Source organism: Lentzea alba (genome assembly GCF_047445655.1).
In the GTDB taxonomy this organism is placed as follows: Bacteria; Actinomycetota; Actinomycetes; order Mycobacteriales; family Pseudonocardiaceae; genus Lentzea; species Lentzea alba_A.
The window spans coordinates 1-112,624 of sequence record NZ_JAJAEG010000023.1 but is presented as its reverse complement, the minus strand read 5'-3'; the positions used below and the strand labels follow the sequence as shown (position 1 = coordinate 112,624).

The following is a 112,624-nucleotide window of genomic DNA, read 5'->3' as shown; positions in this document are numbered from 1 at the left end:
ACGGCCACGTCGTGCTCGCCATCAACACGCTGCCGTCGCCGCTGAAGCCGGACCGGGAGACCGCGTGGGGTGAGGTGGCCGCCGAGCTGATCGCCGCGGAGCACCGGCTGCGGCTCAAGCGGATGGCCCGGCACGGGGTGGTGGTGACGACCGAATGCTGATGCGACTGGCGATCGTCCTCGTCGCGCTGCCCGTGGCGTTGATCCTCCACCTGCAGGCGGAGTCGGCCGCGCCGCTGGCGATCGTGACGGGCCTGACGGCGATCACGGTGCTGATGCCGGCGAGCGCGGCGCCGGCGTTGCTGATCGGGTACGCGGCGCTCGCGATGGCGTTCGCGGAGGGGCACCCGCTGCGGCTCGGCGTGCTGCTGATGATCCCGCTGCTGCACCTGATTCACATCACGTCCGCACTCGCGGCGGTCGTTCCGGTGAAAACGAAAATCGAACCGGCTGCGTTGAAAGCGCCGGCGAGACGGTTCGCCATTGTCCAGGCGATCTCATTCGTTGTCGCGGCGTTCGCGTCAGTCATCCCGTCGGGGCCCAACATCGGACTCGTCGAGCTGCTCGGACTGGGCTCCCTGACGGTCGTCATCGCGGTCGTGGCGCTGAGGATCTGAATCGCTCCTCTCAGCGAGAATCGCTCAAATCCGGCTCAAGGCGCAGGTCAGCCGCGATCGTGTTCGGCATCACCCGGCGACGGTAGTCACAACGGCCCCTTCGGACGCGCGAAAAAGGGGGTGCTGGTGCGACCATATGTGTATGGCTGCTGTGAAGTCGCAACCCACGCGAATCGTCATTGTCGGCGGTGGGTACGTCGGGATGTACACGGCTCTCGGACTGCAGAAGAAGCTGCGATCCGGTGAGGCGTCGGTCACCGTCATCGACCCGCAGCCGCACATGACCTACCAGCCCTTCCTGCCCGAGGCGGCGGCCGGCTCCATCGAGCCGCGCCACGTCGTCGCCCCCCTGCGCAAGGTGCTCAAGCGCTGCCACGTCGTCACGGGCCGCGTCACCAAGATCGAGCACGCGCGCAAGATCGTGACCGCCGAGCTGTCCGACGGCCACGTCGAGGAGATCGAGTACGACGTGCTCGTCTCCGCGCTGGGTGCGATCTCCCGCACGCTCCCGATCCCCGGCCTGGCCGAGGTCGGCATCGGCATGAAGACGATCGGCGAGGCGATCTACGTCCGCAACCACGTGCTGTCACGCCTGGACCAGGCCGCGAGCACGAACAACGCGGACCTGCGCAAGAAGCTGCTCAGCTTCGTCGTGATCGGTGGCGGCTTCGCGGGCATCGAGACGCTCGCCGAGCTCGAGGACATGACGCGGTATGCGCTTCGGTACTACGAGGGTGTCAAGCCGGAAGAGATGAACTGGGTCCTGGTCGAGGCCGCCGGCCGGATCATGCCCGAGGTGTCCGCGAAGCTCGGCGCGTGGACCGTCGAGGCGCTGGAGAAGCGCGGCATCAAGATCTACCTCGACACCCGCGTGAAGTCCCTCGAGGGCGGCCACGTCGTTCTCGACGACGGCACGGAGTTCGACTCCGACACCATCATCTGGACCGCCGGCATGAAGGCGAACCCGGTGCTGCGCAACACCGACCTGCCGCTCGACGAGCGCGGCCGCGTCCGTTGCACCGCCTCCATGCAGGTCCAGGGCCTCGAAGGCGTGTGGGCCGCCGGCGACTGCTCCGCGGTGCCGGACCTCTCGCGCATCGAGGAGGACCCGACGGCGACGTGCGTGCCGAACGCGCAGCACGCCATCCGTCAGTCGAAGCTGCTGGCGAAGAACATCGTGGCGCAGATGCGCGGCCAGAAGCCGAAGGACTACTTCCACAAGTACCTCGGCTCGGTCGCGGGCCTCGGCCTCTACAAGGGCGTCGCGGACGTGTTCGGCCTGCGCTTCAAGGGCCTGCCCGCGTGGTTCATGCACCGCAGCTACCACGTGATGTTCATGCCGACCGTCAACCGCAAGCTCCGCGTGCTGATGGACTGGACGCAGGCGTTGTTCTACGGTCGCGAGATCGTGGCGCTCGGTCAGATCAACGACCCGAAGTCGGACTTCGACCGCGCCGTGCAGAGCTGAACGAGTTCGTCCTTACTCTCCGTGAGTGGTGAGATGCCCCGAACGTTATCTCGTTCGGGGCATCTCGCTGGTCCAGAGGCGGAACTTGAGCGCCCAATCGGAGTAAAGCTCTCTGGGCTGCCTTGACATTGCGTTACGTGAACCAGAGACTACGGCTGGTGCATCACCTGAATGCGTGATTCGCCTGTGTGGGGAGAGAGGTGATCCCGATGTCTCTCGAGGAGCTGGCCGCACAGCTTCGTCGTGGCGAGATCGAGGACCCCGCGTTGGCGCAGTACGCCGCAGAGTACGCGCAGGCGGGGAAGAGTTTCCGCAGCAAGAAGGACGATTGAGCAGGTCAGCTGACGGGCGGGTGCCGGGTGCCCCGTCCGACGCTGCCAGACCGCTGCTGCTGCAGGGGCAGGACTACCTCTTCCGCTCACCGCCCAAATGCCTGGACTTCCAGGAACAGGTGCACCGCCTCGGCATGGTCGACGAGGGCGACGGCAACCCCCAACCCTGTGTGCTCGTACTGGCGCGCGCCGCCGACATGGAGATGAACGAACTCTCCATCGCCCTGGCCGAACGCGGCATCCGAATGGCCCGCATCGACGCCGACCGCTGTGTCGATCTCCCTCTCTCGGTCTACACCGACCAGCCCCTGATCGAGCTCGACCGCTGGCTGCTCCGCCCGCTGCTGGTGTGGCGGCGTCACTTCGAACTCTCAGCCGTGCCCGTCGAACCCGGAACCCTCGCCGGCGCCTACGCGGTCGACCAGTGGGCCTCAGTGGCCAACTGGCTGTCCTCACGCTCCGACTGGGCTCACGTGAACCCTTCGCGCTTCTCGACGCACCTGGACCGTCTGACGCAGCTTTCCGACGCCTCTGCTTTTGGGTTGCGTGTGCCCCGCACGGCCGTGACGACTCGTCCTGGCCGTACACGCCCTGGCGGCGGCCGCTGCATCGTCAAAACAGCGGGCCGCCATCTGCTGGAGCCACGCCCCGGCGTGCAACACGGCCTGTTCCCACGCCCTCTCGAAACCTCACGTGCTTCGGACGCGCCCGAACCCGCTCCCGTGATCGTGCAGGAGTACGTGCCGTCGGACACGGAGCTGCGCGTGTTCGTGGTGGGCGAGCGCTGCATCGCGTTCCAGGTCGACAAGCTCGATCCCGCCCAGCTGTGGGTCGATCCCGACGCAGTGCGCGTCACGCCTACTTCCGTGCCCTCCTCTCTGTCCGACCGTCTGCTGGCGCTCGCCCGGCACTGGCGCGTCCAGGTGGCGGCTTTCGATCTTCTGGTGACCGGCCGCGACCACGTGTTCCTGGAGGTCAACGTCAACTGCGACTGGCGCTGGTTCGAGCACCGCGCGGGCGACAACTCGGTCTCCGCAGCCGTGCACGACTGGGTGGCGCTGCGCTTCAAGGAGCTGCTCGGAGCAGGGAGGTCCCGCTGATGTTCGGGGCCGTTCGACGCTTACGCGGATGCTCGCTCTAGTCCAATTCGCTGGGCCGTGCGGGCGAGAAAGCCCCATCCGCTCACACAGGCCGACGATCAAGGCTTAGGCTCCCCGTCGCCCCCGTAGCCCAATCGGTAGAGGCAGGTCCCTTAAAAGGATCACAGTACGGGTTCGAATCCCGTCGGGGGCACCATCTGCAACAGCACTAGCACGTGGTGCCTGAACAGGCATTTTGCTCTTCGCAGGCATGGCTTCGACGGCCTTTCCGGCGGTGTTCGCCACCACCGAAGGGTGCTCGACGGGGAGCCGGAGAGTAACCAGAAGTTGATCATGATCATCGTTCAGGTGGACGCTGAGCTGAGTGATCTTGAACGAGTGTCGTAGCGGCAGGTCAGGGCACTCGCTGAGGTTCATGACGAGGCGTGGGAGCGCATCCAGCAGTGCTGCGTCGCCGACGGCGGGTTTGTTTGGCTCCGGCGTGTCGCGCGGTGTGGCCTTCGTCACGAGCGCCGTGCGGTCAGGACACCTCGATGAAGGCGTCGTTGTCGACGTAGTGCGCGATCGCGCGGATCATCAGGGCGAGGCCCGGGTCGTCCACCTGATCGCACAGGTTCTCGATGATCTGGAGGACTTCGTCCTCGATGAGGGTCGTGGTCCAGTCTCGGAAAGCGGCCTCGACCGGGACGTCCTCGTCGGGGTCGAGTGACCGGGAGTCGACGATCAGGCACGGGTCGTCCGGGGAGGCGGGGCCGCCGCCGAAGCAGATCAGGTCGTGGTCATCGAGCTCTCGAATCGACTCGATGACGTTGCCCCACGTGGTCGGCCACGGGCGTTCGCGGGCGATCATCAGTGGCCTCCAGCTCCCGGTTTCCCCTCTGTGGCTGCCATGGTCGTGGCATTCGGCTGTGCTCGCACGCACACCCGACACAGGCGCGCTCACCCTGACGGGTAACGCCCAGACGGGCTATACGCGATCTTGTTGTTACTGATCGTGTGAACGATCGGCCTCAAAGCCGTCGTGAGGGTGGTGGCCCGTTCCCCATGCGTGAGCTCCTGCATGACGTCCTGTTGCTGCAGCTCGAGTACAGCCCGCAGAACACTCCTGCGATGCAGAAGCGGGGGCGTCTCGTTCGCGACGAGGTAGCGGCCTGGGTGCGTGCGCAGCTGCCGGCGATCGAGCGGGAAGCGCCGGGAGAGATCGCCGACTGGAAGGTGCAGGCGAAGGACGCCACCGGGAACAAGAGCGTGATTCCGTGGGTCCGGGTGTACTCGGCCGCTCGCTCGCCTCGGCCGACCGAGGGGTGGTACGTCGTCTACCTGTTCGGGGCTCAGGGCGATCGGGTCTACCTCTCGTTGATGCAGGGCACCAGTCGTTGGGTCAACGGCGAGTTCAAGGCTCGGCCTCAGGCGGAGCTTCGGGTGCGCGCGCAGCGGGCGCGGGACGTGCTGTCGGCGCATCTGCGGCTGCGGCCCGATCTGGTCGAGGAGATCGCTCTCAAGGCCTCTCGAACGACGCTCGGGCCGGCGTACGAGGCCGGCACGGTTGCCGCGTTCGAGTACTCGTTGGACGCGCTGCCGTCGGACGGGGTGCTCGGCGCCGACCTGATCTTTCTCGCTTCCGTGCTCAGCCGCCTGTACGAGATCGCACCGGTTGCGCTCGACGAGCCCGACGAGATCGCGGATGCGTTGATCGCGGTCGAGAAGTCGGCGGGAAAGGCTCGGCGGGGACAGGGATTCAGTCTCACCGCGGAGCAGCGCACCGCCGTCGAACGTCGGGCTGTCGCGGTGGCGACGCAGCACCTCGTCGAGCAGGGGTACGCGGTCACCGACGTCGGAGCCACCCAGTCCTACGACCTCGACGCGCGACGGGGCGAGGAGCACCTCTACGTCGAGGTCAAGGGCACCACCGGACCTTGGACGAGCGATTCCGAGATCATCGTGACGAAGAACGAGGTCGATCTTCACCTGCGTGAGTACCCGAACACCATGCTGTTGATCGTCAGCAGCATCGAGCTCGATCGCGCCGCAACGCCGCCGTCGGCAGCAAAAGGTGAGCTGAAGGTCGTTCATCCGTGGCGGATCGTGCCGCCCAACCTGACGCCACTGGCTTACCGGTACCTCGTGGGTGAATGAAGCTAGGTTGAGGATCATGAGCCTCTCCGGCAAGACCTGTGTCGTCACGGGCGCGGCCAGCGGCATCGGCCGGGCCACCGCCGAACTCTTCGTGGAACTGGGCGCCACAGTCGTGGCCACCGACATCGACGCGGACGGCCTGGCAACGCTCGACAACGTCACGCGAGTCGTAGGCGACGTCGCCGAGGACGAGGACGCGAAGGCCATGATCCAGGCCGCAATCAACCTGTCCGGACGCATCGACGTGCTGGTGGCCAACGCGGGCGTCATCCCGTTGATGACCATCACCGAGGCCACCGGAGAAGACTGGGACCACGTGATGAACGTGGACGGCAAGGGCATGTTCCTCACCTGCAAGTACGCCATCGAAGCCATGCAGCACACCGGCGGCGCGATCGTCACCCTGTCGTCGATCTCCGGGGTCGCGGGGCAGCCGAAGCAGGCGATCTACGGACCGGCCAAGTTCGTGGCGTCGGGCCTCGCCAAGCACCTTGCCGTCGAGTGGGCGCACGCGAACATCCGGGTCAACGCGGTGGCACCCGGCACGATTCGCACGGCTGTCGTGAAGAAGCTCGAAGAGGACGCGGAAGGCAAGCGGTACGTCGACGGCATGGCGGCCATGCACCCGATGCGACGGCTCGGGGAGCCGGTCGAGGTGGCACGGGCCATCGCGTTCCTGGCGTCGGATCAGGCCTCGTTCATCACCGGCGCGGTCTTGCCGGTGGATGGTGGTTACCTGGCGCAGTAGGCCTCTTCGACGCACGCGATGAGTGCGCCGGACAGTGCGCCTCCGCCGGTCACCGTGCCGGTCAGCAGGTAGGTGTCGGGGGAGTGCCCCACAGATGGTGGTGCCAGGGTCAGGGTCATCAGGGTGGCGTCGGCGTCGCACAGGTACAGGCCTCTGCCCAGGCGGGTGGTTTTGCAGCCGAGGCCGCGAAGCCGGTGGAGGACGGCGCACAGCACGGCGTGGGCCTCTTCCGGGCCTGCCTGGAACGTCCTCACCGAGGTGCCTGTGCCGCCAACGAACATGACTCGAATGCTGAGGCAGTCAACGACTTTCCGCGTGTCGGGTCAGTCGTTCGAGCTACCAGGTCGGGCGGGCGGTGACGCCGCCGTCGACCACGAGGTCGTGGCCGGTGATCCACGTCGCCAGATCGGAGGCCAGGAACACGCACGCGTTGCCGATGTCCGCGGGCGTGCCGAGGCGGGACAACGGGGCCGCGGCCTGCCAGCGCGCCACGCCTGAGGGCCACTCGTTCTCGATGCCGGGCCTGGCAACGAGGCCGGGAGACACGGTGTTGACCCGCACACGAGGGCCGTACTCCAACGCGGCTGCGCGGGCGTGCATGATCAGCGCGGCCTTCGAGGCGCTGTAGTGGGCGTGGCCGGGAGCGGGGTGACTGCCCTCGATCGACGCGACGTGCGTGATCGAGCCGCCGTCCTCCAGGTGTTCGACGGCGGCCTGGGTCACCGCGAACGCTGTCGTCAGGTTGCTGTCCACAACGGACTGCCACTGCGCGGTTGTCATGCCCGGCAACGGTTCGACGGGCTGTACGCCCGCGCTGTTCACCACGGCGTGCAACCGGCCCGCTCGCGAGACCACCCGTGCCGCGTCGACGCGCAGGTCGCCGTCCTCAAGACCGAGATGGCGGACGACAGTGGCGCCCGCCGCCTCGAAGCGGAGTGCGATGCCCGCGCCGATGTTGCCGTCGGCTCCGGTGACCAGCACGACCTTGCCGCTGAGATCGATCACGAGACGATGCCCTCCAGTCGTGACAGAAGCCAGGAGACGATCTCACCTCGGCCGGCCACGAAACCGTCGCGGCCGACTGAACAAAACCTCCCGCCGGCCTCGCGGACCAGCACGGCGCCCGCTGCCACGTCCCACGGGTGGATGCCGAGGTTCGCCGCCGCGTCGGCACGACCTGCGGCGACCCAGGCCAAAGACAAAGCCGTCGAGTACACCCGTCGCACGTCCGCCACCTCCATCAACGAGCCCAGCAGCTCCATCTCGCCGCGGTACGGGCTGCCGGGCAACGGGATGTCGGTCAGCACTAGCGGTCGCGGACTGACACCCGGAGGAATCACCAAGCCCGTTGAGCGAACGGCGAACGGCACGCCGACCGCGGCCGTGAACAGCTCGTCGCGGAACGGGTCCAGCACGCAGCCGGCGACCAGGTCACCGTCCACCGCCGCGGCCACCGAGATGCACGACAGCGGGAGGCCGCGCACGAAGTTGCGGGTGCCGTCGATCGGGTCGACGTACCAGGTGATCGGAGCCGACGAACTCCCCAGTTCCTCACCGACGACGGCCGAACCGGGCGCGCCGGAGACCAAGACCTGCCGCAGGAACGCCTCGACCTCCAGATCGGCCGAGCTGACCTGGTCGAACGTGCCCTTCACCGAGACCTCGATCGAACCCTCGTGCAGCAGCTTGGCCGCGTCCACGCACGCCGAAGCGGCCAGCGCCAGAAGATCCCCAGGAGTCACCGCTTCATTGTGATCGGTCACAAACACGACCGGATGACTCTGGGCAACGTCCTACCCGTGCCAGTGACGCGAACCACCACGATGAGCTGACCTGACGATGATGTTGGAGGTTCGGGATGCGAATCGTGGCCGGCTTGGCGTTCGTGGCGGCATTGGTCGCCGGAACAACCACCGCACACGCGGACACCCTCGAGTACGTGGCTCTCGGCGACTCGGCGGCGGCGGGCCCGCTGATCCCGAACCAGGATCCGGCGCTGTGGTGTCTGCGCAGCGACCGCAACTACCCGCAGGTCGCCGCGGCCGAGCTCGGCGCGAAGCTCACGGACGTCACCTGTTCCGGGGCGACGACCGACCACTTCGCCGGCCGCCAGTTCGGTTTCGTCGCGCCGCAGTACAACGCGCTCAAGTCGACGACCGACCTCGTGACGATCACCATCGGCGGCAACGACGTCGGGCTCGTGCAGACCGCGCTGAGCTGCATCAACCTGTTCCCGGAGCCCGTGGGTCTCTCGTGCAAGGACCGGCTCACGGCCGGTGGCAACGACCAGGTCACCGCGGCCATCGCGCAGTGGGCGCCGGAGTTCGGTGCCGCCCTCGACGAGGTCAAGCGCCGCGCACCGCACGCGAAGATCGTGGTCACCGGCTACGGCACCTACATCCGGCCCGGCGGGTGTCACCCGATCCAGCCGATCTGGGCCCGCGACGGCGACTACCTGCAGGCCAAGGTGGACCAGCTCAGCGCCACGGCGAAGGCGGAGGCGGTCAAGCGCGGCGCGACCTTCGTGGACCTGGCGGCGGTCAGCGTCGGCCACGACACCTGCGCTGCACCGGCCAACCGTTACCTGGAGGGCCTGATCCCGACCACGATCGTGGCCCCGTTGCACCCCAACGCACAAGGCATGGCCGCCTTCGGAGCTACGGTCGCGCGCGCCGTGCAGCAAGGGCAGCGGTCAGCAGCGTGACGTGCTCGATGCGGGTCGGGTCCAGCCGCGTCAGTTCGGCCACCCGCCGCAGCCGGTAGTCGACGGTGTTCGGGTGCACGTGCAGCTCGGTCGCGGCCGGACGGCGTGACCCGCGCCGGAGGTAGACCTCCAGCGTCTGCACCAGTTCGTCGGACAGCGGCGCCACAACCGCGGCGAGTGGCTCCAGAGCCGCGCTGGGCCTGGACAACTGGTACTCCAGCAGCACATCGGTCAGCCGGTACAGGCCGGGACCTGACCGCAGCGCGACGGCGAGCACCTCGCGCGCGAGCTCGGCGGCGGCCGCGACCCCGGAGGGTCGGGCCGCGACCGCCGCCACCGTCAGCTCCACCCCCGCCGCACGGGTCACCTCCGCCACGATCCGGTCCAGCCGCTCGTCCTCGCCGGGCAGCAACGCGATCCCGCCGTCCACCCCGAGTGACGACAGCACCGGCTCACGGCTGTGGCGGTCCAGCTCCGTCCGCAACCTGCGCAGCTTCCGCCGGGCCGCCACCGCTGCGTCCACGCCCTCCAGCAGCTCGTCGGGATGCGGCGGCACGTGCAGCGCGAGCACGACATAAGGCCCTGCGGTGACAGACCCGTCGAGCAACCCGGCCAGCAACGCCTGCCGCTCGGACCGCTCGTCGTCGAACATCGTCTGCCGCTCGTCGAGGTAGCCGGCGCTCACCACCGGCGTCACGAGCTGGAGGTACCGCAACGCCAACGCGTTCAGCGCCAACACGTCCGCGACCTCCTCCGGCCGCGCCTCCGGCACCAACGACTCCCACACGACCTGGATGCCCACGTGGTACGCGGTGAGCACCACGTCGACCGGCACACCCTCCTCGGCCCGCCGCGCCGCCGACTCGCGCAGGAACCGCAGCTCGTCCGCGGACGGCAGCTGCCCGGAACCCAGCACGGCCACGAAGGCCCGCAAAGCGTGGTCGGTGACACGGGTGATGTCGCCGGACAGCTCCTCCGCCGGCAGCTGCTGGTACGCGGGCACGCGCTCGACGATCTCCGCGAGCACTCGCCGCACCAACGAGGGCATCTCCGCGGCGAGCCGGTCGGCCACCGGACGCCCGCCGATCACGTAGGACATCAACTGATTCTGACGGCAGAGGTGCCGATCCCGCTCGGGCCGAAGGAACGGGGCCACTTCCGACAACGCGCGGTCCCCGCGTGCCAGCGGAAGGCGCCCGCACACGGCAGATGGTGAGCGCCTTCGCGGCAGACCCGCAAAGGCGCTCACCCGAACGTCCTAAGAGGTCAGTTCCACGGCTCGTTCGCGCACCGGATCTTGCCGGGACAACCGCGCAGGAGCTTCACGACCGGTGGTTTGTTGATCCGGGCCGGTGCCTGGGAGGCGCCGTCGGGCCACTGGATCGAGATGGCCATGGAGGCCGCGTTGTTGTCGTAGTTCTTCTCGCGCAGGGCGCGGTCCGGGTTCGCGACCGTGACGACGTCGTAGGTCCCGGAGGCGACCTGGGTGATGTCGAGCCACTGGAACTCGACGCGGTACTTGTAGTCGTCGCCCATGCCGACCGAGATGCCGAAGAACGTGTCCAGCGCGTCGGGGTTGTGGTGACCGCACTTGTGGCCGTCGAGCTGCTCGGCGAGCAGGCCGGTGTGGGTCGAGCGGTCGCCGGGCCGGTGGGCCAGTGCTCCGGCGTCGACGTTGGTGTAGCGGTCGCCGAGGCAGAAACCGTTCTTGCGGTCGGTCACGACGGTCCGGCCCGACGGTGTGCGCAGCTGGAAGTACTCGAAGCCCATCAGGTGCCAGTGCTGGTGGGCGGCGGCCGGCTCGTAGTACGACCAGGCCGGTGTGCGGTGCTGCGCCGCGTCGAACGTCATCGGGATCGGTCCGTCCACATCGGACTGGATCGCCTGGCGGACGGCCATCCGCGGCTGGGAGGTGCTGTCGCGGTGGGCGTGGACGAGGAACGGTCCGTCGCCGATGTTGTCCACCGAAGTGGTGAACCTGAGGCGTACGGCCTTGAGGTCTCCTTCGAGCAGGCAGGGGCCACCCGGCGAGGACGGGTCGGTCACCATGCAGACGTCCCAGGCCTCGCATTTGCTCGCGTCGCCGTCATATCCGCCAGGACAGCCGACGGGAGCCTGTCTCAGGTCAGGCAACATCGGCGTGGCGGCGTGCGAGGACGCGGTGAGTGCGGCAGCGGTGATCGCAGCGACGATCACCGCGACGGGTCTCTTGAACACCGGCACACATTAGTTTCGTTGCAACACTTTCTGCTGCAACCGTCACTCGATCGACTGACGGAGCCCCGAAGAATCGAGGTGCGAGAACTACTGTGCGGCCGGTGAGAAGAGGCGCCATCACCATGGTGTGCGGCACGCGGCCGGAACTGATCAAGCTAGCCCCGCTGATCCGCCGGTTCGGCGAAGACGCCGCCGTTGTCTACACAGGACAGCACTACGACCGGTCGATGTACTCGCGCATCCGCCAGGACATCGCGGAGCCGGGCAGCTTCGTCGAGCTGGGACTCGGCGGCGGACGCCGGGGAGGTCAGCTGGGCAACGCCGTCGCGGCACTGGACGCGCACTTCGCCGAAGAACCACCCGATGTGGTGATCGTGCAGGGCGACACGACCTCCGCGCTCGCGGGTGCGTTGGCCGCCAACGCGAACGACGTGCCGCTGGTGCACGTCGAGGCCGGCCTGCGCAGCTACGACCGCGCGATGCCGGAGGAGCACAACCGGGTCGCCATCGACCACCTCGCCGACCTCTGCTGCGCCCCGACCCAGGTCAACTTCACGAACCTGATCGCGGAAGGCGTTGCGGCCGACCGCATCCAGGTCACCGGCAACACCGTCGTGGAGGCGCTGGAGGAAGCGCTGCCCGGCCTGGACGACTCGCTGAGGTTGATCACCGGGCTCGGGCTCGCCGCCGACACCTACGTGCTCGCGACCGTGCACCGGCCGGAGAACGTGGACTGCCGGGAGAACCTGGAGACGATCCTCACCGAGCTCGCCCGGCTGCCACTTCCCGTCGTGCTGCCCCTGCACCCGCGCACCGCGAAGCAGGTCGCCGCGTTCGGGCTCGACCGGCTGCTGACCCGGTTGCGGGTGATCGAACCCCAGTCCTACAAGGACTTCCTCTCGCTGGCCCGGTGGGCCGCCGTGCTCGTGTCCGACTCCGGCGGCGTGCAGGAGGAGGTCAGCGTGCTCAAACGGCCGGTCGTCGTGGTCCGCCGCAGCACCGAACGGCCCGAGATCGAGGGCACGTTCGGCACCCTCGTCCCGCCGGGCCCCCGAGTGCGGGCCGAGGTGCTCAAGTGGCTCGACGACGTGAGCGGGCACCGCACCCGGCTGGCCGGCATTCCCTCGCCCTACGGCACCGGCTCGCCGTCCGGGCTCATCGAGGCCGCGGTGCGCACGATGATCTCCGACACCCGGTTCGCCAGTCCCACGCTGGAGTTCCAGCTCGTCACCGAGGGGTAGACGTGGGCGGTGGTGGCGAGCAGCAGCGGCGTGCCCGCCACCTCCACCTCCGGCTGCTGGGCGAGATAACCGACCGGGTACACCGGTTCCACGAACGGAGCGCGGAAGACGTGCACCTCCTCGACGTCCGCGCCGGGGTGCAGTGACCGCAGCTGCTCGGTCCACCTCGCCGCGATCACGCTCTCGTCCTCGGCGAACAGCGGGGACTCGCGGTCGGTGTAGCGCATGACGTACGCGAGGTGGCGCCCGTCGACCGGCCCGGTCAGCGGCGTCATCTCGACGACCCCGTCGAACTCCGTGCCCGACCGCAGCACCGGCGTCCAGTAGTGGCCGGACAACGGTTGCCGCAGCACGAAGAGCGCGTTCACGACGCCCTGGTACCGCAGGTTCACCTGAGGCAGCAGCGGAGTCATCTCGGCGTCCGCCGCCTGCCGCAACGCCGGCAGCGGCAGCGTGGAGACGATCCGGTCGGCAACGATCGTCTCGCCGCCGGCGAGCTCGACGTGATTCCGTCCCAGCACACGGACCGGTGCCGATGTCCGCACCACCCCGCCGTGCGACTCGATCGAGGCCCTCAGCGCGTCGATGATCGTCTTGTAGCCACCGCGCGGGTAGCCGCGCACCGCGACGTTCCGTTCGCGCCCCAGCCGCTGCCACAGGTACAGCGCGGGCACGTCGCCGAACGCCGCACCGAACTTCGAGCCGAACAACGGGGCGAAGAGGTTCTGCCACACCCGGTCGCCGTACAGGCCGCGCAACCAGTCCTCGGTGCGCAGGTTGTCGAGGTCCTTGCCCTTGCCCAACCGGCGCAGCAGCACCGACACCGCGCCGAACCGCACCCGGTCGACAACACCCAATGCGGTGAACCGCAACAGGTCCAGCGCCGAGTTGAACGGGTAGTGCCGGCCGTCGACGATCATGCCCATGCTGGTGCGCTCCCAGCGGACGTCGTCGCGCAGCCCGAGCTCGTCCAGCAGCGGCAACAGGTTCTCGTCGGTCGGCATGACGCAGTGGTAGAAGCGTTCGATCCACCGGTCGCGCCACGGGAAGAACGTGCCGAGCCCGCCGAGCTGGCCGGAGGCCTCCAGCAGGGTGACCTCGGTGCCGGCGCGAGCGAGCCGGTGGGCGACGGCGAGACCGCAGATGCCGCCGCCGATGACAACAGTCCGCATCACAGTTCCCGGTACGGGGCCGGAGTGAGCCGGTCGCGCACGAGCAGCCGCAGGTACTGCACGATCGTGCGGCGCAGCTTGAGCTTGCTCGGGCCCTGCTTGCGGTCGTACTGCAGCTCCAGCGGCACCTCGGTGATCACCGGGTGGCAGTGCCGGAGCTTGAGCAGCAGCTCGACCATGCAGGCGAACCCGCGCTCCTCGACGAGTCGCTCGCCCCAGTGCGTGCTGGCGCGGGTGAGCAGGCTGACCCGGTACGCGCGGAAGCCGCTGGTGAAGTCGTGCACGTCGACCAGTCCGAGCACGCGGCGGAACAGCACGGCCGCGCCGCGCGACAGCATCCGGCGGAACAGCGGGGCGGTCTTGTCGTCGCCGCCGTCCACGAACCGGGAGCAGATCACGACGTCGGCCCCGGCGAGGATCTCGTTGCCCAGCCTGGTGACGAGCGCGGGGTCGTGCGTGTCGTCAGCGTCCATCACGACGATGAAGTCGTCCTCGCCGGCGTCGCTCAGCGCGGCTCGCAGTCCTGTTTGGACTGCCTGGCCCAGGCCGAGGTTGACCGGGTGGCGGACCAGCCGGACGTCGAGGTCCGCGACGCCGGTCACCACGTCGGCGGTGCCGTCCGACGACCCGTCGTCAACGACCCACGCGGTCACCTGCTCGGTGCGGGCGACGTCGGCGATCCGGCGCAGCAACGACGGCAGCGACGCCGCCTCGTTGTAGGCGGGCAGCACGACGTGGGCGCGGCCGCGGACCGGCGTCGCGAGCGCGGTCGCGGGTCTCGGAGCGGCCGTCCGCGAGGTGCGGACCTCGCGTTCGTCGACTGTCATCGAACCCCCATTTCATCGGGTCTCAGAGCGGCGGCGAGAATTATTCGCACGCCCGGCAGTAAATTTCGGGCCACCCCGGCTGACTTTTGCTCAGCGGCGGGGAGCGGAAGGCCTGAGTTGATTCCCGATGTAATTCGAAAGGGGTGCTGGTGTTCCACGAACGGGTGACGACGGGACGCGCTGCCGTCATTCTCGGAACATTTTCCTGCCAGATGATCTCGATCGGGTGATCTCGAATGAGACAAAGCGCTGAGGCGGAGTCGAGCGTGGGTCTTCCCCTGGAAGAGTGGTTCGCCGGAGAGTTGACCGCGCCGCTGGAGCCCGTGCGTGCCGAGGCCCGGCCGCGCGGTCTCCTCGGCCGGGTCAACGGGGTGGCGGTGCTGCTCGTCGGAGTGGACGCGGCCGCACTGCTCGCGATGGCGTCCGCCGCCGGGCAGGCTGCGGAGTGGGCGTTCGTGCTCGCGTGCGTGTTGCTGGGTGTCCGGGCGTCGGGGCGGATCTACCGCCGGCGCCTGATGTTGTCGTGGCTGCAGGACCTGCCGCGGTCGCTCGCGACGACGGCGATCGCGTTCGCCGCGGTGAGCGTCGCGGTGCTGGCCGGCGGTTGGTCGCCGGAAATGTTGCTGCAGCTCAACGAGGGTGTCTTCGCCTTCGTGGTGGTGGGTGAACCGGCCAGACTGGCGGTGTTCGCGTTCGGCAGGTGGTGCCGGCGCCGGTTCGACCGCTGTGACAGAACGATCGTGATCGGGGCTGGTCAGGTCGGTGCGGACCTCGCCGAGGTCATGCTGCGCCACCCCGAGTACGGCCTGCGCCCGGTCGGGTTCATCGACTCGGAGCCACCCGGCGACCGGAAGCTGCCGGCCGACCTGCTGCACGAGGACCTGGCGACGGCGATCAAGCGGCTCGGCGTCGGCACCGTGGTCATCGCGTTCTCGCACGCCGTCGACTCGCCGCTGGTCGACGCGGCCGTCACCGCGCACCGGCTCGGGTGCTCGACGCTGGTGGTGCCGAGGATGTTCGAGCTGCACCAGGACGGCCCGGACGTCGAACGGCTGCGCAGCTACCCGTTGCTGCGCCTGAGCACGGCGCCGACCAACCGGCCCACCTGGTGGATCAAGCGCCTGGTGGAGCGGTCGCTCGCGCTGCTCGCGCTCGTCGTGCTGTCGCCGGTCATCGTGGCGTGCGCGCTGGCTGTGCTGCTGGAGAGCGGCAGGCCGATCATCTTCCGGCAGGTGCGCGTCGGGATGGACGACAGCCAGTTCGTGATCTTCAAGCTGCGCAGCGTCCGGCAGACCGGCGTGGACGACTCGGACGTGCGGTGGTCCGTGGAGGGTGATTCGCGCGTCGGCCCCGTCGGCCGGTTCCTGCGCCGGACCTCGCTCGACGAACTGCCGCAGTTGTGGAACGTGCTGCGCGGCGACATGTGCGTTGTCGGACCGAGGCCGGAAAGGCCGGGTTTCGTTCGCCAGTTCTCCGCGATCCACGAACTATACTGGGCGCGTCATCGGGTCCCCACCGGATTGACCGGGCTCGCCCAGGTCCACGGATTGCGAGGTGACACCTCGATCGTGGACAGATCTCGGTACGACAACTACTACATCGCAAATTGGTCGCTGTGGCTGGACGTCAAAATCGTGCTGTTGACGGTGGGTGAGCTGTGTTGCCGAAGGAATCGCTGACGGGCCGTCTTCTGGTCGCGCTGCTGGTGTTCACCACGACCGCGTGCACGTACCTGCCGGCGGCGGAGAAGGCTGCGCAGCAGAGCCTCGCCCCGCCGGACCCGTCGGTCATCGGCGCTCCGCCGCCGAAGCCGCTCTCGCCGTGCGCGTGGTGGTACGGCATCGGCGCGCGTCCGACGTCGCTGCAGCTGAAGTTCGCCGCGGAGCACTACAGCCTCGTGGTGCTCAACGCGTGGGAGACGGTGGCACTGCGCCGGCTGCGTCAGCTGAACCCCAAGGTGAAAGTGCTGGTGTACAAGGACTTCTCCAGCACCCGGAACTACCCGGGGACCGTCGACAACGGCCTCGACGCGAAGTACCTGCCGACCGGGCTCGGGTACGTCGCCACGGAGAAGGCTCACCCGGAGTGGTTCGCGCTCGACACCGCGGACAAGCGGATCGAGTGGAAGGGCTACGAGAAGCATTGGCAGATGGCCGTGTGGACCGAGGCCTACCAACGCGCGTGGACGACCGCGGTCGTCGAGGAGGTCGTCCGCGAGGGCTGGGACGGAGTGCTGGCGGACAACGACTTCAGCTCACTGAGGTTCTACTCGTCCGCCGTGCTCAAGGGCACCGCGGACGCCGAGGCCACCGACCGCCTGCTGCGCGACGGCTACGACTCGTTCCTCGGCATCGCGGGCGACGAGCTGCAGAAGGTCGGGAAGGTGTTGATCCCCAACGTGTCCGAGTCGCACCTGCGGCCCGGCAGGTGGACCGCGCACTCGCGTTACGACGGGGCGATGGAGGAGAACTTCGGGCTGCGCGACGACGGCGGCAACGGCGAGCTGCTCACGTTCCGCGGCAACGAGTGGAAAGAACTGCGCGCCCAGGCCGCGCTCGGCGAGTCGTGGCTCCTGCTGGTCACGCACACGTCCAGCCCGCGCGAGGAACGCGTCGGCTACGCCACGGCTGCACTGCTCGCCGGCCCGTTCACCTGCTGGAACGGCGCGTCGCCCGACTACAAGAACCCCGCGTGGTCGCAGTACCAGGAGGCGGGGCTCGGTGAGGCCGTGGAGACGGCGAACCGGCTGCCTTCCGGGCTGTGGACCCGAGGGTTCAGCAACGGCTGGGTGGTGGTGAACCCGACCAGCAAGCCGGTCCTGGTGACGCCGCCGGCCGGGATGGTCGACATCAACGGGGTGGCGGTGTCGGCGCCGTTCGAGCTGCCGGGTGCGGACGCCAAGGTGCTGATCAAGCCGAAGGCACCCGGTGTCACGACGACTCCGCCGGTGAAGCCGCCGACGGTGCCCCCGACCCCGACCACGCCGCCGATCAAGCCGCCGACGGTGCCGACGACCACGACCACCACGCCGCCGGTGCCGACGAAACCGGTCGGCTGAGTCAGCCCAGGCCGCGGTACAGCTCCAGGTGCCGCTGAGCGCACACCTCGGGGCTGAAGCGTTCCCGTGCCTGTGCGGCCAGCAACCGGCCCGTCCGAGCGGGATCCTGATCGGCGAACAGCCCCCGCAGCTGCTTGGTCAGCGAGGCCGCGTCGCCGGGTGCCGCGAGCCGGAGCGCGGCACCCGGCACGTCGAGCATGTTCGCCACGCCGCCGGTGTCCGTTGCGACCACGGGTTTCCCTGCGGCCATGGCCTCGGCGACAACGAGCGGCTGCTGTTCCATGGTGGACGGAAGCACCAGCGCGTCGTGCTTGCGCAGCAACTCGGGCACGTCGGCGCGGAAGCCCAGGAACTCGACGGGCAGGCCTTCCGCGAGGTGTTCGCAGGCTTCGCGGAGCGGGCCGTCGCCCACGACCGTGAGCGTCACGTCCGGGAGCAAAGCGCCGCGCAGTGCTTCGAGCAGCGTCGGCAAGCCCTTGCGTTCCACCAGAAGGCCGACGAACAGCAGCCGCCGGACCGGGGTCGCGGGCGGCTCGGCTGAGCCGATCGTGACGCAGTTGTCGATGTGCACCAACCGACCTGCGGGCACGCGCAGCCGTTCGCGGAGGAACCGGCCCATCGCGGGTGCCGGCACCACCGTGCGGTCGACTCGGCGGGCGACCAGGGCGTCCGCGGCCAGCACGGTCATCGTGTACGTCGACGGCCTCGGTGCTCGGGCGGCCCCGCGGAACCACGGCTCGCCCACGTCGTCCGGCACGCCGTGGTAGGTGTGCACGACCCGGATGTCACCGAGGCCGGCGCTCACCAGGCCGCTGCGGCGGTCCTGGGCGTGCACGACGTCCGGCCGCCACGCCCGCAGTGCCGCGCGGGCCTGTCGGCTCGCGCGAAGATCTCCCTTGCGCGGCACCGAGATCTCCTCGTGCTCGACCAGGTGCGCGTCTCGTGCGGGCACCGGGCCGAACACCTTGACCTCGGCCTCGCCGGAGTCCTGCAGAGCGGCGGCGAGCCGGACGGTGACGTCCACCGGGCCACCTTTGTCCTGCGTCAACAGGTACGCGACCCTCATCGGGCGTCTCCTTCGAGCTTCTCCACGAGCGTGATGATCTGGTCGGTCATGCGCGCGCGGTCGAACAACGTCTCAGCGCGCCGTCGTCCGGTGCGACCTTCGCCGTCGGCGAGCGACGGATACGCGAGTCGTGCCGCGAGTGCCTGTCCGAGCGCGGCGACGTCTTCCTTCGCCACCAGGGCTCCCGCAGGCCCGATGCTCTGCCGCACACCGTCCACGTCGAACGCCACGACTGAGCGCCCGCAGGCCATGGCCTCCAGCGGTACCAGGGCCATGCCCTCGGCACGTGACGGCAGCACGACGACATCCGCCGCGCCGTAGAAGGACTCGACGTCGTCGCTTTGACCCCACCAGAGCACCGACTCCTGATCCTGCTGCCAGACCGCCCTCATCGGACCGTCGCCGACCAGCACCAGTTGTGCGTCAGGCACATCGGCCAGCACCGCAGGCCACGCGGCGAGCAGGAGGTCCTGGCCCTTCTGCGCAGCGAGCCTGCCCACGCACACCGCGGTGGGCCGCTCGGGGAGGTTCAGCCGGCGCCGTGCGGTGGTGCGGTCGGACGGACGGAGCAGGGTGGTGTCGACGCCGTTGCACACGACTTCGGCCGGTGCGGTCACCCCTGCTTCGCGTCCGGACGCGAGCTCGTCGTCGCTCACGCACACGAGCTGGTGCGTCCACCTGGAGGCGAAGGCTTCCCAGCGCGTGCACGCCCGGCGCAGCAGGCCGTTCGAGAGCCGGAACGACCACAGGTGCGGCTGGAAGATCGTCGGCGTCCGGCCGCGGACCGCGAGCCTGCCGGTCAGCCCGGCCTTAGAGCTGTGCAGGTGGATCACGTCGGGGCGCAGCTTGCGAAGGATCTTGTGGAGCCGCAGGGTTTCACCCAGCACCGACAGTCCAGGGGAGCGGGTCGCGGGCCACGGGATCGTGCTCAGCTGGTCGGGGAGCCAGCCGTGCGGCGGGCACACCACGTGCACCTCCCAACCGGCGGCGCGCTGTGCCCGTGCGAGATCCAGCACGACCTTGGCGACGCCCGCCTCCACCGGCTGCGTCACGTGCACGATCTTCACAGGCTTCCTCGCAGTTCACGTACGGCTTCGCGGTTGAGCGGCAACGCCACGGCCGCGTACACGCCGAGCAGCGCCAGGCCGGAGAGCAGGGCGCCGGCGATTCCGTTGGTGTCAGGCAAAAGGCGCGCCACGAGCACGCAGCTCAGACCGGCCGCGAGCAGCCCTGCTGTCGTGCGGGCGAGTTCCTTCAGCGGGAAGGCAAGCCCGTGCCGCACCAGCACACACCAGGCGAACGGGACGAGCAGCCAGACGATGACGGCTTGAGCGACCGCCACGGCCACCACCCCGTGCCTCGTGGTCGTCGCCAGCGCGGAGGCCAGCATGGCCAGGTGGGTCACTTCGAGCGCGAGGTACCACCGCGCGTGCCCGGCGGCCCGGATGACCTGGTACCAGGTGTGCAGCAGCCCGAGTCCGAGTCCGTACGCGCACAACGCGACCAGCACGGGCGCGGCGGGCGCCCAGCGGTCGCCGAACAGCACGACGTGGTCGGCGAGCAGCGCGATCACCGCGAAGAGCCCGCCGGTGATCACCAACGCGGCCTTGGTGAACCTCAGCAGGGCACCGGACACCGTCTGTCCACTTCGGACCAGCTCCGTGCACACCGGGAACAGCACGCCGCCCAGCACGACGGCCACGAGGATGTACGGCATCCAGGCGATCCGGAAGGCGAGCGAGTACACACCGACGGCCGACGGGCCCAGCACGTGCCCGATCGTCAGGTAGTCGACGTTGATCAGCAGCGTGGCGACGACGGCACCGGGCCCCACGACAGCCGTCCACCGCAGGGCTTCCCCTGCGGAATCGCGATCCCAACGCGGGCGGATGCGCGCCCCCGCGACCACTGCGAGCACGGGTTGGGAGATGGCCGTGCACAGCAATCCGACGGCCATCGCGAGCGGCCCGTGGCCGAGCGCCGCCAGCACGATCGTCACCGCCGCACCGAGCACCATGCCGCCCGCGTCGGGCAGCATCCGGCGCCGGAAGTCCAGATCGCGGTGCATCACCGCCATCTGCACGCCACCGATCGCGGTGAACGGCAGGCTGAGCGCGGCGATCCTGATGAGCGCGGCCGGCGCCCCGAGCGCGGCCGCGAGGGGTTCCGCGGCGAGCAACAGCACCACGGTCAACGCGAGACCGCCACCCGCGCTCAACGTCAGCACCGTGCCCGCGAGCTCACGCGGGTCCCGTTCGGTCCGGCTGATCACGTCGTAGACGCCCGCGGACTGCACGACCTGACCGATGTTGACCAGCGCCACCACGAGTGACACCGCGCCGAGGCCGTCCTCGGTGAGCAGTGCCGCGAGCACCAGCGTGACCGCGACCTGGCAGCCCTTGCTGACCAGGTTGACCGCGAAGAGCCACAACGATCCCCGGACCGCCCGCGCACCGACCTGGTTCGTCACGCGCGTTTCCTGGCCGCGACGACCACCAGCAGCACCCAGGCCACGACTATCGCCACACCGTCCACCGTCACGTCCACCCGGTGCCCGAACGTTCCGACGATCGCGCTGTTCACGAAGTACAGATGCGCGAACGGAACCGCGAGCGCGAGCACCGCGACCCCGGCGAGCCGCCAGTCCCGTTCCTTCCGGCGCCGCCAGCACACCACCGCCACCGCCACCATCGCGGGCACCGCGATCAACACGTCACCGGGCTGGTGAACCAGCGCCACAACAGCACCGATCGCCGTGAGCAGGTCCGCGACCGACCGGCTGTCCTCGTCACCGCGGTCGAGCTTCCTGGCGAGCACCGCCGTAGCCGCCAGCACCCCGACCAGCGCCACGAGCTCGGCCGCCGGCGGCAGCCAGTCCGTCACCCGGAAGAACACCGCCGGAAGATCCACCCGTTGCGCCGTCACGGAATCCACCGCGCCGTAGCTGGTACCACTGGCGTGCGCGAGGTTCGCCGAGATCACGTCGAGGAACGCCCCGACACCCCCACCCCGGTACACCAGCAACGCCACCACAGGCAGACTCGCGAGCGCCGCGATGGCCGTGCCACCGAGCGCAACCCTGCGCGACCCGCGTGCGAACAGCAGAACCGCCAACGGCAACCCGAACTGCGGCTTCAACCACGCCACCGCCAGCCCGAGCGCAGCGACCCGCGGATGACTGGACCGCGCCATCAACGCCGCCGCCGCACCCACCGCGATCAACGGGTTGACCTGCCCCACGTACAGCTGCGCCTTGCCCACCTGACTCGTCACCAGCAACGCCGCGATCACCACGGTGCCGAGCACGAGCGGCAGCTTCGCCCGCCGAGCCGCCAGCAACCCGAGAACTCCCAGGAGGACGAGCGAGGCGAGGGTGAACGCGATCGCGCCGATCCGGTACTCGGGCAACGCGAACGGCATGTGCAGCACGAGGTGGTACGGCTGGTAGAGGTTGAAGTTCTGCCGCACCGGCCAGTGCGCGAACATCGCCGCCGGGTCGTACGGGTTGCCGCCCGCCAGGAACTCGCGGATCGGGAAGTACACCGCGTCCCGGAAGTCCTGCAGCCGCTCCTCGGCCAGGTTGTCCTCGGTGGGGGTGGGAACTTCCCACGACGGGCGCAGCGCCCGCGCGGCGCTGAGCGCGCCGACGATCGCCACCGCGACCGTGATGAGGGTGCGGGTGTTCGGCCGGGTCGTGGTGATCATGTCAGCACCACCGCGACCAACACGGCCGATGCCGGCAGCACTGCGAGCGCCGCCGTCAGATCACCAGGCTCGTTCCCGCCATCGGCCACTGCGATCACCGCCGTGCCCTCACCGGGCTCGCCAGCCTTGTCCGGCAACGAAGCCGCCAACGCCTCGGCCTGCGCGGTCAGCCCGAAATCCGCGGGAACCACCCGCACCGGCCGAGCCGCCGCCACGCACAGGGCGGTCAACCGGTCGAGCATCCCGGGGTCGTCCTCACGCACCAACGCCACCGGGTGCCGCACGCCGGCCGCCACGACCGCGGCTCGCACGGCGGCCTCGCCCGTGCGAGGCCGACGCAAGGCGCGCAACGCGAAAACAGCGATCCCCGCTGCCAGCGCGGCGGCCAGGGCCAGGCCGGCCGCCAGCTTCCAGTCCGGTGCCACCCGCGTGGTGTCCGGGCGCTCGTCGAGCACCCGCAGCCGACCGGCCGGGGCGAGCAGGTTCGCGTCCGCCACGGCCTTGGCCAGAGCGGTCACCGCGGCGGAAGCCTGATCTGCCGAGCCCGCCCGCACGGACAGCCGCGCCAGACCGGAAGCCGGCACCAGTTCGACGGCCGCGGTGAGCGAGCGCGGGGTGGTGGAAGCGGCGTGCGCGGCGGCTTCCAGCACGGTGGGGCTGTGCACCAGCTGGACGATCGCCGGCATCGAGAGAGAGGCGACCTCGCCGTACTGAGCGGAGGTCTCGGTCGCGGGCGTGGCGAGCAGGGCGACACGGCTCTCGTACTGCTCGCCGCGCAGTGACGTCACCGCCAGCACGAGCACCACGACGACGAGCGCCACCGCCGTCGCCTCCAGCAGCGTGCGCTTGTTCACCGGTGTTCTCCTGCAAGGGTTCGGAGGAGTTCGTCGTAGGACTTCATGAACGTGTGGGGGTCGTGTGAACGTTCGACCGACGCACGGCCCGCGGCGCCGGCGGAAGCACACGCCCGCGCGTTGAACAGGAACGAGGCCAGCGCGGCCGCCGTGGCCGAGGGTGAGCGGCGCGGCACGAGCACACCACCGCCACCCGCCAGCGCCTCGCGCACACCGTCCACATCGGACGCAACGACCGGGCGGCCGGCGGCCAGCGACTCCAGGATCGCGATCGGCATGCCCTCCCAGTCACTGGTGAGCACCACGACGTCCGCGGCGTCCAGCAGGTCAGGCACGTCGCAGCGGGTGCCGAGGAAACGCACGCGGTCCGCCACGCCGAGTTCTTCGGCCCGGTGTTCCAGGTCGGCGCGGAGGCTTCCGTCGCCGGCCAGCAGCAGGATCGCGCCCGCGACCAGAGCCCACGCCTCCAGCAGCACGTCGTGGCGCTTTTGCGGTTCGAGGCGGGCCGGGCACAACGCCACCGGCACGTCGGCACCGATGCCGAGCACCCCGCGGATCGCCGCCCGGTCGACTCGCGGCGGTTCGACGAACACCGCGTTCGGGATCACCTCGACCACGAGGCCGGCCGCGCGCAACCGTGCAGCGCTGGCCTCGGACACCGCCGTCACCGCATGCGAGGTGCGCCGCAGAACCCGCGCGGCACCACCGAGATCAGTCTCGGCGACTCCGTGGAACACGGTCGCGACGGGCGTCCCACGCGCGCCGAGCCGGGCCACGAGGCTCGCGGACACGTTGTGCGCCAGCACGACATCCGGTGAAAAAGCACGGACAGCCGAGCGCACGGCGGAAACAGCGCGCAGCACGCCGCTGACCCTGCGCCGCGCCACCGGCACGTCGAACGTGCGGAAACCCTGCGCCCGCAAGGCCTCGGCGCGATGCCCGCCGCCGCTCGCGACACCGGACTCCCAGCCGAACTCGCCGCCGGCCCGCACCATGCCCGCGACGACGGCCTCGGCTCCTCCGGCGCCCATCTCACTGATGACGTGCAAGACACGCATCGCGCTCACTCTCCTCAAGGCGCAGGCCGGCCGCGATCGCCACCGCGACCAGCGACCAGATCGGCAGGTAGTACTGCTCTGACAGGAAGGTCGACGCGACCAGCGCGGCGATCAGCGACGCCTGGACTGCGAGCATCGACCGGTCACCGGCGCGCAGCGCGCGTTCAGTGGCCACGAACGCCATCGCGACCGCGCCGAGGAAGCAGGCGAGACCGGGCAGGCCGAGCTCCGCGCCGATCTCCAGGTAGATGTTGTGCGCCACCGGCGACTGCTCGTCGACCTCCGCGTTGCGCGAAGCCGCCACGTACGAGCTGCGGAACCCACCGGGCCCGACCCCGAGCACCGGGTTGTCGGCCATCATGCGGGCGGCCGCCTGCCAGCGCAGCTCACGAGTGTCCACATTGGTCGCGGCGATGTGCGTCTTCTCCGCGAGCGCCCGGTCCAGCACCGGTCCCGCGAACACCACGGCACCGAGCCCGATCACCGCGAGCCCGCCGACCATCGCCGCCACCACACGCATCGACACACCGCGCCGCACGACGAGCCACACCCCGGCACACAGAAGTGCAAGCGCACCACCGCGGGAGAACGTCGCCGCCGCACCCGCCGCCAGCACCGCGCCGACCGGCAGCAGGAATCTCCGAGCGGGCAACGCGATCAGCAACGGCAGCGCCACCACCAGGAAGTACGCGAGGTCGTTGGGATCCTCAAGAGGCCCGGTCGCCCGTGCCTCACCGTCGACGACCAGGCTGTACAACGCGCCCACCGCCGCGAACAACGCGCCGCCGACGGCCGCCGCGAGCACCGCCCGCACCGGCACCTCCCGTGCCACGACGTCGACCAGCACGGCGGTGATCAGCAGGAACGGCAGGAAGCGCTGGGCGTAGTCCAGCGCGAACGGGTCACCGGCATGCACGGCCGACGAGACCAGCACCACCACGGCGAACAGCGCCAGCAACGCGTGCAGCGGATGCGGTGCGGGCAGCTGCCGCAGACGCACCCGTTGCGCGGCCCACGACACGATCAGCAGCCCCGGCGCCACCTTGGCCAGGTGCGGGTGCACCTGGTGCAGATAACCCTCCAGCGGAGCCAGCAGGACCGTCGCGCACGCGAGCACGCGCAGCAGCCACGTCATCCGCACAGCTCCGTCCGGCGCTGCGGGATGAGCTCCGACAACCGGGCCACGTGCGCACCGGTGCCGACGACGTCGAAGTGCTGTCGCAGCACGGAAAGCACCCAGCCGAGCAGCGCCGCCTTCTCCGCGCCCGGCACGGACATCCCGGGGAAGAACTCCATCCCCGGTGCCTCGGCACCGCTCAGCACGTCGGTCGGGTGCAGCAGCAACGACGGCGCGGTGCCGGTCAGCAGGCACAACCGCAGCGCGGCACGGAAGTAGCCGCGCGCCAGTCGTGGCGAGATCTGGTGCAGCTGCAACAGGTACGCGCCGTGGATCGGGACGCGCAGCAACGGCATGGTCGTCACCGGCAACTCGGCCAGACCGGTGCCGTGCCAGCGGAACGGCTTGTTCGGCGAGAAGACCTTGCCGAACCCGCCGAACAGGTCACCAGAAGCATCGGACCGAGCGGTGCGGTTGTGGTACGCACGGGCCAGGGGGCCGATCCACGTGGGCAGGGTGCTCGCGTCGTAGCGGTAACCACGCGAAGCGAGGATCTCCAGAAGTGCCGGGGTGACGCTGTAGCCAGGACCGCGGAACCCGACGGGCCGGGGAGCGCCGGCGGCCACGAGAGCGTCCTCCGCTCTGACCAGCTCCGCCTCCAGTTCGGACCTGGAGTACCGGTGCAGCCAGGGTTCGTGCCCCCACGAGTGGTTCGCCACTTCGTGCCCCGCCGCCACGACGTCGCGAACGGCCTGCGCCCCGTCGTCGCGTTCGGCATCGGCCCCCACCACGAAAACCGTGGTGGTGAGCCGATGTTCGCCGAAGACCTCCAGCAACCGGGGCACGGCGGCAGAGAGGAAGCTCGGTCTGCGTTCCCACTCCGGGTCGCCGTGGGTCTTGAGATAGGCCCACAGGTTGTCCAGGTCGAGCGAGACGCTCGCGGTTCTCACTTCGCCACCTCGGTGCTGGCGAGCTTCGGTGCGCCCAACGCCAGCACGCCGGCCACGACGAGCGTCATCCCGAACCCGACGGCCCACTCCCAGCCCGGCGTGATCCGGTCGCCCAGCATCCCGATGCCGATGACGGACGTGAGCACCACGGTGGTCGCGTCCATCGCCGCCACCGACGACGTGGCCGTGCCGCGTTGCAACGCCACCGCGAGGCAGGACTGGCCGACCAGCGCCGCCACGATCATCAACCACGTCAACGGGTGCAGCACCACGTCGAGCAACGACTCGTCCGCGACGGACCGGCCGATGATCGCCACCACCGCGAACGCCGTGCCGGCGAGCACCGAGACGACGACCGGATTCGTCCCCTGCGTGGCACGCGAAGCGAACACGATCAGGAGCAGCGGCAACCCGAGCAGCACCAGGCCCGGCACGGTCGGGATGTCGTTCGCCACCGACGGTTCCGCCGCCGTGACCAGCAGGATGAGCCCCGCCGCCATCATGACGAGCACCGCGATCTCCAACGGCCGCACGCGCCACTTCAGCACCAGCAGACCGAACACGGTCGCCAGTCCGACGGCGCACGAAGAACCCGCCTGCACCAAATAGAGCGGCAGCTCGGCGCGGGCGAGAAAAGCGAACCCGAAACCACCCACCTGGCCCGCGAACCCCACCAGGTAAAGGCGGTCCTTGGCCAGCCGGGCGAGCAGTCCCAGTCCGGTTCCCGGTCTCCGGTCCGCTCGTTGTGCCGCAACGGTCTGAGCCACGATGCCCAGGCCGTACAGCGCGGTGGAGACAACGAGATCAAGGTATCCGGACATGCAGAACCTCCCTCGTCAAGGCTCCGAAGAATACGGAGCCACGAGGGCGTTCCCCATTAGAGGGATATGCCGCAACTCATCGCGACAATTGCGCGCAGTTAATCGCTCGAAAGTGAAAGAATTCTGCTCTACAGGGTGATGACGGTGCCGTCCAACGGCACCTCGACACCCGCCTCGCGCAGCTTCGCGGACTCGGGCGAGGCCGGGTCCAGCACCGGGTTGGTGTTGTTGAGGTGGGTGTAGATGCGCCGCACGGAAGGGAACCGCCGCAGCTCCGGCAGGCTCGCCGTGATCGGCAGGTGGCCCATCGCGGCCTGACCGGACGAGCTGCCGGTCGCCGAACCCATCTCGGACGCGGCGTAGAAGGTGCCGTCCAGCAGCAGGCAGTCGGCCCCGGCCACCACCTCGTCGAAGCCAGGAGGCCACGAAGCGAGGCACGGCGCGTAGACCAGCACGCCGCCTGATTCAAGATCCTCAAAACGGTAGGCGACCACCCAATGACCATCCACAGTGGACGAGCGGGCGTACTTGGGTCGCTTGCCGCTGATCGGGATCGCCGAGACCCGCAGGCCGCCGAGGTCGAACGACTGGTCGGCCTCAACCTGCCGCCACGCCACCGGCGCGTACCCGTCGATCACCGTCCGCAGGTCGAACTGGTCCTTCAGCGCGTGCAGCACCGTGCCCGGCGCCCACACCGTCAACCCGGCGCCGCCCCGCAACGTCAGCAGCCCCAACGTGTGGTCCAGCTCGGCGTCGGTGAACAAAGCCCCGCGCAGAGGTGTGTCACGCGCGCCGGGGCCGGGGTTCAGCAGCGAGCACGAGGCGATCTGCGTGCGGATGTCCGGCGAGGCGTTGACGAGCCACCAGTCGGTGCCGTTGCCGCTGATCGCCAGGCAGTCCTGGGAACGCGACGGCAACTCACCGGAACGAGCGCGCACGCAAAGGGCGCACGCGCAGTTCCACTGGGGGAAACCGCCACCGGCCGTGGTGCCGAGCAGAACTGCTTTCAAGTCATCTTCCTCATGGCCATCGCCGGCTCGACCGCGGGCGTCATCTCGGTCTCCAGAATCAAGTCCACTGTGGACCGCGCAGGAGACAGGGAGCACACCGGGTCGGTAGCGGCGGCATCACCGGTCAGCTGGAACGCCTGACACCGGCACCCGCCGAAGTCGATCTCCTTGCGCGGGCACGAGCGGCACGGGTCCTGCATCCACTCGTAGCCGCGGAAAGCGTTGAAGGACGACGAGTTGTGCCAGATGTCGTGCAACGACGAGTCCCGCACGTTCTCGATCTTCAACGTCGAGATCACCGTGGCGGCGGGGCAGGGGAGCACGTCGCCGTTCGGTGCGACGGTCAGCTGCCGCGCGCCCCACCCGTACATGCAGGGCTTCGGGTGTGCCTCGTGGTAGTCCGCGATGACGTAGACGATCTCCATCCGCCCGCGCAGACGTTCCTGCGCCGCCGCGACGATCGGGTCCGCCACCGCGAGCTGTTCGCGGGTGGGCAGCAGGACCGCCCGGTTGCGCAACGCCCAGCCGTAGTACTGGGTGTTGGCGAGCTCCAGCCGTTCGGCGCCCATCTCCTCGGCCATCGCGATGATCCCGGCGATGTTATCGAGGTTCTGCCGGTGCAGCACCGTGTTGACGGTCAGTGGCAGGCCTTCCTCACGGACGAACGCCGCGGCCTCCACCTTCCGGTCGAACGCCTTGATGCCGGCGATCCGGTCGTTGCCCGCCTTGGTCGCGTCCTGCAGGGAGAGCTGCACGTGGTCGACGCCGCGCGAAGCCAGGTCCCGCAACCTGTCCCGGGACAGACCCACTCCCGACGTGACCAGGTTGACGTAGCAGCCGAGGCTGTTCGCGTGCGCGACCAGCTCGGGCAGGTCCGGTCGCAGCAGCGGTTCGCCGCCTGACAGGTGGATCTGCAACGCGCCCAACGACCGAGCCTGGTCGAAGACGCGCAGCCAGTCCTCGGTCGAGAGCTCGGCGTCCCGGCGCACCAGCTCGACCGGGTTCGAGCAGTAGCCGCACTGCAACGGGCACCGGTGCGTCAGCTCGGCCAGGAGACCGAAGGGAGCCTCAGCCATCGACGTCCACCACCCTTCGTTCCACCAGGCGCGCCACCAGCTCGGCGATGTCCTCGGGCTCCACGCCCACGTAGGTCTCGCCCAGCGACAGCGCGATGTCACCCACGGACCGAACCCCGTCGCACAGCGACACGACGGAGGCAGCGGTCTCGTTCAGCACCAGCACACCTTCGGGGAAGAGCACGACGTGAGCCTCGCGGATCTGGTCGTAAGTGCACTTCACGCCGCGCCGGATGTGCGGCACGGCGTCCAGTGCGACGACAGACGTCACGGCTTGCCCTTGCCCGAGTAGTAGTCGACGGCGTCCAGCACGGCCCTCAGCACGTCGCACTTGAACGACAGCGCCCGCACAGCAGCCTCCTGCTGCTCGCGCGTGACCGAGTGCTCGACGACGATGTCCAAAGTGGCCTGTCCCTCACCCGCGACCGCCTGGATGCGGTTGGTGAAGTAGGCGAAGCCCTCCTCGGCGATCCACGGGTACTGCTCCCGCAGCGCCGCCAAACGCTTGCGCATCAACGCGCCCGAGAACATTTCGGTCAGGCCGGACGCGATGCCGATGACCCACGGCTGGGTGCGCGCGAAGTTCACATAGGCGTCGACGGCGAATCTTGTGCCGGGAAGCACGTGCCGTTCGTCGAGCACCTCCTCCCGCGTCAGCCCGACGGCTTCCGCGAGGCGGATCCAGTTCTCGGCACCGCCCTCGCCGGGCTGTGTGCCGTCGTGCCAGATGATCCGTTCACGCCACTGGCGCCGGATCTCCGGCAGCGGGCAGTTGGAGAGGATCGCGGCGTCCTTCTGGGCGATGCAGCGCTGGTAGTACCAGCGGTTCGCGGCCCACGCCTGCAGCTCGTGCTTGCTCAGCTGGCCCGCGTGCATGCGCAGGTGGAACGGGTGACTGTCCCAGTACCGGGGTGCGAGGGCGCGGAGCTCGGCGACGAACTCCGCGGGAGGAACGGCAGTCATTGGCGGAAACTCCTCGGTCGACCAGGAACGACGCGGCGAGGCGTGTGGGGCCGGGGTTCCCGGCAGGTGACGGGAACCCCGGCCAAAGCCCAACGTCAGCTGCGTGCTGCGTAGGCGGTGACCTCCATCGGCGTCTCGAAGTCGCGGAAGTCGGGCTTGACCCACTCGCGCTTGACCTCGGGAAGCTTCTGCTCGGTAGCGGTGACGACAACGTTCATGGCGCAACTCCTCGGGTCTTGAGCCAGCGAGCCCGGTGGGCGCGCGGCACTTCCGTGGGGCGCGGCGGCAAGCCACACGTTATGTCTTCCGAGCCGTCAAGGTCTAGACCGTACATAAAGTTACCTAAAGTCATCGGAGGGGTGACCCGATTGGCGGATTCGACACCGACTACACACCGTGGTTGTATCTGGGAGCCCCCAGCCCGCAACCTCCCACGCGGGCTCGCCGTCGCCGCACGACGCGAAAGTTGGAGGGGTCAGCACAATGGGTGCTCGTCGAAGTGCGTATGTCGGCGTCCTCGCGCTTGCGGTAGGACTTTCCGGCAGTCCGCTGGCGTCTGCAGCGACACCGGACGAAGTCGGCACGATGGCTGTCAAAACGATCGCGACCGGCCTCAAGCAGGCCTGGAGCATCGACTTCCTGCCGGACGGCACCGGCATCTTCACGCAGAAGGACGCCAAGACCGTCTCCACGATCACCAAGGACGGGAAGGTCACCAAGGTCGGCGACATCCCCGGCATCTCGGTGACCAAGGAGGCCGGGCTGCTGGGCATCGCGGTGTCCCCGACCTATGCCGCGGACAAGACGCTCTTCCTCTACTACACAACGGGATCCGACAACCGGATCGCCACCTGGCAGATCGGCGGCGGCGCACCGAAGCCGATCGTCACGGGCATCCCGCGCGGCTCGCAGTTCCACCACGGCGGCCGGATCAAGTTCGGTCCCGACGGCTTCCTCTACGCCGGTACCGGTGACGGCCAGAACGGGAGCAACGCCCAGAACAAGAACAACCTGGGCGGCAAGGTCCTGCGCATGACCAAGGACGGCAAGGCCGCGCCGGGCAACCCGTTCAACAACCTCGTCTACTCGTACGGCCACCGCAACGTCCAGGGCCTGACCTGGGTCGGCAGCCAGCTGTACATCTCGGACATCGGCGCCAGCAAGGTCGACGAGCTCAACAAGATCGACGCCGGCAAGAACTACGGCTGGCCGACCTGTGAGGGCTCGTGCGGCACCGCGGGCATGACCAACCCGGTCAAGCAGTGGCCGACCTCGCAGGCCACCCCGTCCGGCATCACCACCTACAAGGGCATGCTCTACATGGCGTCCCTCAAGGGCGGCACCTTCAAGATCAACACGAGTGGTGCCGGCGGCAAGATCTACACCAACCTCGGCCGCACGCGCGACGAGGTCGCGGGTCCCGACGGTTCACTGTGGGTGATCACGCCCGGCGGCATCCACATCGCCGACGGCAACTGACCACACCAGACTCGCTACCGGAGGTAGTTGAGAACGCCCCTCGCCTCACCCGCTCGGAGGCGAGGGGTGCCCGCAGACATCCGATTACCGTTGTCAGTCCATGCGATGTGTGATTGGGTAAATACGCCCTGCAATGCCGCCGCCGCAGACTAATTCGAGCGGACACGAAGGAGAGCACATGCGTGCTCGACGTATTGCAGCCGCGGCAGCCTGCACTGCCGTAGCGGCCTCCCTCTGCGTGCTACCGGCCTCCGCACAGGACGGCCCCTCGGTGCTCGCGGAGCGGACCATCGCCACGAAACTGGACATCCCGTGGGACATCGAGTTCCTGCCGGACGGCAGCGGAATCTTCACCGAGCGGGACACCCGCAAGATCAAGAAGATCAAGGGCACCACCGTGACCGAACTGGACACGGTCGAACAGGCCCAGACGACCGGTGGTGAAGGCGGCCTCCTCGGCCTCGCCGTGTCGAAGACGTTCGCGACCGACAACTCGGTCTTCATCTACTACTCGACGGCGAACGACAACCGAGTCGCGAAGCTCGCCCTCGGCGGCACGCCGCAGGTGATCGTGAGCGGCATCCCGAAGAACCGCTACCACAACGGCGGCGGCTTGGAGTTCGGTCCGGACGGCTTCCTGTGGGCGACGACCGGTGACGGCCAGAACACGAGCACCGCGCAGAACTGGAACTCGTTGGGCGGCAAGGTTCTCCGCTTCGACACGGCTGGAAGGGCCGCTGCCGGCAACCCTCGCGCCGGCAGCATCGTCTACTCGATCGGCCACCGGAACGTCCAGGGCATCACCTGGGTCGGGAACACCGCGTACGCCACCGAGTTCGGCAACAGCTCGACCGATGAGATCAACCGGATCGAGGCCGGCAAGAACTACGGCTGGCCCACCTGTGAAGGCAACTGCAACACCGCGGGCATGACCAACCCCGTGAAGACGTGGAGCACGAGTCAGGCCGGTCCGGCTGGCATCGCCTTCTACAAGAACGCGTTGTACGTCGGCGCGGTCACCGGCCGGCGCGTGTGGAAGATCCCGGTGAGCGGCACCTCGCTCGGCACGCCGCAGTCGGTGTTCTCGAGCTACGGCCGCGTGCGCGCGGTGGCTCCGGCGCCGGACGGCACGTTGTGGCTCGGCACGTCCAACCAGGACAACAACGGCCAGCCAGGCGCGAACGACGACCGGATCATCTCCACTGACGGCTGATCCGGCACGCTGATCTAGTTGCGGGCTGCGGGCATCCCGCGGAGCTGGTCCAGCACCGCGGGATCCTGCAGCTGCATCCACTGGATCACCTCGGTGTACGTGGCGCACACCGTGTCCTGCTTGTCGCACACGTACCCGAGGAACTGCTCCATCGCGTTCGAGAACGCCGACCCGTTCCACTCGTTGAAGTGGTTGCCGATCACGAGCGGCGCGCGGTTGCCGTTCAACGCGGCCTGGTAGACGGACTTGTACGTGTCGAAGACGATCTGGGTGAACTCACCGGCGCGTTCCGGCTGCTCCTGGGCGCCGTTGAGGGAGTACCAGAGGTTGAAGTCCATCATCACGACCTGCTTGCCCAGCGCGGGCACCCGGACCTCGGGCATCGGGAACTCGTAGAGTCCGTTTTGGACGGACGGCCACTGCACGCCGAGCGCCACCTTGCTGGTGTCGTAGACCAGGCCGTGCGCGGCCATCGCGGGGAAAGCCTGGTCCCAGTTGCCTTCCAGGCACGGCGTCCGTCCACCTCGGACAGCGCCCTTGGGCAGTTTGAACCCGGCCGCCCTGGCCTTGTCCACGATCTGCTCGAACTGGTCGAGCTCGACGTTCCACGCGTTGGTGTCCCACTTGTCCACCGACGGCTGCGAGCCGCCGGAGCAGAAGTGGCCGTTGTAGTGCGTGCCGATCTCGTGGCCGTCGTCGATCACCTGGTTCAGGTAGCCGATCCGGCTCTGGATGTCCTGCCTGGTGCCGCCGAACGAGATGTCGGAGACGCCGCGCTTGAGCCCGGCCGGTGGCGTGTACTGCATCTTGTCCTGGTCGGACAGCATGTAGACACCCGACAGCAGGCCGGTGACGTGCGCCTTCTTCTCCCGCGCGATCGGCAGCACCTTGTCCCAGTGCTGCTTGGACACCGCGCCGTCGAAGGAGAAGAGCACGAACTGCGGTGGCTTCTCACCGGGCGCGAGCTTGTGCATCCACGGCTGTTTCTGCAGCTGCTCGGGGGTGGGCGCGGGGACGGTCGGTGTCGGTCCGGCGTCCTTCGGCGCGGGCAGCCGGGGCGCCATCGGTAACGGACCCGCTTCCGCCGGGTTCTCGTCCTTGTGCGGACCCAGAGTCATCACCAGCACGAGGGCCAGCGCAAGAGCCACGCCCGTGGTCAACCATCCCCACCGCTTCACACTTTAGGAGACGACTGGTCACCCGAAGGGGTTGCTTCGTCACCCAACGGGTTCGGCGATCACCACTCGGTTCGCCTCGTAACCCTGCTGCCCGCCGACCCACGTGCCACCGCAGGTGACCAGCACCAACCGGTGCGGGCCGCGGGGTCCGAAGAACTCGACCGCACGGGCCGGGAGCTCTTCCTTGCGCACGGTCTCGATCTGCTTGATGCGGAACTTGAACTCCTTGCCCGCGCTGTCGGCGATCACGACCTCACGGCCGTTCTGCGCCTGCCACAGCTCGGCGAACGGGCCCTTGGCGCCCTTCCAGTCGACGTGTCCGGCGAGGACCGTCGCGCCCTCCGCGCCGGCGAGCTCGGTGCCCCACCAGGTCGCCTCGCCGATGCCGTCGGGCACCGGCAGCACGCCGTCCTTCACCTCACGGCGCACCAGCGTGGCCGTGCCGCCGGAGGGGAGCCGCACCGAACCGGGGCCTGCTTTCGGTGGCGCGGGTTGTTGCTGCTTCGGGTCGGCGGGCTTGGCGTTGGCCGTGTTCGCCCCGCCGAGCAACCCGGTGAGGTCGGCGCCGCGGCCGGTGCTCAGGCTGTCGCCCACCGGCCCCGGACCGACCACGGGGATCTCGTCCGCGACCGCGTGTCCTTTCAGGACCTCCGTCTCGGACGACGTGACCAGCACGCTGGTGGCGGCGAGGCCCGCCACCAGCACGCCGGTCAGGAACGCCTTGGGACTCACTGCCTGCGCCACACCAGGAAGCCTGCCAGCGCCGCACCGAGCAGCACCAGGCCACCCACCGCGAGCATCAGACCGGGACGCAGCTGGGTGTCGAACGACGCGGTCGCGACAGGCGTCTTGCCGTCCTCACCGGCCGGGATCGTGCTCGGCACCACGGGCTTGTTCGGCTTGTTCACGAGTTCGAGCGCGAGCGTCTGACCCGCGGCGACCGTGCCGCACGAGGCGGGCGGCGCCTTCGGGTCGAAGAACTCCTCGTAGCCCTTGGGGGCAGCGACCTCGACCAGGCAGATCTCCTGCGGGGTGCGCAGGTCCGGCACCGCGACCGTGCCGTCGGAGCCGGTCTGCAGCACCAGCGGCTTGCCGTCCGTGCCGACCAGCGGGGTGTCGTCCTGCTTCACCGCGGGGCTCGTCTGGTCCTTGGCCGTGACGCGCAGCGCGACGCCGGCGATCGACTTCTTGGTCTCGGCGTCGATCTTCGTGATCTTCACGATGCCGGGCGCGGTCTTGGCCTGGCCGTTGGCTGCGGCGTTCAGCTTCTTCTCGCCGCCCGTGGTGACCATGCGCTGCATGTTGTCCGTCGGGATCGGCTGGTGCACGACCGGGCGGTCGGCGGGGGAGTCCGCGACGGCCGCGATCGAGGGCTTCGGGCCGGTGGGGACGATCTTGATCTTGGCTGGGCTGCCGTCGGCGCCGGTGGTGGCCCTGCCGCCGACACTGCCGTCGACGAGCGTGGCGTCGGTCAGCGTGAAGTCGATCGCCGCGTTCGGCACGCCCTTGCCGTTGGCCTTGACCAGGGACACGGTCCAGTTGGACTCGAGTCCGATGATCAGCGGCTCCTTCGGCGCGGTGGCCGAGAGCGCCCACGGGCCGCGGTTGGCTTCGGCGTCGGCCTTCAGGCGCGCGACGGTGTCCATGACGGACTGCGGCAGCCGCGCGGCGTAGAAGGGCGCGTCGTAGGCGAGGTACTTCGGGTCGGTGGTGTCGAGGCGCACGGGGCCGTCGGGCGCACTCGTCCAGCTGTGCAGGAGGTGCGCGAGCGCGGCGGCTTCTTCCGGCGACTTCGTCGTGGAGTAGCGCAGCAGGAGGTAGGAGATGTTCGCCGCGACGTCAGGGGCGAGGTCCTTGCCCGCCTTCGTCCGCAGCGCGTCACCTTCCTTGTAGTTCACGTTGCTGTCCGGCGCGGGCAGTGCGTACTGCACGCACCACACGTGCTTTCCCTGCCAGACGTATGACCCGTGCCACTGGCTGCCCTCTGTGGCGTTGGGCTGGAGACCTGACGCGTTGTGGCCGATGCCCTTGACGCCGACTGCGGTCGCCGTCGTGGGCGAGGTCAGGAGCGCGAGCCCCGAAACCACCGCCACGGCGGCCAGACGTTTCCAGCCCATTTTGGATCTTGATCCCCTCTGACCTGTGGTAATCCCGCGAGCAGCCTGGCGGTACCCCACACCGGGGACAAGCCGCCACGAGGGGGAAGTGTGTCGTCACTCTGGGTGTGAACGTGATTGAAATGTGACCGGGCTTACGCACTTTGTGTGTGACACGCCGCGACACGCCGTAGTCTCATCACGCTCTGGAGTTAGCGCAGAATTGGCGCACGTGTGATCGTCGTCGGGGGTAAAGTCGCCTTTACCGACGGGGAACCTGGCACCAAGCGTGCTCGTTGTACCCGTGACGGCGTAAAGCAACGCCCCAGGAGGACCAGGTGCGCTCCAGCAGCAACCCGGCTTTCCGTAACCTGCCGACCGGCGGCGGGTACGGAGGCTACGCAGGCTTTGGCCAGCCAGAGGCCGGCTACCAGCAGGCCCCGCCGCCGCTGACCAGCGAGCGGCCCATGACGATCGACGACGTCGTCACCAAGACGGGCATCACGCTCGCCGTGGTGGCCGTGACCGCCGTCGTCACCTACCTGATGCAGGCGTGGGTCCTGCTCTTCCCGGCCGCGATCATCGGCCTCGTGCTGGCGCTGATCATCACGTTCAAGCGCATGCCGAGCCCGCCGTTGGTCATCGCGTACGCAGCCGTCGAAGGTGTCTTCCTCGGCGCGTTCAGCGGAATCATCGGCACCATGATCGACCGCTGGACCGGCAACCCCGGCCAGGGCGTCGTGGTGATCGGCCAGGCCATCATCGGCACGATCGGCGTGTTCGCCGGCATGCTCGTGGTCTACAAGACGGGCGCGATCCGCGTCACGCCGAAGTTCACCAAGTGGATCACCGGCGCGATCATCGGCGTCGCCGTCCTCATGCTGTTCAACCTGATCATGAGCTTCTTCACCGCCGGCGGCCTCGGCCTCCGCTCCGGTGGCACGCTCGCGATCATCTTCAGCCTCGTCTGCATCGGCCTCGCGGCGTTCAGCTTCCTGATCGACTTCGACGCTGCCGACCAGGCGATCCGGGCCGGCGTGCCGGCGAAGTTCGCGTGGCAGATCGCGTTCGGTCTCACGGTCACCCTGGTGTGGCTGTACACCGAGATCCTGCGCCTGCTGTCGTACTTCAACTCGGACTGACGCTTCGGGTGACTTCGGAGGGGCGTTCCGCTGCGGCGGGGCGCCCCTTCGCCGTTCTAGTGCGGCAGTGACACTTCGATCGGGGCGCAGGGTGTGCGTCTCCGTGATGCGGGATCAGCCTCCCCGGGGAGATGGTCCTTGTCTGACCGAGGTGAGGGCGCTGGGTTCCGTGGTCGGCCAGATGTCGACGTGGTAGCCGAAGTGGTCGCCGGGTACGTCTGGTGCGGAGTCGGCGGGTGGAGCCGACGATTGACGCGACCCCGGTTGGAACGTCGAGGTCGGCTTCCACGACGTGCTCGGCGTTGATGGTCAGTCGCGGCGGGCCGGTGTGGACTGCCAGGACCGTTTCGACGAGGTCCTCACGTGCTGTCCCCACTGAGATCGAGTGCGGTTCCAACCCGATCCGGTGTACCTGGACGGCGTCCTCGGTCCAGCCGCCCGCGGGACGATCGGGGTCCATGGCTGCGCCTGCGCGCATCGCGCGGTCGTGAGCGACAGCGTCCTGAACGTAGAACTGCCCGTAGTCGGCGAACAGGACGCCGTGCCGCACTGCGATCATCGCCGCGATGCAGTACAGCGGCGACGTGTGCGTTTGCTGCTCGTGATCCGCCGCGCACGAGGGACACGCCGGCCGGACCGACCCGGTCGCGGTCAGGGGAAATTCGACTTCTGGGGGAATGCGTGGACTCCGCTTACCGGCTCGTCATGGAACCGCCCACCGTCGACGACTACCTGCGCCTGCGCAAAGAAGCGGGCGGGTTGAGCGAACGGACTCGTGAAGAAGCCGAGAACGGCATCAGCGGCGCCTGGGCCGCGTGCCACGTCGTTCACGTGGAATCAGGTGAAAGCGTCGGGATGGGTCGCGTGATCGGTGACGGCGGCTGGTACTTCCACATCATCGACATGGCGGTGTTGCCGCACCACCAACGCAAAGGCATCGGCGACGCGGTCCTGACCGCGTTGCTGCGGGAGATCGACGCGGTCGCGCCGAACGCCAACGTCAACTTGCTGGCCGATCCGCCTGGCCGTCGTCTCTACGCGCGCCACGGGTTCGCGGAGACCGCACCGGACGTGATCGGAATGCGTCGGGTCTAAGCGCGCCAGCGCACGTCCGGCATCTCGGTGCCCACCTTGATCAGGCAGTTCGTGCACAGAGCGCCGGCCTGAGCGCGCGACACCCGCTCATCGGGAACGGAGTGTTCGCAGACGGCCTCGTAAAAGCTGCGAGACCCGTTGGCTTGATCGAGGGAGAAAGCATGGCATTGCAGGTCGTATTCGCTTTGCCACCACACGTACGGCATGTCCGACCCTCCTTACTCAACGGTAGGGACGGACTCCCCCTCGCCTGATGACGCCGTTGCGCGACGATTTAGCTCATCGGCAGAAAGGTGGCAGGCAAGTAGCTCCGTTCGGGTGAAGCGGAGCTACTTGCAAGCGTCAATTTGCAGATCTTGTGGGAAAGCCCCAGGAACTCAGCTCAGGCGCTCGATCACCATCGCCATGCCCTGACCACCGCCGACGCACATGGTCTCCAGGCCGAACTGCTTGTCGTGGAACTGCAGGGAATTGATCAAGGTCGTGGTGATGCGCGCACCGGTCATGCCGAACGGGTGACCGACGGCAATTGCGCCACCATTCACGTTCAAACGGTCCAAATCGATTCCGAGGTCCTGGTACGACGGAATCACCTGGGCGGCGAACGCCTCGTTGATCTCCACGAGGTCGATGTCGGAGATCGACAACCCGGCCAGCGCCAGGGCGCGCTTCGAGGCCTCGACCGGGCCGAGGCCCATGATCTCCGGCGACAGGCCGGAGACGCCGGTGGAGACGATCCGGGCGAGCGGCGTGATGCCGAGCTCGCGCGCCTTCGTGTCGGACATGATCACCAGAGCTGCGGCGCCGTCGTTCAACGGGCAGCAGTTGCCGGCGTTGATCCGGCCGTCGGGGCGGAACACGGGCTTCAGCTGGGAAACGGCCTCGTAGGTCACGCCGGCGCGCGGGCCGTCATCAGCAGACACGACCGAACCGTCGGGCAGCGTCACCGGCGTGATCTCGCGGGCCCAGAAGCCGTCCGCGATCGCCTTCTCGGCCAGGTTCTGCGACCGGACGCCGAACTCGTCCATCTCCTGCCGCGAGACGCCCTTCAGCAGCGCCAGGTTCTCGGCGGTCTGCCCCATCGGGATGTAGACGTCCGGCACGACGTCCAGCGAACGCGGGTCCACCCACTCCGAAGCACCTGAAGCGGCGACGGAAGCCGTGCGCGCCTCGGCGTCACCGAAGATGGGGTTGTGCGTGTCCGGCCACGAGTCGGAGCTGCCCTTGGCGAACCGCGACACGGTCTCGACGCCGGCCGAGATGAACACGTCGCCCTCGCCCGCCTTGATGGCGTGCAGGGCCATGCGCGTGGTCTGCAGGGAAGAGGCGCAGTACCGGGTGACGGTCGTGCCGGGCAGGGAGTCCTGGCCGAGCAGCACGGCGACGACGCGCGCCATGTTGAAGCCCTGCTCACCGCCGGGCAGGCCGCAGCCGAGCATCAGGTCGTCGATCTGCGCGGGGTCGAGCTGCGGCACCTTGTCCAGTGCAGCGCGAATCATCTGCGCCGCCAGGTCGTCCGGCCGCACGTCCTTCAGCGAGCCCTTGCCCGCGCGGCCGATGGGGGAGCGGGCGGCGGAGACGATCACGGCCTCAGGCATCACGAAACTCCTCGTTGAGAGTCAAGGTTGCCGTCGAGCCTAGTTAACGCCCGCTCACCCCGGCCAGCGCACGTGACGAGAATTCCGGAACTCAGGCGTGCCGTCTTTGCAGCCATCCCGGCAGCCGTGACGGTCGCAAGGCCAGAGCCGCCGCCGAACGCAGTGGGGCAGAAGGCGCGACCCAGCCTGGCCACAACCCCGCCACCTGGCACAACGGTGCCAGCAGCACACCGGCTGCGGCCTCGTAGCCGACGGCGCTGGGGTGAAAGCGGTCGGAGCTGAACATGTCGACGTGCCGTGCCATGAACTCCGGCGCCAGCAGGTTCGCCAGCGACACCGGCACGCCGCCGACCCGCGTGACCTCGGCGGTCTGCGCCGCAGCCAGCCGCAGACTGTACTGATGCCCGATCAACCGCAACGGCTGCGGAATCGGCCGCACGATCCCCAGGTCGGGGCAGGTGCCGACGACGACACCGCAGCCGGCCGCGCGCAGCTTCCGCACCTGTTCCCCCAGCAGGCGAGCGGACTCGCGCGGCCCGATCCGCGACGTGACGTCGTTCGCGCCGATGATGATCAACGCGACCTGAGGTGCGTCCAGCACGGCCGCGTCGACCTGCGGCACCAGGTCGCGCGTGGTCGAGCCGCTGATGGCGTAGGTGGAGAGCCGCACCGGCCGTTCCATCTCCTCCGCCAGCGCCTGGGCCAGCAGCACGCCCGGCATCTGCGAGGGATGTGTCACACCCACGCCCACCGCCATCGAGTCGCCGAGCACCGCGAACCGCAGCGGATCGCGGCCGTCGTCGGCGTACACGCCGTCCGGTGCGGGCCAGAGGTGCTCCAGCACGCCGATGGCCACCCGAGCGCGTCTGCCCTGCTCGTTCAGCAACCCGACCAGCGCGCCAGAGAGGCCTCCGAGCGTCGCGGCGGTCATCGCCACCGCTCGCAGCGTCCTCAGTCCGATCATCCGCAACACCCCCTTTCCAGGTGAATCGTCGGTACCGCTGTTCGAATTAACCTCCGCCGTCACTAGAGCTAGGCTTCGTTCCGCTATCTCGGAGAGTGGGAGCAGGGGAGTAGATACCGGTGGAGTACGTCGAGCACGTCGTCGATCTGGTCGGCAACACGCCGCTGGTCAAGCTCAACTCCCTGACCACGGGGATCAAGGCCACGGTGCTGGCCAAGGTGGAGTACCTGAACCCCGGCGGCAGCGTGAAGGACCGCATCGCCCTGCGGATGGTCGAGGCGGCCGAGAAGTCCGGTGAGCTGCAGCCCGGCGGCACGATCGTCGAGCCCACGTCCGGCAACACGGGCGTCGGTCTCGCGCTGGTCGCCCAGCGCAAGGGCTACAAGTGCGTGTTCGTCTGCCCGGACAAGGTCAGCGAGGACAAGCGCAACGTCCTGAAGGCGTACGGCGCCGAGGTCGTCGTGTGCCCGACCGCCGTCGCGCCCGAGCACCCGGACTCCTACTACAACGTGTCGGACCGGCTCGTGAGGGAGATCCCCGGAGCCTGGAAGCCCGACCAGTACTCCAACCCGGAGAACCCGGCGAGCCACTACCACCAGACCGGCCCCGAGATCTGGCGCCAGACCGAAGGCAAGATCACCCACTTCGTCGCGGGCGTCGGCACCGGCGGCACGATCTCCGGCACCGGCCGTTTCCTCAAGGAGATCTCGAATGGCGCCGTGCAGGTCATCGGCGCGGACCCGGAGGGCTCCGTCTACTCCGGCGGCACCGGCCGGCCGTACCTCGTCGAGGGCGTCGGTGAGGACTTCTGGCCCGAGGCGTACGACAAGACCATCTGCGACCAGATCGTCGAGGTCTCGGACGCGGACTCGTTCGACGTCACCCGCCGCCTCGCCCGCGAGGAAGGCCTGCTGGTCGGCGGCTCGTGCGGCATGGCGGCCGCCGCAGCGCTGCGCATCGCGAAGGACCTGCCGGAAGACGCCGTCGTGGTCGTGATCCTCCCCGACGGTGGCCGCGGCTACCTGTCGAAGGTCTTCAACGACCGCTGGATGGCGTCCTACGGCTTCCTGCCGCCGGACTCGACCGGCGCGACCGTCGGCGACGTGCTGCGCCGCAAGGGCGGCATGCTCCCCGACCTGGTGCACGCACACCCGAACGAGACCGTCGGTGACGCGGTCGCGATCCTGCGCGAGTTCGGTGTCTCGCAGATGCCGGTCGTCAACGCCGAACCGCCCATCATGGCCGCCGAGGTCGCGGGCGCGGTGAACGAGCGCGACCTGCTCGACGCCCTGTTCACCGGCAAGGCGCAGCTCTCGGACCGGCTCGACAAGCACATGTCGCCGCCGCTGCCCACGCTCGGCGCGGGTGAGCCGGTCGGCATCGCGATGAACGCGCTCTCGAACGCCGACGCGGCCCTCGTCCTGGAGGACGGCAAGCCTGCCGGAGTCGTAACTCGGCAGGACATTCTGGGGTTCTTGGCTGGTCGCTGAGCGTAGAAGCGGGTGCGTCCGATAGCGTGACGCCCCAGATCATCAGTCTTACTCGCACACGGCCCAGCCAAGGGGGTTGGAAACCGGATGAACGCCCCGCAGCCGCCAGGAAACCAGTACGGCGGTCAGCCGCAGCAGGAGCCCAACGCGGACGCCACGCAGATCGTCCCCGGTGGAGGTCAGCCGTCCGCGGCCAACCCGAACCCGGACGCCACGCAGGTCGTCTCGCCTGGTCAGTCTCCTGCCGCACCGCAGCCGAACGCGGACGCCACCCAGGTCGTCAGCCCCGGCCAGGTGCCCCCGGCGGCCCCCGGCTCCGGTGGCTTCCCGGCGCAGGGACCCGGCTCTGGCGGTTTCCCCGCCCAGCAGCCGCCGCCCCCGTACGGTGCTCCGCCGCAGCAGCCGCCGGCTTACGGTGCCCCGCAGCAGCAGCCTTACGGTGCTCCGCAGTCCAACCCGTACGGCCAGCCGCAGCAGCAGGCCTACGGTCAGCCGCAGCAGCCGTACGGCGCGCCGCAGTCGAACCCGTACGGCCAGCCGGCCGCGGGTGCGTACGGCCAGCCCGGTTACGGCATGCCCGGCATGGCACCGCCGCCCCCGACCGGCTACGCCGAGTGGGGTCAGCGCGCGATCGGTTACCTGGTCGACATCGGCCCGGTCATCGTCGTCCAGATGCTGTCCCTGTTCCTGGTGCCGGCGCTCGCGTACGACGCACCGGGTCTCGCGGCCATCCTGAGCCTGGTCTTCGGTCTCGCGACGCTCGGCTACGTCGTCTGGAACGTGATCATCAAGCAGGGTCAGACGGGCCAGTCGATCGGCAAGAAGGTCGCGAAGATCAAGCTGGTCTCCGAGGAGACCATGCAGCCGCTGGGCATCGGCACGAACTTCGTGCGCGGCCTGTGCCACGTGGTCGACGCGATCCCCTGCTACGCGGGCTTCTTCGCCCCGTTGTGGGAGCCGAAGAACCAGACCTGGGCTGACAAGATCATGAAGTCCGTCGTGATCAACGCCCCGGAGACCGCCGGCCCGTACGGCGGCGGCGGTTACCAGCAGCCGGGCACCGGCGGCTACCCGCAGCAGCAGCCGGGCTACGGCCAGCCGGGCACCGGCGGCTACCCCCAGCAGCAGCAGCCGGGTGGCTACGGTCAGCCGCCGCAGCAGGGCTACGGACAGCAGCAGGGTTGGTGAACCCTCAGCAGCCGTACCAGCCCCCGTCCACATCTCAGTGGCCGGGGGCTGGCCCGTTTCCGGGGCCACGTCCTGCTAGCGGCGGGACGGGCGTCGTGGGCGGCCTGCTGGCCGCCGCAGCCGGGTTGTCGCTGCTCATCGGCATGATCTGGCAGATCGTCGAGATGGGCCGGCTGGCCTCGTTCGCGATCGAGGTCTTCGAGTTCCAGCTCGCTCTCGGTCTGCAGGGGGTGGCGACCGTGCTGCTCATCGCGGGCGGTGCGCTGCTGTGCCTGCGGGTGGGCGCCGGCCGGTTCCTGATCCTCGCCGGGACGGTGCTGGTGCTGATCCAGCTCGTGCTGACGCTGACCGAGGTGAACGGGTTCATCACGACCGTCGCGGTCTTCCACGCTGTGGGGCTGCAGGACATCGCGATGCTGGCGATCCTGCTGGCGCTGGTGAGTTCGCTATTTGGACTCTTGCCGTCGACCGCCAGATGGGTGAGTACCCTTCGGACATGAGCACCCCATACGGCTTCGCGACCAGGGCGATCCACGCCGGTCAGGACCCGGACCCGACCACGGGTGCGGTGAACGTGCCCATCTACGCGACGTCCACGTACGCCCAGGACGGCGTCGGCGGGCTGCGCCAGGGCTTCGAGTACTCGCGCACCGGCAACCCGACCCGCCGCGCGCTGGAGACCGCTCTCGCGTCGCTGGAACGGGGCCGCTACGGCCGCGCGTTCTCCTCCGGCATGGGTGCGACCGACGCGGCGCTGCGCACCTTCCTCAAGCCCGGCGACCACATCGTCATCCCGAACGACGCGTACGGCGGCACGTTCCGGCTGATCGACAAGGTCTTCTCGCAGTGGGGCGTCACGCACTCGCCCGCCCCGGTGTCGGACGTGGACGCGATCCGCGCCGCTCTGCGCCCTGAGACCAAGCTGGTCTGGATCGAGACGCCGACGAACCCGCTGCTCAACATCGGTGACATCGCGGCGATCGCCGAGGTGGCGCACTCCGTGGGCGCGAAGCTGGTTGTGGACAACACCTTCGCGTCGCCTGCTTTGCAGACGCCGTTGGAGCTCGGCGCGGACGTGGTGCTGCACTCGACCACGAAGTACATCGGTGGGCACTCCGATGTCGTGGGTGGTGCGTTGATCACCTCTGATGAGGAGCTGGACGCGGCGTTCGGGTTCCTGCAGAACGGTGCGGGGGCGGTTCCTGGGCCGTTCGACGCTTACCTGACGTTGCGCGGGCTCAAGACGCTTGAGCTGCGGATGGAGAAGCACTCCGACAACGCTGAGCTCGTGGCTGAGGCCTTGGTTCGGCATCCTCGGGTCAAGAAGGTCATCTACCCCGGCCTGGAGTCGCACCCCGGCCATGTTGTCGCGGCCAAGCAGATGCGGCGGTTCGGCGGGATGGTGTCGTTCCTCGTCGAGGGTGGTGAAGCTGCCGCGCTGGAGGTTTGTGCGCGGACCAAGCTGTTCACGCTTGCCGAGTCGCTGGGTGGTGTGGAGTCGTTGATCGAGCACCCCGGCAAGATGACGCACGCCTCGACGGCTGGGTCGATGCTGGAGGTGCCCGCCGACCTGGTGCGCGTCTCCGTGGGCATCGAGTCCGGTGACGACCTGGTGGCCGACCTGCTGGCCGCCCTGGGCTGAGTTCTGGCAACGCGAAAGGCCCCTCCGGCTGGAGGGGCCTTTCTGCGCTGTCACGGCTTCTTGGAGCCGCCGAACCTGTCCGCGTTCTCGGCCTCGGCCGCGGGCGCCGCCGGTAGGTCGGCGCCGTTCACACAGCCGCCGACGAACTCGATCGACTCGCCAGTGCGGACGAAGCGGCCGGCCTCGTCGCAGCCGGCGTGCGCCACGGTCAGAAACGCCGCTCCGGTCAGTGCCGCAGCCGTGGTCACGGCTCCGACCAGCGGAATCACCGCGGCCACGCGTCGTGCGAATGCCATGCCACCTCCCCACGATGTGTTGCCCCCGTAAAGCACCTTACCGGGGGAACGGCATCAGAGGTTGCCGCGTCGCTCCTGTTCGCGCTCGATAGCCTCGAAAAGAGCCTTGAAGTTGCCCTTGCCGAAGCCCAGCGAGCCGTGGCGTTCGATCAGCTCGTAGAAGACCGTGGGGCGGTCGCCGATCGGCTTGGTGAAGATCTGCAGCAGGTAGCCGTCCTCGTCGCGGTCGACCAGGATGCGGTGTTCCTTCAGCACCTCGATCGGCACGCGGACCTCGCCGATGCGGGCGCGCAGCTCCGGGTCGTCGTAGTAGGAGTCGGGGGTGTCGAGGAACATCACGCCCATGTCGCGCATGGCGATCACGGTGCTGACGATGTCGTTGGTCGCGAGGGCGATGTGCTGCACGCCCGCGCCCTCGTAGAACTCCAGGTACTCGTCGATCTGCGACTTCTTCTTCGCGATCGCCGGCTCGTTCAGCGGGAACTTCACCCGGTGGTTGCCGTTGGAGACGACCTTGGACATCAGGGCCGAGTAGTCCGTGGCGATGTCGTCGCCGATGAACTCCGCCATGTTCACGAAGCCCATGACGCGGTTGTACCAGTCGACCCAGTAGTCCATCTTGCCGAGCTCGACGTTGCCGACGCAGTGGTCGACGGCCTGGAACAGGCGCTTCGGGGCACCTTCCGGCCGCTTCACCGTCGAGGACGACGGCACGAAGCCGGGCAGGTACGGGCCGGAGTACTTGGAGCGGTCCACCAGCGTGTGGCGGGTCTCGCCGTAGGTCGCGATGGCCGCGGTGCGCACGGTGCCGTGCTCGTCGGACAGGTCGTGCGGCTCTTCCAGGACCGTGGCGCCCTGTGCGCGCGCGTGGGCGATGCACTGGTCGACGTCGGCCACTTCGAGAGCGATGTCGACGACGCCGTCACCGTGGCGGCGGTGGTGGTCGAGCATCGGGGAGTCGGGCTGCACGCCGCCGTGGATCACGAAGCGGGCCGAGCCCGACTTCAGCACGTAGGAGTGGTGCGAGCGCTGGCCGGTCTCGGGGCCCGCGTAGGCCACGAGCTCCATGCCGAACGCCACCTGGTACAGCCAGGAGGTCTGAACCGCGTTGCCCACGACGAACACCACGGCGTCCATGGCGCGCACGGGGAAGGGGTCCTTGGTCGCGTCGTAGTCGACCAACCCCACGAGCTGCCGGAGCTGGTCGTAGCTCACGTCGTCAAGCTGTTGCGTCATGTTCAACAGCATGAGACGACCGGACATGGTGAGCAACAGTCGTCGATTTCACTGGACAATTTGTATAGTGATCTATGGCCACAGATCAGCAGGGTGAGCACTCTGACCAGCCCGTGGACGAACTGGACGCCCGGCTGCTGCTGCTCCTCACCGACGAGCCCCGCCTCGGCGTCCTCGAATGCTCCCGCCGGCTCGGCGTCGCGCGAGGCACCGTGCAGGCGCGGCTTGATCGATTGACCGACAAAGGCGTCCTCAACGGCTTCCCGCCGGCGCTCGATCTCGGCGCGATGGGCTACGGGCTGACGGCCTTCGCGACCGTGGAAATCGCGCAGGGGCGGCGTGCGGAGGTGTGCGAGGGGCTGGCCGCGATCGGCGAGGTGTGCGAGGTGCACGCGACGACCGGGCAGGGCGACCTCTTCGTGCGCATGGTCGCGCGGTCGAACGCCGACCTGCAGCGCGTTGTTGATCACATCGTCGACGTGCCGCACGTGCGGAGGCTGTCGACCTCGATTGCTTTGTCGACGCCGGTGCCCCCACGCGTGCGTCCTCTCTTGGAACGCGTGAAGGGGCGGCCACAGCAGTGACCGCCCCTTCGAACGTCTGTGGCGTGACTACGCCGAGTAAGGAACAGCAGAGATCAGCGTGACCTTCTGGAGCTTGCCGTTGGGCAGCTCGTACTCGACGGTCTCGCCGTCCTTCGCGCCGTTGAGCGCCTTGCCGAGCGGCGACACCGGAGAGTAGACCTCCATCTCGCCGTGCGCGCCCTCCTCGCGGGTGGCCAGCAGGAAGGTTTCGGTCTCGTCGTCTCCGTCGTAGCGGATCGTGAGCACCGTGCCCGGCGCGGCAACACCCTTGGTGGTGGGGGCCTCGCCGACCTTCGCGGCCTGAAGCAGCTCGTGCAGCTGGCGGATGCGCGCCTCCTGCTTGCCCTGCTCCTCGCGAGCCGCGTGGTAGCCGCCGTTCTCGCGCAGGTCGCCCTCCTCGCGGCGGGCGTTGATCTCGGCAGCCATGACCGGGCGGTACGCGATAAGTTCGTCCAGCTCAGCCTTGAGCCGGTCGTAGGCCTCCTGGGTCAGCCAGGTCACCTGGGTGTCGCTCACGGTCACCAACTCCTCGTCTTGCTCCGGCGCACGTGTGCACACCGGATAGTTCCCGGGCCGCGAGCCCGGAACGGAAAAACACGGCCCGCGCCGGGGCCGTGCTTGAGCGTCAAGAGTAACACGCAGACAACGTTCAGCGACGGCGATTTGTTCCCCATCTCGCCGTTTAAACCGCAGATCACCCGCTTGGCCGCTAGCCCGTGGACAAGTAGGGGGGAACCTGGTAGGAGCACCCGAACACCTCGCCGGTGACCGGCGGCTTCGAGGTGCGGAGAACTGTTGTCTCGACGACGACGGAATTCCCGGGAGGAACCAGAACTTCGCGTCTACCTGCTTCGTCGCCGTCCTTGGAACGGGCCCGAATGATGCAGACTGCTGGTCGCTCCGGTTGATCGCGGGAAACCTCGAAACTGACCTCTACGCGGTCGTCACCGAGGATGTTGAACGCGGTCTGCTTCGCCTCGATCGGCTTTGTGCCGAGATTTCGGTAACCGACGAAGGCGACTGTGGCGCCCACCGCTACGGCTACAGCGAGTAACCCCCACCGGGCCCATTTGTTGAGCGGTTTGCGGCCTTGCTTGCCGTACCGCCCCTCGGGGAGCGCGCGTTGTGCCACTTTCCGGCGCCCTCCTCAGCCGCTGGGGAACAATGGTGCCCGTCGTTCAGTTGTTGAGTGTCGCAGGACCGTTCACACAGGAGGACCACGGGGGTCATGGCCGACAAGCTGCGCCTTATGGCAGTGCACGCACATCCCGACGACGAGTCGAGCAAGGGCGCGGCCACGATGGCCCGCTACGTCGCAGAAGGCCACGACGTGATGGTCGTGACCTGTACCGACGGTGGCGCGGGCAGTGTGTTGAATCCGGCGATGGACCGTCCGGACGTGCTGGAGAACATCATCGAGATCCGCCGCGAGGAGATGGCCCGCGCGGCCAAGATCCTCGGCATCCAGCACCGCTGGCTGGGCTTCAAGGACTCCGGTCTGCCCGAGGGCGACCCGAAGCCACCGCTGCCCGAGGGCTGCTTCGCCCTGGTGCCGCTGGAGGAGTCGGTGCCGTCCCTGGTGGAGGCCATCCGCGACTTCCGCCCGCACGTCGTCGTGACCTACGACGAGAACGGCGGCTACCCGCACCCGGACCACATCCGCACCCACGAGATCTCGATGGCCGCACTGGACGCCGCGGCCGATCCCGCTTTTGATCCGTCGTTGGGCGAGGCGTGGGAGACCCAGAAGGTCTACTACTCGCACGGCTTCTCGCGGAAGAAGCTGCAGTCGTTCCACGACGCGATGGAAGCCCGCGGCCTGGAGTCGCCGTACACGGAGTGGCTCGCGAACTGGGACTCCGACCGCCCGGACGTGATGGACCGCGTGACCACCCAGGTCGAGTGTGCCGAGTACTTCGACGTGCGCGACGAGGCACTGAAGGCCCACGCCACCCAGATCGACCCGACGAGCCGCTGGTTCGCCATCCCTCAGGACCTGCAGCGCGAGGTCTGGCCGACCGAGGAGTACGAACTCGTGCGCTCGCAGGTGGACTCGACGCTGCCGGAGAACGACCTGTTCGCCGGAGTTAAGGTCTAGGGGTGCTCTCCCCAGACTTCTCCCTCGGCAGCACGGTGGCGCTCGTCGCCGTGCAGCCGTCGAACACGAACGAGAACGACAAGGGCGGACAGGGCGAGGACTTCGGCAAGTCCTCCCCGGTCGGCCTCGTCCTGCTGATCGTCTTCTTCATCGCGGTCTTCTTCCTCGTCAAGTCGATGAACAAGCACCTCAAGCGGGTGCCGGCGTCGTTCGACGAGCCTGCCGAGACCCCGGCCAAGCCGGCTGACGCCTCCGCCGAGCCGGAGAAGAAGGACTGAGCAAGCAGGGCCGCACGCCCGCGCCCCGAGGCCGCTGTTTCCTCAAGATCGCGAGTTGTCCACGTCAGCTCGGCGTGGCTCGGCTGGACTCGGACCGGGTCAGCCCGAGATCGCCAGCCGGAGGTTGACCACGAAGTCGTGGACCTCCTCGAACGCGGGCGGCTCCTCCGGCAGCGCGCTGGTGTCCCGCGCCTCCCGCAGCTGTTCCTGCCAGTGCGCCAGGTCGGCTTCGAGCCGTTCGGGAGCGGGCCGCCCGTCGACCCCGGCCAGCGCCCGGTGCTCGCCGAGGATCTTGGCCTCGATCAGCCCCAGCAGGTAGTCCGGCCCGTCGAGCTTCTCCAGCAACGTCGGCAGGTGCGCGTTCACCTCGCCCGTGCGCAGCAGGTGCACGCCGGTCAGCAGCGCGCGGAACGTGTAGAGCAGCGGCTTGATCTCGCCGGTCTTCTCGAACAGCCGCCACTGCGTCACCGCGAACCCGCGGTAGTGATGCCCGTGCCGCGAGGTCAGGCACCCCGCGGCCAGCGAGACGAGCCTGCGATGGGCGTCCGTGGTGTGCACGACGAGCGGCGAGAGCAGCTGTTCGAGCACGTAGCCGTTGGGTCGGGTGAGCAGCCGGCAGAACTTCTGCACGTCGTGGGTGACGAGGTCGATCTCGACCCCGTCCCGGACCCACATCCGCTCCTTGGTCTCCGGGCCGTGCCGCAGGCCGAGCACCTCCGCGATCGGCAGCACGTGCACGCCGCGCAGGTCCACGTCCGAGTCGCGGGACGGGAAGCCGTACAGGTGCGCGCCGGACACGGTCGCGAAGAGCAGGTCGTGCGACTGCTCGGCGACGACCGCGCTCAGGTCAGGAACCTCGTAGCTCACAACATCCTCCTGCGCACCGACACCAACCAGTCCTCAACACGCGCTCGATCGGGCTCTTCCGGCAGCGGCCCGTCGGCCTCTGCCAGCTCGTCACCGAGCCGATGCGCCCACGCCACAGCGTCGTCCCAGGGCATCGAGCCATCGCGAATCTGCAGCAGCGAGCGGTCCGCAGCGATCGAAAGCTCGCCCATGCGCACCAGATGCAGGCCGAGCAACCGCAACCGCACGACGTGCATGAGCTGCTTCGGCTTGAGGTTGCGACCCGCGCGCGACAGCTGCATCTCCGTCGCGCGCGTGTAAGCCCGCACGGCGTACCGGGAGAGGAATGCGGGCAGCAGCTCCCGCAGTTCCTCTCCCAGCGGCGTGCACACCGAGACCAACGGGCTCACCAGCGTTTCGAGCACCGTCGGGTTCGACTTCAGCGCCAGCTTGCAGAAGTGCTCGACCTCCCAGCTGAGCTGCTCCGGCGAGGGGCCCTCGACCGAGGTCGGCGGCTTCTCCAAGCACCAGAACGCTTCCGTGGGCGCGACGAACACCCCGCGTCTGTCCACATCGGACGATGAGGTCGCCAGCCCGTAGGCGTGCGACCCGATCACAGCTTCCAGGATCACAGTCGTGGGTCCACCGGCTCCGACTCCAGCGCGAGCACGCCGAAGACGCACTCGTGCACGCGCCACAACGGCTCGCCCCGCGCCACCCGCTCCAGGGCCTCGATGCCCAGCGCGTACTCGCGCAGAGCGAGCCCGCGCTTGCGGCCGAGTCCGCGCTTGCGCAGCCGCACCAAGTTCTCCGGCGACGTGTAGTCCGGGCCGTAGATGATCCGCAGGTACTCACGCCCGCGCACCTTCACACCCGGCTGCACCCGACCGGTCAGGTTCGCCAGCGGTTTGACGACCATGCCCTCGCCGCCGGCCGCGGTCAGCTCCTCCCACCAGTGCACACCGTCGGCCACAGAAGAAGGATCGTTGAGGTCGACCACGAGGTGCCGGGTCTGCTGGAACAAAGGCCCCTCCAGCCGCGCCAACGTCTCCAGGTGCCACAGGTGTGAACGCGAGTGGAACGTCTGCCCTTCGACCGCCAGCAGCTGGAACGGCGCGATCCGCACGCCCTCCAGTCCGTCGGTCGGCCAGCAGTAGCGCTCATACGCGGCCGAGTAGGCAGAAGCGTTCGCAGCACGCATCGAAGTGCGCGCCAGGAGTTCCGCAACGTCAACACCACGCGCGGCGGCCACAGACAACGCATCGACCGCCACCGGCAAAGCACCGTTCGCAGCCGCGCCGACCGCCGCGTACTGCTCGCGGATCAGGCCGGAGGCCTTGGCGTTCCACGGCATCAGCTCGGCGTCGATGAGCAGCCAGTCCGTCGCGAACTCGTCGAACAACGGCTTCGAAGCCGCACGGACCCCCGAAAGCAGCTCGTCGCCCAGCGCGCCGTCGAAGAACGCGCGCCCGGTGCGCGTGTAGATCGCGCCACCTTCCTTGCGCACCAACAACACTGCGCGCGAGCCCATGTGCTTCTCTTCGCAGATCACGGCCGTCACCCCGGCCTCGCGATACTCCGCGAAAGCCTCCGCAGGGTGCTCCAGCACGTCATCCCGCAGCGAGGTCGCACAAGGTGCCATCGTCGGCGGCAGGTACAGCAGGTCGTGCGGGTCGATCGCGAACCGGCTCATCACCTCCAGCGCCGATGCCGACTGCTCGGCGCGGATCGTCACCGCGCCCATCACCGAGGTCTCGATCCGGCGCAGGCCCGTGACGTCGGTCAGCGCCAGCACGTCCGGCTCGCGCTCGACCACCGGTGCCACCAGTGGTCGGACCGGCTCGTACCAGATCTGGTGTGCGGCAACGGAAACAACCTCACGCTCCGGGTACCGCAGCGCGGTCAGCTTGCCGCCGAACACCACACCCGTGTCGAGGCACATGGTGTTGTTGATCCACTCCGCCTCGGGGGTCGGGGTGTGGCCGTACAACACCATCGCGGTGCCGCGGTACTCGTTCGCCCACGGGTAGCGGACCGGCAGTCCGTATTCGTCGGTCTCACCGGTCGTGTCGCCGTACAGTGCGAAACTGCGCACACGAGCGGACGCACGGCCGTGGTAGCGCTCTGGCAGACCAGCATGCGCGACGACGAGCTTGCCGTCATCCAGCACGTAGTGCGCCACCAGCCCGTCGCAGAACTTCTCGGCCTTGCGGCGGAAATCCTGGTCTTCCAACGCGAGCTGCGCGAGCGACTCGGCCAGGCCGTGCCGCACCTGGACGTTCTTGCCGCGCAACGCCCGCACGAGCTTCTGCTCGTGGTTGCCGCAGACGCTGAACGCGTGCCCGGCGTCGATCATGCCCATCACGAGCCGCAGCACACCCGGAGTGTCCGGGCCGCGGTCGACCAGGTCGCCGACGAAGATCGCCTTGCGACCGGCTGGAGGCACAGCGTCAACAGCGCGTCCCTCCGCGTCGCGCACCAGGGAGTATCCGAGCACACCCAACAGCTCTTCCAGCTCCGCGCGGCAGCCGTGCACGTCGCCGATGACGTCGAACGGGCCGGTCTCGTGCTTGAGGTCGTTGAGCAGCCGCTCGTAGACGATCGAGGCAGCGTCCACTTCGGACTCGGAGCGCAGCACGTGGACGCGCTTGAAGCCCTCCTTGCCGAGGAACTTCAGCGACCGCTGCAACGCCGCCCGGTGCCGCTTGACGACATGCGCGCCGAAGTCGCGGTCGGGCCGCGAAGCGTTGCGCTTGAGGCAGACGTCGGTCGGCGTGTCCAGCACGATCGCGACTGGCAGCACGTTCGCCTTCTTGGCGACCTCGATCAGTCTCGCCCGGTCGGGCGCCTGCACGTTGGTCGCGTCGATGACGGTGACACGCCCGGCCTCCAGCCGTTTGGCCGCGACGTAGTGCAGCACGTCGAACGCCGCGCCGGACGCCGACTGGTCGTTCTCGTCGTCGGACACGAGCCCGCGGAAGTAGTCGCTCGACAGCACCTGCGTGGGGAGGAAGTGCTTGCGCGCGAACGTGGACTTGCCAGAACCGGAGGCGCCGATCAGCACCACCAGACACAGGTCCGGGATCTTCAGTTCCATCAGTTCTCGTCCCCCAAGCTGAACACGGCCATCTGGGTCGGCGCGCCGCGTTCGGCGTCCTCTGGCCCGATCGGCACATATCGCACGGTGTAGCCACGTCGTGAGGCCACTCCGCCAGCCCACTCCTGGAACTCCGCGCGAGTCCACTCGAAACGGTGGTCGGAGTGGCGCATCTGGCCCTCCGGCAACGTTTCGAAGAGCGGGTTGTACTCGACGTTCGGCGTCGTCACCAGCACGGTCGCAGGTCGAGCCACCACGAACACCGAGTGCTCCAGCGCGGGCAGGCGTGACGGGTCGACGTGCTCGACGACCTCCATCAGCACAGCCGCGTCATAGCCGGCGAGCTCCGTGTCCGCGTACGTCAAAGCCGACTGCCGCAACGTGATCCGCTCACGCAACCGGTCGGACATGCGGTCGAGGTGCAGCTTGCGTGCAGCCTCCTGCAACGCCTTCGCGGACACGTCGACACCGTGCAGCTCGGTGAACTCCGGCTCCTTGACGAGCTCACGCAGCAGCGCGCCGCCACCGCAGCCGAGGTCGAGCACACGCTTGGCCCGCGCCTCCTTCACAGCCTTGATCACGGCTTCCTTGCGCTGCGTGGCAAGGGAGATCTTCGGTTCGGCCAGCGCGTTGTCCAGCTCCTCCGGCTCGACCTCGTCGACCTCGGCGAGGCGTTCCAGCGCGGAGAGCACGAGAGGCCGCTTGCGGGCCAGGTACCTGCTGGTGATCAGCTCCTTGTCGGGGTGGCCGGCGAGCCAGCCGTCGCCGGCCTTGAGCAGCTTGTCGACCTCGTCGGCGGCGACCCAGTAGTGCTTGCCGCCGTCGAGCACGGGCAGCAGCACGTAGAGGTGTTTCAAAGCGTCGCTCAGCTTGACCGTGCCGGTCAACGTCACGTCGCCGTACCGCGAGTCGCCGTGCTCGGTCGTGTCGACGGTCCAGCCCAGCGGCGTGAACAGCCGGTCGGCGAGCTTGTACGGCAGCGCGGGAATGCGGATGACCAGCGGAATCGCCGTCTTGGCGAGTTCGGGGTAGCTCTCGCTGCGGCCGTTCATCGCGGTGCGGAACACGCTGCCGAGCGCAACCGTGAGCAACGACCCGGCCGCGTACGGACGGTCGTTGACGTATTGCGTGAGCGTGCTGCCGGGACCTCGCACCAGCGCGACGGGGTCGACCTCCAGCAGGAGGGCGACCGTGCACTCTTCGTGCGTCGCCTTCGGGTAGAAGACGTGCGCGGTACCCGAGCTCGTCGAGAAGGACTGGGCCCGGTCCGGGTGTTTGTGCAGCAGGTGACCGAGATCGGTCGCCGGCTGGTGGGTGGTGGTCATGGTCAGCAGCACGACGTCGAGTCTGATCGAGAGTCGTTGTTTCCGCAGGCGAATTAGGGTGGAGGTCATGACCAACCGTCTTGCGGACGCGACCAGCCCCTACCTGCTGCAGCACGCGGACAACCCGGTCGACTGGTGGCCGTGGAGCGCCGAGGCGTTCGAGGAGGCGCGACGACGCAACGTCCCGGTGCTCCTGTCCGTCGGCTACGCGGCCTGTCACTGGTGTCACGTGATGGCGCACGAGTCGTTCGAAGATGCTGCTGTCGCATCGTTGATGAATGAGAACTTCGTGCCGGTGAAGGTGGATCGCGAGGAACGTCCCGACGTCGACGCCGTCTACATGGAGGTCACGCAGGCCATGACCGGCCACGGCGGCTGGCCGATGACGGTGTTCCTGACGCCGGACGCGCGGCCGTTCCACGCCGGCACCTACTACCCGCCGTCGTCCCGGCCCGGCATGCCCTCGTTCACACAGCTCCTGGAGGCGGTCACGGCTGCGTGGACCTCGCGTCCCGAGGAGATCCTGGAGTCGGCTTCCGTTGTGGTGGAAGAGATCTCGCGCAACGCCGGGCCGTTGCCTCCGTCCGCTGTGGACGCCGACGCGCTGTCGGGCGCGGTGGTCTCGTTGCTCGGCGAGTTCGACCGGCGCAACGGCGGATTCGGTGGCGCGCCGAAGTTCCCGCCGTCGATGGTGGTCGAGTTCCTGCTGCGCCACCACGAACGCACCGGCTCGGTCGAGGCGATCTCGATGGCGACCGCGACGGCCGACGCGATGGCGAACGGCGGCATGTACGACCAGCTCGGCGGCGGGTTCGCGCGCTACAGCGTCGACGCGTCGTGGATCGTGCCGCACTTCGAGAAGATGCTGTACGACAACGCTTTGCTGCTCCGCTTCTACACGCACCTGGCCCGGGTGACGGAATCTGAGCGGTATGCGCGGGTCGCGCGGGACACGGCGGGTTTCCTGCTGCGGGATCTGCGCACCGCGGAGGGTGGTTTCGCGGCTTCGCTGGATGCCGACACCGATGGCGTCGAGGGCCTGACCTACGTGTGGTCGTTCGAGGAACTCGGTTCTGCCGCCGAGGCTTTCGGTGTGACCGCGGAGCCGAACTTCGAGGACGGCAAGTCGACGCTGCGGTTCGTGTCGGAGCCGGGGGAGGACGTACGGGCCTCGCTGCTGGCCGCGCGTGCATTGCGGCCGCAGCCGGGCCGGGACGACAAGGTGATCGCCGCCTGGAACGGCATGGCGATCGCCGCGCTGGCCGAGGCGGGCGCCTTCTTCGGCGAGCCGTCGTGGATCGTGGCGGCTTCGGAGGCGGCGTCGCGGGGCCGTCGTTCGGCGTGCTGGAGGACTACGGCTGTCTCGCCGACGGCTTGCTGGCGTTGCACCAGGTCACCGGCTCGATCCGGTGGCTCGACCTGGCGTGCGGCCTGCTGGACACCGCACTCTCTCGTTTCGCCGTACCGGACTCTCCGGGCGCTTACTACGACACCGCAGACGACGCTGAATCTCTCGTGCGCCGTCCTGCCGACTCAACGGACAACGCGTCGCCTTCTGGTGCGTCTTCGCTGGCCTCGGCCCTGTTGACCGCCTCTCTGCTGTGCGGTCCCGATCGTTCTTCGCACTACCTGACGGCTGCTTCGGAGGCGGTGACCAGGGCCGGACTGCTGGCCGCGCGGGCACCCCGGTTCGCCGGCCACTGGCTTTCGGTGGCTGAAGCGCTGGTCGCCGGTCCGCTGCAGGTGGCCGTCGTGGGTGCTGGCGATGACCCACGCCGTGCGTCGCTGTGGGCGGCCGCGGTGGCTCATGTGCCTGGAGGCGGCGTCGTCGTGGCCGGAGAACCAGGCGTTGTGCCGTTGCTCGAAGACCGCCCGTTGGTCGACGAGGCGCCAGCCGCGTACGTGTGCCGTGGCTATGTGTGTGACAGGCCCGTTGTTTCCGCAGATGCCCTGGTCACTTCGCTGTCGGCGAACACCCGCTAGCTGATTGCAGGCGTAACGTCGGTAACGACGTAATCATGTAATCAGGGGTGGTTGAGATGGGACGAGGATGGCGAGGCCGAGGCGGTTGGCAACAGGCCGACCTGCCGTCGGCGGATGATGCGGCGGCGTGGTTCGCGGGCAGGCTGCCCGACGGCTGGTTCGTCGGCGCGCCCGAGGTGATCGTCGACCGCGAGGAGATCACGGTCGTGGGCACGCTCGCGGACCTGGAAGGCGAGTTCGACGACGCCTCCCGCGCAGCGGCCGAGTCGGGCCGCATCTCGCGGTGGCGCGAGGAGACCCGTGGCGAGCGCATCGAGATCGCGCGCCAGGCCGAGCACCGCTACGGACGCAAGGTGGCCTGGGGCGCTTCGCTGGGCAGCACGCGCGAGCTCTTCACGCACCTGGCCGTGCCGGTGATGACGCGCCTGCGCCAGCCGGAACGCCAGGTGCTCGACACGCTGGTGGCCGCCGGCGTGGCCCGCTCCCGTTCGGACGCGCTGGCGTGGGCCGTGCGCCTGGTCGGCGAGCACGCGGACTCGTGGCTAGGCGAGCTGCGTGATGCGATGTCCAAGGTGGACGATCTTCGTTCGCAGGGCCCGGACCTCGCGTAACCTGCGCGGCGTGGAGCTCACTGCGTTCGACACCTTCGTTGCGGAGGCCCAGGGTTGCTCTCCCGACTCGTTGTCGGCGGCAGCCCTGGTCCTTTCTTCATGGCTCGCCGAGGTCGCGTCGTGAGCTTTGCCGTGTACGCCAGGAAAGTTCTCGACACGTCGTTGCCGCTCGGCCACCGCGTAGCGGCCCTCAAGGGCTGCCTGGAGACCTACCACCCGATAGGGTTCCACGAGTCCTTCAGCTTCCTGTCGTTCGTCGCGGGCAGCTTCCAGCGCGACCCCTCCGCCCTGCCGCGAGCGTTGGACCTGCTGATCGCGAGCCGCGCCGCCTGGCAGGCCGAAGTCCGCGCGTACGGCGTGCTTCGCCGACGTGCCAAGCAACTCGGCTACCGCGTGCCGCACCCCTCCGCTCCCAACCCGAACAGGCCCACGCACTGGTACGGCGCACAGCGCGAGGCAGCCCTTCACGCCGTGTGGTTCTGGTACTCGAAGGGTGCGTCGGCTGACGTGGACGTGCATTGCCTCGCTGCGGCGTTGGTGGAGCACGGCCGGTTCACCGCTGCTCAGCGGGCGATGTTCGACGAGGTCCGGGCGGATCGGCTGGCGCGGTTCGCCGCTGTCGACGGTATGCGCGACTTCGCGACCTACGACGAGCTGCGGACCTCGTTGGCGGTCATCCGCCAGATGGCTGTCGTCGTCTCCAGCGCGTAACGGATCCGAGCGCGGCCGCGAGAGCTGGGCGTGGAGTTTCCGGACATCGGCTACGCGCGCAGCCACGCTGGAGTCGTGAGGGCATGGGCGGCTAAGACCCGCTCTGCCGTTCTCGACGTGGTCGCCGAGCCTGATCTGGATGACGAGCTGGAGCTCGCCTACACCGGTGCCACGTACTGGCGTGAACGTGAAGTGTTCCGCAGTTCCCGCACCATGAGCGTGATGGTCACCGTGTCCGCGTTGGTGGTCGTCCTGTTGTGCGTTGTGATCGTTGTCTGGCTGGACCGGCAGGACGTACCTGGCCTGAGCATCGTTCCGTTCGCCGTTGGTTTCATCGTGGGCGGGCTGGCTTTCGTCGCACTGGACCTGTTGCCGGGGCGCTTCCGGTCGTTCTGGCGCAGTCTGGTCACCGCGTGCCTGCTGGGATCCGTGTACCTCGTGTTGCGCGAGGCCGACCCACCGGGCGGACTCGCTGATAGGCCGTGGCTCACCACGCTGGCGAGCGCTCTTGTCGTGCTGCTGCTGTGGGTCTTCGCGTGGACCTTGTTCGTCCGCGCGACGGCCTGGCTGTTGTATCGGCACGCCGTCCGGACTGCGCCTTCGGAGGCCGTGCTCTCCGAACTCTTCGCCCTGGTCAACGCGCTGGCGAACCCTTTGGTGCTGAAGCACAAGGCGTGGCTGTTGCGTCTCGTGAACAACGCGGCAACCACCGTGGAGCTGGGCCTGTGGCGGGACATCGAGCTGCTGGGCCCATCCGGCCGAGCCACGCTGAGGTCGCGTCGGCGGCAATGTGCCCAGTACCTGAGGTCGTTCGACCTGCGGATCGCGCTGCCGCACCGGGACACCCGTCAGGAGCTCCTGTCGGACGTCGTCGACCTGATCCACGTGCTGGTGCGCGGCAGCCTGGACGAACTGCCGACCACCTCGGCGGGGCGCCGCACGTTGGCCCCTGTCGCCAACGCTGCGGGCGTCCTGCTGGTGCGTCTGCTGCCGCTGGCGACGGTGCTCATCGCGGTGCTCGTGGCTCCTGGGCTGTCCCTGAGCCCGATCCTGATCGCCTTGGCCGTGGCCTGGTTCGTGCTCGCTCCGTTGGACGACAGTCCGGCGGCGAACCGCGCCGTGCTGGTGCGGGATCCCAAGGTCGCGGCGTCCCCCTCCCACGACAGCTCGCCCTGACAGCCGTTACGGCACAACAGCTTCCGGCTGACTGTCAGACCCGCTCGCTATTGTTGATTTTGGGGGAACCCGGCCGGCGTCGTGTGTGTGGTGCGTTGCCTTCTGCGTGCCCTGCCAGAGGGCGATGCCACACCCGAGTGCGACCGTGGTGGCGCCAACGACGGACACGAGCGTGAGTTCCTGTGCGCCCAAAGCCACGGATGTCACGAGCCCGGACACCGGCATCAGGCCGATGAGCACCCCGGCGCGACCCGAGCCCAGGCGGTTCACCGCGAAGTACCACAGCCCGAACGCGAGCGCGGTCACCAACACGGCCAGCGTGACCAGCGCAAAGGTCTGGCGGGCATCCGGCACCTGCCACCCGCCGACGAAGGTGCCGAGCACCCCGCCGATCACCGCCGCGAGCAGACACGTCCAGGTGGCCACGCCCAGCACGCCGAGCCGGCGAACCACGCCGACGGCGAACAGCGTGAAGCAGACCTCGCCGACCATCGTCAGCAGCGCGAGCACCAGCCCGGGGCCGTGCCACGCGCCACCGCCGGACAACACCACCACTCCCGCGGCGACCACCACGGCGCCAACGACTGCCGCGAGAGAGCGGTTGCGGGCTAGCAGGGCCAGTGCGATCGGGGAAGCGCCCATCACGGCGGCCACGAAACCCGGTTCCGCGTACTGCTGGGCGGCGATGAGCAGCGCGTTGAAGCCGAGCATGCCCGAGGCGACCACGCCCAGCAGCGGCGGGATGTCGCGCCAGGACGGCATGGGGAGACGGCGGGCGACCAGCAGCAACACGGCGGCGCCCAGCAGGTAGCGCATGGCCTGGCCGGTCAGGACCGGGTAGCCCTCGAGCATGCCGGTGACGGGCACGGACGCGCCGACGATCATTGCCGCTGTCGCTCCCGCGGCCACTCCAAGTTTCATGCCAATCAGCCTCGCGGTGGACTGGTCCAGGTTTAAGCTCCACTTTGATGGTTGCGAACTGGACCACTTTTCGAGAGCTGCTGCTGCCCGAGCACCAGCGGCGCCGCGGCGTGGAGGTGACGCTGCGCAGGGCCATCCGCGACGGGCGGCTGGCGCCGGGCACGAGGCTGCCGTCGAGCCGGGACCTCGCGGCACAGCTCGGGGTGGCGCGCGGCACGGTCACGTCGGCGTACACGCAGCTCGTGGCGGAGGGGTATCTCACCGCGCGCAGGGGTTCAGGGACCACGGTCGCGAGCCTCGGCCCGGCCGGTGCGTGCGGTGTGCCCGAGCCGCCGCAGCGGTGGCGGTTCAACATGCGCCCCGGCTTGCCCGCGTTGAGCGCGTTCCCCCGCGCCGAGTGGGTCGCGGCGCACCGGGCGGCGCTCGCCGAGCTGCCGGACGACGACCTGGCGTACCCGGATCCGGCCGGATTCGTGGGGCTGCGCAAGGAGATCGTCGACTACCTGGCACGGGTGCGGGCAGTGGTCGCGCGCGATGCGGTGATCACCAACGGCGCGGCGGACGGGCTGCAGCTCACGGCCAGGCTGTTGAACGGCAGCATCGCGATCGAGGAACCCAGTCACTTCGGCGGCGAGAACATGTTGCGCTCGCACGGTCTGAACACCGTGGCGATTCCGGTGGACGACAAGGGAATCCGCGTCGATCTGCTGTCCAAAACGGACTGTCGAGCGGTACTGGTCACCGCGGCGCACCAGTTCCCGTTGGGCGTGGTGCTGCATCCGGAACGGCGGCGCGCGCTCGTGGAGTGGGCGCGCTCGTGCGACGGGTTGATCATCGAGGACGACTACGACGCCGAGCACCGGTACGACCGGCCGGCGCTGGGGGCGTTGCAGGCGTTGGCGCCGGAACACGTTGTGTACCAAGGGACTACGAGCAAGGTGCTGGCGCCCGCGCTGCGGCTCGGGTGGCTCGTCGTGCCGGAGCGGTTGCGGCAGGACATCATCAACCGCAAGAAGTACAACGACATGGGGACGGCGACGATCCCTCAGGCCGCGTTCGCGCACATGTTGCGGACCGGTGGCTATGACCGTCATCTACGACGTACGCGCGCGCTCTACCGGAAGCGGCGCGACGCGTTGTTGGAGGCCGTTGCGGAGCACTTGCCGGCGTGGCAGCCCATCGGCGTTGCGGCCGGGTTGCACGTCGTGTTGCGCATGCCGGACGGGACGGACGACCTCGCGCTGAAGAGCAGGCTTGCGGAGCGTGGGGTGCACGTGTGGGCGTTGGCGCAGTACACGCGCACGCCGATGTGGCCCGGACTGGTGCTGGGCTACGCCGCGCTCACGCCTGACCGCCTGCGGGAGGCGGTCCGGGAGATCGCTGAAGTAGCAGTGGCCTAAAGAATGTGCTCGCGCTTGATCTCGGCGTCGGCGCCCAGGATGTGTTCGCGCGTGTCGCCGATGCCGGGCGCGGTGACCGCGGCGACGACGAGCAGTGCGGCGGCGAAGATCTTGAAAGCACGCATGGTGCGCTAAACCCCCAGGTAGAACGGTTACCCCGGTCAGCCTAGCCCGAGCCTCCAGAAATTGTCAGTGCTCGGGTGCACCATGAGACCTGTGCTCCTATCCGAAGTAGTCGACACGTCAGCCGCCGTGGCGGCGACCCGGTCGCGCCTTGCCAAGGTCAAGGCGTTGTCCGCGTTGCTGCGCGGGGCGACGGCGGACGTCGTGGTCGCGGTGGTGTCGTTCCTCATAGGCACGCCGCGGCAGGGTCGCATCGGCGCGGGCTGGCGCACCGTCTTCGACCTGTCCGTGCCCCCGGCTGCCACTGCCGGGCTCACGGTCGCCGAGGTCGACGCCGCGCTCGCCGAGGTGGCGGGGACGTCCGGCAAGGGCTCGGCGCAGCGCCGGGTCGACCTGCTGGCCGGGTTGTTCGGGCGTGCCACCGAATCGGAGCAGGACTTCTTACGCCGGCTGCTCACCGGTGAGCTGCGGCAGGGCGCGCTCGAAGGCGTGATGCTGGACGCGATCGCCTCGGCTGCGGACGTGCCGGGCGAGACGGTGCGACGTGCGTTCATGCTGTCGGGCCGATTACCGGAGACGGCGGTGGCCGCGCTGGCAGGCGGTGCGGAGGCGCTGGAGGCGTTCCGGCTGGAGGTCGGGCGTCCTCTGCGGCCGATGCTGGCCTCACCCGCGGAGTCTCTCGACGAGGCGTTGTCCGAGCTCGGCAGCGTCGTGGTGGAGCACAAGCTCGACGGTGCGCGCATCCAGGTGCACCGCTCGGGCGACGAGGTCCACATCTACACCCGCACGTTGCGCGAGATCACCAAGACGGTGCCTGAGCTGGTCGAACTGGTGCGCGGCCTGCCCTGCACGTCGGTGGTGCTCGACGGCGAGACCCTGGCGCTGACCGACGAGGGGAGACCCCGCCCGTTCCAGGAGACGATGAGCCGTTTCGGCGCGCAGGACGAGCGCGAGCTGCTGCTGCACCCGTACTTCTTCGACTGCCTGCACCTCGACTGCAAGGACCTGCTCGACGAACCACTGCGCGACCGCCTCACCGCCCTGCGTCAGGTGGCGGGCTCGCACGTCATCCCGGGCGTGCTGGACCCGTCGCCCGAGGAGGCCGCCTCCGTGGTCACCGCGGCGCTGTCGGCGGGCCACGAGGGCGTGATGGTGAAGTCGCTGGCCTCGCCCTACGCAGCCGGCCGCCGTGGCCGCGCCTGGCAGAAGGTGAAGCCGGTGCACACGCTCGACCTGGTCGTGCTCGGCGTCGAGTGGGGCAGCGGCCGCCGCCGCGGCTGGCTGTCGAACCTGCACCTGGGCGCCCGCGACCCGGACGGCGGCCCGCCGGTGATGGTCGGCAAGACCTTCAAGGGCCTCACCGACGAACTGCTGACCTGGCAGACCAAGGCCCTGCAGGAGATCGCCACCGAGCAGAACGACTGGGTGGTCATGGTCCGCCCGGAACTGGTGATCGAGATCGAGCTGGACGGCGTGCAGGTCTCGCCGCGCTACCCCGGTGGCGTCGCACTGCGGTTCGCCCGCGTCGTGCGCTACCGCCCGGACAAGGACCCGTCGGAGGCGACGACGATCGAGGAGGTGAGGGCACTTCTGCCCACCGCACAACTGAATCCCGAAGCCTGACGCCGCAAGGGCTTGTGCCTTGGTTGTGCGCAACGATCGCGGCCACCGCAAATCCCGGGAGCTGAAGCCGCATTCGGCAGTAGCGTCTGCCCATGACCGGGGACAGAATCTGCCACTGCTGCGGTGACGAGCTCAGCGCCGACAACCTGGCGTGGGACTTCGTGCAGCCCGACGACTTCGCCAACCTGTCCGCGAAGCAGCGGGCGAAGGCGATCACGTTCGAAAGCCGGGTGTTCATCGTCGCCGAGGGCTTCGGCGCCGCGACACGGGTCATCCTGCCCATCAGCCTCGACACCGGTCACACGGTGACGCTAGGCGTCTGGGTGGCACCGCACGACCCCGACACGATGACCCGCACCGCCCGCGAAGGTGGTGCCGCGTGGGTCGGATACAGGTTCACGGGCACGCTGCTCAACGCCGTCGAGCCCTGGCCGGAGGTCATCCACACCGAGCTCACCGCGCAGGGCTTCGCGGACGGTGAACTGGCTCGCGTGGTCGACGCCGAGAACCCGCTGCTGCAGCGTGTGCTGACCGAGAAGTGGCCACACCAGGCCGTCGTCGGCGCGCGCCGAGCCTGAAATCCGCGTGCGGCCGCACCCAGAACGCCAATAGCGTTCGCCGCATGCCCGACGCAGCCGCACTGCTCAGCGCCTTCGACACCCAAGCCCGCGCCGCCGAGTGGGAGGTCTATCCCGACGTCGTGCCCGACGGCCCGGTGTTCCGCGTGGCCTGGGCACACCGCCGCGGCTTCGTCGCGGGCCCACCCGACCTCGGAGTCACGGGCGCGGAACTGGATGAGGTGATCGCGCGACAACGCGATTTCTTCGCCGAGCGCGGCCAAGCCGTCGAGTGGAAGACGTGGGTCCACGACCAGCCCAAAGACCTGCCGGACCGCCTGACCGCCGCCGGCTTCGTCGCGGAAGCCACGGAGACCGTGCTCATCGGGTTGGCCGAGGAGATGACGTCGCCGGTCCACCTCGACGGGGTCGTCCTGCGCGAGACCAAGGAAGAAGCCGACATGCACCGCCTGGCGGCAACCGCCACCGAGGTGTTCGGCAGGGACTGCGGTTGGCTCGCCGACCAGCTGATCGAGAAGAAGGACGACCCGAACACCGTCGCGGTGATCGCAGAAGCCGACGGCCAGGTGGTCTCGTCCGCGCGGCTCGAAATCGTGCCCGGCACGGCGTTCGGCGGCCTGTGGGGTGGCGGCACGCTCAAGGAATGGCGTGGCAAGGGCATCTACCGGGCGCTGGTGGCGCACCGCGCACGCGTCGCGCTCGAACGGGGCGTGAGGTACCTGCAGGTCGACGCTTCCGAGGACAGCCGGCCGATCCTGGAGCGGCTCGGGTTCGTCGCAGTCACCAAGACCACCGGGTACGTCTGGCAGCCGTGAACGCCGGATCGATCCGGTTCACCGCTCCCGTGGGATCTGCACCGCCGCACCGTGAGCAGGATCCGCTGGCTGGTTGACGACGACCCCGCGCCGCCCTGGCGGCTCGCCGAGCGCGGTTCGGGTTGGCCGAGGACATGACGCCACTGGTCCACCTCGACGGGTCGTCCTGCGCGAGACCGCCGCCGGCGTCCGACGAAGGCAGGGTCGAACAGTTCGACGAGGCGTGGCTGCCGGTGCTCACGCCGGACGGGCCGGGCGTGCTGTGGTGCTGCGACTCCGACCGACCCCGGTGCTCCCGCCGGGACGGGCCGGGCGTGCTGTGGTGCTGCGACTCCGACCGACCCCGGTGCTCTCGCCGGGACGGGCCGGGCGTGCTGTGGTGGCGCAGGTCCGACTGACCGGAGCCGCCCGTGCACGCGACCTGTAGTCACCCGTGTACGCGGCGCGGTGTGGCGAAGTCGCTGGTGAGCTGCCCATTCGAGATGCTGCGGGTATCGTGGAAGCACGTGCGGTTCATCGAAGGGCATCGACCCTCTTACGACCTGACCTACGACGACGTGTTCCTCGTTCCCGGCCGCAGTGCCGTGGAGTCGCGGTTCGGCGTCGACCTCTCCACTTCGGACGGTACCGGGGCCACGATCCCGATCGTCGTCGCGAACATGACGGCCGTTGCCGGGCGGCGGATGGCGGAGACCATCGCGCGGCGTGGCGGGCTTGTCGTCATCCCGCAGGACGTGCCTACCGAGGCCGTTGCGGAGATCATTTCGTGGGTCAAGGAGCGGCATCCGGTCTGGGACACGCCGCTCACCCTCACCACGGGCGATGCGGTGGCGGACGCGTGGAACCTGTTGCACAAGCGGGCACACGGCGCGGTTGTTGTCATCGACGACGGAGGGCGGCCCATCGGCGTTGTGGACGAGGCGGCGCTCACCGGGGTTGACCGGTTCGCGCGCCTTGGTGACGTGATGAACACGGACGTCCTGCAGTTGCCGATCGACACGAAGCCTCAGGACGTGTTCGACCAGCTTCACCACAGCGCGCACCGGATCGCGCTCGGCATCGACGCCGAGCAGCGGCTCAGCGGGGTGCTGACCGAGCTGACGGCGCTCAGGGCGGAGGTTTACCGGCCCGCCGCGGACGACGACGGCAAGCTGCGGATCGCGGCTGCGGTCGGGGTCAACGGTGACGTGAAGGCCAAGGCTGAGGCGTTGCTCAAGGCCGGTGTGGACGTTCTGGTCGTCGACACCGCGCACGGGCACCAGGAAAAGATGATCACCGCCCTGAAAGCGGTTCGGGAGGCCGACCCGCATGTGCCGATCGCGGCGGGGAACGTGGTCACCGCGGAAGGTGTGCGGGACCTGGTCGAGGCCGGCGCGGACATCATCAAGGTCGGTGTCGGGCCGGGCGCGATGTGCACCACGCGGATGATGACCGGTGTTGGCCGGCCGCAGTTCAGCGCGGTTGCGGAGTGTGCGGCAGAGGCGCGGAAGCTCGGCAAGCACGTGTGGGCTGACGGCGGCGTGCGGCACCCGCGGGACGTTGCGTTGGCGTTGGCGGCGGGGGCCAGCAGCGTCATGGTCGGCAGCTGGTTCGCGGGCACCTACGAGTCGCCCGGCGACCTGCAGCGCGACGAACGTGGAAACCTCTACAAGGAATCGTTCGGAATGGCTTCGAAGCGGGCGGTGACGGCGCGCACGCGGAGCGACAACGCGTTCGACCGGGCCAAGAAGGGGCTGTTCGAAGAAGGCATCTCCACTTCGAAAATGAAGTTGGACCCGGTGCGTCCGAGCGTGGAGGATCTGCTGGACGCGATCACGTCCGGCGTGCGCTCGGCCTGCACGTATGCCGGTGCGAACTCGCTGGAGGAATTCCACGACAGGGCTGTTCTCGGCATCCAGTCGGCGGCTGGGTTCGCGGAAGGCAGGCCGTTGCCAGGGGGATGGTGAGAAATGGACGAAGCGGTAGAAGTAAGAGAACTCCGCAAAGTCTATAAAATCGGACAAAAACCAGCGGTGGACGGGTTGAGCTTCACCGTCCGCCGCGGTGAGGTGTTCGGCCTCCTCGGCCCGAACGGGGCCGGCAAGACGACCACCGTCGGCGTCCTGACCACGCGCGTCCGCCCCACCTCGGGGCAGGCGTTCGTGGAGGGCGTCGACGTGGTCGCCGACTCGAAGCAGGCACGGCAGCTGCTGGCTGTCGTGCCGCAGCGCAACAACCTCGACCGTTCGCTCAACGCGCGGCAGAACCTGTTGTTCCACGCGGCTTATCACGGGATCGGGCCGCAGGAGCGGAAGAAGCTCGCGGACGACATCCTTGAGCGGATGGGCTTGAAGGACCACCAGAACGCCCTCGTGGACACGTTGTCCGGCGGGCAGGCGCAACGGCTGATGATCGCCCGCGCGCTGATGCACCGGCCGAAGGTGTTGTTCCTCGACGAGCCGAGTACCGGCCTCGATCCGCAGGCCAGGCTCTTCGTGCACGAGCGGGTCGCCGCACTGCACGCGGACGGCGTCACGGTCGTCCTGACCACGCACGACATGGACGAGGCCACGAAGTTGTGCGACCGCGTCGGCATCGTCGACCACGGCAAGCTGCTCACGCTGGACACGCCGGCCGAGCTCACGAAGAGCCTGCCCGGCAGCAACACCGTCAGCGTCACGGTCAGCCCGAACGGCCAGGAGCCCGCGAAGATCACCAAGGCACTGTCCGAAGTGGATGGTGCGCAGCGGGTCGAGGAAGTGGGCGACATGTTCCGCGTCTACACCGACGCGGACACCTCGATCACGTTGCCCGCGGTGCTGAACGTGCTGCGCGACCTCGACGTCGTCGTGAGCGACGTCGCGATCGGCAAGCCCAGCCTGGAAGACGTCTTCATCCACCTGACCGGCAGGGAGCTGCGGTGAGCCAGCTGAGGACCTTCAACGCGATCCTGTGGCGCGACGTCTTCGTGACGACCCGTGAGCTGCCGAGCTTCCTCGCACAGGTGATCATCCAGCCGTTCTTCATCCTCTTCATCTTCGCGAAGGTGCTGGGGGACATCGGTTACGTCCAGGACGACTTCGCGCAGGTGCTGTTGCCCGGCATCATCGCGATGAACGGGTTCCTGGGCGCGCTGCAGAACACGACGCTGCCGCTGGTGCTGGACTTCTCGTGGACGCGCGAGATCGAGGACCGGCTGCTGGCGCCGATCGAGATCCCCCTGGTCGCGGTGGAGAAGATCGTGTTCGGCGCGATCCGCGGGTTCTTCGCGGCGGTGCTGATGGTGCCGGTCGGGTTCGTGATGCTCGACGTTTCCTGGGCGTGGGAAGGGATTCCCGGCGCACTCCTGGTGATCGTCCTGGGGTGCCTCGCGGGCGGTGCGGTCGGCCTGGTCATCGGCACGTCGGTGCCCGCGCGCCGGGTGAACGTGATGTTCGCGGTGATCCTCACGCCGTTGCTGTTCACGGGTTCGTCGCAGTTCCCGTGGCGGTCGCTGAGCGATGATCTGCTGTGGTTCAAGGTGATCTGCGCGCTGAACCCGCTCACCTACGTCAGCGAGGGCATGCGCGCGGAGCTGGTGCCGAACGTGCCGCACATCCCGTTGCCGATCGTGTTGCTCGTGCTCGTCGTGGCGATCGCGGGCTTCGGCGGACTCGGTCTGCGCGGCTTCATGAAACGGGCGCTCGACTGATGTGAAACGGCCCCGCGCAACGGATTGCGCGGGGCCGTTCGTCTACTCAGGACTTATGAGGCGTAGTCCTCCAGCATCTCCGTGACGAGAGCCGCGATCGGCGAACGCTCCGAGCGGGTCAGGGTGACGTGCGCGAAGAGCGGGTGGCCCTTCAGCTTCTCGATCACCGCTGCCACACCGTCGTGCCGGCCAACCCGCAGGTTGTCGCGCTGCGCCACGTCGTGCGTCAGCACCACCCGCGAGTTGCTGCCCAGGCGGGACAGCACGGTCAGCAACACGTTGCGCTCCAACGACTGCGCCTCGTCGACGATCACGAAGGAGTCGTGCAGCGAGCGGCCGCGGATGTGGGTGAGGGGCAGGACCTCGAGCATGCCGCGGTCCATCACCTCTTCCACCACCGCCTGGCTCACCAGCGCGCCGAGGGTGTCGAACACCGCCTGCGCCCACGGCCCCATCTTCTCGTTCTCGCTACCCGGCAGGTACCCGAGCTCCTGGCCACCGACCGCGTACAGCGGCCGGAACACCACGACCTTGCGGTGCTGCCTGCGTTCCATCACCGCTTCGAGGCCGGCGCACAACGCGAGCGCCGACTTGCCGGTGCCCGCACGTCCGCCCAGCGAGACGATGCCGACATCGGAATCGAGCAGCAGGTCCAGCGCGATCCGCTGTTCGGCGGACCTTCCGTGCAGTCCGAACGCCTCCCGATCTCCGCGCACCAGCCTGATCTGCTTGTCCGCGGTCACCCGGCCCAGAGCGCTCGACGTGCCCGCCAGCAACCGGAGTCCGGTGTGGCAGGGCATTTCCGCGATGTGCTCCAGGTCCTCGTACTGGGTCGGGTCGACGACGTTCTCCTTGAACAGGCTGTCCACCAGGGACTGCGGAACGTCCAGATCGGACATTCCCGTCCAGCCTGACAGGGTGACGTCGTGCGCCCGGTACTCCTCCGCCTGGAGTCCGACCGATCCGGCCTTGACTCGAAGCGGCATGTCCTTCGTCACCAGGGTGACGTTGCGCCCCTCAGCAGCGAGGTTGAGGGAGCAGGCGAGGATTCGGGCGTCGTTGGAGTCCGTTCGGAAACCTGATGGCAACACCTCCGGGTCGGAGTGGTTGAGCTCGACGTGCAAGGTGCCTCCCACATCCCCGATGGGGATGGGCGAATCGAGGCGACCATGCCGCAAGCGCAGGTCGTCGAGCAGACGCAGTGCTTCCCTCGCGAACCAGCCCAGTTCGGGGTGGTGGCGCTTGCCCTCCAGCTCGCTGATCACCACGAGTGGGAGCACGACCTCGTGCTCCGCGAACCGGGTGGGGGCGAGAGGATCGGACAGCAGTACCGACGTGTCCAGCACATATGTCGTGATGGCCGGAGCGGCGGACTTGCGCCTGGGGGAGGAACTGCGCGATGAGCCTGAGGAACGGCTCGCGGGACGTCGTGCGTTCACGGCAACTCCCTCACGAACGCGGCACCCGCGTCCGCTCCTCGCTGGGCCAGGCACAACCCTGATTGATCGTCTTGCCTTCCGCCGGGTGAGGCGTCAGGCAGGTCGACCACGAGGGCCGGGTGCCGGCCCCCTCGCGACGTTGTCAGCCACGATCAGGACCTCCCTGCGCGGTCCGCAGTGGTCGCGTCCCGCCACTTTTGAAGTTACCTGTGGGGGTGCCCCATCTGCACGAAGCCACACAGGTGAATCCCGATTTGTCATCTGCCGGAAAACAAACCGAAACGTGACCGCAGCCGTGTTCACGCTGGTCAGATGGTGTTTTCGTGGGTGTTGCGGGCCAGCCACGACAGGCCGTCCCTGACCTGGATTTCCAGTGATTTCGGCACCAGCGGCTCGTCGAGAAGTCTCAGATACCGGGAGTCGAGCGACTCGCCGGGAGCGCGGACGTCGAGCCAGGCCCTCACCAGGCGCACTCCTTCCACGTATGTGGTCGTGTACGCGCGCCACAACGGGTCCGCCAAAAAACGAACCATCTGCCGTGCCCGGCGCTCGGGGACTAGCAGCCACCTGCGCAGATGCGCAACCACGTCATCCTGATCTGCACCACGATCGTGTAGCAGCAGCGCCGCGTCCTGCCGCACGGTGAGCAGGCCGGCTGCCGCCGACTCGACCTTTTCGGACAGTTCGCCGTCCATTCGCAACCCGAGGTCGCGGAAGATCTGCTCCGCCCAGAGGCCCCAGCCCGGCCCGACCACGGCGTGCAGGCCCAGGTCCGCCATGCCCTCGGCCATCAGGCACTGCGGCGTGTTGATCAGGAAGATCGACTGCTCGGCGTGGCCACGGCGTTCGACGAGGCCGGCATCTTTGCGGCAGTGCTCGGTGTGATGGCCCGGATAGGACTCGTGCGCGACCAGGTGCGGCAGGTTCGACATGCGGTGGCCGAGGTCCGCGTTGATCGCGACCCTGCTGCGGTAGCCGCCGAGGTAGTAGTTGAAGCCGCTCCACGGCTTGTTCGTGACGATCTGGTACTCGACGATCTCCCGCTCGGGCAGCGCGTACCGGTGCCGCACGCGGTCCCTCAGGGCGCTTGAGAGCGCTTGTACGGCGCCCTGGAGCCTGCGTGGGGGCACCTCGTCCTGCGTGCGGAAGGCGTTGAGGCGGTCCGGGAGCGAGCCGGGTCCTTCGAGCAACGCGTCGAGGTTGCGGTGGGCCTGCACGTACGCGTCCTCGTCGCCGGGGCGGATGCGGACCTGGAAGTACTGCTCCACCTCGTCGATGAACGTGATGCGTTCGCCGGCGAGCTTGCGCGCGGTGCACTCCAGCGCGACGAGGTGCGCCCGGAGGAAGTGTTTGCGCTGGTCAGCGAGGTCAACGGCGTGGAGTTCCCGTTGGAGCTGCCGGGCGTGGTCCGCGAGCGCCTTGGGGGCCAGGCGCGGTTCGTTGTCGACTCCGCGGCTCAGCGCCGGGTCGCCGGTGAACGAGTCGACGAATCCGGGCACCAGGCGCCCGAGCCGCAGGCCCAGCACCAGGTAACCGCGCACCAGCTCGTCAGCCTCCATGAGTCGGAGAGCGTAGAGCGTCTACCACGGGGACTTACTCGCGACCGAATCGTGAATGGATGTCCACCTGATCGGGGAATGTTGTTGATCTTGGCGTCACACAATGGGGTCATGGGGGCCGCCAATCGAGATCTTCACCGATAGCGTCTCCGCCCGGAGACCCCACCCTCCGGAGATCCCCGAAGACTCCGGAAATGACGGGGATAACCCGACATGAAGGAGAATGACGTGAAGAAGGCTTGTGCCGCGGTTGCCGCCGCAGCTGCGCTGTCCCTCGCGTTCGCCCCGGCCGCCATGGCCGGCGAAGGCCACGGCGGACACCACTGGAAGAACGGCCCGCTGCTGGTTGCCCTGAACGGCAACAACCTCAACGGCACCATCGGTGCCTGCGGCAACAACGTCGGTGTCTTCGGCGGTGCCGTGCCGATCAACTCGCCGTCGATCACCGAGACCTGCGCCGCCGGCGGCATCGTCGACGAGGGCTGATCTCCCTCTTTTGTTCTGCCTCTGGGGGCGTCATTTCTTGGCGCCCCCAGAGTTGTTTCACCCGTTAAAACCTTCATGAGGAGAAAAATCGTGCTGAAGAAGGCTGGCGCCGCCCTCGGTGTGGCTGCTGCGTTCCTGGCTGTCGGTTCCCCGGCGATGGCCGTTCAGGGCCACGAGTGGGAGAACGCGCCGCTGCTGATCGTCGGCAACGCGAACAACCTGAACCTGGTTGGCGGCGTGTGCGGCAACAACGTCGGTGTGTTCGGTGGCGCGGTTCCGGTGAACTCGCCCTCCATCACCGAGACCTGCGCGGCCGGCGGCATCGAGGACGGCGCCGAGTGGGGCGACGACGACTGATCCAGTCGTTCGGAAAGGGGCGCCCACCTTCGCGGTGGGCGCCCCTTCTCAGTTTCCGTACCTGCGGTGGCGCTTGGCGTACTCGCGCATCGCCCGCAGGAAGTCCGTGCGCCGGAAGCCGGGCCAGTACGCCTCGCAGAACCAGAACTCCGAGTGCGCCGACTGCCACAGCATGAAGCCGGAGAGCCGCTGCTCACCGGACGTGCGGATGATCAGGTCGGGATCCGGCTGCCCGGACGTGTAGAGGTGCTCGGCGATGTGGTCGACGTCCAGGACCTCGGCCAGCTCCTCGATGGTGCCGCCGCGCTCGGCGTGCGACTGCAGGAGCTTCCGCACCGCGTCCGCGATCTCCTGCCGGCCGCCGTACGCGACCGCGACGTTGACCTGGATGCCGGTGCGGTCCTTGGACTTGTTCGCGGCGTTGGTGAGGCGCTCAGCGTGCTCCTTGGGCAGCATGTCGATCGCGCCGACGTGCCGCACCTTCCACGGCTTGCCGTCCTCGGCCAGCTCGTCGGTGATGTCGGCGATGATGTCGAGCAACGGCGCCAGCTCTTCGGTGGGCCGGTTGAGGTTGTCCGTGCTCAGCATCCAGAGCGTGACGACCTCGACGCCGGAGTCACCGCACCACTCGAGCAGCTCGAGGATCTTGCGCGCCCCGGCCCGATGCCCGTGCGCGACGTCCGTGAACCCGGCCTCCCTGGCCCACCGCCGGTTGCCGTCGAGGACGACGCCGACGTGCTTGGGCACCTGTGTCCCGCTCAGCTCGCGCCGGAGAATCCACTCGTAGAAGTGGATAGCGACGTCTTTCACACGGGTGCGGAGTGCCACGTCCGAACAGCGTACGCCGTGCAACCTTCATCACTGCGCAACGGTCCGAAACCTACGGTCGCGTAACCTAGGTACCTGTGACCACTGCGACCACTCCTCCACAGCCCGGACTGCGGCCGCGCCTTCGTGGATGGCTGCACTTCTGGTCCTTCATCACGTCTGTGGCCACCGGCGCGACACTGATCGCACTGGCGGCGTCCACAGTGTCCGGCCTGGCCGCCCTGGCCACTTCGGTCTACGGCCTGACGGTTCTCGGGCTCTTCGGCGTGTCGGCTTTGTACCACCGCGTCACGTGGAAGTCCGACCGCGTGCGCACGTGGATGAAGCGCCTCGACCACTCCATGATCTTCGTGTTCATCGCGGGCACCTACACGCCGTTCGCCTTGCTGGCGATGGATCCTGGGACCGGGCACGTCGTGCTCTGGGTCGTGTGGATCGGGGCCCTGGCCGGGGTGACTTTGAAGCTGGCCTGGCCGCACGCGCCGCGGTGGCTCGGGGTGCCGATCTACATCGCTCTCGGCTGGGTGGCTGTGTTCGTGCTGCCTGAGCTGCTGCACCACGCCGGGGTTGCGGCGTTGGTGTTGTTGCTGGTGGGTGGGGCGCTTTACACCGTTGGGGCGGTCTTCTACGCGACTCGGTGGCCCAATCCCTGGCCTTCCGTTTTCGGGTATCACGAGTTCTTCCACGCTGCGACTGTGGTGGCGGCGATCTGCCACTACATCGCCATCTGGCTCGCGATGTACTCCTGACCTGGCGTTTTCGGGTTAGCTGATCTTGTCAGGCCGTCTCCAGGCCGTCAGCCCGCTTCTTCGGCTTGAAGAGCGCGTTGGCGGCCCTTCGGCTCTTGTCGCCGCTGGACGGCATCAGGTGCGTGTAGACGCGCAACGTGAAACCCGGATCGTGGTGTCCGAGGTTGATCGAGAGCGACTTGATGGAGACGCCGCCCTCCAGCTGACAGGACGCGTACAGGTGTCGTAGTGCGTGCATGCCGTCGTCCTGGTTGACGTACACGAGGCCCGCACGAGCGAACGTGGGACGCCAGACGCCCATGTTGAACTTCTGGCGTCGGCAAGCGTTCCCGTCCGGCGTTGTCATCAGCAGCCGGACCGTCACGAGCTTCCCGTCAGGCTTCTCCCAGGGCAGCGTGACCGCGACCGGTGGGAACTCCTCCATGTAGTCGTCCAACTCGTCCAGGACGCCGTCACCGGCCGGCGTGGTGCGCTCCTTCTTGCTCTTCGGCGGGGCGAACACGAGCGTGTTCTTCACGATCCGCACCTGGCGGACGATGTGGAGCTCACGTGTGTCGCGGTCAATGTCGTCGGGGGAGAAGCCGAAGATCTCGCCCTGACGCATCCCCGCGCCAGCTCCGAGCACGGCAGCGGGCTTGTAGCGAGCAGGCAACGCGAGCCGGACAGAGTGCAACCGCTTCTCCGGCCAAGGCTTGATCCGGCGTTCCGGCGGTGATGGCCGCTGCACACTCCGTGCCTTGCACGCGTTGGAGTGGATGATCTTCTCCTCCACGGCCGCGTTCAGGATGGACGAGAGCCGGTCGAACAGGAGTTGCTGATAGGTGAGCGAGAGGCCTTCCTCGCTCATGCCGGTGATCCAGCCGCGCACCATCGGAATGTCGATGCTCTTCATGCTGCTCTTGCCGAAGTGCGGCACCAGGCGCTTGTTCACCTGGTAGCGCAGGTTCTCCTGTGTCGCAGCGTCTTGTGACTGGCCACCGAACCACGTCTCGACGTACTTCTCGAACTTGATCTCACCGGCTTTTGGGTCGACGTACTTGCCCTCCCGCTTGTCTGACTCGACCTCAAGCAGGAAGTCGTCCGCTCGCTTCTTCTGGCGGTCCGGGAAGCTCTTGCTCTTCTCGTTCCCGTTGGGGTCGAGGTAGCGCACCTTGTAGCGCAAACCCTTCCCGTAGAGGTCCGTCTTGACCCGCTTGACCTCGTTGGTCGTCGGGTCCTGGACCTCCTTCCACCATCGGTCCTGCACGTGTCCCATGACGGGCTCCTCTCTATGCCGCGTGACCCTTTTCCACCCACAGACGAACTTGGGCAGGCACGTAGCGCAGGTGCTTTCCGACCTTGCTGACCGGCGGGCCGTAGCACCGCCACTTCCACTGGTAGAGGGTCTTGATCGGCACCCTCAGGAAGGCTGAGACCTCTTCCACACCCCACAGCGGTTCGACGTCCGACATAGCTGATCCCCCCAGATCAAGCGGCTATCGACTGAGTTGCTGAAACATCCGGTGCAGGCCGGGGCAGCGCGGCGAGCGTGGCTTGGGCCTGGTCGTACTCAGCCCGCCACTTGATCCGTTGGGCGATCATCTGCATGAGCAGCTCGACCCGTCCGGGCACGTGCGGATCACCAGCGCGGATCGGCGACCACATCAGCCGCGTCCGGTCGGTGTCCTCCTTGGCGATGCCCGCAGCCGCCAGTGCTTCCTTGACGAAGGCCGCCCGGTCGGACTTGTGTTCGGCGAGGGTCTTCCCCGACCACCGCCGCGACACGAGCACCCGCCGACCGGGCAGCCCGAGCGTTTCTCGCCTGTGCGCCTTCGAGCGGCAGCGCCCTGGAGTCATCCGTGAGTTCGTGCCCTTGGGCTGGACGCCGTAGAGCAGCCACACCGCGCACCGGTCCGAACAGGGCGTGACGGCCAGCTCCGACGCCAGGCGTTCGGCATGGTCGGAAGCGTCGGTGTCGACCACTTCGGCGATTGACTTCACGAGGTACTTGGTGAGGTAGCCGATGTGCCGTCCGGCTTCCTCGGAGCCGCCCAGGATGCCCTTGGAGTGCACCTGAGGACCGAACTCGGCCACGTGCGACGGAACGTCCAGATTGGCCACTGCGTCCGCCCAGGACGTCAACGGAGCGTGCGTGTCCGGGTCCACGAAGCCCTTGGCCCGCATGTCCCACACAGGCATCCGGTTGCCGCTGTACTTGACCTCATCGTGGTTGGGCCACCAGACCTGGAGGTAGGTAGCCGCCGTGACGTCACGGACGACCTTGTGCGGGATCGAGCCCCTGACCGCGAAGTGCGCGTGCGGGGTGATCCGCTTCTGTGGCTCGACTGTGCCGAAGTACTGAACGTCCCAGCCAACTACCCGCCGGAGGTTCTGCCACCACCGGTCAACGAGGCTTGCGAAGTGCACGACGTCCCGTGCAGCACGGCGGTAGTCGTACGTATTCGGGTCGACCGGCGTGCCGTCGTCGCGCACCTTGCCGTAGGTGTCAAGGGTGAGCGTGACGAACGTGGACGGCCGGTACTTGCCCGCGAATTCCCTGCCGACCGTGCGTTTGTCCACCTTGCGGCGAGGCAGGTTCGGCGTATCTTGCCGCCGACGAGTCGAGCGAATCGGCGCAGTTTTAGCCGGCCGTTCGACAGCGGGGAGGTTCCCGCGGACTCCCTCCCGCCGCAGGTCAGAGTCAGCCTCGCGAATCGCTTCCCGGAGGTCGTCCACATGGTCGAGTTCGTTTGACGCCTCAGCCTTCCGGTACTCGGCGGTGAGGTCGGACCGGTAGGTGACGAGCGCGACCTGATCAGGCGTCGGAGCCTCGCGTTCGGCGATCGGTTCGTGATCGAGGTGCCAGCCCTCCCGACACTGCGTCATCCGGGACTTCCGGTTGCGTTCAGAGCAGGCCGGGCACTTGCTCGCTTGTGTTGCATTGCAACGGATTGCGACGATCCGCACTTCTCCCGTGTCGAGGTCGAAGACCTCACGAAGAACCGGACGGGTGCACACCCCGTGCTGCTCAGCCGCAGCCTTGACGACGTCCAACGACAGCGGCATTCGTGCCCGCTCCGCCGAAGTCATGCCCGCGACGTCCGAGGGGACCGCCGGGACGTTGTCGATGCTCATGCTGCCGCGCTCCCTTCGGTCTTGCTCGGGAACTCGTGCACGGTCGCCGGAGTGAGGAAGACGCCCAGTTCGACCAGGTCCGCATCCGTGACGTGGAAGGCCCGTGCCCGTTCTGGTTCGCGCTGCCCGTCCTCCTTGAGCCAGGCGACGCCGGGCGTGTTCTCGCTGATCTCATGAGCCGCTGCACCGCGTTGTCTCACGCCGTCACCGAGCACCATGTCGACCTGGACCGGTTCGTCCAGCCGCAGTGCCACGCGTGTGGTGAACAGATGCCGGAAGCTCACGATCTCCTTGCGCGGGTCCTGGACCAGGCCCACGACGGCGTAACCGGGCGCACGACCTTGGGAGGTGATCGTCTGGATTGCCCTTGTCGCACGCTCACGGAGATTCCGATCCGACTGGTAGGCGATCAGGTCCGCCAGCTCATCGACGATCAGGACCGTGAACGGCTCTCCGGTGTTGCGTGCCCAGAGACGCCGGATGCCCCGGTAGCGAGCCGCACGTTCCTTGACCTCAGCGGCGATTCCCTCAAGCAGCGCAACAGCTTCCGGTCCGCTGTCATAGATGACCTTCTCGAACGCGTCCGGACACTGGCCCAGCTCCATGCCGCCCTTGGGATCAATCCCGATGAGGCGCACCACGCCGGCTTTGATGGCCGGGGCGAGCCGCCAGACGATCGACCAGAGCACCGAGCCTTTACCTGCGCCAGGCACGCCGACCACCAGGACCTGAGAGCCGAGCAGCTTGATCCGCCAAGGCTTCCCGGTCTCTGTCCGACCGACGACCACCCGCTTGAGATCCACGTCCGCCGTGCAGGCGATCGGAGGAACGGCGACCGGTTGCGCCAGCGGATCAGCGTGGATGAAGTCGAGTTCAAGCACTCTTGGCTTGAACACCCGCACGCGGCAGGACCGGGCGTCGAACGAGTGCGCCAGGTTGTCCCGCCGCGCTTCCCACTGCTCCGGTGACTGCGCCAGGATCATCCGCACCTGGACTTTGTCCCGCCAGCCCTCCGACCGCACGCGGCGAAGCTTCGGCCGGTACTCCTTCATACGGCTGTCTTTGGACAACTCGGCCAACCGCATCACCGTGCGCCAGCGCGGCACGTAGACCGTGAGTCGCCGCCACTCCGTGAGGAGTCGGAACCACGCGTGCCGCAGGAACGAGGCGCGATCGATGCCGTACCAGACAATGAGGGTACCGATGAGAGTGAGGAACGTCAGCACCAGCGACGAAAGGCCGGCCGCGCGATGCAGTGCGTACGTGCCGATGAACAGCGTCACGCACAGCGGGTAGCGGACGGCCGCTAGAACCACTCGAACCGCAAGCCGCAGCAGCAGCCAGACGAGCATGAGCGGCGCGAGTACGACCTTGACCCAAACAGGAAGCCATACCCACCAAGGGAAGCGTGGACGAGCACCCTCGAACGGTGCTGGATCAACCCACTTGTTGCCGCTCATCGAACACCGCCGACGGCGAAGATCAGCGGCAGCCAGCCGAGGCAGCCGCAACACTTGATCTGTCCGGGCGCGAACACACCGAACCTCTTGCAGTGCTGGCACTTCCGGCCGTTGCGTAACTTCCACCCGACCGAACTACCACTTCCACTTGACGCACCGCATGCGTGTGGCGATAGGCTTTGCATGACTCGAATCTCCTTGTGTCCCAACAAACTCAGGGTCGTTCGAGTCGGCATGTCGCCGGGAAGCAGTCGAGGCCCGCCAAGACTTCCGACTGCTTCCCGCGCGACACACCAACGGGTTTGTTCAGTTGTCGATCAGTACTCAGCGAGCTTCTTGGCGAGCGCCCTGCACCAGGAGCAGAGCGGCCGCTTCTCCGTCTTGCGGAACCAGCCACCACCGAGGCAGCGTGAGCAGTCCCGCCACTCCATCCGGACCCGACCGGTCACCGGATGCTTCGCGGTCAGGTTCATCGCGTACATCAACCGAGCCAGCGGACGCGGGACCACCAGCATCACCGCCTTGTGCCGGATGTCAGCCCATCCAGCCCGACTTGTCCTGTGTCGGCAGGCCTCCGACCCAACCGGCGCCGTGCTGCGGGTCGAGCACCGCAGCCAACAGGCCGGCGTGCTGCGAAAGCTTCCGGAGAAACGCTGCCAACTCTTCGCGGCCGTTCGGCCCGTCCGGCATGTGGATAGCGATCTGTGCGGGGTCCAGGTTCAGCCTCAGGCAGTAAGCCGCGGCTGTCAGATCAGGCCACGGAACGATGTCCGCAGAGGCCTCAGGACCAGGCGAAACAAGCAACTTGAGCATCACGACTCCCCCTGGTCAATCCGAGCCTGAGCCTGTGCGACCAGCTCAGCCAGGCGAGCCAGCTCGGAGGCGACAACCCGGACGGCCACCCGTGCCGCCGCACCGCCACCACCGAACACAAAGGTGGCCGCACTCCGCTCCGGCCAAGGCCCGTTGTCCCCGAGCCCCATCGCGCCACCTTTGTGGACAGTGATCTGAACGTTGATCTCGGTGAGACCCCGAGTACGCGCCGGTGGCACCAGACGCCTGTCACGCCGCCGCCGACTTCGTGGCCGCCTCGCCCGGATCAGGCTTGGCCCGCCCAACGTGCGGCGCACGCATCCCGGACGCCCGGAAGCTGTAGGCGATTCGGTTGTTGCGCCCCGCGTACGGCGTGATCGTCAGGTTCTCGAACTCGGCCGCTGCGTACGGGAAGCCGTTCATCTTGGCGGGCGGAACGGGCTGCACCTCAGCCGCGACCTTGACCTTGAACTCCGCGCCGAACCTCGCTGCCTCTTCGTTCGCGTCGAGCGCGCGGACCGTCCAGACCAGCATGTTCGTTTCCTTGTCACGCTCCTGGCGCTTGGGCGCGCGGGAGTCCTCGTTGAACTCCATCGACGGCTCGACCCCGAGCACGAAGCAACCGAGTGGGAACACGTCGCCGAAGCGGACCGGGAACCGCGTGGGGATGACCGGCATGACCTAACCTCTTCCTGTCATCAACTCCTCATTAGGAGTTGCTTCTAGAGGTCAAGCTAGGCCGTTGCCTGCCTGTCGTCAAGTCCTCATGAGGAGTAGGGTTGAACTGGACATGTTGAGTTGTGCGTATGCAAAGGTTGGAGAGGCAGGACGATGACCGAAGGGCTTGGCGCCCGTGCGCCGAAGTACCACCGCGTGGCGGACGCCCTTCGACGAGAGATCCGCGACGGCGAGCTTGCACCTGGTCAGCGACTCCCAGCAGAGACGACGCTGGTTGAGCGCTTCCGAATGAGCTTGCCGACGATCAGGCAGGCGCTAGGTGTGCTGCGAGCCGAAGGACTCATCGAGTCCCGTCACGGCATCGGCACCTTCGTGAAGGAGCAGCGTCGGCTGCAACGCCGCTCGCGAGGCCGCTATGGCAGCGCCCGCGACCATCAGAAGCTCCTGACCCACCACCTGCGCCACGACATCGTGTTCGCTGGGCGTGGCCCGGTGCCGGGTCACATCGCAGAGGTGATGGGCATCGAGCCCGGTACCGAGGTCGTCATCCGCCGGCGTCACCTGTTCGACAAGGACACCAACCAGCCTGAGGAGATCGGCGCGAGTTACATGCCCGTGGAAGTTGCGGGCGGCACGTTCTTGGAGGAGCCGAAGGTCGTCCCCAAGGCGCTGTTCCTGTGTGTCGAGGACTTGACCGGCCGCCGCTATACCCGCGCCCGCGACCAGTGGATCGCACGCATGCCGACCGCCGAGGAGAGCGGAATCCTTGAGCTGCCAACGGGTGCGCCCGTGATGCACGTCGTGCACGTGGCCCGCGACGAGGACGGTGACGTGCTTGAGGTGTCGGAGTCGATCTGGCCGGCAGACCGTGTGATTGTCATCGACGACTACCCAATCGAGCAGGCACCTCAAGAGCCTGAAGTCCCTAGCGAGCTTTGAGGGCCGCAAGGAGGGTGTGCTTGTGCCTGGCTACACCAACTCTGCGCATGCCGAGCAACTCGTCAATCACTGGTATTGGCGACCGGGTTGGGAACCTGGTCGAGAGTTCTACACGTGGCATCTGACCTTCGAGGATGAGCACGAACTGCACAGACTCGTTGCTGAGTATCAGGATGCGTTGCGTGGCGTTCAAGAGTTGGACATGGTCCCGATCTCCTGGCTGCACGTCACGATGCAAGGGGTCGGGTTCGCGGACGAGGTGGCTGAAGCTGAACTTGCAGCTCTTGCTGATGCGGTAGGCAGGCGTGTTGCTGCGGTTCCTCCGCAGGTCGTGACGTTCGACCGGCCAACAGCACGACCCCAGGCGATTGCTCTTTATCCCTCACCTGCTAGGCAAATACAGAAGATCAGAACGGCGGTCCGCACTGGCTTCGCCGATCTCTGGGGAGAGAGACGGGTTCCGGAAGCTGAGGCGCCCTTCACGCCTCACCTGAGCGTGGCGTACGTCAACTCCGACACGTCGTCTCGTCGTGCCGTGCAGGCTGTCACGGCTGTAGTGACCAGGCCGGTAGCAGTCACGATTCGCAGGATCACGCTCATAGCTTTAGCCCGTGAAGGTCATCTATACCGCTGGAGAACGATCTACCGAGCACCGTTGCTCGGCGGACTTCGCGACTAGTTCAGTCGGGTCCTCATTCGGCCTCACCGAGTCTGCATGTATCGGTCGAACTGCATGATCACATCACGCGATCGGCGCGAGCGATGGGCCATATGGGTGATCGATGCCTACGGCGAGTAACGGACATAGCCACCCCTCCGATTGCCAGACAAAGACTGCGACTATGAGTCGATATCGACCACTACGGCCTCGTCGTGCAGGCAGCCGATAGGGGGAATGATGCCCGCGAACCGAGAGACGCTTGAGCGTGTCGTGAACGCGCTGCACGCGGATGCAGCAGAGATCAAGCATCTCGGTACAGGGGGATTCGCCTCGACTTTCGCGGTCCGCACCACTCTGAACGGTGTCGAGCATAGCTTTGCGGTAAAGATCATCGATCCGGAGGTTGCGGAATCGGGAAGAGTTGCCCGCGAATTCTCTGCGCTCGCGCGGGTGGAAAACAGCCGTGTGGTCGGCTACCGAGGCGTGGGGCAATTCGTCTTTGAAGGCACGGAGTACACCTGGCTTGAGATGGAGTATATTCCTGGTTCTCCTCTTACGAGAGTAATGGGGGATTCAGGGGTGCGGTTCTCTGTGGCTCAGGCTGTTAATCTCTTGATTGACGCTGTGTCGGGGGCTGCCGCGATCTGGGCGGCGGGAACGGCTCATCGCGACCTGTCGCCGAACAATCTGCTTATTACGGAGGATGGCCGGCTGGTTATCGTTGATTTGGGTCTCGCTCGCCATATCAACGATGAGACAATTACCGTCCTGCCAACCCCTGGAACTCCGGGATGGATGGCGCCGGAGCAGGTAGGGCCTGACCCTTCGCACGGTGACTGGCGATCCGATCAGTTTGTGCTTGGGCTAGTCGGCCACCTATTGCTTACCGGAGTGCTGCCTCTTACGGGACGCAATATCCTCGAAAGATGGGTAGCGCCCGCGGTGGCAACCATTACGCCAGTGAAGGACCTCAATCCGGAGGTCCCTGCTGCCCTCAGTGATATCGTGGAAAAGATGACGGCAAAAGCGCCGCACAGACGTTATCTCCGGGCGGAGGTTCTTCTTGCCGATCTTGAGCGTGTGAGAGCAGCCTTGGCTGTGCCTGGCGACCACTCTGCCGCGAGTCCAACCTTCTGGTTGCTTATTGGTCAGACAAAGAACTTCGTGACCGAGCAGTTTCTGGCGGATCTGAAGCCGGACGGTGTAATTGTAGACGCGCGAGCCAGATCGCGCTGCTCTGAGCTTACGGAAAGTGCGCAAGCGGCTGGGGCTACTGCCATAATTGATCCACTTACTTACCTGGCTAGGTCACCGCAATCCGTCCGCCCTGCTCGGTACTCGCAATTGCCGTACGGAAGCAGGGAGACGCTTACCGGATTCTCGGATGAAGCATCGCGTCGTGAATTCTGCGAGCAAGTTATTGATGTGCAAGTGGCTGATGCGCCGGACGTTGTAATGGCTCCTTATTTCTATGCTGGTTCGAGTGAGCTGAACTGGATCACGGAAAGTGTTGTTTGCGCGCAAGTTGCTGAATCTATCGTGGCTGAAAGAGTTGCTTGTAGCGCGCTTGATGCCGCGCTTCCGGTTTGGACGACTGTTGCGATCTCGGCGAGCTGGTTGTCCTCAGCCACTGAGCGCGATCAACTGCTTACTGCCATCACGGCATCGCCGATGCAGGTGCTGTATCTGCTTGTGCACACAACGCAGGTCTCATTCGGGCCTCTCGCTGATGCAGACGTTCTACAGGGCTTCGTAGACGTCTTGCACGTGATGCGCGAGGCGGGGGTACCGGTTGTGGTGGGGCGTCGCGCCTCGTCTGGCTTGTTGCTAATAGCCCTAGGTGCATCCGGATGGGGAATCGGTGTCCACGCAACACTGCAAAACATGCCGCCGCACCCGGAGACTGAGCAAACCGGTGGACCGTCGGAAGATCGGATTTATCTTCCTCAGCTGCTCAACGCTGTATCCGTCAGCACAGCACGCATCTATGCGGACGCGAATGCAGGGGCCTTGGATTTGACCACGTCATACGGCCAGCGGCTACTTGAACTGAACCCCAGTCTCGATCAGTTGACAACTGAGCAACGGATCCTTCTCAATCAACACAACATTTCGGCACAGCGAGACCAGGTCTCCGAGCTTGCCGCTCGGGATCTAGCTGGACGGCATACCCTAATGAGGGAGTGGATCTCTTCGGCGCGCCAGATGTATCGGCAGCTTCCTACGCCTACTTCAACCGCCGAGAGTGGCCGCTTCCTCAGCGCGTGGGAAACTGTTATTTAGGAAACCAGGTCAACTGCCCTTCGGGATCACCGCAGCGTGCTACCCGCAATTTTCGATGGTGCGGCGATCTGAGCTTCCAGTAGTTTCTCGGCGACCATGTGGCGACGTGCTGGTTGTAACGGGCTTGCAGCAGGTGCATCCATGGCGATCGCAACAGAACCGCTGTCTTCCAGGCTGAGAACTCCGACGCGATGTTTAACGGCGCTTGCTAGTACCATCTCGCTAACTCGGCTTGACGGTAGTGCTAGATAGGATTGTTCAGAAAAGAGTCGGTAGCGTGATGCCTGTGCTAGACCTCGCCGCCAATCTCGCAGTTTCAGTTCAATTGCGATAATGCTCCTGAACACATCACAGGGCTGCCGTGATGCGACGTAGTGGCCGTCTTGATCGAGATGCAAAAGTCCATTGGCTAGCAATGGTTCTACGGCACGTGTACGGAGCCCACGCCATCCCCATGGCGCCCATTCGCGGAGGGCTGATTCGCAAACGGGTTTCTCTGCGCGTTGAAGTAGGGCTAGATGAAGACTATCGGTTACTGGCTGACATTTTGCTAAGCGGCGTGCAACATCTTCGCGACAAGCATTTCCGGCAATGAAATCAGCTACGCCAACTCCGGAGTCAACTTCTTCGCCTGGTGAGATGCCGGTGATCTCGCGAAGCCAGTTCCGCACAGGTGCAGCCATGTCTGTCTCGCGAACCCATCTTCCTTCTGCGTCGACGGTTGAACTGCCGCGAGACATTGGACCTCCCTTGAGGCAAGGTACGTAAGCTTACCCTAAATTCTGCCTCGATGCATTGCCGAATTGTGCTTTATGGGATCAAGACGCGCCGCCGTCGGCGGCGCGCACGGCGCCGGTCGCCTACCAGCGAGGCCCGCATCCATCCGGGCACGCCGGGCTCCCGCTTCGCTCCGCCCGTCGGCCACGGCGGCACGGCCCACGAGGTGGCGCGGCAGCGCGCCGCCGACGGCGGCGTGTCCCACCCATACGGCAGGCACCGCGTCTACCGTCACCCTATGACGTTCACAGTCGCCGCCGAGCAATCGAGGCCGCTGGAGAGTAAGGCGGTCAACCGCAGGTCCGCCGCACCTCGATATGTGCCAGCCGGCGTGTGTCACGCGGTGGCGCCCGACGCAACCGCTACCGAATGCGGTCGGTCGCTCGACTCGCTGAAGGTCTTCCCGGACGCGCAGTGGAGTAGCAGCTTCCTACGGCACTGCCCGGACTGCCTACGGACCGCGCCGCTCGGCTAGGTCCGCGACATGCAGTTAGGGCACCACCCCGACACGCCATGATCAGTCACGGCCAGCGGCACCGCGTCAAGACGGGAAAGCGTGTCTTGACCCGCCACCACTGTCCGCGAGATCGGCTCCGTGTCGGGATGATGCCCCGGTTGTGGTTGATCAACTCCCAGGCCGTCTCCAGGCCGTGAGACGTCCCAAAGCGTCGAAAACCAGTGAGAACTGTCGAGTACCAAAACTGCAGCTCAACAGCCATGCAGGCCAATATCTACGCCTACAACAAATCCCGGCGGTCACAACATCGCCATCTGGCTCGCGATGTACTCCTGAGTTCAGTCCTGCCAGGTGATCGGCGAGGGCGCGCGTTCCTCGGCGTCGAACTTGGCGTCGGCGAACGTGCGGTGCGTCCTGGAGTCCGGCTTGAACGTTTGGCCCTCACGGACGTTGCTGTACGAGACGTAGAAGGCGTGGCCCTCGTCGTTGACGACGGGGAGCTGGCCGATGTCGAGATCGTTGGCCGCCTTGGCGAGCTCGTACCAGTAGTCGTGGTCGACGCGGACGATGGCCACCAGCCAGGGTTTGTCCGCGTGCAGGTAGGTGCCGCTGGCCACGATCTTCAGTGCGATCACGCCGAGCCTCCTAGCGTGCCGGGTCGGTGATCAGCAGCGGGCCGAGGTTGTCCAGCACGTCGGCGGTGCTCGACGCCTTGGCCTGGCCCAGCTCGTCCGCCGTGATTCCGACGACGGTCAGGAACTGCACGGTGCCGTGTGGTGTGTCGATCGTGCCGAGCACGGGGTCCTCGGTGAAGGCCAGTGCGGTGAGGCCGGTGCCCGGTGAGCCGGTGATCGGCCCGCCGGGGTCCATTCGGTGGCCCGCTGCGAAGACCCGGCCGCTGGAGTGCACGTAGTCGCCCAGCTTCATCAGCAGGTTCGGTGCCCACAGTGGTGGAGTGTCGGCTGGAGGGACGCGGATCGTCAGTTCGATGCCGAAGCCGCTCACGGCCGGGTCGTCGCTGTCCTTCGTGAACAGTTCGGTGAGGCCGAACGTCACCAGGAACCAGTGGTCGTCGGCGCGGTAGGCGCTCAAGCCGTAGACGCCTTGGCCGGGGAGGTTGTTCGTGCCCCAGTGCACGGGTTCCTGTGCGGGGACGGTGGCCTCTACGGCGGACTGGATCGCGTCCCAGCCGGGCGTCTGGTCTTCCATGGCTGGGGACCGTACAGTCCGGCGCCCGTGAAGGCGCCGGACTGGGCACTAACGGCCGCCGCGGGCCATGTGCAGGACGTCCAGCGCGGCGTCCAGCTGCTCTTCCGTCAGCTTCGACGGCACGTGGCCGCGCTCCAGCACCACCTCGCGGATGGTCTTGCGCTCCTTCAACGACTGCTTGGCGATCGACGCCGCCTCCTCGTAGCCGAGGTACCGGTTCAGCGGCGTGACGATCGACGGCGACGACTCGGCGTACTCGCGCATCTGCGAGACCTGAGCGACGGTGCCGACGAGGACCTTGTCGGCCAGCAGCCGGGCGACGGCGGCCAGCAGGCGTGAGGACTCCAGGACGTTGCGGGCGATCACGGGCAGCATCACGTTGAGCTGGAAGTTGCCCTGCGAGCCGGCGAACGCCACCGCGGCGTCGTTGCCGATCACCTGGGCCACGACCATCATCGTGGCTTCGGAGATCACCGGGTTGACCTTGCCCGGCATGATCGAGGAGCCCGGCTGGAGGTCGGGCAGGGCCAGTTCGCCCAGGCCCGTGCGGGGGCCGGAGCCCAGCCAGCGGAGGTCGTTGGCGATTTTGAACAGGGCCACGGCCGACGCGCGGAGCTGGCCGGAGATCTCGACCACGCCGTCCTGGGTGGCCTGGGCCTCGAAGTGGTCGCGGGCCTCGACCAGGGGCAGGCCGGTGGTTGACGCCAGCTCGGAGGCCACCAGAGCGCCGAAGCCGTCAGGGGCGTTGAGGCCGCTACCGACAGCTGTGCCGCCGATCGGCAGTTCGGCCAGGCGCGGGATGGACGCCGACAGTCGTTCGACGGAGTAGCGGACCTGGGACGCCCACGCGCCGGCTTCCTGGCCCAGCGTCACCGGCACGGCGTCCATGAGGTGTGTGCGGCCGGATTTGACCAGGTCGGACCACTCAGCCGCCCGCGCCGACAGGACCGACTCCAGGTGCTCGAAAGCAGGAATGACATCCCGCACGACGGCCTCGGTGGCGGCCACGCGCAGGGTGGTGGGGAAGGTGTCGTTGGACGACTGGGAGGCGTTGACGTGGTCGTTCGGGTGCACGTCGCGGCCCAGCGCACGGGACGCCAGGGTGGCGATGACCTCGTTGGCGTTCATGTTCGACGACGTGCCGGAACCTGTCTGGAACACGTCGACCGGGAAGTGCGCGTCCCACGTGCCGGCAGCCACCTCGTCCGCGGCTGAGGCGATGGCGGAGGCCACGTCGGCATCGAGCACGCCCAGCTGGGCGTTGACGCGGGCCGCTGCGGCTTTGAGCAGGCCGAGGGCTCGGACTTGAGCTCGTTCGAGGCCTCGACCCGAGATCGGGAAGTTCTCGACCGCGCGTTGGGTTTGGGCGCGCCACAATGCGTCGACCGGCACGCGGACCTCACCCATCGTGTCGTGCTCGACGCGGTACTCCTGTTCAGACATGCTTCCGAGTCTCTATGGTCGATCACAGCACTGCCACCCACCACTGGCAGAAGGGCACCACTCATGGAGCGTGACGTCGACCTCCTCGTTGTGGGCGCAGGTCCCACGGGGTTGTTCGCCGCGTACTACGCAGGCTTCCGGGAACTCAAGGTCGCGCTGGTCGACGCACTGCCCGAGCCGGGCGGCCAGGTGACGGCGATGTATCCGGAGAAGATGATTTTCGACGTGGCCGGGTTTCCGGCGATCAGGGGGCGCGACCTCGTCAACGGGCTCGTCGAGCAGGCCGGGCAGTACAAGCCGACGTACTTGCTCAACCGGCAGGCGCGCACGCTGGAGTCCACAGAGGACGGTCTCAAGGTAGGACTCGCCGACGGCAGCACGATCACCGCTGGAGCCATGCTGATCACGGCCGGCATGGGCGAGTTCAACCCGCGGCCGTTGCCAGCGGGTGACGGGTGGCTAGGGCGCGGCATGGTGCATTTCGTGCCTGTGCTCAACGAACACGCCGGGCAGCACGTCGTGATCGTCGGTGGCGGTGACTCGGCGTTCGACTGGGCGTTGGCGCTGCACCCGATCGCGGCCAGCGTCACGTTGGTGCACCGCAGGGCGAACTTCCGGGCGCACGCGGCGACTGTGCGGCAGGTGCGGGAGCTCGGGATCGAGATCATCACGGACGCCGAGGTGCTGGAGCTGCGCGGGGAGCCGCTGTCCGAAGTGGACGTCAAGGTCAAGGGTGAGGACGTGAAGACGTTGCTGGCGCAGACCGTGGTCGCGGCGCTCGGGTTCACGGCCGACCTCGGGCCGATCGAGTCGTGGGGACTGGAGCTCGACCACCGCGCGGTGGTCGTGGACACGACGATGAAGACGAAGCTGGACCGGGTTTACGCGGCCGGTGACGTGGCGCAGTACCCCGGCAAGGTCAAGCTCATCGCGACCGGGTTCGGGGAGGCGGCGACGGCGGTCAACAACATCGCGGTCGCGCTCAACCCGTCCGCGCACCTCTTCCCGGGACATTCCAGCAACGCGGGATAGGCATCACCCGAACAGCCCACGCGCCAGCGATACGACAGCGGCGCGTGGGCTGTGCGTCGTAGAGTGGGGCCTCTGGTGGGTTGCGCGTGTCAGGGGGACGCGCACCGAGCAACCCTGGGGGGCTTGTGATTCACGTTTACTGGGCCGACATGATGCCCGGCACGCCGTGGTGGGTGGGGCCGACGACGCGCGAACGGCCGCGCACGGTGTACTGGCAGCCGCTCTCCGACCTGGTGGAACGCCGCGTCAACGCCGAGGTCGACACGTCGGGCTGGGGTTCGGACGTCCTCGTCGAGCTGACCCTGCCGGACCACCTGGTGCCCGACATAGCGGTGATGCCGGGGTTCGCCGTCGCACAGCTCGCGCTCCCGGACCCGCTCAACAGGTCACGGGACGTGGAGTTGGTCGTGGCGGCGCTGGAGGACGGGGTGCACGCCGCGGTTGAACGGGTCGCGCGCCGGCTCGGCAGGCCGTACGTGCGGCGCAGGGCCGAGCCGCGGAACCTGGAGCATCCGCTGCGGATCAGCACGCTCGCGGGGCGGTTCGGCGGGACGATCGCGCTCGTGTCACCGCAGACCTCGTCGGACGAGTTCATGGCGTCACTGCCGGCGGAGGAAGTGGCCTGGGAGGGGTACGAGGGCTGGCGGATCGTCCAGGTCAACCAGGAGATCGCGGGACGGCCGGTGTCCGATGTGGACTTCGGCGCGCTGGACATCCCGGTGTTGCTGGACAACCTGTCGGCCGACGAAGGCATCGCGCTCGTCGTCGTGGGCAAGGAGCTCGAACGGCTCACCGGATGGCTGCCCACCGGCCTCGCGGGTCGCGTCCAGGTCATGGGACGTGACGACGGATGCTGGTGGGCAGCGATCGGTTAGGGCAGCACCTGGACCTTCTCGCCGATCATCAGGTTGTCGTAGAACACCAGCGAGGCATCGGCACCGAGCCGGATGCAGCCGTGCGACTGGACGTTCGTGTCACCCTGGTGGAACGCGATACCGCTCGTGGTGAAGTACACCGCGTTCGGCATCGGGCCGTTGTAGGGGACGCTCCAGTCGTTCTTCACCTTGCGCAGCACGGAGAACATGCCCACCGGGGTCTCGTACCCCGGCTTGCCGTGGCTGATCGGCACCGGGCCGTAGCTCGTCTTGCCGTTGAACACCAGCCATGCCCGGTTGGAATGCTTCTCCAGGCACGCTCCGTTGTAGACGGTGCATCCCGCCTGCGCTTGCGCGGGTACCGCGAAACCGAGGATCAGGAGCACCGTCGCGATGAGCACTCGCATCTCACATCACCCCTCAGTAGTGGAGTAACCACTACCGGGTGATCTGAATCATCCTGCTATGGAAGAACCTGAACTCGCTCGCCGACCGCGAGGTTGTCGTAGAAGACCGCGGAGGCCTCCCAGGTCAGCCGGACGCAGCCGTGCGACTGGGAGTTCAGGTCGCCCTGGTGGAACGCGACACCGTCGTAAGTGAAGTACACGGCGTTCGGCATCGGGCCGTTGTACGGGATGCTCCAGTCGTTCTTCACCTTGCGCAGCACCGAGAACATGCCGACCGGCGTGCCGAAGCCGGGCTTGCCGTGGCTGATCCGGACCGGGCCGTAGCTCGTCACGCCGTTGGTGACGAGCCACGCCCGGTTCGAGTGCTTCTCCACGCACGCTCCGTTGTAGACGGTGCAACCGGAGGCGTGCGCGGGGACGGCAAAGCTAAGCAGCAGAAGGGCTGCAACAACCAGGGGTCTCATAGTTGATCATCATGCGACCACCTGAACCATCTCGCCAACCGAGAGGTTCTGGAAGTAGTACTGGGCCGACTTCGGGTCCAGGTGGATGCAGCCGTGCGACGGTTCGGTCAGCGAGCCCTCGTGGAACGCGATGCCGTCCGACGTGAAGTACGTCGACCACGGCATCGGGCCGTTGTAGGGGATGCTCCAGTCGTCCTTCACCTTCCACAGCACCGGGAACTTGCCGACCGGCGTCTCGTAGCCCTTGCGCCCGTGGGTGATCGGCACCGGACCGTAGACGATCTTGTCGCCGCGCACGATCCAGGTCTGGTTCGTGGAGAGCTGGATGCACGCGCCGTCGCTGATGTCGCACGGCGTCGGCTTCACGACCGGAGGCGGCGGTGGGGGAGGCGGCGTCGAGGAGGGCGAGGGCGGTGCCGAGGAAACCGACGAGGGTGGCGCCGAGGAAACCGACGAAGAAACCGACGAAGGTGGTGGCGCGGTAGGCGTTTCAGCCTGCACTGTCCCTTGCGCACAACCCGCCACGAACATCAACGCGACCGCCGCGAACATCATCCGCATCGGGCACCCCCCTTGTGATCCATCCTTTGCCGAAGTAGACGACGGGCGGATCACTCAGGTTGCAACGCGGAGGGCCCGCCTCCCATAACGAATGGGAGACGGGCCCTCGGAATGCGTTTACCGGCTCACAGACCGCCGACGTTGCTGCTCACCCAGGAGCGGTAGTACGAGACGTCCACGTAGATCGACGGAGCGGTCGCGCAGGTCGCGCCGCCACCGCTGCGGCTGGTGGCGCCGATCAGCTCCCACCGGCCGGACACGGACTTCACCTGCGGGCCACCGGAGTCGCCGTAGCAGGCGCCCTTGTTGCCACCGGTGTTGTTGGTGCAGATCTCCGAGACGCCGCTGATGCCGGAGCACCGGCTGTCAGTGACGATGGAGGTGTTGAGCTCCTGCAGGGTGATCGGAGCGCTGCCACAGCCGCGGGTCGGGCAGGTCTGGCCCCAGCCGATGATGCGGGTGGCGGTGCCGACCGGGCCGGACGCCGGGGAGATGGTGATCGGGGCCTGGCTCACCGAGGTGTTGAGCTGCACCACCGCCAGGTCGGCGGACGGGTGGTTGATGATCCGCGTGGCGCCGGTGACCGTGCCGCCGCTGGTGCGGTTGGTCGTGCCGATCCGGGTGCGGACCGTCGACGGCGAGCGGCCCTGGACGCAGTGCTTCGCCGTCACGACCCAGTTGGCCTTGACCAGCGAGGCGCCGCAGAAGTGGCTGCCGGAGGTGCTCTGCAGGGACACCATGAACGGGTAGACCTGAGACGCGTTGGTCCCACCGACGATCATCGTGCCCATGTCGCCGTCAGAGGTGGGATCCGGGGCCGCAGTGGCAGCCACGGCCGAGGCGAGCAGGGCGCCCGCGGCCACGACGACTGCGGAGAACAACGAACGTGCCCTCATCGTTGAATTCCCTTCCTGAACCCGGCGCAGGGTTGCCGGGGTCAGTTCGGAAACTAAGGACGAAAGTCACTCGGTGACTAGGGTCACTCGTCTGGTTACCGAGCGTTCACGTTTGCCGGTTTAGGGGAGCGGCTGCTGCGCGTCCTCGGGCAGATCGAAGTCCACCGAGGCGTATTCGCGCAGCTTGTGCAGGCTGTGGAAGCCGTCGATCAGGCGCACGGTGCCGGACTTGGATCGCATGACGATCGACTGCGTGGTGCACCCGCCTGCCCGATAGTGCACGCCGCGCAGAAGGTCACCATCGGTCACACCCGTCGCGCAGAAGAAGACGTTGTCGCCCGACACAAGATCGTTCGTCGTGAGCACGCGGGACAGGTCGTGGCCCGCGCCGATCGCTTTCTCGCGCTCCTCGTCGTTCTTGGGCCACAGCCGGCCCTGAATGGCCCCACCGACGCACTTCAGCGCCGCCGCCGCGATGATGCCCTCCGGCGTGCCACCGATGCCGATGAGCATGTCCACGCCCGACGTGGGACGTGCCGCCGCGATCGCGCCCGCGACGTCGCCGTCGGAGATGAAGTGGATGCGGGCTCCGGCCTGGCGGACCTCGTGCACGATCTGCTCGTGCCGCGGGCGGTCGAGGATGCACACGTTCACGTCGGACACGTCGCTGTGCTTGGCCTTCGCGACGCGGCGGATGTTCTCCGCGATCGGGGCGGTGATGTCGATGACGTCGGCCGCCTCGGGACCCACGGCCAGCTTCTCCATGTAGAACACGGCGGACGGGTCGAACATCGCCCCGCGCTCGGCCACGGCCAGCACGGCCAGCGCGTTCGGCATGCCCTTCGCCATCAGCGTGGTGCCGTCGATGGGGTCCACCGCGACGTCGCAGTCCGGGCCCTCGCCGTTGCCCACCTCTTCGCCGTTGAACAGCATGGGCGCTTCGTCCTTCTCGCCCTCACCGATGACGACGACGCCCCGCATCGAGACGGTGTGGATGAGCTTGCGCATCGCGTCGACCGCGGCGCCGTCACCGCCGTTCTTGTCGCCGCGTCCCACCCACCGGCCGGCGGCCATCGCCGCGGCCTCGGTGACGCGCACGAGCTCCAATGCCAGGTTGCGGTCGGGGGCTTCGCGACGTCGTTCCGCGGGGGTGTTCACCATTGCGCGCCTCCATGCGACTACTCAGCGTGCCGGATTTTGTGATCGGCAACTGAATCCTTGCACGGGATCACGCCTCGGAAACGTCCTCCTCGACCACAGCGAGAGCTGCATCGATTCGCTCACGTGCACCGGCGAGATGCTGCTCACACGTCTTGGCGAGCGTCTCGCCGCGTTCCCACAGCGCGAGCGAGTCCTCCAGCGACAGGCCACCGGCCTCGAGCTTGCGGACCACCTCGACCAGCTCGTCACGGGCGGCTTCGTAACCGAGTGGAGTTTCCTTTTGGGCAGTTTCCGAACTCACGCGGATTGGCTCCTCAGACGGCTCAGCACGGTCGCGACGGCCATGTCGTACCCGACGAGAGCCTCCGCGAACTCCTCGCCGTCACCCTCTCGCACCGCCTCGTCGATGAGCGCCTCGGCCTCCGCGACGCGCCGGTACTGCACCGTCCCCGCGGTCGCCTCGCTCAGGTCGTGCAACGTCAGGATCAGCGTGCGGCGGCTCTTGGTGTCGCAGTCGCCCACCAGTTCCGTCCAGCACTCCGCCGCGGCGCGGTTCGCCGCCTCCGCCTTGTGGCGCAGTCCCGACGTACAACTGCCGGCCGCCTCCATGGTCAGGGGCAGGAACACGGCATCACGCATCATCGGTACCTCCCCCTCCCTCGCTGGTGACAACGGCCTGCACTGCTCCGTCAACGACGCGGACCCGCAGCTGTGTTCCGCTCGGCGCGTCCGTCACAGAACGCAACACGCCGTCGGGCCCGTCGGGTGTGACGAGTTGCACAACGGCGTATCCGCGGGCCAGCGTGGCGGCTGGTCCGAGGGTCGTCAAGCGGGCTTTCGTCCCTGACAGGTGGACGTCTTCCCGATCGAGACGTTGCGTGACGGCCCTACGGCCTTGGTCGCGAAAACGTTTCACTTCCTCGGCACGGCGCTCCAGTGGACCGTACGGGTCCGAAAGTACTGGTCGGGAGCGCAGGGCGTCGAGCAATTTGCGCTCGCGGTCGACCCAGCCGTGCAGCGCACGCCGGCCGCGGTCGCGCATCTGGCGGACGCGTTCACTCTCTTCAGCGACATCGGGAACCACCCGTTTGCCTGCGTCGGTAGGCGTCGAACAACGCAGGTCCGCGACGTGGTCGATCAGCGGGGTGTCCGGCTCGTGCCCGATCGCGGACAGCACCGGCGTGCGGCACTGGGAGACCGCGCGGCACAGCGCCTCGTCGGAGAACGGCAGCAGGTCCTCCACACTGCCGCCACCGCGGGCGATGATGATCACGTCGCACTCGGGGTCGCGGTCCAGGGTGGACAGTGCGGTCATCACCTGGGTGACCGCCATCGGGCCCTGCACGGCGACGTTGATGACCCGGAAATGCGCTGCGGGCCAACGGTTGCGCGCGTTCGTGAGCACGTCTCGTTCCGCCGCCGACGCACGTCCGGTGATGAGACCGATCTTCTGCGGCAGGAACGGAGGGCGGCGCTTGCGCCGAGGGTCGAACAGGCCCTCGGCGTGCAGCAGCTTGCGCAACCGCTCGATGCGCGCCAGCAGCTCGCCGATGCCGACCGCGCGGATGTCGTCCGCGCGCAACGAGAGCGTGCCGCGGTTCGGGTAGAAGCTGATCTTCCCGTGCACGATCACCCGGCTGCCCTCGGTGAGCTGCAGCTCGCGGATCAGCGAGGCGTTGGCCGTGATCGACATCGACATGTCGACGCTCGGGTCGCGCAGCGTCAGGAACGCCGTGGAGCTGCGCGCGTTGAGCTGCGTGACCTGGCCTTCGACCCAGACGTCGCCGAGCCGGTTGATCCAGTCGAGCAGCTTGCGGGCGACCGTCCGCACCGGCCACGGGTTCTCCAGCGTGGACTTGCCGTCACTCACTGTGCAGGATCACTTGGGCGCTTGACCGTCAGGATCCGGCGGTTCAACGTCCCGAGGAAGTCAGGCCTGGACCCGTGCGCCGTTTCGTAGCGCACCAGCTCCTCCAGCTGCTCCACGCTCAGGTTGCGCAGCCTCGCCCGCAGCTGGGCGATCGACAGCTCGTCGTAGGCCGGCAGGAACTCCGGAACTTCGGCGATCGCGCGCTCTTCCTCCTCCCACGGGTCGTCCGCAGGAGTCTCGGCGGTGACCGGCGTCTCGTCCTCGTCGAAGGTCGCCCACTCCGGTTCTTCCTCGACCGGCCTCAGTCCGGAGAGGACGTCGTCTCCTTTGATGGCGAGTTCGGTCACATGTTGCTGCACGCGCATCGACAACTGCATTGCCTCGCTGACCACCGTGAGGGGGAGTCCGGCGAGCTGCTGCGGCAGCTTGCGCGCCTGTTCGAGGGCGGTCACCGCAAGCCCGGCGGCGAGTCGGACCGGCAACGGCAGTGGCTTCATGCGCTCTAGCCTGCCGTAACAGCGCTGAGAATGCGACGGAACGCCCTGGGTACCCTGGAGCCATGCCCAAGCGAGTCCTGTTGGCGAAGCCGCGTGGTTACTGCGCGGGCGTTGATCGTGCCGTCGAGACGGTCGAGCTCGCCCTCGAGAAGTACGGCGCCCCCGTCTACGTGCGCAAGGAGATCGTCCACAACAAGTACGTCGTGGAGACCCTGTCCGACCGCGGTGCCATCTTCGTCAACGAGACGGACGAGGTTCCTGAGGGCGCACTCGTGGTGTTCTCAGCGCACGGCGTGTCGCCGGCCGTCCACGAGGAGGCGGCGCAACGGTCGTTGCGCACCATCGACGCCACGTGCCCGTTGGTGACGAAGGTGCACAAGGAAGCCGTGCGCTTCGCGAAGGACGACTACGACATCCTCCTGATCGGCCACGAGGGCCACGAGGAGGTCGAGGGCACCGCCGGTGAGGCGCCGGACCACGTGCAGCTCGTCGACACCGCGGAGGACGCGGCCAAGGTCGAGGTGCGCGACCCGAACAAGGTCATCTGGCTGTCGCAGACGACGCTCTCGGTCGACGAGACCATGGTGCGCGTCCGGCAGCTCAAGGAGCGCTTCCCGGAGATGCAGGACCCGCCGTCCGACGACATCTGCTACGCCACGTCGAACCGCCAGACCGCGGTGAAGACCATGGCGCCGTCGTGCGACCTGGTGCTCGTCGTGGGCTCGAAGAACTCCTCCAACTCGATCCGGCTGGTCGAGGTCGCGCTGCAGCACGGCGCCAAGGCCTCCTACCTGATCGACTACGCCAAGGAGGTCGACCTGGCGTGGCTCGAGGGCGTCGAGACCGTCGGCGTCACGTCGGGCGCGTCGGTGCCGGACCTCCTGGTCATGGAGCTGCTGAAGTTCCTGGAGTCGCACGGGTTCGGCGAGGTCGAGGAGATCACCACGGCGAACGAGCGGATCACCTTCGCGTTGCCGCGTGAGCTCCGCAAGGACCTGGTGCGCTAACCGAGTGTTCTGAGGGCCTGGTCCACATCCAGGCCCCACACCATCATCGAACCGGCTCCGGACGACACCACCGAGGTGCCGTCCGGGCGCCACGCGACGTGCGTGACGCCCTGGCTGTGTCCGCGCAACGTCGCCCACTCGGCCTTGGCGCGCACGTCCCACACGACGACCGCCCGGTCGCTGCCGCCGCTGGCCAGACGGGTCGAGTCGGGGCTGAACTCCAGGGCCGTGATCGCCTCGGAGTGGCCGCGCAGCTCAGCGAGCTTCTGCCAGGTCGTGGTGTCCCACAACGCGATCAGCCCGTCGTCGCCGCCGCTCGCGAGCACCTTGCGGTCGGGTGAGACGGCCAGCACGCGCACGGCACCGGAGTGCGTGCGGGGCAGCACGAAGTCGAGTCCCGGCCCGCTCGCGACGTCGCGGATCTTCACCTCGCCGTCCTCCCTGGCGAGCACGACCTCGGTGTCCCGGTTGCCGAACGCGACGGCGGTGCGCGAGGCGCCGGTCTCGCCGCCGAGGAACGTGGGCTCCAGCTTGTCGCCGAGGCGCCACACGGCGTCGGGGATGTCCGCGTCCGCGCCGATCATGACCATCGCGTTGTCCTTGAACGCGACCCCCACCGCCCCGTGCGGTTCCAGCGGGAAACCAGGCCCGGTGAACCCGGTGAACTTCCGCCCGGTCGTGGCGTCGCGGATCACGAGCGGCTCGTTCGTGACGACGAACCTCCGGTCGGGGCTGAAGCGGCAGGGTCCTCGTTGTTTCGCGCCGATGTCGGTGCGGTGCAACGACTTCAGCGACGCGTCACGGCGTTCGAGCACGCCGGCGTCGTCGAGTGTCAGCACCGTGCCGTCGCTGTCCACGGCCAGCGCTCTGATCGCGTAGCCGATGGTGCGCGGCAGGCTGCCCGGAGGCCAGAACCGCAGCGAGCGCGGGGTGAGAACGGCGATCCCTCCGTCCGGTGCGAAGCTCACGCCGCGTGCGGGCTCACCGACCGTGAGCGTCGTGATGACCGTGTTGCGGGCGAGGTCCCACATGTGCACGCGGCCGTCCTCACCTGCGGAGATGAGCACGGTTCCGTCGTCGTTGAGGGCGAGGTCGTCGACGAGGCCGGTGTGGGCGGGCGGGGTCGCGACCACCGCGCCGGTCGTGAGGTCGATGATCTGCACCTGACCGACGAGGGTGGCGATCGCGGCGAGGTTGCCGCCCGGCAGGAACCGCATCCGGGTGACCTCCTGGGACGTGGTGATCTGCCGGGTCCGTTGCCGGGTCTCCAGGTCCCACAGCGTGATCTGCGCGCCGCTCGCCAGGGCCAGCGTGCGGTCGTTCAGCGCGATCGGGCCGGTCACGTGGCCCACGGGCAACGAGAAGCGCTTCTGGCGGCTCGGCACGTCCCAGACGTCGCCGCCCGCGACGAGCGTTCCGCCGTCCGCCAGGAAGGTCACGCCGACCTGCTCGCCGTGTTCCCGCAGCACCACGGGTTCGGCGTCGGGGGAGGGGCGGACCGTGAGCCGGCCGTCGTTCTCGGCGATCGCGAGCGTGCGGCCGTTCGGCGCGAAGTCCCACCCGTAGACGTAGTTCGTGCCGTTGGGGCGCATCCTGGCGATGGGTGCCAATGTCGCCGTGTCGTGCACGACCAGCCCGTCCGGGCCCATCAGCGCGACGATGTCCTTGCCGAAGCCGAAGCTCCACGCGCCGCCGTGTTCGAGTTTGCGGCCTCTGGCGGTGGCTGCGGCGCTGAGCACGCGGCTGCGTGCTTCGGGTGTGGGATAGGTCCGGTAGGCCTCCACGGCCTTCCTGGCGGACTGCTGGGGGTCGCTGACGACCAGCGCCTCCGACGCCGACGCGAGCTGCTGCGACTGCGCGATGAGGCCGAGCCGTTCGACCTCACGGCGTTGCTGGACGGCGAGCACGGCGGTCGCGGCGGTCGCCACCAGCAACGCGGTCAGCCCGGCGGCGACCCAGCGCTGGCGACGGGAAACCCGTCGCTCCAGAGCCTTGGAGGCACCGACGAACTCACGTTCGGTGCCGGTCAGCTCAGGCTTGGTGCGAGTGATCCACTCGGTCGTCTCGGCGAGCCTGGTGGTGCGGTAGAGCGAGCCCGCGTCCCGGCCCAGCTCCTGCCACGTGCGGGCGGCGTCGGTGAGCCTGCGGTGGGTGCGCAGGCCCTCGCGGTCCTCGTCCAGCCAGGCTCGCAGCCGTGGCCACGCCCGGAACAACGCCTCGTGGGTCACCTCGACGGAGTGCTCGTCGACGGTGATCAGCCGGGTGTCGGCGAGGACGTCGAGCACCTCCTCGCCCACGACGTCCTGGCGCGGGATCGGGCGTTTGGTGCCGTCGGCGCTGAGCCGGAGCAGGAGCTGCTTGGCCAGGCGCTGTTCGGTGTCGTCCAGCGTCGCGAACGCGGCTTCGGCGCTCTGGGCGAGCGCGCCCTGGATGCCACCGGCGGCCTGGTAGCCGGCGAGCGTGAGGGCGTTGCCGCGGCGGCGGTGCCACGTCTCCAGCAGTGCGTGGGACACGAGCGGGAGCACGCCGCTGCGCCCGGCCGCTTCCGCGACGAGGGTCGTCAGCAGAGACGTCTCGACCGTGCAGCCGACGGTCGCGGCGGGCTGGGTGATCGCGCGGCGCAGCTCGTCCGGAGTCATCGTGCCGAGCAGCACCTGGGCGTCGGTCAGCGCGTCCACGAGCTTCGGGTACTGGGCGCAGTGCGGGTAGAAGTCCGAGCGCACGGCGATCACCCGGCGGCAGTCCGCGCTGAGCAGCGCGTCGAGGAACGCGGATCGCTGCACCTCGTCCTCGCAGAGCGTGAAGACCTCCTCGAACTGGTCCACGACCAGCAGGTCCGGGGTCCGCGCGAGGGCGTCGGCGATCGCCACGTCCGGGTGCTGGCCGGGCGTGCACACCACCGCGTTCGGGAACTTCGCCGCGATACCGGCCCGCAGCAGCGACGACTTGCCCTCGCCCGACGCCCCGAACACGGCGAGGAACCGTTGCCGCTCCAGCCGGTCGAGCAACGCGTGGGTGAGCGCCTCCCGCCCGAAGAACCGGTCGGCGTCCTCGGTCGTGAACGGGTTCAGGCCCACGTACGGCGACGGTCCGTCGGTGACCCTGCTCTGCGCCATCGCGACGGCCAGCTCGTGCCAGCGCCGTTCCCAGGCCGGTTCGTCGCCGTGGCACGCGCGGACGTACGCGAGCGTCACGTCGAGGCCGGGCAGCTTCCGCCCGCCCGCCGCGTCCGAGAGCGTGGAAGCGGAGAAGTGCGCACGCCGGGACAGCTCCCGGTAGCTCGGCCGGCCCGCGTTGGTGCGCAGTTGCCGCAGATCCGCGGCGAACGACAACAGCGGACTGTCGCCCTCGTCCAGTGGACGTTCCCCTCTAGGCATCGAACTCATGCTGGCAGAGTGGGCGCTGATCAGGCGGTCGTTGTCCGTGATCTGTTGTTCGGCGTTCGTGGGCGCGATCTCGTACAACGAATCAGCTGAGCTTGCGCAGGGCTTCTTCCACGTCGAGTGGCCACACGGTCAACGCGTCCTCACCGGCGGACACCACCGCACGGCCGTCGGGCATCCATGCGACGTGCGTGACGCCCTGGAGGTGACCTGTGAGGGTGGCCCAGAGGGTTTGCGACTCGACGTTCCAGACGACGACGTTCCGGTCGTTGCCGCCGCTGACCAGTCGCGTGGAGTCCGGGCTGAACGCCAGCGCGGTCACGGCTCCGGTGTGGCCCCGCAGTTCGCCGACCTTCTGCCAGGTCGTGCTGCGCCAGCCGGAGGTGCGCCAGAGCGTGATCATGCCGTCGTCGCCGCCGGTCGCGAACATCTTGAGGTCGGAGGAGAAGGCGAACACGCGCACGGCTCCCTCGTGCACGTCGCCGAGTGCCTGCGTGTCGAAGTCGCCGGGAGCGCGGACGGAGACCTGACCGGCCTCGGAGCCGAGCGCGATCTCGTTGTCGGAGCGGCCGAACGCCACGGCGCTCGGTTCGTTGTCCCAGAAGCTCTTGAGCAGGGTCGACTCCGGCTCCGGCTTGACGGTCCAGGCCAGCGACGATCCGCCGCCACCTGCTGCCACCAGCCTGTTGTAGCCCACCGCCATCGTCTTCGGCACGGCCTGGTCGTCCTGGATCAGGCTGTGCGTCACCTGACCTGTGGTCGCGTCCCGAATGGCGAGCGGTTCGTGCAGGCCGCTCGTGACCAGCAGTGTCCGGTCGCGGCTGAACTGCGCGGCTGACCGGCCGGTGGCGCCTGTGCCGACCCGGCCGACGCTGTGCAGGCCTGCGTCGCGGCGTTCGACGAAGCCACCTTCGTCGAACGTGTGGATCGTGCCGTCCCGATCGACGCTCAGCGCCTTGACCGCGTGCGCCGACGTGAGCGGCACGCTGCCGCGGTTGGAGATCCGCAGGCTGTTGTCGGTGAGCAGCGCCAGGCGGCCGTCCGGGGTGAAGGCGATGTCGTGCTTCAGCCGGTCCGACCGCAACGGCGGCAGGGAGGAGCCCAGCACGAGGTTGCGCAGCTTGATCTCCGCGTCCCCGGAACCCAGGCTGGCCAGCAGGGTGCCGTCGGCGTTGGTCTCCAGGTTGATCGGCGCCTTGGATCCCGGCAGGTCACCGAGCTTCCTGCCGGTCGTGGTGCTCCACAGCTGGACCCGGCCGTCCAAGGTGCCGACCACGGCCTGGTTCCCCGCCACGAGCTTCAGGTCGGTGATCCGGTCGTCGACCGTGAAGCCGCCGATCTGCTGTTTCGTGCCGATGCTCCAGAACGAGACCGTGCCGTGGTGGTACGTCGCGAGGGTGTCGCCGCGGACGTCGAGACCGTGCGGGGCCTCGGTCGGCAGGTCGACGTAGGGCGTGCCGGTGCCCAGGTTCCAGACGCGGTTGCCGACGACCAGCTCGCGGCCGTCCTCGCTGAAGGCGACCGCGCTCGCTTTGGCGTACGGGTCGCGGTACAGCGAGGGCCTGGTGTGCGGGTCGGCCCAGACGGAGGTGTAGCCGCTCCTGTCGGAGACGGCGATGCGCCCGTCCCGCGCGACGGCGACCCCGAACGCCTCGCCCTCCGTCGGCAGATCGGCGACGTGCGCGAGAGTCGTGGCGTTGAGCAGCTTCACGCCGGTGTCCGTCGTCAGTGCGATGAGGCCGTTTCCGAACGTCACGGTGTGCGCGTAGATGCCGTCGACATCGCGCTGGCGGCTGACGGCGGTGCTCAGGGCCTGGCCGCGGGCTTCCGGCGTCTCGTAGGTCCGGTAGGCCTCGACGGCTTTCCTGGCCGCCTCCGTCGGGTTGCTGGCCAGCAGCGCGGACGAGAGCGCGGCCAGCTGTTGCGACTGGGTGATGCGGCCGAGCCGTTCGACCTCGTTGCGCTGCTGGTAGGCGTTGACGGCACTGCCCGTCGCCGCGAGGACGAGCGTCACGAGGCCAGCGGCGGCCCAGCGCAGACGGCGGGTGCGGCGGCGGGAGAGGCTCTTGGACGCGGTCAGGAAGGCGTCCTCGGTCTTGGTGAGCACGGGTTCGGTGCGGCCGGCCCACTCGGTGGCCTCGGCCAGGCGGGCGGTCCGGTACAGCGCGCCGGAGTCGCGTTCGAGCTCCTCCCACAGGCGGGCGGCCTCGGTGAGCCTGCGGTGCGTCCTGAGGCCTTCGCGGTCCTCGTCGAGCCACCGGGTGAGCCGGGGCCAGGCGCGGAACAGCGCCTCGTGGGTGACCTCGACGGTGTCCTCGCCGACGGTGACCAGGCGGGCGTTGGCGAGGACGTCGAGTGCTTCCTCGCTGATCACCTCGCTGCGGGGGACCGGGCGTTTCGTGCCGTCGGCGGCGAGCCTGAGGAGGAGTTGGCGGGCCAGGTGCTGTTCGTCGTCGTCGAGCTGCGCGTAGGCGGTCTCGGCGCTCTGTGCCAGTGCGCCGTCGATGCCGCCCGCGGCCTCGTAGGCACCGATGGTGAGGACGTTGCCCTTCTTGCGCTGCCACGTCTCCAACAGGGCGTGGCTGACCAGCGGCAACACCCCGCTGCGGCCCGCTGCCTGGGCGACCAGGGTGCTCAGGAGGTCGCTTTCGACGGTGCAGCCGGCCTTGACCGCGGGCTGGGTGATGGCGCGCCGGAGCTCGTCCGGGGTCATCGTGCCGAGCAGCACCTGGGCGTCGGTCAGCGCGTCCGCGAGGTCGGGGTGCTGGGCGCAGTGCGGGTAGAAGTCGGAGCGGACCGCGATGGCCGTCTTGCAGCCGGCGTGCAGGAGCGTGTCGAGGAACGCCTGGCGCTGGACCGGGTCGTCGCAGAGGGTGAAGAGCTCCTCGAACTGGTCGACGATCAGCAGGTCGGGGTTCTTCGTGAGCGCGTCGGCGATGGTGGCGTCCGGGTTGCTGCCGGGCGTGCAGATCACCGGGTTGCGGAACTTCGCCGCGACACCCGCTCTGAGCAGCGAGGACTTGCCCTCACCGGAGGCGCCGAAGATCGCGAGGAAGTGCTGGGTTTCGAGGCGGTGTTCAAGTGCGGCGGTGAGTTTCTCGCGGCCGAAGAAGAGATCGGCGTCTTCTCTCGTGAACGCGCTCAGGCCCACGTACGGGCACGGCCTGTCCTTGACCTGGACCCACGTCGCGGCCACCTCTTGCCAGCGTTGGGTCCAGACCGCCTCGTCGCCGCCGCACGCGCGGACGTAGGCCATCGTGACGTCCAGCCCCGGCAGTTTCCGGCCGGCGGCGGCCTCGGACAGCGTGGTGACCGAGTAGTGCGTCTGGCGGGCCAGGTCCCGGTAGGTCGGGGTGCCCGCGTCGGCCCGGAGTCGACGCAGATCCTTGGCGAACCGAAGCAGCGGGCTGTCGCCGTCGTCTAGTGGACGTTCTCCCCTGGGCACTCAGCCGATGCTGGCAGAGAGCTGCGGGATTTCTTGCTCGTCGTTCCGGCTAGCGGTCTTCGCGCGGCGGACGGGGCCTGCGCTGGCCGGCCGGACGTTCCGCGCGAGCACCTTCCGGACGTGGGCGGCGGGCCGGAGCACCCTCGGGACGCGGCCGGCGAGCCGGGGCGCCCTCCGGGCGGGGACGGCGCGGGCGGTCCTCGTCGGACTCCTCGCGCGGCTTGCGGGCGGGCTTGCTGCGGGCCTTGAGCTCGGCCTTGGCCTCGCGGACCTCGTCCTTCGACGGCCGGTTCGGGTCCTTCTGGATGAAGATCCGGACGATGCCGATCGCGACCGTGACGGCCGTGGTGACGGCCATGACCGGGAAGCTGTCGATCAACGGCTTGCCCAGGCCGAGGGCCATGTTGGCGAGGCCGCCCTTCTGGACACCGCCGGTGAACAGCACGAGCGCGGGAACCGTCGCGGCGAGGATGAGCGGCGGCTGCACCATCGGCGCGAACAGGCTGCGGCGCTGGACCAGCAGGATGCCGGCCAGGGCGCCGATGAAGAACACGGCGTTGAACGTCCAGCCGACGGTATCGCTGGAGTTGATGTCGATGAACGCGCCGATGAACGCCGGGACCAGGGCGGACAGGATCGCCGCCCACCACGGGATGCCCTTGAAGGACCCGAAGATGGCCTTGTAGTTCCACGGAACGGCGTCGTAGTCCTCGACATCGTCGAAGGCAGCCGAACGGTCGCGCACGTCACTCACGCCGCACACGGTAGCCGTTCGGCCATTCGGTGTTCGTCAGTCCGTGGCTTTCTCACCCAGAAGCAACCTGCCCGCACGCTCCGTGCGTTTTACGCAGACTGCTCGTCCGCCCTTCGTACCAACGGCAGGGGCGTCGGGGTGGCCGAGGCGTCCGTCAGTGGCTCCACGCTCGCCCGGAAGCCCTCCAGGGCGTCGAGTTCCCTGCGCCTTGCCGAGAGGAATCGCTGCAGGTGGGTCGTGGAGAGGTTGACCGCCTCGATGGCGGTGTCGGCTGCCCGGTTGGCGCGTCCTGCCTGGAGGCGGACCTGCTCCACGTCGTCGGCCAGCGCTCGTTCGGTGACCGCGAACATCGCGCTCGACGCGATCACGGCGAACCCGGTCGGGCCGCACAGGAAGACCCGGCGGTCCAGCAGCCAGCGCAGCAGCTCGGGGTCGGTGTCCAGGGCGGCCACGACGGCGCCGTCGTTGGGGACGAACATGATCGTGCCGTAGATCGCGTCGGCCCAGCGCTGGTAGCCCTTGCCGGCCAGCTCCGCGGCTCGGGAGCGGATGTTGCGGACGTGGACCCGCAGCGCGTCCTGACGTTCCTGCGGATCGTCCGTCTCGACCGCTTCGGCCCACGTGGCCATGGACATCTTCGAGTCGACCGGGACCATGCGGCCGCCGCCGACGTTCAGCACCATGTCCGGCCGGACCGCGCCGCCGCCTGCCACGTCGGTCTGCAGCGTGTAGTGGAGGTTTTCCCTCAGGCCGAGTGCGCGCGCCGTTTCGACGAGGACCTGTTCGCCGAGCTCGCCGCGGCCGCTGACGCTGGAGAACGCCACCTCGTACCGCTGCAGGGCCTGCTGCTGGGCGTCGTAGCGCGCGCGTTCGGTGCCGATGGCGTGGAGCGCCTCGTCGGTGCGGCGGACGCTGTCCTGATAGAGGCGGTAGACGAACACCAGCGCCCCGGCACAGACGAGCGCCAGGACGAGCGAGGCGGTGATGATCACTGCGGTCACGGCACCGATGATGCTCCCCCAGAGATGTTGAACTCGATCGGGTGACACGCCGGGAACCCTCCCGGAGTTTTGTCGGACCTCGTCTCTACGGTTGGTGCCATGCGGATCCTGCACACCTCCGACTGGCACGTGGGGCGCACCTTCCACGGCCGCGACCTGCTCGTGGAGCAGGAGTCGGTGCTGGGCGGCCTCGCTGACCTGGTGTCTTCCGAGAAGGTCGACGTCGTGGTCATCTCCGGCGACCTGTACGACCGCGCGGTGCCCTCGGCGGACGCGGTGGCGTTGTGCGCGCGGGTGCTGATGAAGATCAGGGCGGCCGGGGCGCGGATCGTGATCACGCCGGGCAACCACGACTCGGCGGCGCGGATCGGGGTGTTCGGGGAGTTCGCCGCGGCGGGCGGGCTGTTCCTGCGCACGCAGATCTCGTTGCTGGACAAGCCGGTCGAGCTGGAGGACGAGCACGGGCCCGTCGCGGTGTACGGGATCCCGTTCCTGGAGCCGGAGCCCGCGCGGCACGTGCTCGGGGTGGCCGAGAAGGGGCACGCTCCCGTTCTGAGCGAGGCGATGCGGCGGATTCGCGCCGACCTGGCTTCGCGTGATGCGCGATCTGTGGTGCTGGCGCACGCGTTCGTCACCGGTGGGGCGCCGTCGGAGTCCGAGCGGACCATCGCGGTGGGCGGCGTGCAGGACGTGTCGATGCAGGTGTTCTCGGGTGTCGACTACGTGGCGCTCGGGCATCTGCACGGGCCGCAGACGCTGGCGGAGAACCTGCGGTACTCGGGAAGTCCGCTGGCGTACTCGTTCTCCGAGGCGCGGCAGCGGAAGTCGGTGTGGCTGGTCGAACTGGACGCCGGTGGGCTCGTCGGTGTGGAGCGGCGTGATCTGCCGGTGCCGCGCCCGTTGGCGACGGTGACCGGGACGTTGGCGGAGGTGCTGGAGGATCCGGCGCACAAGCCGCTGGAGGACCACTTCCTGTCGGTCGTGCTGACCGATCACGTGCGGCCGATGGATGCGTTGCGGCAGCTGCAGAAGCGGTTCGAGCACGCGGTGCACGTGGAGTGGCGGCCGGAGCAGGGGCGGCAGCACACGATGACCTATGCGGACCGGGTGCGCGGCCGTTCCGACGAGGAGGTGGCCTGCTGCTTCGTCTCCGATGCTCGTGGTTCGGAGCCGACGGCTGCGGAGATGTCGTTGCTGCGTGAGGCTTTTTCTGCTGTCGCGAGGGAGCAGGAGCAATGAGGCTGCACCGGCTGGAGCTGACCGCGTTCGGGCCCTATCCGAGGCCCGAGACCGTCGACTTCGACGAGTTGGGCGCGGACGGGTTGTTCCTGCTGCACGGCGACACGGGCGCGGGCAAGACGACGTTGCTCGACGCGGTGGCGTTCGCGTTGTTCGGCCGGGTGCCGGGTGCTCGCGGCGACGTGAAGAAGTTGCGGTGCGAGTACGCGGATCCCGAGGTGCCGACGTCGGTGTCGCTGGAGCTCACGGTGCAGTCGCGGCGGTTCCGGATCGTGCGCTCGCCGGAGTTCGACCGGCCGAAGAAGCGCGGTGGCGGCTTCACGACGCAGCCCGCGAAGTGCTCGCTGACCTGGCTCGAAGGCTGGGACGGCGAGGGCATCACCCGGATCGACGACGTGGCGCGCGCCGTTGAAGACCTGCTGGGCATGTCGTACGAGCAGTTCTTCCAGGTGGTGCTGCTGCCGCAGGGCGAGTTCGCGAAGTTCCTGCGCTCGGACACGGCCGAACGCGAGGTGCTGCTGGAGAAGCTCTTCGGCACCGAGCGGTTCCTCGACGTCGAGAAGTGGTTCCGCGACAAGCGGGTCGTGGCCGGCCGGGTGCTGGAGGAGCGCCGTCAGGGCGCTTCCGAGCTGATGCACCGCGTGGCCGAGGCCGCCGGTGAGGAACCGTCGTTCGAGCCGGGCTGGCTGGAGTCCCTGCTGGAGCGGCTGACTTCGGCGGTTGCCGCAGCCGAGGCGTTGTCGGTGGAGACGGCCGTTGTGGCCGACGGCGCGGACGCTCACCTCGCTCAGGCCCGCGTGCACGCCGACCAGGTCCGCAGGGTGCGCGAAGCCCGCGACCTGCTGGCCCGTGTCGAGGCCGCCGACTCGGCCGCGTGGTTCACCGAACGCGACGAGGCCCGCCGCGCGCTGGCGGTGGTACCTGCCTTCGGTGAGATCGCGAAGCTCCAGCAGTCCTACGAGTTCGCGGTCCGCGACGAGGCCCGCGCCGCGGAAGTGTTGGAGCGCTTGGGTTACACCGGTTCCTCGCTGCGGGAGGACGCTGAGCGCCACCGCGAGGAGGCGGGCGGTCTGGGTGAGCTGGCCGCCGAGGCCGAACGTCAGCAGGCCGACGTGCGCAAGCTGTCGGTGCTGAAGAACTCGTCGTACCAGGTGGAACGCCGTCTGCTGGCCCTCAACGCCGAGCTGGAGGTGCTGCCCGAACGCCTGGCGCAGTGCCGTGTGCAGCTGGATCTGGCCGTCGAGGCGTCCGCCCGGCTGGAGTCGTTGAAGACCCGCGCGGACGCCGCTTCCGCGCTCCCCGAGGCCGGGGAAGCGTTGGAGCGCACCAAGAAGGAGCTGCACGAGGCGATCGACGTCCACCAGAAGGCCAAGGACGTCCTCCAGCAGGTCCGGCACCAGCGCCTGGAGAACATGGCCATCGAGCTCGCGGCCGCGTTGAAGCGCGGCAAGCCGTGCGCGGTCTGCGGCTCGCCCTCGCACCCGGCTCCCGCCCAACCGATGCTGGGTGGCGTGGACGCGACCGCCGAGGAAGACGCCGCGCGCGACGAACAGGCGGCCCTGGACCGCCGCAACGAGGCCGAACGCGCCGCACACGCCGCCGAGCTGCGCATCCAGGCGTGCTGGGAGGCGCTGGGTTCCGACGAGCCCGCGTTCGCGCTGTCCGAGTACCGCGCGGCGTTGGAGCTGGCGCGCACCCGCTCGCAGCGGCAGAACGAGTTCGTCGGCCTGGAGGCCAAGGCCCGCGACCTGGGCGCGGAGAAGGGCAAGGTCGAACAGGACCTGGTGGGCCTCCGCACCGAACACACGTCGCTGGTCACCGTCGTCGAGGAGCGCGGCGCCCGCCTGGACAAGGCCCGCGGCGAACACGAGGACGTGCTGACCCGCCGCGACCACCTGCTGCGCCTCGCCAAGGCTCTGGTGGACCTCGCCGACCGCCGCACCGCCCGCGAGGCCGCCCTCGCCCGCGTCGAGGAACAGCAGGCCCTGGTCGCCTCGCTGGCTCTGGACGCCGGCTTCCCGGACGTCGAGACCGCACTGGCCGCCGCCCGCCCAGCGATCAAGCTGCAGGCCCTGGACGACCGCATCGCGGCCTGGGAACGTGCCCGAGCCGGCGCGCACGCCACGTTGGAAGAGCTGGCCGAGGTCGACCCCGAGACCGAGGTGGACCTGAACGAGGTGACCGCCGCCGCGTCGTCCGCCCGAGCCGCCGCCTCGGCCGCCGCCACGGGCCTGGCCCGCGCCCGCGCCGCGCTGGATCGCGTCGGCGAGCTGGCGGCCCGCCTGCGCGCCGAGTGGAAGTCGTTGGAGCCGCTGGAGGCTTCATACGCCGAGCTGGACGCGCTGACCGACGTGATCAACGGCCGCGGCCAGAACTCGAAGAAGATGACGCTGCGTTCGTACGTGCTGGCTGCGCGCCTGGAGGAAGTCGCCGTCGCCGCTTCGGCACGCCTGCACCGCATGAGCCAGGGCCGCTACAGCTTCGTGCACTCCGACTCGGCCGGCGCGCGTGGCACGCGCGGTGGGCTGCACCTCGACGTGCTGGACGACTACTCGGGCCGGTCTCGTCCGGCCAAGACGCTGTCCGGTGGGGAGTCGTTCCTGGCCTCGTTGTCGCTGGCGTTGGGGCTGGCCGACGTGGTGGCGAACGAGACCGGCGGGGCGCTGCTGGACACGTTGTTCGTGGACGAGGGCTTCGGCACGCTGGACTCGGACACCCTGGACATCGTGATGAACACGCTGGACGAGCTCCGCGCGGGCGGCCGCGTGGTCGGGCTGGTGTCGCATGTGGAGGAACTGCGGCAGCGGATTCCGACCCGGTTGCGGGTTCGCAAGGCGCGCACCGGATCCACGCTGGAGGTCTCGCTGGGCTAGTGGCGCGACCCGGTAGTTCACGCGAACTCGCCTGGCAACGTTCCAGGCCACACGACTAGCCTCGGCCCGTGCTGTCCCACGTGGAAGTCACCGCGCGCGTCACGGTCACGCCGGCCGCCCACTTCGTGTGGTCGAACCGGCTGGAGTTCGCCCACGACTGCCTGGTCTGCCAGCGGGTCGGCCGTTTCATGCTGTTGCAGCACGGCATCGCGCACGGCCTGTGCACCGGCAACGAACACCCGGCGCCGATCAGGGTCAGCGGGTTCGACGCGTCCGACCACGGTGACGAGCGGCGGTTGCGGTGCCGGATCACGTCGTGGTGGGCGCCGTTCGCCGACCAGGTGGAACCGGACGTGCAGGCCTCCGAGCTGACCGCGGAGCCGTTCGTGCGGCTGGACTACCGGCTCGGTTGCCACACCTGCCGTGACGCCGGCGAGGACGACTGGATGGGCCAGGAAGGAGCGGTGCACTCCGAGATGACCTGGCCGGCCATCTCGAAGTGCACGCGGTGTCAGACCGAGCTGCTGACCGTCAGCGGCCCTCCGGAGATCAATCTCGCTTAGGCCTCGTGGGCCAGCAGCCAGCGCTTGACGTCCAGGCCCCACCGGAATCCGCCGAGGTTGCCGCCGATCCGGATCACGCGGTGGCACGGCACGAACAGCGCCACAGAGTTCCGCGCACAGGCCGAAGCCGCGGCACGGACCGCCGCCGGACGCCCGGACAGCGAGGCGTACTCGGAGTACGTGACCGGCTCGCCGGCGCGAACCGTGCGCAGGACGTCCCACGCGTGCTGCAGGAACGGACCGGACTTCTGCCGCACCTCGACCGTGTCGATCGAGGTCAGGTCACCCTCGTGGTAGGCGACGACGACCTTGGTGACGTCGCCGAGGTCGCGCTTCGGGGTGATCTCGGACGGCATCAGCGAGGCGTGGATCTGGGGCGTCAGCAGGGCGATGTCGGAGGTCCAGCCGCTCGCCAGCACCGCTCCGTCCGTTGCGACGATCGCGGTGAACGGCCCCGCCGGGGTGTCCACAGTGGACGTGTGGGCGACGCTCATGATGTTGCTGCCTTCCTCGTCAGGTGTGCTCCCGCGTAGGAGCGCCACGGCCGCCAGTCGGGGCCGTGCGAAGCCAGGTGTTGCATGGTCGTGGGGAGCACCAGCACGTCCGGTGCGCCCAGGACTCGCATCGCCACCTCGTCGGCCACTTGGGCGCCGACCAGGGGTGCGAGCTCTTCGGTCAGGTCCTCGATCGAGCGGCCCACGTCGATGGCGAGTCTGCCGCTCGCCAGCGCCTCGGTGACGGGGTGGTCCCCGGCCGAGTAGAGGTGGGTCAGGTTGCCGTCCGGGATCTGCAGCGGCACGCCCGCGAACGGCGCCACGAGCCGCAGCAGGGTCTCGGCGCCGTCGACGCTGCCCGCGACCCGGATGCCGGGCGTCTGGTGGACCAGCGGGCCGATCACCGGGTCGTCGCCGAGGAACGTGTCCACGGCCACCGGGTCGGCGTCCAGGTCCAGCAGGCGCCGCACCCGTGAGACGGCCGCGCCGAGATCACGCACGTCAGCCAGACGCAGCGAGCACAGGACGTGGTCTGTCGGGAACGTCAGGCGGACCGTTGCCTCGCCGTGTGGCAGCGACAACGTTCGCGCGTAGGAGTCGGTGGTCACTTCTTCGACGCCCGGCAGCGCATGGGCTCGGAAGTAGGCGAGGAGCCCTTCCGCGTCGAACGGCGGCCGGTAAGGCAGCCGCAGCACGATCCGGCCGGGTGTGCCGACCGGCGCCTTGCCTCGGCCGCGCATGTCGGACGGCGTCGAGGCGAACACCATGCGGATGGTGTCGTTGAACTGCCGCACCGACGCGAACCCCGCGGCGAACGCGATGTCCGCGAACGACAGCTCGGTCGTCTCGATCAGCAACCGGGCGGCGTGCGCGCGGTGTGCGCGGGCCAGCGCCAGTGGTCCGGCACCCAGTTCGCTCGTCAGCACCCGCGTGAGGTGCCGTTCCGAGTAGCCCAGGCGCGTGGCCAGGCCGGTGACGCCGTCGCGTTCGACGACGCCGTCGCTGATCAGCCGCATCGCGCGGGCGGCCAGGTCGGCGCGCAGGTTCCACTCGGGCGAGCCCGGCACGGCGTCCGGCAGGCACCGGCGGCAGGCGCGGAAGCCCGCCGACTGCGCGGCGGCGGCCGTCAGGAAGAACCGGCTGTTGCGGCGCTTCGGGGTCACCGCGGGGCACGACGGCCGGCAGTAGATGCCGGTCGTGCGGACCGCGTGGATGAAGCACCCGTCGAAACGGGCGTCACGTGCGGAGCACACCCGGTACGCGTGTTCTTCGTCAATGACCATGCCACCGATCCTGCCAGCGGGAACGGGTAAAGGCTCGCGGGAATCGGACATCACCGTGGGCTGCCGTAGACTCGTCGCTCGTGAGTTTGACCCTCGGTATCGTCGGCCTGCCCAACGTCGGCAAGTCCACCCTGTTCAACGCACTGACCCGCAACGACGTGCTCGCCGCGAACTACCCGTTCGCGACCATCGAGCCGAACGTCGGCGTCGTGCCGTTGCCGGACGCGCGCCTCACCAAGCTCGCCGAGATCTTCGGCTCAGAGCGCGAGGTGCCCGCCGTCGTGTCGTTCGTCGACATCGCCGGCATCGTGAAGGGCGCGTCGGAGGGCGAGGGCCTCGGCAACAAGTTCCTCGCGAACATCCGCGAAGCCAACGCGATCTGCCAGGTCATCCGAGTCTTCGACGACCCGGACGTCGTGCACGTCGACGGCCGCGTGGACCCGTCGAGCGACATCGAGACGATCAACACCGAGCTGATCCTCGCCGACCTCCAGACCCTGGAGAAGGCCATCCCGCGCATCGAGAAGGAGGCGCGGATGCAGAAGGACCGCCGCGCCGCCCTCGACAACGCGAAGAAGGCCAAGGACATCCTCGACTCGGGCCGCACCCTGTTCGCGGCACAGTCCGAAGTGGACGGCGAGCTGCTGCGCGAGCTGTCGCTGCTCACGACTAAGCCGTTCCTCTACGTCTTCAACGCCGACGAGGGCGTCCTGTCCGACGAGGCCCGCGTGAAGGAGCTGCGCGAGCTGGTCGCCCCGGCCGACGCGGTGTTCCTCGACGCGAAGGTCGAGTCCGAGCTGCTGGAGCTGGACGAGGAGTCGGCCCGCGAGCTGCTGGAGTCGATCGGCCAGCACGAGCCGGGCCTGTACTCG

General features: G+C 68.2%; 114 protein-coding genes, 1 tRNA gene and 1 pseudogene (1 of these 116 cut by a window edge). 48 read left to right on the top strand and 68 right to left on the bottom strand.

What is annotated here, in order from left to right; all coding sequences use genetic code 11:
• The 6 genes from LFM09_RS33360 to LFM09_RS33335 all read left to right on the top strand — a co-directional run.
• Positions 1-161: the 3' end of a DUF58 domain-containing protein gene (locus LFM09_RS33360; protein ID WP_414100560.1), read on the top strand. 1,069 nt of this gene lie to the left of the window's left edge; only the last 161 of its 1,230 coding nucleotides appear in the window; its start codon lies beyond the left edge, outside the window; the stop codon is at positions 159-161.
• Positions 155-616 carry a hypothetical protein gene (locus LFM09_RS33355; protein ID WP_414100559.1) on the top strand — a complete coding sequence of 154 codons (462 nt, stop codon included), beginning with the start codon at positions 155-157 and terminating at the stop codon, positions 614-616. Before LFM09_RS33360 ends, LFM09_RS33355 begins: the two co-directional genes overlap by 7 nt.
• Positions 617-758: 142 nt before the next feature.
• Positions 759-2,084 (top strand): NAD(P)/FAD-dependent oxidoreductase, encoded by a 1,326-nt coding sequence (locus LFM09_RS33350; protein ID WP_414100558.1) that lies wholly within the window; start codon positions 759-761, stop codon positions 2,082-2,084.
• Between the two features lie 209 nt (positions 2,085-2,293).
• Entirely contained in the window at positions 2,294-2,416 is a 123-nt protein-coding gene (locus LFM09_RS33345) for a hypothetical protein (protein WP_255353474.1), read from the top strand.
• Positions 2,413-3,516 (top strand): ATP-grasp domain-containing protein, encoded by a 1,104-nt coding sequence (locus tag LFM09_RS33340; protein WP_414100557.1) that lies wholly within the window; start codon positions 2,413-2,415, stop codon positions 3,514-3,516. Before LFM09_RS33345 ends, LFM09_RS33340 begins: the two co-directional genes overlap by 4 nt.
• Positions 3,517-3,635: 119 nt before the next feature.
• Positions 3,636-3,712 (top strand) — tRNA-Leu (locus tag LFM09_RS33335).
• Positions 3,713-4,036: 324 nt separating this feature from the next.
• Here the strand turns inward: LFM09_RS33335 and LFM09_RS33330 are convergent.
• The gene (locus LFM09_RS33330) at positions 4,037-4,366 is read right to left on the bottom strand and encodes a hypothetical protein (protein ID WP_414100556.1); all 330 of its coding nucleotides are present in this window, start codon (positions 4,364-4,366) and stop codon (positions 4,037-4,039) included.
• A 194-nt stretch (positions 4,367-4,560) separates the two neighbouring features.
• Here LFM09_RS33330 and LFM09_RS33325 point away from each other — a divergent pair, with 194 nt between their 5' ends.
• Together LFM09_RS33325 and LFM09_RS33320 are read left to right on the top strand one after the other, a co-directional pair.
• On the top strand, positions 4,561-5,652 hold the full coding sequence (locus LFM09_RS33325) for an MrcB family domain-containing protein (RefSeq protein ID WP_414100555.1): 1,092 nt from the start codon (positions 4,561-4,563) through the stop codon (positions 5,650-5,652).
• A gap of 16 nt (positions 5,653-5,668) precedes the next feature.
• The gene (locus LFM09_RS33320) at positions 5,669-6,400 is read left to right on the top strand and encodes an SDR family NAD(P)-dependent oxidoreductase (protein WP_414100554.1); all 732 of its coding nucleotides are present in this window, start codon (positions 5,669-5,671) and stop codon (positions 6,398-6,400) included.
• Here the strand turns inward: LFM09_RS33320 and LFM09_RS33315 are convergent.
• The 3 genes from LFM09_RS33315 to LFM09_RS33305 are packed head-to-tail and all read right to left on the bottom strand — an operon-like array spanning position 6,385 to position 8,142.
• A complete protein-coding gene (locus LFM09_RS33315; protein WP_414100553.1) occupies positions 6,385-6,681 on the bottom strand; it encodes a hypothetical protein in 297 nt (98 codons plus the stop codon). The genes LFM09_RS33320 and LFM09_RS33315 overlap by 16 nt on opposite strands.
• Before the next feature lie 55 nt (positions 6,682-6,736).
• Positions 6,737-7,405, bottom strand: coding sequence for an SDR family NAD(P)-dependent oxidoreductase (locus LFM09_RS33310; protein ID WP_414100552.1), 669 nt, complete (start codon positions 7,403-7,405; stop codon positions 6,737-6,739).
• Positions 7,402-8,142 carry an inositol monophosphatase family protein gene (locus LFM09_RS33305; protein WP_414100551.1) on the bottom strand — a complete coding sequence of 247 codons (741 nt, stop codon included), beginning with the start codon at positions 8,140-8,142 and terminating at the stop codon, positions 7,402-7,404. The genes LFM09_RS33310 and LFM09_RS33305 overlap by 4 nt, the downstream gene beginning before the upstream one ends.
• A 116-nt stretch (positions 8,143-8,258) precedes the next feature.
• On the opposite strand from LFM09_RS33305, the gene LFM09_RS33300 reads away from it, so the two are divergent.
• Positions 8,259-9,104, top strand: a complete 846-nt coding sequence (locus LFM09_RS33300; RefSeq protein ID WP_414100550.1) for an SGNH/GDSL hydrolase family protein — start codon at positions 8,259-8,261, stop codon at positions 9,102-9,104.
• On the opposite strand, the gene LFM09_RS33295 is transcribed toward LFM09_RS33300, so the two are convergent.
• Both LFM09_RS33295 and LFM09_RS33290 read right to left on the bottom strand, forming a co-directional pair.
• On the bottom strand, positions 9,058-10,203 hold the full coding sequence (locus tag LFM09_RS33295; RefSeq protein WP_414100549.1) for a PucR family transcriptional regulator: 1,146 nt from the start codon (positions 10,201-10,203) through the stop codon (positions 9,058-9,060). The genes LFM09_RS33300 and LFM09_RS33295 overlap by 47 nt on opposite strands.
• A gap of 167 nt (positions 10,204-10,370) precedes the next feature.
• A complete protein-coding gene (locus LFM09_RS33290; protein WP_414100548.1) occupies positions 10,371-11,321 on the bottom strand; it encodes a lysyl oxidase family protein in 951 nt (316 codons plus the stop codon).
• Between the two features lie 101 nt (positions 11,322-11,422).
• Here LFM09_RS33290 and wecB point away from each other — a divergent pair, with 101 nt between their 5' ends.
• Entirely contained in the window at positions 11,423-12,562 is a 1,140-nt protein-coding gene (gene wecB / locus LFM09_RS33285; RefSeq protein ID WP_414100547.1) for a non-hydrolyzing UDP-N-acetylglucosamine 2-epimerase, read from the top strand.
• Here wecB and LFM09_RS33280 read toward each other — a convergent pair.
• Complete coding sequence (locus tag LFM09_RS33280; RefSeq protein ID WP_414100546.1) at positions 12,451-13,734, bottom strand: FAD-dependent oxidoreductase; 1,284 nt, start codon at positions 13,732-13,734, stop codon at positions 12,451-12,453. The genes wecB and LFM09_RS33280 overlap by 112 nt on opposite strands.
• Positions 13,734-14,561, bottom strand: a complete 828-nt coding sequence (locus LFM09_RS33275; protein WP_414100545.1) for a glycosyltransferase — start codon at positions 14,559-14,561, stop codon at positions 13,734-13,736. The genes LFM09_RS33280 and LFM09_RS33275 overlap by 1 nt, the downstream gene beginning before the upstream one ends.
• Before the next feature lie 266 nt (positions 14,562-14,827).
• Between LFM09_RS33275 and LFM09_RS33270 the strand changes: the two genes are divergently transcribed.
• Complete coding sequence (locus tag LFM09_RS33270; RefSeq protein ID WP_414100544.1) at positions 14,828-16,240, top strand: sugar transferase; 1,413 nt, start codon at positions 14,828-14,830, stop codon at positions 16,238-16,240.
• Positions 16,219-17,619 (top strand): putative glycoside hydrolase family 15 protein, encoded by a 1,401-nt coding sequence (locus LFM09_RS33265; RefSeq protein ID WP_414100543.1) that lies wholly within the window; start codon positions 16,219-16,221, stop codon positions 17,617-17,619. The genes LFM09_RS33270 and LFM09_RS33265 overlap by 22 nt, the downstream gene beginning before the upstream one ends.
• 1 nt (position 17,620) lies before the next feature.
• Here LFM09_RS33265 and LFM09_RS33260 read toward each other — a convergent pair whose 3' ends face one another.
• The 14 genes from LFM09_RS33260 to pqqA all read right to left on the bottom strand — a co-directional run bounded on the left by LFM09_RS33260 (position 17,621) and on the right by pqqA (position 30,457).
• Positions 17,621-18,685: a glycosyltransferase family 4 protein gene (locus LFM09_RS33260; protein ID WP_414100542.1), complete on the bottom strand. Its 1,065-nt coding sequence runs from the start codon at positions 18,683-18,685 to the stop codon at positions 17,621-17,623.
• Entirely contained in the window at positions 18,682-19,752 is a 1,071-nt protein-coding gene (locus LFM09_RS33255) for a glycosyltransferase (protein WP_414100541.1), read from the bottom strand. Before LFM09_RS33255 ends, LFM09_RS33260 begins: the two co-directional genes overlap by 4 nt.
• Positions 19,749-21,155: an oligosaccharide flippase family protein gene (locus LFM09_RS33250; RefSeq protein WP_414100540.1), complete on the bottom strand. Its 1,407-nt coding sequence runs from the start codon at positions 21,153-21,155 to the stop codon at positions 19,749-19,751. Before LFM09_RS33250 ends, LFM09_RS33255 begins: the two co-directional genes overlap by 4 nt.
• Positions 21,152-22,390: a glycosyltransferase family 87 protein gene (locus LFM09_RS33245; protein ID WP_414100539.1), complete on the bottom strand. Its 1,239-nt coding sequence runs from the start codon at positions 22,388-22,390 to the stop codon at positions 21,152-21,154. Before LFM09_RS33245 ends, LFM09_RS33250 begins: the two co-directional genes overlap by 4 nt.
• Positions 22,387-23,244, bottom strand: coding sequence for a hypothetical protein (locus LFM09_RS33240; RefSeq protein ID WP_414100538.1), 858 nt, complete (start codon positions 23,242-23,244; stop codon positions 22,387-22,389). The genes LFM09_RS33245 and LFM09_RS33240 overlap by 4 nt, the downstream gene beginning before the upstream one ends.
• Complete coding sequence (locus LFM09_RS33235) at positions 23,241-24,302, bottom strand: glycosyltransferase (RefSeq protein ID WP_414100537.1); 1,062 nt, start codon at positions 24,300-24,302, stop codon at positions 23,241-23,243. Before LFM09_RS33235 ends, LFM09_RS33240 begins: the two co-directional genes overlap by 4 nt.
• Positions 24,277-25,437: an O-antigen ligase family protein gene (locus LFM09_RS33230; protein ID WP_414100536.1), complete on the bottom strand. Its 1,161-nt coding sequence runs from the start codon at positions 25,435-25,437 to the stop codon at positions 24,277-24,279. The genes LFM09_RS33235 and LFM09_RS33230 overlap by 26 nt, the downstream gene beginning before the upstream one ends.
• Positions 25,434-26,369, bottom strand: coding sequence for a polysaccharide deacetylase family protein (locus tag LFM09_RS33225; protein WP_414100535.1), 936 nt, complete (start codon positions 26,367-26,369; stop codon positions 25,434-25,436). Before LFM09_RS33225 ends, LFM09_RS33230 begins: the two co-directional genes overlap by 4 nt.
• The gene (locus tag LFM09_RS33220) at positions 26,366-27,190 is read right to left on the bottom strand and encodes a hypothetical protein (RefSeq protein WP_414100534.1); all 825 of its coding nucleotides are present in this window, start codon (positions 27,188-27,190) and stop codon (positions 26,366-26,368) included. Before LFM09_RS33220 ends, LFM09_RS33225 begins: the two co-directional genes overlap by 4 nt.
• A gap of 128 nt (positions 27,191-27,318) precedes the next feature.
• A complete protein-coding gene (pqqB, locus tag LFM09_RS33215) occupies positions 27,319-28,200 on the bottom strand; it encodes a pyrroloquinoline quinone biosynthesis protein PqqB (protein WP_414100533.1) in 882 nt (293 codons plus the stop codon).
• A complete protein-coding gene (gene pqqE, locus LFM09_RS33210) occupies positions 28,197-29,276 on the bottom strand; it encodes a pyrroloquinoline quinone biosynthesis protein PqqE (RefSeq protein ID WP_414100532.1) in 1,080 nt (359 codons plus the stop codon). The genes pqqB and pqqE overlap by 4 nt, the downstream gene beginning before the upstream one ends.
• Complete coding sequence (gene pqqD / locus LFM09_RS33205; protein ID WP_414100531.1) at positions 29,269-29,547, bottom strand: pyrroloquinoline quinone biosynthesis peptide chaperone PqqD; 279 nt, start codon at positions 29,545-29,547, stop codon at positions 29,269-29,271. The genes pqqE and pqqD overlap by 8 nt, the downstream gene beginning before the upstream one ends.
• The gene (gene pqqC, locus LFM09_RS33200; RefSeq protein ID WP_414100530.1) at positions 29,544-30,239 is read right to left on the bottom strand and encodes a pyrroloquinoline-quinone synthase PqqC; all 696 of its coding nucleotides are present in this window, start codon (positions 30,237-30,239) and stop codon (positions 29,544-29,546) included. The genes pqqD and pqqC overlap by 4 nt, the downstream gene beginning before the upstream one ends.
• A gap of 95 nt (positions 30,240-30,334) precedes the next feature.
• Positions 30,335-30,457 carry a pyrroloquinoline quinone precursor peptide PqqA gene (gene pqqA, locus LFM09_RS33195; protein ID WP_112270711.1) on the bottom strand — a complete coding sequence of 41 codons (123 nt, stop codon included), beginning with the start codon at positions 30,455-30,457 and terminating at the stop codon, positions 30,335-30,337.
• Between the two features lie 367 nt (positions 30,458-30,824).
• Between pqqA and LFM09_RS33190 the strand changes: the two genes are divergently transcribed.
• Both LFM09_RS33190 and LFM09_RS33185 read left to right on the top strand, forming a co-directional pair.
• Positions 30,825-31,718, top strand: a complete 894-nt coding sequence (locus tag LFM09_RS33190; RefSeq protein ID WP_414100529.1) for a PQQ-dependent sugar dehydrogenase — start codon at positions 30,825-30,827, stop codon at positions 31,716-31,718.
• 178 nt (positions 31,719-31,896) lie between these two features.
• Positions 31,897-32,931 carry a PQQ-dependent sugar dehydrogenase gene (locus LFM09_RS33185; protein WP_414100528.1) on the top strand — a complete coding sequence of 345 codons (1,035 nt, stop codon included), beginning with the start codon at positions 31,897-31,899 and terminating at the stop codon, positions 32,929-32,931.
• Between the two features lie 14 nt (positions 32,932-32,945).
• Here the strand turns inward: LFM09_RS33185 and LFM09_RS33180 are convergent, their stop codons facing one another.
• From LFM09_RS33180 to LFM09_RS33170, 3 genes are read right to left on the bottom strand one after another with little or no spacing between them, the layout of a single operon-like run.
• The gene (locus tag LFM09_RS33180) at positions 32,946-34,091 is read right to left on the bottom strand and encodes a polysaccharide deacetylase (protein WP_414100527.1); all 1,146 of its coding nucleotides are present in this window, start codon (positions 34,089-34,091) and stop codon (positions 32,946-32,948) included.
• A 57-nt stretch (positions 34,092-34,148) separates the two neighbouring features.
• On the bottom strand, positions 34,149-34,853 hold the full coding sequence (locus LFM09_RS33175) for a class F sortase (RefSeq protein WP_414100526.1): 705 nt from the start codon (positions 34,851-34,853) through the stop codon (positions 34,149-34,151).
• Entirely contained in the window at positions 34,838-36,226 is a 1,389-nt protein-coding gene (locus tag LFM09_RS33170) for an MSCRAMM family protein (protein WP_414100525.1), read from the bottom strand. Before LFM09_RS33170 ends, LFM09_RS33175 begins: the two co-directional genes overlap by 16 nt.
• Before the next feature lie 317 nt (positions 36,227-36,543).
• Here LFM09_RS33170 and LFM09_RS33165 point away from each other — a divergent pair, with 317 nt between their 5' ends.
• A complete protein-coding gene (locus tag LFM09_RS33165) occupies positions 36,544-37,347 on the top strand; it encodes a Bax inhibitor-1/YccA family membrane protein (RefSeq protein ID WP_414100524.1) in 804 nt (267 codons plus the stop codon).
• A 681-nt stretch (positions 37,348-38,028) separates the two neighbouring features.
• Entirely contained in the window at positions 38,029-38,442 is a 414-nt protein-coding gene (locus LFM09_RS33160; protein WP_414100523.1) for a GNAT family N-acetyltransferase, read from the top strand.
• Here LFM09_RS33160 and LFM09_RS33155 read toward each other — a convergent pair.
• From LFM09_RS33155 to LFM09_RS33145, 3 genes are all read right to left on the bottom strand, one after another.
• Positions 38,439-38,648 carry a hypothetical protein gene (locus LFM09_RS33155; RefSeq protein WP_414100522.1) on the bottom strand — a complete coding sequence of 70 codons (210 nt, stop codon included), beginning with the start codon at positions 38,646-38,648 and terminating at the stop codon, positions 38,439-38,441. The two genes, LFM09_RS33160 and LFM09_RS33155, sit on opposite strands and share 4 nt — an antisense overlap.
• A gap of 171 nt (positions 38,649-38,819) precedes the next feature.
• Positions 38,820-40,040 carry an acetyl-CoA C-acetyltransferase gene (locus LFM09_RS33150; protein WP_414100521.1) on the bottom strand — a complete coding sequence of 407 codons (1,221 nt, stop codon included), beginning with the start codon at positions 40,038-40,040 and terminating at the stop codon, positions 38,820-38,822.
• Positions 40,041-40,131: 91 nt separating this feature from the next.
• On the bottom strand, positions 40,132-41,004 hold the full coding sequence (locus LFM09_RS33145) for an SGNH/GDSL hydrolase family protein (RefSeq protein ID WP_414100520.1): 873 nt from the start codon (positions 41,002-41,004) through the stop codon (positions 40,132-40,134).
• 119 nt (positions 41,005-41,123) lie between these two features.
• On the opposite strand from LFM09_RS33145, the gene LFM09_RS33140 reads away from it, so the two are divergent.
• The 4 genes from LFM09_RS33140 to LFM09_RS33125 all read left to right on the top strand — a co-directional run bounded on the left by LFM09_RS33140 (position 41,124) and on the right by LFM09_RS33125 (position 45,324).
• Positions 41,124-42,494: a cystathionine beta-synthase gene (locus tag LFM09_RS33140; protein ID WP_414100519.1), complete on the top strand. Its 1,371-nt coding sequence runs from the start codon at positions 41,124-41,126 to the stop codon at positions 42,492-42,494.
• An 87-nt stretch (positions 42,495-42,581) separates the two neighbouring features.
• Entirely contained in the window at positions 42,582-43,682 is a 1,101-nt protein-coding gene (locus tag LFM09_RS33135; protein WP_414100518.1) for an RDD family protein, read from the top strand.
• Between the two features lie 95 nt (positions 43,683-43,777).
• On the top strand, positions 43,778-44,182 hold the full coding sequence (locus tag LFM09_RS33130; protein WP_414100517.1) for a hypothetical protein: 405 nt from the start codon (positions 43,778-43,780) through the stop codon (positions 44,180-44,182).
• Entirely contained in the window at positions 44,179-45,324 is a 1,146-nt protein-coding gene (locus tag LFM09_RS33125; RefSeq protein WP_414100516.1) for a cystathionine gamma-synthase, read from the top strand. The genes LFM09_RS33130 and LFM09_RS33125 overlap by 4 nt, the downstream gene beginning before the upstream one ends.
• 50 nt (positions 45,325-45,374) lie before the next feature.
• On the opposite strand, the gene LFM09_RS33120 is transcribed toward LFM09_RS33125, so the two are convergent.
• Both LFM09_RS33120 and hppD read right to left on the bottom strand, forming a co-directional pair.
• Positions 45,375-45,620, bottom strand: coding sequence for a hypothetical protein (locus LFM09_RS33120; RefSeq protein ID WP_414100515.1), 246 nt, complete (start codon positions 45,618-45,620; stop codon positions 45,375-45,377).
• Between the two features lie 54 nt (positions 45,621-45,674).
• Complete coding sequence (hppD, locus tag LFM09_RS33115; RefSeq protein WP_414100514.1) at positions 45,675-46,856, bottom strand: 4-hydroxyphenylpyruvate dioxygenase; 1,182 nt, start codon at positions 46,854-46,856, stop codon at positions 45,675-45,677.
• 74 nt (positions 46,857-46,930) lie between these two features.
• Between hppD and LFM09_RS33110 the strand changes: the two genes are divergently transcribed.
• Positions 46,931-47,440 (top strand): Lrp/AsnC family transcriptional regulator, encoded by a 510-nt coding sequence (locus LFM09_RS33110; protein ID WP_414100513.1) that lies wholly within the window; start codon positions 46,931-46,933, stop codon positions 47,438-47,440.
• Positions 47,441-47,467: 27 nt separating this feature from the next.
• Here the strand turns inward: LFM09_RS33110 and greA are convergent, their stop codons facing one another.
• Complete coding sequence (gene greA / locus LFM09_RS33105) at positions 47,468-47,962, bottom strand: transcription elongation factor GreA (protein ID WP_086662839.1); 495 nt, start codon at positions 47,960-47,962, stop codon at positions 47,468-47,470.
• A 187-nt stretch (positions 47,963-48,149) separates the two neighbouring features.
• Positions 48,150-48,572 carry a DUF4307 domain-containing protein gene (locus LFM09_RS33100; RefSeq protein WP_414100512.1) on the bottom strand — a complete coding sequence of 141 codons (423 nt, stop codon included), beginning with the start codon at positions 48,570-48,572 and terminating at the stop codon, positions 48,150-48,152.
• 96 nt (positions 48,573-48,668) lie between these two features.
• On the opposite strand from LFM09_RS33100, the gene mca reads away from it, so the two are divergent.
• The gene (gene mca, locus LFM09_RS33095) at positions 48,669-49,538 is read left to right on the top strand and encodes a mycothiol conjugate amidase Mca (protein WP_414100511.1); all 870 of its coding nucleotides are present in this window, start codon (positions 48,669-48,671) and stop codon (positions 49,536-49,538) included.
• A gap of 35 nt (positions 49,539-49,573) precedes the next feature.
• Entirely contained in the window at positions 49,574-49,816 is a 243-nt protein-coding gene (locus LFM09_RS33090) for a hypothetical protein (protein ID WP_414100620.1), read from the top strand.
• Positions 49,817-49,915: 99 nt separating this feature from the next.
• Here LFM09_RS33090 and LFM09_RS33085 read toward each other — a convergent pair whose 3' ends face one another.
• Genes LFM09_RS33085 through LFM09_RS33070 form a run of 4 tightly spaced genes read right to left on the bottom strand, consistent with a single transcriptional unit; the run spans position 49,916 to position 55,096 of the window.
• Positions 49,916-50,683, bottom strand: a complete 768-nt coding sequence (locus tag LFM09_RS33085; protein WP_414100510.1) for a DNA polymerase beta superfamily protein — start codon at positions 50,681-50,683, stop codon at positions 49,916-49,918.
• Entirely contained in the window at positions 50,680-51,294 is a 615-nt protein-coding gene (locus tag LFM09_RS33080) for a DNA polymerase beta superfamily protein (RefSeq protein WP_414100509.1), read from the bottom strand. The genes LFM09_RS33085 and LFM09_RS33080 overlap by 4 nt, the downstream gene beginning before the upstream one ends.
• Entirely contained in the window at positions 51,291-53,759 is a 2,469-nt protein-coding gene (locus LFM09_RS33075) for a polynucleotide kinase-phosphatase (protein ID WP_414100508.1), read from the bottom strand. The genes LFM09_RS33080 and LFM09_RS33075 overlap by 4 nt, the downstream gene beginning before the upstream one ends.
• Positions 53,759-55,096, bottom strand: a complete 1,338-nt coding sequence (locus LFM09_RS33070) for a 3' terminal RNA ribose 2'-O-methyltransferase Hen1 (RefSeq protein ID WP_414100619.1) — start codon at positions 55,094-55,096, stop codon at positions 53,759-53,761. The genes LFM09_RS33075 and LFM09_RS33070 overlap by 1 nt, the downstream gene beginning before the upstream one ends.
• 55 nt (positions 55,097-55,151) lie before the next feature.
• On the opposite strand from LFM09_RS33070, the pseudogene LFM09_RS33065 reads away from it, so the two are divergent.
• The 4 genes and pseudogenes from LFM09_RS33065 (at position 55,152) to LFM09_RS33050 (ending at position 59,565) form a co-directional block, all read left to right on the top strand.
• A pseudogene (locus tag LFM09_RS33065) lies at positions 55,152-57,067 on the top strand (thioredoxin domain-containing protein).
• 56 nt (positions 57,068-57,123) lie between these two features.
• Positions 57,124-57,678 (top strand): hypothetical protein, encoded by a 555-nt coding sequence (locus LFM09_RS33060; protein ID WP_414100507.1) that lies wholly within the window; start codon positions 57,124-57,126, stop codon positions 57,676-57,678.
• Between the two features lie 120 nt (positions 57,679-57,798).
• Positions 57,799-58,389: a hypothetical protein gene (locus LFM09_RS33055; RefSeq protein WP_414100506.1), complete on the top strand. Its 591-nt coding sequence runs from the start codon at positions 57,799-57,801 to the stop codon at positions 58,387-58,389.
• Positions 58,390-58,464: 75 nt separating this feature from the next.
• The gene (locus tag LFM09_RS33050; protein ID WP_414100505.1) at positions 58,465-59,565 is read left to right on the top strand and encodes a hypothetical protein; all 1,101 of its coding nucleotides are present in this window, start codon (positions 58,465-58,467) and stop codon (positions 59,563-59,565) included.
• Positions 59,566-59,571: 6 nt separating this feature from the next.
• Here LFM09_RS33050 and LFM09_RS33045 read toward each other — a convergent pair whose 3' ends face one another.
• The gene (locus LFM09_RS33045; RefSeq protein ID WP_414100504.1) at positions 59,572-60,486 is read right to left on the bottom strand and encodes a DMT family transporter; all 915 of its coding nucleotides are present in this window, start codon (positions 60,484-60,486) and stop codon (positions 59,572-59,574) included.
• Positions 60,487-60,533: 47 nt separating this feature from the next.
• Here LFM09_RS33045 and LFM09_RS33040 point away from each other — a divergent pair, with 47 nt between their 5' ends.
• Complete coding sequence (locus LFM09_RS33040) at positions 60,534-61,886, top strand: PLP-dependent aminotransferase family protein (protein ID WP_414100503.1); 1,353 nt, start codon at positions 60,534-60,536, stop codon at positions 61,884-61,886.
• Here the strand turns inward: LFM09_RS33040 and LFM09_RS33035 are convergent.
• A complete protein-coding gene (locus LFM09_RS33035) occupies positions 61,883-62,011 on the bottom strand; it encodes a hypothetical protein (RefSeq protein WP_414100502.1) in 129 nt (42 codons plus the stop codon). The genes LFM09_RS33040 and LFM09_RS33035 overlap by 4 nt on opposite strands.
• A gap of 91 nt (positions 62,012-62,102) precedes the next feature.
• On the opposite strand from LFM09_RS33035, the gene LFM09_RS33030 reads away from it, so the two are divergent.
• The 7 genes from LFM09_RS33030 to LFM09_RS33000 all read left to right on the top strand — a co-directional run bounded on the left by LFM09_RS33030 (position 62,103) and on the right by LFM09_RS33000 (position 68,695).
• The gene (locus tag LFM09_RS33030; protein WP_414100501.1) at positions 62,103-63,632 is read left to right on the top strand and encodes an ATP-dependent DNA ligase; all 1,530 of its coding nucleotides are present in this window, start codon (positions 62,103-62,105) and stop codon (positions 63,630-63,632) included.
• A gap of 92 nt (positions 63,633-63,724) precedes the next feature.
• The gene (locus tag LFM09_RS33025; RefSeq protein ID WP_414100500.1) at positions 63,725-64,210 is read left to right on the top strand and encodes a hypothetical protein; all 486 of its coding nucleotides are present in this window, start codon (positions 63,725-63,727) and stop codon (positions 64,208-64,210) included.
• 44 nt (positions 64,211-64,254) lie between these two features.
• Positions 64,255-65,025, top strand: coding sequence for a GNAT family N-acetyltransferase (locus LFM09_RS33020; protein WP_414100499.1), 771 nt, complete (start codon positions 64,255-64,257; stop codon positions 65,023-65,025).
• Positions 65,026-65,159: 134 nt separating this feature from the next.
• Positions 65,160-65,423 (top strand): hypothetical protein, encoded by a 264-nt coding sequence (locus tag LFM09_RS33015; protein WP_414100498.1) that lies wholly within the window; start codon positions 65,160-65,162, stop codon positions 65,421-65,423.
• 108 nt (positions 65,424-65,531) lie between these two features.
• Positions 65,532-66,971, top strand: coding sequence for a GuaB1 family IMP dehydrogenase-related protein (locus LFM09_RS33010; protein WP_414100497.1), 1,440 nt, complete (start codon positions 65,532-65,534; stop codon positions 66,969-66,971).
• 3 nt (positions 66,972-66,974) lie between these two features.
• Positions 66,975-67,928: an ATP-binding cassette domain-containing protein gene (locus tag LFM09_RS33005; RefSeq protein WP_414100496.1), complete on the top strand. Its 954-nt coding sequence runs from the start codon at positions 66,975-66,977 to the stop codon at positions 67,926-67,928.
• Positions 67,925-68,695 carry an ABC transporter permease gene (locus LFM09_RS33000; RefSeq protein WP_414100495.1) on the top strand — a complete coding sequence of 257 codons (771 nt, stop codon included), beginning with the start codon at positions 67,925-67,927 and terminating at the stop codon, positions 68,693-68,695. Before LFM09_RS33005 ends, LFM09_RS33000 begins: the two co-directional genes overlap by 4 nt.
• A gap of 53 nt (positions 68,696-68,748) precedes the next feature.
• On the opposite strand, the gene LFM09_RS32995 is transcribed toward LFM09_RS33000, so the two are convergent.
• Together LFM09_RS32995 and LFM09_RS32990 are read right to left on the bottom strand one after the other, a co-directional pair.
• Positions 68,749-70,041, bottom strand: a complete 1,293-nt coding sequence (locus tag LFM09_RS32995; RefSeq protein WP_414100618.1) for a PhoH family protein — start codon at positions 70,039-70,041, stop codon at positions 68,749-68,751.
• A 401-nt stretch (positions 70,042-70,442) separates the two neighbouring features.
• Entirely contained in the window at positions 70,443-71,693 is a 1,251-nt protein-coding gene (locus LFM09_RS32990) for a DUF885 domain-containing protein (RefSeq protein WP_414100494.1), read from the bottom strand.
• A 213-nt stretch (positions 71,694-71,906) separates the two neighbouring features.
• On the opposite strand from LFM09_RS32990, the gene LFM09_RS32985 reads away from it, so the two are divergent.
• Complete coding sequence (locus LFM09_RS32985) at positions 71,907-72,179, top strand: hypothetical protein (protein ID WP_189260085.1); 273 nt, start codon at positions 71,907-71,909, stop codon at positions 72,177-72,179.
• Between the two features lie 90 nt (positions 72,180-72,269).
• Positions 72,270-72,536: a hypothetical protein gene (locus tag LFM09_RS32980; protein ID WP_414100493.1), complete on the top strand. Its 267-nt coding sequence runs from the start codon at positions 72,270-72,272 to the stop codon at positions 72,534-72,536.
• A gap of 48 nt (positions 72,537-72,584) precedes the next feature.
• On the opposite strand, the gene LFM09_RS32975 is transcribed toward LFM09_RS32980, so the two are convergent.
• A complete protein-coding gene (locus LFM09_RS32975; protein ID WP_414100492.1) occupies positions 72,585-73,364 on the bottom strand; it encodes an isoprenyl transferase in 780 nt (259 codons plus the stop codon).
• A 77-nt stretch (positions 73,365-73,441) separates the two neighbouring features.
• On the opposite strand from LFM09_RS32975, the gene trhA reads away from it, so the two are divergent.
• Positions 73,442-74,113, top strand: coding sequence for a PAQR family membrane homeostasis protein TrhA (trhA, locus tag LFM09_RS32970; protein ID WP_414100491.1), 672 nt, complete (start codon positions 73,442-73,444; stop codon positions 74,111-74,113).
• A gap of 28 nt (positions 74,114-74,141) precedes the next feature.
• On the opposite strand, the gene LFM09_RS32965 is transcribed toward trhA, so the two are convergent.
• The 8 genes from LFM09_RS32965 to LFM09_RS32930 all read right to left on the bottom strand — a co-directional run bounded on the left by LFM09_RS32965 (position 74,142) and on the right by LFM09_RS32930 (position 80,178).
• Positions 74,142-75,368, bottom strand: a complete 1,227-nt coding sequence (locus LFM09_RS32965; protein WP_414100490.1) for a tyrosine-type recombinase/integrase — start codon at positions 75,366-75,368, stop codon at positions 74,142-74,144.
• Positions 75,369-75,381: 13 nt separating this feature from the next.
• Positions 75,382-75,564, bottom strand: coding sequence for an excisionase (locus LFM09_RS32960; RefSeq protein ID WP_414100489.1), 183 nt, complete (start codon positions 75,562-75,564; stop codon positions 75,382-75,384).
• A gap of 16 nt (positions 75,565-75,580) precedes the next feature.
• Complete coding sequence (locus LFM09_RS32955; protein WP_414100488.1) at positions 75,581-77,227, bottom strand: replication initiator; 1,647 nt, start codon at positions 77,225-77,227, stop codon at positions 75,581-75,583.
• Complete coding sequence (locus LFM09_RS32950) at positions 77,224-78,579, bottom strand: FtsK/SpoIIIE domain-containing protein (protein ID WP_414100487.1); 1,356 nt, start codon at positions 78,577-78,579, stop codon at positions 77,224-77,226. Before LFM09_RS32950 ends, LFM09_RS32955 begins: the two co-directional genes overlap by 4 nt.
• Positions 78,580-79,004: 425 nt before the next feature.
• Positions 79,005-79,196: a hypothetical protein gene (locus LFM09_RS32945; RefSeq protein WP_414100486.1), complete on the bottom strand. Its 192-nt coding sequence runs from the start codon at positions 79,194-79,196 to the stop codon at positions 79,005-79,007.
• Positions 79,197-79,221: 25 nt separating this feature from the next.
• The gene (locus LFM09_RS32940; RefSeq protein ID WP_414100485.1) at positions 79,222-79,503 is read right to left on the bottom strand and encodes a hypothetical protein; all 282 of its coding nucleotides are present in this window, start codon (positions 79,501-79,503) and stop codon (positions 79,222-79,224) included.
• Positions 79,500-79,670, bottom strand: coding sequence for a hypothetical protein (locus LFM09_RS32935; RefSeq protein ID WP_414100484.1), 171 nt, complete (start codon positions 79,668-79,670; stop codon positions 79,500-79,502). Before LFM09_RS32935 ends, LFM09_RS32940 begins: the two co-directional genes overlap by 4 nt.
• Positions 79,671-79,749: 79 nt before the next feature.
• Positions 79,750-80,178 carry a plasmid replication, integration and excision activator gene (locus tag LFM09_RS32930; protein WP_414100483.1) on the bottom strand — a complete coding sequence of 143 codons (429 nt, stop codon included), beginning with the start codon at positions 80,176-80,178 and terminating at the stop codon, positions 79,750-79,752.
• Positions 80,179-80,331: 153 nt separating this feature from the next.
• On the opposite strand from LFM09_RS32930, the gene LFM09_RS32925 reads away from it, so the two are divergent.
• From LFM09_RS32925 to LFM09_RS32915, 3 genes are all read left to right on the top strand, one after another.
• Positions 80,332-81,117 carry a GntR family transcriptional regulator gene (locus tag LFM09_RS32925; RefSeq protein ID WP_414100482.1) on the top strand — a complete coding sequence of 262 codons (786 nt, stop codon included), beginning with the start codon at positions 80,332-80,334 and terminating at the stop codon, positions 81,115-81,117.
• 22 nt (positions 81,118-81,139) lie between these two features.
• Positions 81,140-81,796, top strand: coding sequence for a 2'-5' RNA ligase family protein (locus LFM09_RS32920; protein WP_414100481.1), 657 nt, complete (start codon positions 81,140-81,142; stop codon positions 81,794-81,796).
• Between the two features lie 252 nt (positions 81,797-82,048).
• Positions 82,049-84,061 carry a serine/threonine protein kinase gene (locus LFM09_RS32915; RefSeq protein WP_414100480.1) on the top strand — a complete coding sequence of 671 codons (2,013 nt, stop codon included), beginning with the start codon at positions 82,049-82,051 and terminating at the stop codon, positions 84,059-84,061.
• A gap of 26 nt (positions 84,062-84,087) precedes the next feature.
• Here LFM09_RS32915 and LFM09_RS32910 read toward each other — a convergent pair whose 3' ends face one another.
• From LFM09_RS32910 to LFM09_RS32895, 4 genes are all read right to left on the bottom strand, one after another.
• A complete protein-coding gene (locus tag LFM09_RS32910) occupies positions 84,088-84,744 on the bottom strand; it encodes a hypothetical protein (protein ID WP_414100479.1) in 657 nt (218 codons plus the stop codon).
• 889 nt (positions 84,745-85,633) lie between these two features.
• Entirely contained in the window at positions 85,634-85,930 is a 297-nt protein-coding gene (locus LFM09_RS32905; RefSeq protein ID WP_414100478.1) for a hypothetical protein, read from the bottom strand.
• 10 nt (positions 85,931-85,940) lie between these two features.
• Positions 85,941-86,504: a suppressor of fused domain protein gene (locus LFM09_RS32900; protein WP_414100477.1), complete on the bottom strand. Its 564-nt coding sequence runs from the start codon at positions 86,502-86,504 to the stop codon at positions 85,941-85,943.
• 48 nt (positions 86,505-86,552) lie between these two features.
• On the bottom strand, positions 86,553-87,947 hold the full coding sequence (locus LFM09_RS32895) for a class II fumarate hydratase (RefSeq protein WP_414100476.1): 1,395 nt from the start codon (positions 87,945-87,947) through the stop codon (positions 86,553-86,555).
• A gap of 63 nt (positions 87,948-88,010) precedes the next feature.
• Here LFM09_RS32895 and LFM09_RS32890 point away from each other — a divergent pair, with 63 nt between their 5' ends.
• Positions 88,011-88,979 (top strand): NAD(P)/FAD-dependent oxidoreductase, encoded by a 969-nt coding sequence (locus LFM09_RS32890; protein WP_414100475.1) that lies wholly within the window; start codon positions 88,011-88,013, stop codon positions 88,977-88,979.
• A 125-nt stretch (positions 88,980-89,104) separates the two neighbouring features.
• Entirely contained in the window at positions 89,105-89,854 is a 750-nt protein-coding gene (locus LFM09_RS32885) for a hypothetical protein (RefSeq protein ID WP_414100474.1), read from the top strand.
• Here LFM09_RS32885 and LFM09_RS32880 read toward each other — a convergent pair.
• From LFM09_RS32880 to LFM09_RS32840, 9 genes are all read right to left on the bottom strand, one after another.
• Positions 89,851-90,261 (bottom strand): L,D-transpeptidase, encoded by a 411-nt coding sequence (locus LFM09_RS32880; RefSeq protein ID WP_414100473.1) that lies wholly within the window; start codon positions 90,259-90,261, stop codon positions 89,851-89,853. The two genes, LFM09_RS32885 and LFM09_RS32880, sit on opposite strands and share 4 nt — an antisense overlap.
• Positions 90,262-90,317: 56 nt before the next feature.
• A complete protein-coding gene (locus tag LFM09_RS32875) occupies positions 90,318-90,635 on the bottom strand; it encodes a L,D-transpeptidase (protein WP_414100472.1) in 318 nt (105 codons plus the stop codon).
• Positions 90,636-90,734: 99 nt separating this feature from the next.
• Positions 90,735-91,091 (bottom strand): L,D-transpeptidase, encoded by a 357-nt coding sequence (locus tag LFM09_RS32870; RefSeq protein WP_414100471.1) that lies wholly within the window; start codon positions 91,089-91,091, stop codon positions 90,735-90,737.
• Between the two features lie 320 nt (positions 91,092-91,411).
• Positions 91,412-92,182 carry a S1 family peptidase gene (locus LFM09_RS32865; RefSeq protein ID WP_414100470.1) on the bottom strand — a complete coding sequence of 257 codons (771 nt, stop codon included), beginning with the start codon at positions 92,180-92,182 and terminating at the stop codon, positions 91,412-91,414.
• 120 nt (positions 92,183-92,302) lie between these two features.
• On the bottom strand, positions 92,303-93,343 hold the full coding sequence (gene glpX / locus LFM09_RS32860) for a class II fructose-bisphosphatase (protein ID WP_414100469.1): 1,041 nt from the start codon (positions 93,341-93,343) through the stop codon (positions 92,303-92,305).
• 67 nt (positions 93,344-93,410) lie between these two features.
• Entirely contained in the window at positions 93,411-93,644 is a 234-nt protein-coding gene (locus tag LFM09_RS32855; protein WP_414100468.1) for an exodeoxyribonuclease VII small subunit, read from the bottom strand.
• Positions 93,641-93,985 (bottom strand): sugar ABC transporter substrate-binding protein, encoded by a 345-nt coding sequence (locus tag LFM09_RS32850; RefSeq protein WP_414100467.1) that lies wholly within the window; start codon positions 93,983-93,985, stop codon positions 93,641-93,643. The genes LFM09_RS32855 and LFM09_RS32850 overlap by 4 nt, the downstream gene beginning before the upstream one ends.
• Complete coding sequence (xseA, locus tag LFM09_RS32845; protein WP_414100466.1) at positions 93,975-95,213, bottom strand: exodeoxyribonuclease VII large subunit; 1,239 nt, start codon at positions 95,211-95,213, stop codon at positions 93,975-93,977. Before xseA ends, LFM09_RS32850 begins: the two co-directional genes overlap by 11 nt.
• A complete protein-coding gene (locus LFM09_RS32840) occupies positions 95,210-95,710 on the bottom strand; it encodes a lipid droplet-associated protein (protein WP_414100465.1) in 501 nt (166 codons plus the stop codon). Before LFM09_RS32840 ends, xseA begins: the two co-directional genes overlap by 4 nt.
• Before the next feature lie 62 nt (positions 95,711-95,772).
• Between LFM09_RS32840 and LFM09_RS32835 the strand changes: the two genes are divergently transcribed.
• On the top strand, positions 95,773-96,717 hold the full coding sequence (locus LFM09_RS32835) for a 4-hydroxy-3-methylbut-2-enyl diphosphate reductase (protein WP_414100464.1): 945 nt from the start codon (positions 95,773-95,775) through the stop codon (positions 96,715-96,717).
• On the opposite strand, the gene LFM09_RS32830 is transcribed toward LFM09_RS32835, so the two are convergent.
• The 4 genes from LFM09_RS32830 to LFM09_RS32815 all read right to left on the bottom strand — a co-directional run bounded on the left by LFM09_RS32830 (position 96,714) and on the right by LFM09_RS32815 (position 105,300).
• Positions 96,714-100,094, bottom strand: a complete 3,381-nt coding sequence (locus LFM09_RS32830; protein ID WP_414100463.1) for a hypothetical protein — start codon at positions 100,092-100,094, stop codon at positions 96,714-96,716. The genes LFM09_RS32835 and LFM09_RS32830 overlap by 4 nt on opposite strands.
• Positions 100,095-100,185: 91 nt before the next feature.
• On the bottom strand, positions 100,186-103,545 hold the full coding sequence (locus LFM09_RS32825) for a hypothetical protein (RefSeq protein ID WP_414100462.1): 3,360 nt from the start codon (positions 103,543-103,545) through the stop codon (positions 100,186-100,188).
• 49 nt (positions 103,546-103,594) lie between these two features.
• Complete coding sequence (locus LFM09_RS32820; protein WP_414100461.1) at positions 103,595-104,299, bottom strand: DUF6542 domain-containing protein; 705 nt, start codon at positions 104,297-104,299, stop codon at positions 103,595-103,597.
• Between the two features lie 89 nt (positions 104,300-104,388).
• Complete coding sequence (locus LFM09_RS32815; RefSeq protein ID WP_112270824.1) at positions 104,389-105,300, bottom strand: DNA recombination protein RmuC; 912 nt, start codon at positions 105,298-105,300, stop codon at positions 104,389-104,391.
• Between the two features lie 99 nt (positions 105,301-105,399).
• Between LFM09_RS32815 and LFM09_RS32810 the strand changes: the two genes are divergently transcribed.
• From LFM09_RS32810 to LFM09_RS32800, 3 genes are all read left to right on the top strand, one after another.
• The gene (locus LFM09_RS32810) at positions 105,400-106,539 is read left to right on the top strand and encodes an exonuclease SbcCD subunit D (RefSeq protein ID WP_414100460.1); all 1,140 of its coding nucleotides are present in this window, start codon (positions 105,400-105,402) and stop codon (positions 106,537-106,539) included.
• Entirely contained in the window at positions 106,536-109,412 is a 2,877-nt protein-coding gene (locus LFM09_RS32805; protein WP_414100459.1) for an AAA family ATPase, read from the top strand. The genes LFM09_RS32810 and LFM09_RS32805 overlap by 4 nt, the downstream gene beginning before the upstream one ends.
• A 68-nt stretch (positions 109,413-109,480) precedes the next feature.
• Positions 109,481-109,975 carry a hypothetical protein gene (locus LFM09_RS32800; RefSeq protein WP_414100458.1) on the top strand — a complete coding sequence of 165 codons (495 nt, stop codon included), beginning with the start codon at positions 109,481-109,483 and terminating at the stop codon, positions 109,973-109,975.
• Here LFM09_RS32800 and LFM09_RS32795 read toward each other — a convergent pair.
• Both LFM09_RS32795 and LFM09_RS32790 read right to left on the bottom strand, forming a co-directional pair.
• On the bottom strand, positions 109,972-110,469 hold the full coding sequence (locus LFM09_RS32795) for a methylated-DNA--[protein]-cysteine S-methyltransferase (RefSeq protein WP_414100457.1): 498 nt from the start codon (positions 110,467-110,469) through the stop codon (positions 109,972-109,974). The two genes, LFM09_RS32800 and LFM09_RS32795, sit on opposite strands and share 4 nt — an antisense overlap.
• Positions 110,466-111,752, bottom strand: coding sequence for a bifunctional transcriptional activator/DNA repair enzyme AdaA (locus LFM09_RS32790; RefSeq protein ID WP_414100456.1), 1,287 nt, complete (start codon positions 111,750-111,752; stop codon positions 110,466-110,468). Before LFM09_RS32790 ends, LFM09_RS32795 begins: the two co-directional genes overlap by 4 nt.
• Positions 111,753-111,832: 80 nt before the next feature.
• Here LFM09_RS32790 and ychF point away from each other — a divergent pair.
• Positions 111,833-112,624, top strand: a 792-nt coding sequence (ychF, locus tag LFM09_RS32785; RefSeq protein WP_414100455.1) for a redox-regulated ATPase YchF, incomplete at its 3' end; no start/stop codon positions are given.

Coding starts and splice junctions, on each gene's coding strand:
- LFM09_RS32900 (WP_414100477.1), bottom strand. CDS start 86,504: ATGGAAGACCAGACGCCCGGCTGGGACGCGATCCAGTCCGCCGTAGAG.
- LFM09_RS33120 (WP_414100515.1), bottom strand. CDS start 45,620: ATGGCATTCGCACGACGCGTGGCCGCGGTGATTCCGCTGGTCGGAGCC.
- pqqA (WP_112270711.1), bottom strand. CDS start 30,457: ATGAACGTTGTCGTCACCGCTACCGAGCAGAAGCTTCCCGAGGTCAAG.
- LFM09_RS32930 (WP_414100483.1), bottom strand. CDS start 80,178: ATGCCGGTCATCCCCACGCGGTTCCCGGTCCGCTTCGGCGACGTGTTC.
- LFM09_RS32850 (WP_414100467.1), bottom strand. CDS start 93,985: ATGATGCGTGATGCCGTGTTCCTGCCCCTGACCATGGAGGCGGCCGGC.
- LFM09_RS33350 (WP_414100558.1), top strand. CDS start 759: ATGGCTGCTGTGAAGTCGCAACCCACGCGAATCGTCATTGTCGGCGGT.
- glpX (WP_414100469.1), bottom strand. CDS start 93,343: ATGGTGAACACCCCCGCGGAACGACGTCGCGAAGCCCCCGACCGCAAC.
- LFM09_RS33110 (WP_414100513.1), top strand. CDS start 46,931: ATGGCCACAGATCAGCAGGGTGAGCACTCTGACCAGCCCGTGGACGAA.
- LFM09_RS32805 (WP_414100459.1), top strand. CDS start 106,536: ATGAGGCTGCACCGGCTGGAGCTGACCGCGTTCGGGCCCTATCCGAGG.
- LFM09_RS33045 (WP_414100504.1), bottom strand. CDS start 60,486: ATGAAACTTGGAGTGGCCGCGGGAGCGACAGCGGCAATGATCGTCGGC.
- LFM09_RS32965 (WP_414100490.1), bottom strand. CDS start 75,368: ATGGGACACGTGCAGGACCGATGGTGGAAGGAGGTCCAGGACCCGACG.
- LFM09_RS33315 (WP_414100553.1), bottom strand. CDS start 6,681: ATGTTCGTTGGCGGCACAGGCACCTCGGTGAGGACGTTCCAGGCAGGC.
- LFM09_RS32985 (WP_189260085.1), top strand. CDS start 71,907: ATGAAGGAGAATGACGTGAAGAAGGCTTGTGCCGCGGTTGCCGCCGCA.
- LFM09_RS33040 (WP_414100503.1), top strand. CDS start 60,534: ATGGTTGCGAACTGGACCACTTTTCGAGAGCTGCTGCTGCCCGAGCAC.
- LFM09_RS33015 (WP_414100498.1), top strand. CDS start 65,160: ATGACGCCACTGGTCCACCTCGACGGGTCGTCCTGCGCGAGACCGCCG.
- LFM09_RS33035 (WP_414100502.1), bottom strand. CDS start 62,011: ATGCGTGCTTTCAAGATCTTCGCCGCCGCACTGCTCGTCGTCGCCGCG.
- LFM09_RS33145 (WP_414100520.1), bottom strand. CDS start 41,004: ATGATCGGACTGAGGACGCTGCGAGCGGTGGCGATGACCGCCGCGACG.
- LFM09_RS33300 (WP_414100550.1), top strand. CDS start 8,259: ATGCGAATCGTGGCCGGCTTGGCGTTCGTGGCGGCATTGGTCGCCGGA.
- LFM09_RS32810 (WP_414100460.1), top strand. CDS start 105,400: ATGCGGATCCTGCACACCTCCGACTGGCACGTGGGGCGCACCTTCCAC.
- LFM09_RS32960 (WP_414100489.1), bottom strand. CDS start 75,564: ATGTCGGACGTCGAACCGCTGTGGGGTGTGGAAGAGGTCTCAGCCTTC.
- hppD (WP_414100514.1), bottom strand. CDS start 46,856: ATGACGCAACAGCTTGACGACGTGAGCTACGACCAGCTCCGGCAGCTC.
- LFM09_RS33155 (WP_414100522.1), bottom strand. CDS start 38,648: ATGCCGTACGTGTGGTGGCAAAGCGAATACGACCTGCAATGCCATGCT.
- LFM09_RS33190 (WP_414100529.1), top strand. CDS start 30,825: ATGGCTGTCAAAACGATCGCGACCGGCCTCAAGCAGGCCTGGAGCATC.
- LFM09_RS33060 (WP_414100507.1), top strand. CDS start 57,124: ATGGGACGAGGATGGCGAGGCCGAGGCGGTTGGCAACAGGCCGACCTG.
- LFM09_RS32795 (WP_414100457.1), bottom strand. CDS start 110,469: ATGAGCGTCGCCCACACGTCCACTGTGGACACCCCGGCGGGGCCGTTC.
- LFM09_RS32865 (WP_414100470.1), bottom strand. CDS start 92,182: ATGAGGGCACGTTCGTTGTTCTCCGCAGTCGTCGTGGCCGCGGGCGCC.
- LFM09_RS33125 (WP_414100516.1), top strand. CDS start 44,179: ATGAGCACCCCATACGGCTTCGCGACCAGGGCGATCCACGCCGGTCAG.
- LFM09_RS33260 (WP_414100542.1), bottom strand. CDS start 18,685: ATGAGGGTCGCGTACCTGTTGACGCAGGACAAAGGTGGCCCGGTGGAC.
- LFM09_RS32840 (WP_414100465.1), bottom strand. CDS start 95,710: ATGAAGCCACTGCCGTTGCCGGTCCGACTCGCCGCCGGGCTTGCGGTG.
- LFM09_RS32925 (WP_414100482.1), top strand. CDS start 80,332: ATGACCGAAGGGCTTGGCGCCCGTGCGCCGAAGTACCACCGCGTGGCG.
- LFM09_RS33330 (WP_414100556.1), bottom strand. CDS start 4,366: ATGATCGCCCGCGAACGCCCGTGGCCGACCACGTGGGGCAACGTCATC.
- LFM09_RS33295 (WP_414100549.1), bottom strand. CDS start 10,203: ATGTCCTACGTGATCGGCGGGCGTCCGGTGGCCGACCGGCTCGCCGCG.
- LFM09_RS32830 (WP_414100463.1), bottom strand. CDS start 100,094: ATGCCTAGAGGGGAACGTCCACTGGACGAGGGCGACAGTCCGCTGTTG.
- LFM09_RS33020 (WP_414100499.1), top strand. CDS start 64,255: ATGCCCGACGCAGCCGCACTGCTCAGCGCCTTCGACACCCAAGCCCGC.
- LFM09_RS33235 (WP_414100537.1), bottom strand. CDS start 24,302: ATGCGTGTCTTGCACGTCATCAGTGAGATGGGCGCCGGAGGAGCCGAG.
- LFM09_RS32950 (WP_414100487.1), bottom strand. CDS start 78,579: ATGCTCGTCTGGCTGCTGCTGCGGCTTGCGGTTCGAGTGGTTCTAGCG.
- LFM09_RS33320 (WP_414100554.1), top strand. CDS start 5,669: ATGAGCCTCTCCGGCAAGACCTGTGTCGTCACGGGCGCGGCCAGCGGC.
- LFM09_RS33355 (WP_414100559.1), top strand. CDS start 155: ATGCTGATGCGACTGGCGATCGTCCTCGTCGCGCTGCCCGTGGCGTTG.
- LFM09_RS33230 (WP_414100536.1), bottom strand. CDS start 25,437: ATGACGTGGCTGCTGCGCGTGCTCGCGTGCGCGACGGTCCTGCTGGCT.
- LFM09_RS32955 (WP_414100488.1), bottom strand. CDS start 77,227: ATGAGCATCGACAACGTCCCGGCGGTCCCCTCGGACGTCGCGGGCATG.
- LFM09_RS33345 (WP_255353474.1), top strand. CDS start 2,294: ATGTCTCTCGAGGAGCTGGCCGCACAGCTTCGTCGTGGCGAGATCGAG.
- LFM09_RS32935 (WP_414100484.1), bottom strand. CDS start 79,670: ATGGGGCTCGGGGACAACGGGCCTTGGCCGGAGCGGAGTGCGGCCACC.
- LFM09_RS32910 (WP_414100479.1), bottom strand. CDS start 84,744: ATGGCTGCACCTGTGCGGAACTGGCTTCGCGAGATCACCGGCATCTCA.
- LFM09_RS32790 (WP_414100456.1), bottom strand. CDS start 111,752: ATGGTCATTGACGAAGAACACGCGTACCGGGTGTGCTCCGCACGTGAC.
- LFM09_RS33005 (WP_414100496.1), top strand. CDS start 66,975: ATGGACGAAGCGGTAGAAGTAAGAGAACTCCGCAAAGTCTATAAAATC.
- LFM09_RS32990 (WP_414100494.1), bottom strand. CDS start 71,693: ATGGAGGCTGACGAGCTGGTGCGCGGTTACCTGGTGCTGGGCCTGCGG.
- LFM09_RS33150 (WP_414100521.1), bottom strand. CDS start 40,040: ATGCCTGAGGCCGTGATCGTCTCCGCCGCCCGCTCCCCCATCGGCCGC.
- LFM09_RS33170 (WP_414100525.1), bottom strand. CDS start 36,226: ATGGGCTGGAAACGTCTGGCCGCCGTGGCGGTGGTTTCGGGGCTCGCG.
- LFM09_RS32835 (WP_414100464.1), top strand. CDS start 95,773: ATGCCCAAGCGAGTCCTGTTGGCGAAGCCGCGTGGTTACTGCGCGGGC.
- LFM09_RS33075 (WP_414100508.1), bottom strand. CDS start 53,759: ATGGAACTGAAGATCCCGGACCTGTGTCTGGTGGTGCTGATCGGCGCC.
- LFM09_RS32880 (WP_414100473.1), bottom strand. CDS start 90,261: ATGCGAGTGCTCATCGCGACGGTGCTCCTGATCCTCGGTTTCGCGGTA.
- mca (WP_414100511.1), top strand. CDS start 48,669: ATGGCCGACAAGCTGCGCCTTATGGCAGTGCACGCACATCCCGACGAC.
- pqqC (WP_414100530.1), bottom strand. CDS start 30,239: ATGACTGCCGTTCCTCCCGCGGAGTTCGTCGCCGAGCTCCGCGCCCTC.
- LFM09_RS33325 (WP_414100555.1), top strand. CDS start 4,561: ATGCGTGAGCTCCTGCATGACGTCCTGTTGCTGCAGCTCGAGTACAGC.
- LFM09_RS33185 (WP_414100528.1), top strand. CDS start 31,897: ATGCGTGCTCGACGTATTGCAGCCGCGGCAGCCTGCACTGCCGTAGCG.
- LFM09_RS33025 (WP_414100500.1), top strand. CDS start 63,725: ATGACCGGGGACAGAATCTGCCACTGCTGCGGTGACGAGCTCAGCGCC.
- LFM09_RS33220 (WP_414100534.1), bottom strand. CDS start 27,190: ATGTCCGGATACCTTGATCTCGTTGTCTCCACCGCGCTGTACGGCCTG.
- LFM09_RS33275 (WP_414100545.1), bottom strand. CDS start 14,561: ATGACAGTCGACGAACGCGAGGTCCGCACCTCGCGGACGGCCGCTCCG.
- LFM09_RS33245 (WP_414100539.1), bottom strand. CDS start 22,390: ATGATCACCACGACCCGGCCGAACACCCGCACCCTCATCACGGTCGCG.
- LFM09_RS32890 (WP_414100475.1), top strand. CDS start 88,011: ATGGAGCGTGACGTCGACCTCCTCGTTGTGGGCGCAGGTCCCACGGGG.
- LFM09_RS33135 (WP_414100518.1), top strand. CDS start 42,582: ATGAACGCCCCGCAGCCGCCAGGAAACCAGTACGGCGGTCAGCCGCAG.
- LFM09_RS33280 (WP_414100546.1), bottom strand. CDS start 13,734: ATGCGGACTGTTGTCATCGGCGGCGGCATCTGCGGTCTCGCCGTCGCC.
- LFM09_RS32895 (WP_414100476.1), bottom strand. CDS start 87,947: ATGTCTGAACAGGAGTACCGCGTCGAGCACGACACGATGGGTGAGGTC.
- pqqE (WP_414100532.1), bottom strand. CDS start 29,276: ATGGCTGAGGCTCCCTTCGGTCTCCTGGCCGAGCTGACGCACCGGTGC.